This is a genomic window from Nitrosomonas sp. (assembly GCA_016703745.1).
Lineage (GTDB): Bacteria > Pseudomonadota > Gammaproteobacteria > Burkholderiales > Nitrosomonadaceae > Nitrosomonas.
Genome location: JADJBK010000006.1, coordinates 807400 through 922742, shown reverse-complemented (window position 1 = coordinate 922742; position 115343 = coordinate 807400). Strand labels below are relative to the sequence as shown.

Below are 115343 nucleotides of genomic sequence, written 5' to 3'. Positions count from 1 at the left end.
TGAGGTTGTGTGGCGGGATGCTGGTTGCCATTCCAACGGCGATACCGGATGAGCCATTGATTAGCAAATTAGGTATTTTGGCAGGAAGAATCAGTGGCTCACGCTCAGATTCATCGTAATTTGTGCCAAAATCAACGGTTTCTTTGTCAAGATCTGCCAGGAGTTCGTGTGCAATACGCGACATGCGGATTTCGGTATAACGCATGGCTGCTGCATTATCCCCGTCAATCGAGCCAAAATTTCCCTGACCATCGACCAGCATATAACGTAATGAAAAATCCTGTGCCATGCGCACGATAGTGTCATAAACCGCAGTATCGCCATGAGGATGGTATTTACCGATGACATCTCCCACGATACGTGCTGATTTCTTGTAAGGCCGATTCCAGTCGTTGGATAATTCATGCATGGCGAAGAGTACCCTCCGGTGCACCGGCTTGAGACCGTCACGCACATCAGGTAATGCTCTGCCGACAATAACACTCATCGCATAATCGAGATAAGAACGTTTCATCTCATCTTCAAGGCTGATGGGCAGGGTTTCCTTTGCGAATTGATCCATAGTGATTCGGAATGAGTATCAGTTAAATGAGAATTAGAATTTGTCTAAATAGTCGTTGACAAGTGGCGGTTAATATCCAGAAAAAAGCAGGGACGGTGTGCAGCACGCATCTATTTTTCGGAAAATGTTTGCGGGTGGGGCTGTTTATTGGGTCGTTGCAACCGCTGATTTTACCACAACCCCCTCTATTTATTTGGCGTAACGTGCCATTCAAAACTTCTGGTGCTACGATCCAGGTATGTGTCGCAGGGTTCGAGGTTAGTTGGCAACTTACAAAAACAGGTGTGGTTGATAGCTAAAAAGAGAGTTTAGCGAATATCGGCTACTTCTTCCGATGTTTGTTGAACTATTTTATTTCTTGCCACCGGGTAGATAAAGATCGGTAATGACACCTTCTGCCATTTCTGCGGCGAGCATAACGGTTTCAGATAGGGTGGGGTGGGGGTGAATCGTCAGGGCAATATCCTGCATATCCGCTCCCATTTCCAGTGCAAGCGTGAGCTCAGCAATAAGATCTCCAGCATTGGTACCCGTAATGCCTGCACCGAGAATACGCCGGGTAGTCTTGTCATACAGCAGTTTGGTCAAACCAGTTTCACTACCCATTGCAAGCGCGCGGCCACTGGCTGCCCATGGGAAGCTTGCCTTTTCATAGGAAGTACCTCGTTTTCTGGCTTCTGTCTCTGTTAGACCCATCCATGCAATTTCGGGATCGGTATAGGCAACTGAGGGAATGGTGCGGGTATCGAACGCTACCTTGTGACCAGCAATAACTTCTGCTGCAATCTTGCCTTGGTGGGAAGCCTTATGCGCCAGCATCGGTTCACCAGTAATGTCACCAATGGCAAAAATATGTGAGACGTTAGTACGCATCTGTTCGTCAACCACAATAAAGCCGCGCGTATCGACGGCCACACCGGCGAATTCGGCTGCAATCAGTTTGCTATTGGGGCGGCGGCCGATCGCAACCAGTACCACATCAAACCATTGCGCTTCGGGTGCCTGCTCACCAGTAAAGGTAACTTTCAGTCCTTTCTTGCTGGCTTCGATCTGGCTGACGCTGGTGTTGAGCCAGATGGCTTCGCATGTCTGTTTCAGCTTGTTGAAAAGGGGTTTGACGAGATCACTATCCGCGCCGGGGATGAGTTGTGGCAGTTGTTCGACAATGCTGACTTTTGTTCCTAGTGCGTGGTAGACCGTGGCCATTTCCAGGCCAATGATGCCGCCACCCAGTATCAGCATACGTTTGGGCAGGGTATGCAGCGCCAACGCACCGGTGGAATCAATGATACGCGCATCACTGGGTAACCCGGGAAGCTTGGCCGAGGATGAACCCGAGGCGATGACACAGTGATCAAATGAGACTGTTTTAATGCCATCAGGTGTCTCTATTGTGATGGCATTGGGGCTGATAAATTTACCGATACCCTGGATGACCGTCACCTTACGCTGTCTTGCAAGGGATAAGAGCCCCTGGGTCAGTTTTTTTATCACGCTATCTTTCCAGCGGCGCAACTGCTCAAGGTTGATTCTGGGTTGTCCAAACTCAATGCCGGCTTCATGCGCGGCTTGTGCCTCAGTCAAAACTTTTGCGATATGCAGCAATGCCTTGGAAGGAATGCAGCCCACATTGAGGCACACACCTCCCAGTTCCGGATAGCGTTCGATTAATGCGACCTGCTTGCCAAGATCGGCGGCACGAAATGCTGCGGTATAACCGCCCGGGCCTGCACCCAGGACGACTACCTCGACATGCAGATCGCTACGTGCAGCTGGAGAAAAAGCTGCCGCTGATGACGGGCGTGTTGCATGTACTTCACTCCTGCTTTCCTGGATACCGGTCGTTGTGGCCGTTTGTGTAAGAGACTGGGATGTATTGAGCTGATCGGTTGTTTCAATCACTTCCAACGTGGCAATCAGTGCACCTTTTGATACTTTATCGCCTACCTTGACATGAAATGTTTTGATAGTACCCGCTTGTGGTGAGGGTACCTCCACTGTGGCCTTATCACTTTCCAGCGTCAGCAACGGAGTGTTCAGCCCTACCTGATCACCAGGTTTCGCCAGTATCTCCACGACGGGAACGTCATGGTAATCACCAATATCAGGCAGGGTAATTTGGGTCAATTTTGTCATGGTCATATTCTGATATGTCCATCACCCAGGACAATATACTTTTCACTGGTCAGTCCTATCAGTCCTACCGGCCCGCGTGCGTGCAGCTTATCGGTTGAGATGCCAATTTCTGCTCCCAGACCGTATTCAAATCCGTCGGCAAAACGGGTAGAAGCATTCACCATGACCGAGCTGGAGTCTACCTCACGTAAAAATTGACGGGCAAGCGCATAGTTTTCAGTGACAATGGCATCAGTATGTTGCGAGCCGTAACGGGTAATGTGGTCGATGGCCTGTTCGATATCGGCAACGACGCGTATGCTCAGAATCGGTGCCAGATATTCGGTGCGCCAGTCCTCTTCGGTAGCGGATTTTATACCGGGCAGTAACGCCTGTGCAGCATTATCTCCTCGCAACTCCACTTGTTTTTCCTGCAACAGTTTGCCAATCACCGGCAGAAACTGCTGAGCAATACCAGCATGGATGAGCAGAGTTTCCAGTGTGTTGCACGTGCCATATCGTTGAGTTTTAGCATTGTCAACGATACGCAATGCTTTTTCCAGATTGGCATGGATATCTACATAGATATGGCAGATGCCATCCAGATGTTTGATAACCGGTACACGCGCTTCACTGGAAATTCGTTCAATTAACCCTTTGCCACCACGCGGTACGATGATATCGACGTATTTCTGCATGGTGATCAGTTCACCAACCGCTGCCCGATCGGGTGTGTTGATGACCTGCACGGCTTGTTCCGGTAATCCCGCAACTTTTAGTCCTTCCTGCACACAAGCTGCAATTGCTTGATTACTGTGCATGGCTTCCGATCCACCGCGCAAAATTGCGGCATTACCTGCTTTCAGGCATAAACCGGCAGCATCGGCGGTAACATTGGGTCGTGCTTCGTAAATAATACCAATGACACCAAGCGGAACCCGCATCCTGCCAACTTGAATACCGGAAGGACGATAATTCAGATCGGAAATTGCTCCAATCGGATCGGGCAGGGCGGCAATCTGCTCCAGGCCATCCGCCATGGCGGCAATTCTTTCAGTAGTCAGTGTCAGGCGATCAATCAGAGACGAATCAAGTTTTTTGTCTCTGGCCAAGGCGAGGTCACTGGCATTGGCAGAGATCAAAAGTTGCTCATCGCGACGAATAGCGGCTGCCATGACGATTAATGCCTTATTCTTGGCGGCGGTGCTGGCTTTTGCAGTCAATTGTGCCGCTGCGCGTGCGGCCTGTCCTAACGCCTGCATCATTGAACGTAAGTCTGTACTATTCATGTTGAACGGGTGTTGATGATATCGAGAGTACCTGTTTGTTTAATTACAGGGGTTGCTAAATGCCTATTCGGAGAAGAGCATTCCAATAGGCCTTTTGTCGCTTATCTGTTAATTTTTGGTTTCAATCTGCACCAAAGGTTCCGAATGAGTGGCCTGAGATTCTACGTTGTCCTGGCGAACGCGTACTCTCCTTGGTGGCGCTGGCATCACTTCGGCAGCAGCGATAACTTTCTCCGGTGCAGTTTCGATCATGATCAGACCACTTTTGGAGAGATCCGGCTCGTTACGTTCGTTGTTAGCTGAAATGATAGATTGAGGGACGGTTGCTTGCTGATGTCCTGGCATACCAGAATCCGATTCGATTGGTTTGCTATCTAAAATCGGTATGGTGGGGCTGATCTCAGCTATGTTGGCAGGAGCTGCTATAACTTCTATTGTTGACTTATCTGACTGAAATAAATCATCTGCAGGTACCGTATTGGTCTCGATAGTATCATTGGGTCGCGTTGAGCGATTCCTGTTTGCACCACCACGACGGCGACGGGGGCGTCCTCGCCGCTCTTCTGCCTTTATGTCATCAGAAGATTCGAGAGAGGATGATGTCTCATCCGGTTCGATGATTTCCAGATGAGTCGATGCCGCCTCGTCGGTTGGGAGGGTCTGGGTTGGGTTGCTGTATCTGGCTGGTCTGCGATTGCTCTCTCTGGGCGATTTCCCCGGAGTAATATCGTTGCTGGTAACGGAATTATCAGGCGGCAGTTCAGATGCTTCAAGCGATGATTTGCTCGTGATCGCAGCATTATTGCCCTCTGGAGATTGATTGGCCGACAGGGGTTTACTTCGTTTGTTACGATTACGGTCCCGGCGGTTGCGATTACGTTCAGCGCGGGCATTTCTTTCTTTTTCTTCATCAGGCGTCAATATCGATTGAGTCTGATTTTGTCCACTATTGGATTTGAACAGGCTAAAAAATTTATCTAAAAACGAGAGTGATTCTCGGGGTTTTTCTTCACGAACTGGTGCAGGTTGATCAAGTTTGATACCGGTAACTGCTGCTTTGGGCTGTGATGTCTTGTTCTCCTGGGCATTTGAAGTGGGTAGTATTTCTTCAGAAATTTTTTCTACCATTTCATAACTGGCGGGTAATTCAGTTGATTTGAGATCCTCATGTTTCAGTCGGTTGATAATGTAATTAGGGGTTTCCATGTGAATGTTGGGAACCAGAATGATGCCCACCTTCAGTCTTGCTTCCAGTCGATATATTTCCGAACGCTTTTCATTCAGTAAAAAGGTAGCGACATCAACAGGCAGCTGCACCTGTAGCAGACTGGTATGTTCTTTCATCGCTTCTTCCTGAATGATTCGCAGGATATGCAGTGCAGAAGAATCTGTGCCTCGGATGTGGCCAGTGCCATGGCAGCGAGGGCAGGGGATGTAATTTCCTTCTCCGAGTGAAGGACGCAGGCGTTGCCGGGAGAGTTCGAGCAATCCAAATCTGGAAATTTTTCCAACTTGAACACGTGCGCGATCAAGGCGCAACGCTTTTAGGAGCGTTGATTCTACTTCACGCTGGTTGCGAGCAACTTCCATATCAATGAAATCCACGACTACCAATCCACCAAGATCACGTAGGCGTAGCTGTCGTGCAACCTCATCAGCGGCTTCGAGATTAGTATTGAAAGCAGTCGCTTCAATATCGGATCCACGGATTGCGCGTGCGGAATTGACGTCGATGGATACTAATGCCTCGGTATGATCAATCACGATCGAGCCGCCGGAGGGTAGCGTGACTTGCCGGGAATAGGCAGTTTCAATCTGATGTTCTATCTGAAAGCGAGAGAAGAGCGGTATGTCATCCTGATACAGTTTAAGCCGTTCCACATTTGCTGGCATGACATGCGCCATGAATTGATTGGCTTGTTCATATATCTCTGGATTATCGATCAGGATTTCACTAATTTCGGCGTGGAAGTAATCGCGGATTGCGCGTATAACGAGACTGCTTTCCTGATAGATCAGAAAAATTCCATTCTGGTTATTTGCGGCTTCCTCAATTGCACGCCAGAGTTGAACGAGATAATTTAAATCCCATTGCAGCTCTTCTTCGCTGCGACCTATTCCCGCAGTTCGTGCGATCACGCTCATGCCATCAGGAATCTGGAGATTGGCAAGGACCTCACGTAATTCAGCTCGTTCTTCCGCGCTGATACGTCGAGAGACACCTCCGCCTTGTGGATTATTTGGCATCAGAACCAGATAACGACCTGCCAGCGAAATATAAGTGGTAAGAGCAGCACCTTTATTGCCGCGCTCATCTTTATCAACCTGTACAATGAGCTCCTGTCCTTCACGCAGTAGATCAGCAATGCGGTTGCCGGTTGTGCCAGTTAGGTTGCTAGTACAGGTGGGTGCAATTTCCTTGTAGGGCAGGAATCCATGTCGGCCAGCGCCATAATCAACAAAGGCGGCTTCCAGACTTGGTTCCAGCCGGGTGATGGTTGCTTTATAAATATTGCTTTTGCGCTGTTCCTTGCCAGCGATTTCAATATCAAGATCGATAAGTCTCTGTCCATCGACAATCGCGACACGCAATTCTTCCGGCTGAGTCGCGTTGAATAACATTCGTTTCATTTAGTGCCTCCCGCGCTTGGTACATGGGCAGACTGGTTGTTCACTGTTCGGTAGAAGCCGTTTGGTCAGCAGGTCCGACAAGGATGATATTCCGATGGCAGGCATGTATTTGGATTTATTGTTTTGGTAAATTGCCATCAGAAAGTCAATGGTATAGATGGTGATTAAAAATAACCAATTTAGGTTGCCATTCAGCCTGGATCCGTTATCAATATAACATATTGAATTAGCTATAAATAATGTCTTCATGTGGTGGCAAATTATCTGCTTTGCGTTGCCTGAAGTCAGGAACCGAAATCTATCTATGTCTTAAGCGCGTAATTTATTTACTATCGCTACTTTACGTGGTGAGCGACATTAACCAGACAAAACAGTCTGCTTTCCGAATCTGAAAATATGGAATTTGATCCACAAACATAGATTGAGTGTGTAATCTCGACAGGTTTTAGAAAGCAAAATTAAAGGAATTCGGGTGTGAAAATTACGGGTAAAAATATTGGCAAAAATCCCATGGGTAGCCGGACAACCAGCAAAGCCACTATGCCAAGTACTATTATGCCAGATCGCGTGGTTATAAAACAGATAGATGAGACAGCGGAAGGGCAGCGAATCGATAATTTTTTGTGCAAATTACTTAAAGGCGTACCCAAAAGCCATATTTACCAATTGCTGCGCAGTGGGCAGGTGCGTGTAAATAGTAAACGTATAGTTGCCAGTTATCACTTGCAATTGGCCGACAAAGTGCGAATTCCTCCCGTTAGCTGTAAGAACAATATCTTGCCAGTTAACTTTGAGAAACAGATGACGCAGTTCCCCGTTCTGTTTGAAGACGAAAATTTACTGGTAGTCAATAAACCGGCAGGCATAGCGGTACACGGAGGCAGTGGGATTAGTCATGGTGTAATCGAGCAGTTGCGCATGCAGCATCCAGGCTGGAAATTTCTTGAGCTCGTCCATCGGCTTGACCGCGAGACTTCGGGCATACTTTTGCTGGCAAAAAAAAGGCAGGCACTGATTAATTTGCATCAGCAGATTCGTGAAGGCCGAGTGCATAAAAGTTATCAAGTGCTAGTGTCAGGGAGATGGCACAATTTAATCCAGAATGTTAAATTTCCACTCAATAGATACGTAACGGCGGCAGGGGAGCGCCGTGTGGCGGTTGCTGGCAGTAATGGAAAAGATGAGAAAATCAAATCCCAGCAGGCACATACTATTTTTTGCTTGCAGCAAAACTGGGATAATTTCAGTTTATTAAGTGCGGAGCTGAAAACAGGGCGAACACATCAGATCCGGGTGCACCTTGCTCATTTGGGTTTTCCAATTGCGGGTGATGATAAATATGGAGATTTTGAGCTAAACAAGCAGTTACGAAAAAATGGACAAGATGTGCCGCTGAAACGCATGTTTTTACATGCTGAAAAATTTTCCTGTTCGCATCCATTAACCAATAATCGCCTGCTGCTGGAAGCGCCTTTGGCGGCAGAGTTGCGCTTATTTCTGCTTTCACTGGGCGAGCCTTTGAATTTGGTATCAGTGATGAAGTAATCTCAAAGAGGATACGCGTTGTTCAATCTTGTCAATTAATTCTTGATAAGTAGTTGTATGCAAGCCCCCAAATTTAGCTAAAAAGGTTTGTTCGCCGAGGTGTTCAGGTAAATCTGCCCAATAGGGCATCAGATCGCTATCATCAATGCCGGCAAGGATGGTTGAGCGTATTTTTTGGGCTGAGGATTGATTTTTCATTATTTTAGCTGCGAAACTGGTACCGGCACGGTTGGCGGCGATATCGTTGAATGAAAACCCGCTGCCGCTTCGCGCGTCTTCCAGTTCTTTATAAAGCCCAATGGCATCAGATAATACCGTATCGGTGTAGGCCGCTATGGCAGCCGATGAGATGAAATGCATCGCAAAGTCTGCTCGCCCATCCAGAGTAATTCTTACCCGAGCTGAAGGCGGCCATTTAGCGGCTTCAGGGGCGATGAGTTTGAGTGGAAGCTGTAGTACGTGAAATGCAGTTACCAGTATTGCTACTCGCATTTCTTCTCTGGCATTGGTGTATGACGGGTCGCGGGCGGTTTCCTGCATGAGTTTGGTCAGCACTTCAGAAAGCGTAATCGACTGTGCGCGGTTCTGTTGGTTAATTTGATTGAGAAAAGTATGGTAGCGGAGCAGCTTTGCAATCATCTGCTGATCAAAAAAGGGGGCACTGAATGAAAGTGAGTTGCTCTGATCGCTATCCCAGCCTTGCCAGTAATAGGTAACTGCAATTCCATCGAGTGAGATGTCTATTTTCTGAAATGCCTCTATGCCAACACGCACGTCAGGGCTGATCATTTTTAATCTGGTCAAGAGCTGCTGAAGAAAGAAATTAGTCAGGCTGTCTGGTATGGTTAGCTTGCCAATACGCAGTGATTTAACAGCTGGCTGTCCTTTAAATTCAACTAATGACGCTTCGAGGTTAACATAGGCCTTATTAGCTAAGGCGGCTATCTCAGGGATGGGCAGACTGATCTGGATACGCCCTTCCTGCTGATGCAGCTTAGATTGCGCGCGTCCGTGTCTTAGATGGTGTGCCAGATAATTGAGTATAGTATCTAAATCTTCCCACTTTATAGTAGCGGTGGCGGTGGAGCCTGGTCTAACTTGGTAGCGGTGCGTATCGAAAATGCTTTTAACGCGAGCAATATGTTCATGGGTGACCTGCACTTCTCTGGAAACCAGTGGTTTGCTATCAATCAGCAGATAAAAGATTGCACCAAGCGTTATCCCGGCGATAGCCAGCAGGATTAGTAATAACGTGACAGTGCGGTTTAATATTGTTGATATCAAAACGATTCAACTAGTCTGAGTGCTAGAGATAGGTCCAATAATCTGTTGCATTACCAATAATACCAGCCTCGCCCATAGTAGCCCCTCAAAAAGAATGGGTGATATCCAAAGTACGGATAAGGATGGTAACTATAGGGATATCGACCCAATCCATATGCCTGATTTATGCCGTAACCTTTTGGCCATAGATAAATTGCTTGAGATGTGATGAGTGGAACACGAATTAATTTACTACCGACCGTGCGTTCTATTCCCCCTGTCAGGGTTCCGGTTACAGTAACTTTACTGTTTTTGGTTAAAATGGCGGGATCTAGAAAATCACGGGTTCTGACGACGAATCGCCCTTCTCCGTTGTAGCTGGTTTGTGGAAAACCATTGCGATCCAGTGGATAGTAAAGTATCTGCACTGATGAGGAATCAGTCTCGTTTTCTACTTCGATAACCGTGCCACCCCAGCGTACAGGTGTGTCTAAGTAGCTATCGACATTCTGGTTGGCGAGCTGATACGGTATGTCAACTGCTGTGAAATCTCTGATCACGGTCGGCATGTTGCTGCATGCGCTGAGAATAAAAAGTAAAACAAGCGACAAACACGGGTTGAGTGGCAATTGCATTTTCATGGCTTTCTCCAATGGTCATCCAGCATTTTCGGTAAAAATCGAGAGAAGACTCCTTCGTTTATTGGGTTTTTATGGTTTGTGCCGCAATGTCCGTTTGTTGTTCCATTGATTAGATAGTGTAATATAATCGGCGGTTCTATAATTTGTTAAATCAGCTTATTCCATTGAATGAACGGTATAGCATGATGGGTGGCTGGACATTCCTGATTCTGCCTTTTTAATTTTAATTTGCCTTGCCGCGTGATCAGTTTTGCGGAAACTTCATAAATCGTGACATGGATGGATCGCAGTCTCTTGTTCTGGAGCTAAAAAGCAGCACTTTTTTTGCGCCCGTGCTGGTTTTATACAGCAATGAAATAGATTTAATTACTGAAAAACTGAAAGAAAAAATTTCTGGTGTGCCAGATTTTTTTAATAATTCAGCAATACTATTTGATTTAACAGAATTAAATCATAAGAGATTGTCGGTTGATATCGATGCGTTGGTCTCAATATTGCGTGAAATGCATATATTTCCGATTGGAATCAGGGGTGGGAATGATGCTCAGCAGCAACAAGCATTGGCGCTATCGATACCGGTTGACTCTGGTCGCAGCAGCGGGAGCATGCTGTTAGAGACGCAAAGCAAGCCGGATATTCCGTATCAACCGCAAGCATCTGTTGAAATTATCAAAGAAGTTTTTCGTGCCCCCGCAACACTTGTGATTCAGCCGGTGCGCTCTGGTCAGCGGATTTATGCCAATGGTGATCTGGTTATCCTGGCGCAGGTCAGTGCTGGTGCCGAGATTATGGCTGAGGGTAATATTCACGTTTATAATACGCTGAGGGGTAGAGCCTTGGCGGGTGTGCAGGGTGACACGGCTGCGCGCCTTTTTTGTCTGGATTTGCAGGCAGAGCTTGTCTCAATTGCAGGTGTTTACAAAACAAGTGAAGATTTGAAGGATATCGTCAGCAAAAAGCCGGTTCAGGTTTTTCTGCAGGAGCAGGCATTGATTATTGCGCAACTTGATTAATTATCTACATTTTTCTTGGGAAGGAGATTCAATTGGCAAGAGTCATTGTTGTCACATCGGGTAAGGGTGGCGTTGGAAAAACGACAACCAGCGCTGCTATTGCTATGGGATTGGCCAAGCGAGGGCATAAAACTGCAGTTATCGATTTTGATGTGGGGCTGCGAAATCTTGATTTAATCATGGGGTGTGAGCGACGGGTGGTTTATGACTTTGTAAATGTCATTAATGGCGAGGCTAATCTCAATCAGGCGTTAATCCGGGACAAGAACTGTAATCAGCTCTATATCCTGCCCGCATCACAAACCCGCGATAAGGATGCATTAAGTCTTGAAGGTGTGGGCCGGGTGTTGGAAGAGTTGTCGCAAGACTTTAAGTATATTGTTTGTGACTCGCCCGCCGGCATTGAAAAAGGCGCTTATCTGGCAATGTATTATGCTGATGATGCCTTGGTGGTGACCAATCCGGAAGTATCCTCTGTGCGGGATTCGGATCGTATGTTGGGCATCCTGGCAAGTAAATCACGCCGTGCCGAGCTGGCGATGGATCCGATCAAGGAATACCTGTTGTTGACACGTTATGATCCAAGTCGGGTGGAGTCGGGTGAGATGCTTAGTCTGGAGGATGTTCAGGAGATCCTGTCACTTCATTTGCTGGGGATTATTCCTGAATCAAAATCGGTTCTGACTGCTTCTAATGCAGGGGTTCCTGTTATCCTGGATGAAAAAAGTGATGCGGGCCAGGCGTATGCTGATGTGGTAGCACGTTATCTCGGTGAGAAACGACCACATCGTTTTATTGAAAGCAAAAAAGGGTTTCTCAGAAAGCTTTTCGGAGGTAAATAATGAGCTTGCTGGATTACTTCAAACTATCCAAGCCTAAAACAGCGGCACTTGCAAAAGAGAGACTACAGATTCTGGTCGCGCATGAGCGCTATTATCGAAATAAACCATCGTATCTGCCGCAGTTGCAGGAAGAATTGATGCAGGTTATTCGAAAATATGTACAGGTGGATCAGGATGCGATATCTGTCAAGTTTGAGCAAGATGAAAATCAGGAAACACTTGAACTCAATATTGTATTACCAGATAGTCAATCAAATAATACTAAGGAAAATAGTGCCAGAAATATATTCTGATTAGTTTTTGGTTGAATTGGGTCCGTGTTAATTCTACTGAAAGTGCCTGCTTCAGGCAGTCTAGGTCAATGAACTTAACTGGCGGCGAGTGGGTTATTCGTCAGCACAGTAATTTTTTATTGTTCTTGTTCCTGGTTGTACTGATTGGTTGCTCAGCTACGGAAATTCGTAATAGTGAGATTAAAACTGTTGTTATTCAACCTGGAAGCGGAAAATTAGCTGAAGAGAGCAGCTATGCTCTGACTGGACGACTTTCTGTGCATAATTTGCAACAAAAGTTTTCTGCAACAGTCAATTGGCAGCATCGTGCGGATGAGGATCAGATACTTCTTTTTTCTCCGTTGGGGCAAACGATTGCTCGTATTGAGCAGGACATTTCCGGAGTACGTTTGATTACTGCTGAACCCGCTCTCTATCAGGCTGAAAATATAGAGCGTTTAACACAGCAGGTATTGGGTTGGGTATTACCACTTTCAGGATTACACTTCTGGGTCAGAGGATTTCATTCTCCGTTGACTATTGCAGAATTGGACCTGGATCGCAATGGACGAATTATTGCTATTCGTCAGGATGGATGGAACATTTATTATTCAATATTTTTCCCATTGAGGCCTGGTATGCAGGAATTGCCAAAATTGCTTGAGCTTAGCCGTGATAATCTGAAAATAAAACTAGTCATTGATCGTTGGATAGGTATTACCGATTGATATAATAAAAACTCTGAAATTAAATAGTAAAATTTAAATGAGTTTTTTTCTGCCTGGTCTGGAAATTTTTCCAGCGCCTGCAAAAGTGAATCTTTTTCTTCACGTTGTTGGTCGTCGTGCTGATGGCTATCATTTATTGCAGACCGCATTTCGCTTTATTGATTTTTCTGATCAATTGGCTTTTGATGTCAGAAAAGATGGTGCGATCAATATAGTGAGCTCGGTATCGGATTTATCCGGTACCGATAATTTGTGTGCTCGTGCCGCAAAACTTTTTCAGGAGAGGAGTGGTAAGGCTCTGGGTGTGGATATTTATCTGCAAAAGCAAATTCCAATGGGTGGTGGCCTGGGTGGTGGGAGTTCTGATGCTGCTACTACTTTAATTGTCTTAAATCGTCTATGGGATGTTAACTGGAATAGAACGCGTTTGATGATGCTGGGTTTGGAGTTGGGTGCAGATGTACCTGTATTTATTCGTGGTAAAAATGCGTTTGCAGAGGGTGTGGGTGAAGAGCTAACCCCGTTAACTTTGCTTCCGGCCTGGTACACAGTGCTCACTCCTCCTGTACATATTTCGACTGCCGAGGTTTTTGCGCGTAAAGAGTTGACACGCAATACGATTCCTATCAAAATATCGGCCTTTTCCATGAGTGAGGGAAAGAATGATCTTGAATCAGTCGCGGTAAGGATGCAACCTGTTATCGGCGATTGGTTACAATGGTTAAAGCAGCAATCGGAGGCAAGTAGAGTCGCCATGAGTGGATCGGGTGCATGCGTTTTTGCTGAGTTTGCGGATGAAGGTAGCGCATTAAAAGTGTTCAGAAAACTTCCATTGGATATGTGTGGTTTTATGGCACAGGGGCTTGCAGAGCATCCGTTGTTGCATTTTTAGATAAGATGGGGAGTCGCCAAGCGGTAAGGCACCGGATTTTGATTCCGGCATTCGTAGGTTCGATCCCTACCTCCCCAGCCAAACAGCGGTAATCTATCAGCAGCGGATTTATTTTTTGTAGTAATAATGTGAATTCTCGCCAGTAATTACTTTCAATTATCAGGAATAAAATTTCGCATGGCCTACGATAGTCTGATGGTTTTTACTGGAACGGCCAATCCCAGACTGGCTCAGGATGTTGTCAAGCACCTGAACATCAATCTAGGTAGAGCGACGGTTTCGCGTTTCAGTGATGGCGAAATTATGGTGGAAATTCTTGAAAACGTGCGCGGTAATGATGTTTTTGTATTGCAGTCCACCTGTGCGCCTACTAATGAGAGTCTCATGGAGATCTTAGTGATTGTAGATGCATTGAAGCGTGCGTCTGCGGCACGTGTGACGGCAGCTATACCTTATTTTGGTTATGCGCGACAGGATAGAAGACCACGCTCGGCAAGGGTTCCGATTACGGCCAAAGTGGTGGCAAACATGCTGACCAGTGTTGGTGTGGATAGACTGTTGACTATGGATCTTCATTCTGATCAGATTCAGGGGTTTTTCGATATTCCTGTGGATAATATTTACGGAATGCCCATTCTCTTGGGCGATATTTGGAAGCGTCATTATCAAAACCTGGTTGTGGTTTCTCCGGATGTGGGTGGAGTAGTCAGAGCGCGACATATGGCTAAACGCCTGGAATGTGATCTGGCAATCATTGACAAGCGCCGTCCAAAACCAAATGAATCGGTAGTAATGAATATTATTGGCGAAGTGAAAGGCCGTACTTGCGTGATTGTGGATGACATGGTTGATACAGCTAACACACTGTGCCAGGCAGCTGCTGCATTGAAAAAGCAGGGCGCTCTGAATGTTATCGCATATTCTACCCACGCAGTATTGTCAGGTAATGCCGTTGCGCGTATACAGGAATCGGAGCTCGATAAAGTGGTAGTGACTGATACGATTCCATTAAGTGAAGAAGCAAAGAACAGTGGTCGTATCAGTCAATTGAGTGTGGCGAGCTTGTTTGGTGAATCAATGTTAAGAATAAGCAATGAAAATTCATTAAGTTCGCTGTTTATTGAGTGAAGTAATTATTTTGGCTGTCTGATTATAGGCGGGTTATCTTCTGGGGAACGTGATGCAAATTGAAATCAGTGCGAATATTCGCAAGTTACATGGAACAGGTGTTAGTCGTCGTATGCGTACATCAGGAAGACTTCCTGGGGTGGTCTATGGCGGAGATGGAGCGGTACAATCCATCGAGATGGATCATAAGGATATGTATTACAAACTAAAAGTAGAGGCATTTCATGCTTCTGTTTTATCGCTCAATATCGATGGTAAGCCTATTCAAGTAGTCCTGCGTGATTATCAAATGCATCCCTTCAAGCAACAGATTTTGCATATCGATTTTCAGCGGATCAATCAGAACAAAAAAATGCATGTCAAACTGCCTTTGCATTTTATTAACGCTGAGAGTGCTCCGGGTGTGAAACTGTCTGGTGGTATTGTGAGCCATATTCTGACCGAGGTCGAAGTATCCTGTCTTCCAAAAGATTTGCCGGAATTTATAACGGTTGATTTATCAGAAATGAAAATTGGTGGTATTTTGCATTTAAGTAATTTGATATTGCCATCAGGTGTGGAAATTTTGGCGCTGACAAGGGGTGACGATCAGGCAGTGGCTACACTCACCACCCCTCGTGGCGGATCGGCAGGCGAAGCTGGCGCTAATGCGGAAGCTGCATCATCTTGATTGGTTTAATTTTTATGGGGTTACTGCAGATTTCCTGAGTTTGAATTTAACCCAGATCGACCTCCACTCTATAGTTTTGCTTAGAATCTGTGCAAGCACCTGAATTACCCATTAGGTTGGTAGTTGGCCTTGGCAACCCGGGTGAAAAATACGTAGATACTCGCCATAATGCTGGTTTTAATTGGTTGGATGAGTTGGCGGCGAGCTATCACGTGACACCCAAGTTAGAGCACAAATTTCATGGTTTGTGTGCGTGTATTCAGGACGACCATATAAATTGTTGGCTTCTGAAGCCGCAGACCTACATGAATGCCAGCGGAATGTCTGTAGCCTCGATTTGTCGTTATTATGAAATTCTTCCAGAGCAGATACTGGTGGTGCATGACGAGTTGGATTTGCTTCCAGGAAATATCAAATTGAAATGGGGTGGCGGTGCCGGGGGTCATAACGGACTCAAGGATATTTTGGTGCATCTGAATGATCAGCCATTCTGGCGTCTCCGGATCGGAATTGGTCATCCAGGGAATCGACAAGTAGTTGCCAGTTATGTACTACATGTGCCTGAAAAAGAAGAATCCGCTTCGATCAATCATGCTGTTAAACAAAGTATGCAGGTGTGGCCTCAAATTATGAGTGGCAGGATAGGGGAGGCCATGCTATTGCTGCATACCAAAAAATAATCTGTAAGATTATATGGTTGCGTGTGGCTATTTTCGGGTGTACTACTATCTGTTAACGAGAATCCAATTATGAGTTTGAAATGTGGGATCGTTGGTTTGCCTAATGTTGGTAAGTCCACTCTCTTTAATGCGCTAACCAAGGCGGGTATTTCTGCGGAGAATTATCCATTCTGCACAATTGATCCTAATGTTGGTATTGTTGAAGTGCCCGATCTGCGTATCAATGGACTAAGTCAAATTGTTAATCCGCAGAAAATTCAACCTGCTATTGTTGAATTTGTTGATATTGCCGGATTGGTGGCAGGTGCTTCCAAGGGTGAGGGGTTGGGAAACAAATTTCTGGCAAATATTCGTGAAACTGATGGCATTGTGCACATGGTTCGTTGTTTTGCAGATGACAATGTTGTTCATGTTTCAGGTAAGGTCGATCCGCTATCTGATATGGAGGTTATCCATACCGAATTGGCGCTGGCTGACCTGGCAACCGTTGAAAAAGCTATGTTACGTGAAAATAAACTCTCAAAATCTGGTAATAAAGAGAGTATTTTCTTATTCGGTTTGCTGGAGAGATTGTATGCACACCTTGATGCCGGACAACCGGTGCGCAGTCTATCTCTGGATAAATCTGAACAGATATTGCTGAAGTCGTTATGCTTGTTGACAGCAAAACCAGTTATTTATGTGGCTAATGTTGCAAACCAAGAAATAAAGAATAATCTGCTGTTGCAGCAGATTCAGGAGCAAGCTGCAAAGGAATCAGCACCCGTGGTTGTTATCTGTGCTGCGTTGGAGGCTGAAATTGCAGACTTGTCCGATGAAGATAAGCAGATATTTCTGGCTGATATCGGTATGGAAGAGCCTGGATTAAATCGCTTGATCCGTGCCGCTTACCAGCTTTTAGGTCTTCAAACCTATTTCACTGCAGGTGTCAAAGAAGTTCGGGCATGGACAATTCTAGCTGGTGCTACCGCTCCACAAGCTGCTGGTGCGATACATACCGATTTTGAGAAAGGTTTTATTCGTGCGGAAGTTATTTCTTATCAGGATTTTGTTTCACTTGGTGGCGAGCAGAAAGCAAAAGAGGCCGGTAAAATGAGATTGGAGGGTAAGGAATATATCGTAAGAGATGGGGATGTGATGCATTTTCGTTTCAACGTGTAGTCGTTTTTTACTAAAACTTGCAACTTAAATTGAGTAAGAACGCTATAATATGCGGTTACTGAATGGGGAGATTTTATGTACGCAGTGGTTAAAACCGGTGGTAAACAATATCGGGTTGAGGTTGGTAACAAACTTAAAGTGGAAACATTGCCGGTGGCGGTAGGTGATGAATTTTTGTTGGATAAGATTTTGATGGTTGCTGATGGCGAGAGTATTGTCACAGGTAGTCCTTTGCTTGATAAGGCAAAAGTTAACGCAACTGTACTCAGTCATGGTAGGCACGACAAAGTGCGTATATTTAAAATGCGGCGTCGTAAGCATTATCAAAAGCACCAGGGGCATCGACAGAATTATACGGAGATCCAGATTACTGGTATTTCTGCTTAAGGAGAGAGATTAATGGCACATAAGAAAGCGGGCGGCAGCTCCAGAAATGGTCGCGATTCTCATTCCAAACGTTTGGGTGTGAAGCGCTATGGCGGAGAGTTAATTAGAGCAGGTGGCATTATTATTCGTCAACGTGGCACACAGTTTCACCCAGGTGAAAATGTCGGTATCGGCAGAGACCATACACTTTTTGCTAAGCTAGATGGAAAAATTGTGTTTTCTGTCAAAGGGTCACTAAATCGGAGAACGGTGACAGTAGTTCCTGCGTGATATTCGGTTTGTGTTTGGATCGACTGCAAAAAGCCCCATTCTATGAATGGGGCTTTTTGCTTGTAGTCTCTGTACGAGCACGCACTGTATAAGTAGTTAAGGTACTGTTTTAAGGTGGTCTTGCTCGAGTATTCCAAGAGGGGAACGCAATTGATCCGATCAACCTGAATGCAGCTTGGTATATAGCATAGCGCATACTTCGGTAAACTTGGAGTACTCCATATCGCAAGACCTTAATCTTGCGAACTGCTTACCGCGAGTATGCGCACTTGGCGATATGGAAAAGGTGTGGCCTGTAGTGATTGCCCCCTATACTGATCGTGAGGTGGTTATTATCGCTTTATTTCCAGTAGGTTAGGTATTATTCCAAGGCAAAATTCATGAAATTCATAGATGAAGTCAAAATACAGATTGCTGCGGGAGATGGTGGTGACGGTGTGGCGAGCTTCCGTCGGGAGAAAAACATTCCAAAGGGTGGTCCCAACGGCGGGGATGGCGGCAATGGTGGAAGTATTTATGCGTTGGCAGATCATAATCTCAATACGCTTGTTGATTATCGTTTTACACCTATTTTTCGTGCAAAGCGTGGCGAGAACGGGCGAGGAGCGGACTGTTATGGTAAGGGTGCAGATGAAATTGAATTGCGTATGCCTGTGGGAACGATCATAAAGAACGATTTAACCGGTGAAATTATGGTAGACCTGCAATATGACCAGCAGCGAGTGTTGCTGGCGAAGGGTGGTCAGGGTGGGTTAGGCAATAATCATTTCAAATCGAGTATAAATCGGGCACCTCGGCAATTTACGCATGGTGAGCCGGGTGAGAAATTTGAGCTTAAGCTGGAACTCAGGCTGTTGGCTGATGTGGGTCTGCTTGGCTTGCCGAATGCGGGTAAATCTACCCTTATTCGTGCGGTTTCTGCAGCACGCCCCAAAGTGGCGGATTATCCTTTTACTACGCTTTACCCTAATCTTGGCGTGGTTAGAGTGGATGATGGTCGTAGTTTTGTGATGGCTGACATACCAGGATTAATTGAGGGGGCTGCAGAGGGTGCTGGGTTGGGGCATCGCTTCCTCAAACATTTAAGTAGAACAGGTTTGTTGTTACATGTGATCGATCTGAGCCCTTTTGACAAGCAGATAGATCCGGTTCATTCTGCTCGTGCACTGGTAGGAGAGCTGCACAAGTTTGATCAAACCCTCTTTGAGAAACCTCGTTGGCTGGTTTTTAATAAGGTGGATTTATTATCGGAAGTGGAGCGCAGCACTGCTTATCAGGAATTTTTAAAGGCTTTGAACTGGCATGAACCGTGGTTTGCAATTTCGGCGTTGACAGGGGAAGGTTGTCAGGCACTGACATATGCCATTATGCGGTATCTGGAAACATTATGGTCAACTACCGGAAAGACGTGATGGTATGTCAAGAGAAGTTCTGAAATCATCGAAGCGGATTGTCGTTAAGGTTGGCAGCAGCCTGGTAACCAATCAGGGTCAGGGATTAGACCATAAGGCGCTTGATCGTTGGGCGGAGCAGATAGCCTGGATGAGCGGAATGAACAAGGAAGTGGTGTTGGTGACTTCCGGGGCGGTCGCAGAAGGTATGCTGCGCCTTGGATGGAAAAATCGTCCTTCGGCATTGTTTGAACTCCAGGCGGCTGCGGCTGTGGGACAGATGGGGGTAGCGCAAGCCTATGCCACAAGTTTTGCCAAGTATGATTTGCAAACAGCACAAATTTTGCTGACGCATGATGATCTCTCCAATCGCAAACGGTACTTGAATGCGCGATCGACCATACTCACACTGCTTGGTTTGGGTGTCGTTCCGGTTATTAATGAGAATGACAGCGTGGTTTTTGATGAAATCCGGTTTGGTGATAATGATAATCTGGCTGCATTGGTAGCTAATCTCATTGAGGCGGAAGTGCTGGTGATTCTTACTGATCAGGAAGGTTTGTACACCAGTGATCCACGTAAGGATACGAGTGCTGCCCTGATTGCTGAAGCGAGTGCGAGTGATCCGGCAATTCAAGCCATGGCCGGGGGGGCCGGTAGTGAAATAGGTCGGGGGGGTATGCAAAGTAAAGTCATGGCGGCAAGACGTGCAGCGCGTAGCGGTGCGCATACTCTTATCGCCTCAGGGCGAACACAGCATGCCTTGAGACGATTGATGCAGGGAGAAATATTGGGCACCTGCTTGCTGGCAGATATGCCAGTTCACCTTGCTCGTAAATTATGGCTGGCTGATCATTTGCAGGTTCGGGGTGGCCTTGTGCTGGATAGTGGCGCTGTCAGGGTGCTGGTATCGGAAGGAAAAAGCCTGTTGCCTGTGGGTGTGCAGGAAGTCAGGGGTGAGTTTGAACGGGGCGAAGCTGTCGCTTGTCTAGAGCCAAATGGTCGCGAGATAGCACGTGGATTGATTAACTATAATGCACGCGAGACTCGTAAAATCATGCGCCTGTCATCTAGTCAGATTGAATCAGTTTTAGGGTATGTAGATGAGCCTGAGTTGATTCATAGAGATAATCTGGTTATTTTGTAATGATTGATACGCTTACCATAACGGGGATCGATCGTTTTCCGGCTTACCGTGCGCCGAAATGGCTGCTGGGTGGTAACGCACAAACCATTTATCCCTATTTGTTGAGCAGAAAGCTGCCGATCTGTTACCGAAGGGAGCGCTGGGAGCTGGAAGATGGTGATTTTATTGATGTAGATTGGCTTGATGGCAAGCCGGATAAACCTTTAGTGGTTTTATTGCATGGGCTTGAGGGCGGGTCGCACAGCCATTATGCGTTGAGTATCATGCGTTTGTTGCAAGTCATGCGTTGGCGTGGTGCTGTTATCCATTTTCGTGGGTGCTCGGGATACCCCAATCGTTTGCCACGGGCTTATCACGCTGGAGATTCCGCAGAAATAGATTCGATGATACGTAGAGTTATCATGAAAAATCGTTTTACAGGTAATTCTCGTTGCTATGTTATTGGGGTTTCATTGGGTGGCAACGCTTTGCTGAAGTGGCTGGGAGAGCAGGGTGAGCGAGCGAAAGCAATGGTTGCGGGTGCCGTTGCGGTTTCCACACCGGTCGATCTGGCTGCAGCAGGCAACACGCTAGATTCCGGGTTTAACCGGATTTATACACAGCATTTTCTGGCTTCCCTGAAACGTAAAGTGGTGGATAAAAATAGATGCTTCCCTGGGTTGTTGGATATTAAAGCTGTGATGGCGTGTAATTCTTTGTATGAATTTGATAATTTGGTGACAGCACCCTTGCATGGATTTCGAAATACCGAAGATTACTGGCAACAATCCAGCAGTAAGCAATGGTTAAATCATATACGAGTGCCCACCATGTTGATCAATGCGCGTAATGATCCTTTCTTGCCAGAACATGCATTGCCGGTTACAGGTGATATTGCACCATTTGTTTCATTGGAGTTTCCTGACCAGGGTGGCCATGTCGGATTCATTCATGGTACTTTTCCGGGAAAACTTGAATGGTTGCCTAAGAAAATTCTCCATTTCTTCCTGCAGGACTGTTCGCCAGGCGATGGTTCAAATATGTCACATAGTCTCCGCTAATTTAAAGTAGTGAACTCCAATTCACAAAGTTTAACTGGTGTGGTAGGGCTGACAATTATCGCGTTGATCATCTGGGCAATTTTCAATATTGTTGCCGCTTTGAGCGTGTTCAGTATTGGCCTGTTGGGAATAATAATCTATCACCACTATAACTTGTTTCGTTTGGATAAGTGGCTGCGTAGCAGCAATATGTCTTATCTGAATGCTCCGGATGGACCTGGTATGTGGGGGCTGGTTTTTGCGCGGGTGGCAAGGCTTCTGAGGCGTCATCAGAATGAAGTTCATCGGTTTGAGCATGCTCTCGACCGACTACATCGCGCAACTTCTGCTATGCCAGAGGGAGTCGTTATTTTGGGCGACAATGATCAGGTTGAATGGTGCAATCTGGCTGCGGAAACGCATCTGAGGCTTAATCTTAAACTGGATATTGGTCAGCATATCACTCGCATCGTGCGACAGATCCAGTTTGTCGACTACCTGAATTCCGGTAATTTCAGTCAACCTGTCAAATTAAAACTATCCCGAAAAGAATATATTTTTCTATCATTACAGCTGGTGCCCTACGGAGATAGTGAAAAGTTACTGATTAGCCGCGATATCACTCGTTTCGAAAAAATTGAAATCATGCGTCGTGATTTTATTGCCAATGTTTCTCATGAATTACGCACACCTTTGACGGTTATTGGCGGCTTTCTGGAGACTTTGCTCGATAGTGGAAAATTAGGGAAAATGGAACAAAATGCACTTGAATTGATGGCACATCAGGCCACTCGAATGCATCGACTAATCGAAGATCTCCTAACTTTATCCCGCCTGGAAAATTCTCAAAACGCACCTAAAGAAGAAAAGATTGATATCGCGAAACTTATGCAGGGAATTTATCAGGAAGCACAGTCTTTGAGTGCGGGTCGTCACAAAGTTGAAATGAATATTGCCAGAGAAGCGGTGATATCGGGTAACGAAGATGAACTCCGCAGCGCTTTCAGCAATCTTGTCAGCAACGCAGTGCGTTACACCCCGCGAGATGGCAATATCTCCTTGCACTGGGTTCGGGAAGGTGACGAAGGAGTGTTCTTTGTGCAGGATAGTGGTATAGGTATCGAACCATCACATATTCCAAGGTTAACTGAGCGCTTCTATCGGGTTGACCACGGGCGTTCTCGAGAAACGGGTGGGACTGGATTAGGATTGGCAATTGTCAAGCATATTCTTAGCCATCATCAAGCCGAATTAGAAATTATCAGCCAACCGGGTCATGGAAGTACTTTTAGAATTCGGTTTCCTGCCGCCAGAGTGCGGTGGGACGGATATCAGAAAATCTGATATGGCATGTTAGACTAATGATCGTCAGATATCGATATTTGCTAATTTCGCGAATTCTCGCTGGTGACTCGTTTTATTTTTTGGATTTCACTGTTGGCTAAAATTGTCATTGTGTGGCAGACTGGCTTCTCAAGACCATGATATCGTAGTGGGTAATTGATTGTAACGATAACTGTCCTGAAGAAGCAAATAACTATAAATTAAGAAATTATACTTGGGAGGGCAGAAAAAATGGCTGTTAAGGGGCAATTGTTGCAGGATCCTTTTCTGAATATATTGCGAAAAGAACGTATTCCAGTTTCTATTTACCTGGTCAATGGAATTAAACTACAGGGACATATCGATTCATTCGACCAGTATGTGGTGTTGTTGAGGAATTCTATTACGCAAATGGTCTACAAACATGCAATTTCAACCGTGGTGCCCGCTAAGGCGATATCGTTGCCAATTGCGGCTGACGGTCTGACGGAGGAAGATGATTCGTGATGCTGATGAAGCGCTAATCAGGCAAAATACGGCAGTTCTGGTCGATGTTGATTTTGACAAAATTGAGCGTAATAGTTTGGATGAGCTTGGATTGCTGGCATCCAGTAATCAGATATCGGTAGCGGCTATCGTCGAGAGCAAGCGAAAGTATCCGGATTCTGCTACCTTTGTCGGGAAGGGGAAAGTAGCGGAAATTTTGGAGATACTAGTACAAACTAAGGCAGCGATGGTGATCGTTAATCATGATTTGTCATCAGTGCAGCAGAGAAATCTGTCCAATGCTTTGTCATGTCGTGTTATTGATCGCACCAGCCTGATTCTGGATATTTTTTCGCGGCGCGCGCAAAGTTACGAAGGAAAGCTACAGGTTGAACTGGCGCAACTGGAACATCTTTCGACTCGTCTAATTCGAGGCTGGACCCATCTTGAGCGCCAAAAAGGAGGGATCGGCCTGCGTGGACCGGGTGAGACACAGCTTGAAACAGATCGCCGTTTACTTGGTAAACGTGTGAAGCTGTTAAAGGAAAAGCTGGTAAAGCTTAAACGGCAGCGAGAAGTTCAGCGACGTTCAAGAAAACGCGCCGCTGTATTTTCAGTATCAATTGTTGGCTATACCAATGCGGGTAAATCAACTTTGTTTAATCGGCTCGTTAGTGCTGAGGCTTACGCAGCAGATCAATTATTTGCAACCCTGGATACCACAACCCGAAAATTATATCTTCCTGGTTATGGTTCGATTGTAGTTTCCGATACGGTTGGTTTTATTCAGTCCTTACCGCACACTTTGGTAGCAGCTTTTCGCGCGACACTTGAGGAAACGACCCAAGCGGACTTGTTGTTGCATGTGGTTGATGCTTCCAGCGTGAATCGGGACAGGCAAATAGCAGAAGTTAATAAAATACTGAGTGAAATTGGTGCCGATACTATTCCGCAAATACTGGTATTGAACAAAATCGATAAAACCGAATCGAACTCGACTGCAAATTGCACACGTGATGAGTATGATAGAATCAGCGCCATTCGGCTCAGCGCAAAAACAGGAGAAGGACTGGAGTTTCTGCAGATTGCAATGACGGAAGCATCTAATCAGTCTTCAGCTAACCAGATGGATCATTTTTCGCCGCACCGGTGTGTAGTGCAATGAGCACAGTATGGTTGTTTAATTTTTATAATAGAAAGGAACAAATATCATGGGTTTAAATGATCCTCAGTGGGGAAAAAGGAGGGGTAATTCAGGCCCACCTGATCTTGACGATATATTCCGCACTTTTAATCAAAGAATTAATGAAATTTTTGGTCGAAAAGGTGGAAATGGTAATAACGAGGGTGGCGACTCCGGCGAGGGTCGTGGCAAACACGGTGGTGCAGGTATTGTTGTGATTGTTGTTCTACTCGCCGTGGCTTGGGTGGCGAGTGGTTTTTATATTGTTGACGAGGGCCAAAGAGGCGTAGTCCTGCGATTTGGGAAGCATATTGAAACAACTACGCCTGGATTGAGATGGCATATGCCAACACCTATTGAAAAAGTTGAGACTGTCAATATCAGCCAGGTTCGTACGGTTGAGATCGGCTATCGGAATAATGTTCGAAGCAAGGTACTCAAAGAATCGCTGATGTTGACGGACGATGAGAATATCGTCGATATTCAGTTTGCTGTTCAATATATTCTGAGTAGCCCGGAAAACTTCTTATTTAATAATCGAGATGCGGAAACTTCGGTGCTACAGGTTGCTGAGACCGCGATCCGCCAGATAATCGGCAACAGTAAAATGGACTTCGTACTTTATGAAGGTCGTGAGCAAGTTGCGGCAGAAACGACTACGTTGATGCAAACCATTCTTGATCGTTATCAGATTGGTATTCAAATCAATCGGGTAACCATGCAAAATGCGCAACCACCCGAGCAGGTGCAGGCTGCTTTTGACGATGCGGTTAAAGCGGGTCAGGATAGAGAGCGCCAGGTTAATGAAGGTCAGGCCTACGCCAACAACGTTATTCCCAGAGCAAGCGGTGCTGCTGCACGTTTGATGGAAGAAGCCAATGGTTACAGACAGCGTGTGATCTCAACAGCGGAAGGTGATTCAAGTCGTTTTGAACAGATTCTTGTTGAATATTCGAAAGCGCCAGATGTCACCCGCAATCGGATGTATCTTGATACTGTCCAGCAAATTCTCTCTGGCACAAGCAAAGTTTTGATTGATCAGCAGGGTGGTAACAACCTGTTGTATCTGCCACTGGATAAATTGATGCAAGTGGAGTCCGCTGCTGCTCAATCTTCTTCGGGAATGAAGCCTCAGAGTATTCCTGAGTTTTCTCAAGAAGCGGGTATGCGTTCGCGTGAGTCCTTTCGTAGTCGTGAACGGGAGATAAGATAAGATGAAAACCATTTCCACAACATTAACCGGATTGCTGGTGGCAATTGCTATGCTGGGTAGCTCCGTTATTTATATTGTTGATGAGCGGGAACAGGCCGTTGTTTTCCAGCTGGGAGAGGTTGTCGATGTAAAGACATCCCCAGGTCTCTACTTCAAAATACCTGTTGTTCAGAATGTTCGTTTCTTTGAATCCAGAATTTTGACCATGGATACCGATGAACCCGAGCGTTTTATCACTTCGGAAAAGAAAAACGTTCTGGTAGATTTATTTGTTAAATGGCGAATTGTCGATGTTAGGCAATACTATGTCAGTGTCAATGGAGATGAGGCATTGGCACAGACCCGGTTGTCACAAACTATTAACTCCAGCATGCGTGACGAGTTTGGTAACAGAACAGTTCATGATGTTGTGTCTGGAGAGCGCGACGTCATCATGGAAATTATGCGACAGAAGGCCAATGTTGATGCGCGTAAAATTGGCGTGGAAGTTATCGATGTGAGGCTCAAACGTGTAGACCTTCCTCGAGAAGTCAGTGATTCTGTCTATCAGAGAATGGAAGCTGAGCGTACACGAGTTGCAAATGAATTAAGATCAACCGGAGCAGCTGAGAGTGAAAAAATTCGAGCTGATGCGGATCGGCAGCGTGAAGTCATTTTGGCAGAAGCCTATCGCGAAGCTCAGAAAATAATGGGTGATGGTGATGGTCAGGCTGCAGGGATCTATGCAACTGCATTTCAGAAAGATGCAAAATTCTATGATTTTTATCGTAGCCTAGAAGCGTACAAGCAATCTTTTAAGGATAAAAGTGATCTGCTTGTCCTGGAACCTAGCTCAGAATTTTTTAAATTCCTGAAAAAATCATCTGGTGAAGGTAAGTAAAGATAGTGTGTTGAGTTAAAGATTGGATAGCTTAAGTATCATCAGCGTATTTTGTGCTGCTCGGTAACTACTCCTCTTGACTGCTCTAACTTGAAGTCAGTATTTGACTGCAATTCACCCTGATGGAAGACCGGTTTGCTTTACCAGTTACGGCAAAATAAAGTAGACCGGTTTTTTTATCTGGATAGCTGACATTATGTATAAGATTCAGCTTTATCTAAATAAAACTGCTTGTGTCGATCAATCCAGGATATAAGCTATGTTGAATACATTATTGATGGCAGTTGCGTTAATGCTGGTGTTAGAAGGCATATTTCCCTTTATGTTACCTGGAGCGTGGCGGGAGGTTTTTCGTAAACTTCTGCAAATGGATGATGGACAAATACGCTTTATGGGGCTTACCGCTATGTTAATAGGGTTGTTTATACTTTATCTGGTCAACAATTAGCTTTGCCAACAACTGGACTGTCTTATTCTGATCTTCCTTAATTTCAGGTAGATCATGTCACCTGCCTATGCCAAACTGGTTACTTCCTGAGTATATTGAAGATGTGCTGCCGAATGACGCGGCGCATATTGAGAAAATGCGTCGTAGTATCATGGACTTGTTCCATGTTCATGGCTATCAGTTCGTCATACCACCCTTGCTGGAGTATGTCGAATCGCTGTTGTCTGGTAGTGGTAGTGACATGAATCTAAGAATGTTTAAGGTGGTGGATCAACTTAGCGGCAGAATGATGGGGTTGCGAGCAGATATGACGCCGCAGGTCGCCAGAATAGATGCTCATTTATTGAATCATCAGTCAGGTGTTACCCGTTTGTGTTACGCCAGTAGTGCCGTACATGCTCTTCCATGCGAAATAGCTCGCACTCGTGAGCTCTTCCAGATGGGTGCCGAGCTTTATGGACATGCGGGTATAGAAAGTGATATTGAAATCCAGCGATTGTTGCTTGCCAGTTTGTTTGCTTCGGGTATTCCATCTATTCAACTTGATTTTGGTCATGTCAATATTTTTCGCAGCTTGATACAAGATGCCAAGATATCGCCAGAACTTGAGTGGGAGCTCTATACCGCGTTGCAAGCCAAGGACATCGTCGCGCTTCAAGAGTTGGTAAGGGAAAAGTTAGATAATCATCTGAACAAGGTGGCAGCTGATGCATTATTACTACTGCCAGAATTGTATGGTGATGAGACTGTTCTGGCACAGGCGCGACGTTATTTGCCGAATTACACAGAAATAAATTTGGCGTTGGATCAACTGGAAACAGTAGCTAATACGCTACGTTCAGAGGTATTCAGTCTGACCTTTGATTTGTCAGATTTACGTGGTTATCACTATCATACGGGTATCGTTTTTGCAGCGTATACGCCTGGCTACCCGAATGCAATTGCATTAGGTGGTCGCTACGATGAAATCGGAAAAGTATTTGGCCGGGCCAGACAGGCGACCGGATTTAGTTTTGATTTAAAGCAGTTAGCAAGTTTGGTTCACAGTAATGATCGCCCAAAGGCTATTCTCGCACCATGGTGTCCAACTGATCATGCGCTGAATGAAATTATCGCCAGATTGCGAGCAGAGGGCACGATCGTCATAGTCGTGCTGCCCGGAGAGAACGAACAAAATAGCATCTGTTGTGACCATAAATTAGTTTGTCGCAATAACCAATGGGAAGTTGCTGAAAATTCCATAATAAAAGAATCAGGCAGGTAAAAGAGAAAATGGTCAAAAATGTAGTGGTCATTGGGACCCAATGGGGAGATGAAGGTAAAGGTAAAATAGTCGACTGGCTTACTGATCATGCCCAAGGTGTGGTCCGGTTCCAGGGAGGGCACAATGCAGGACATACCCTGGTAGTCAATGGAAATAAAACGGTACTGCATCTAATACCATCCGGAATTTTGCGTGAAAATGTCATCTGCTATATTGGAAATGGTGTCGTACTCTCCCCGGAAGCGCTGCTGGAAGAGATAGACATGTTGTCTTGCAGTGGTGTCGTTGTGGAGGAGCGTCTGCGTATCAGTGCGACCTGTCCGCTGATTCTCCCTTATCATATCTCTCTAGATTGTGCGCGTGAAGCAGCTAGGGGAGTAGATAGAATTGGTACTACCGGCAGGGGGATCGGTCCGGCTTATGAAGACAAGGCCGCGCGTCGTGCAATACGGTTGCAGGATCTTTACTATCCAGAGCGCTTTGCCAGCAAACTCCACGAAATTCTCGATTATCATAACTTTCTGCTGGTAAATTACTATCATTCTGCTGCGGTGGATATTAATCAAGTGCTTGACTCCAATCTTGCTCAGTTTGAGAGAATTCGCCCAATGGTGGCGGATGTTCCTAAACTATTGTTTGATGCGAATCGAGCAGGCGATAATCTTCTGTTTGAAGGGGCGCAAGGCGCACTGCTGGATATTGATCACGGTACTTATCCATTTGTTACTTCCAGTAATTGTCTTGCAGGCGCAGCTTCGGTTGGCAGCGGTATCGGTCCACATTTCCTGAATTTTGTACTTGGAATCACTAAAGCATATACAACTCGCGTAGGTGCGGGACCATTTCCAACTGAGCTAAAAGACGAGGACGGTGAAAAATTAGCCAGGCGTGGTAATGAATTTGGGTCGACAACCGGACGCCCACGTCGTTGTGGGTGGCTTGATGCAGTGGCACTCAAGCGGTCAATTCAGCTAAATGGAGTGACTGGGCTATGCATGACCAAGCTGGATGTGCTGGATGACTTTGATCAAATCAAGATTTGTGTTGGTTATCGGCTAAAAGATTCAGATCAATACTGTGATGTATCTCCATTTGGTGCAGAGGCGCTCGCATTAGCTCAACCAATCTACGAATCATTCACCGGCTGGCGAGGAGAGACAACCAAAGGCATTCAAGATTTTGAAAAATTACCGCTAGCAGCACGCCAATATCTGAAACGTATCGAAGCTATCTGCGAAACTCCAATTGCCATGATCTCAACAGGACCCGACCGCGAGGAAACTATTTTATTCGAGCACCCATTCAACTGAGATTCTACTTCACTTACTAATCGATTGCTTTTTGCTACTCCACCATGTTTGAACAAAAGATATGCCGCTGACTGCTAATATGCACATAAAGGGCATAATGGGAATTCGATATCGGAATATTACATAGGCTGCAGCGTGGATAAGACAATATAAAAGAACCGTTGCATATAAAATTAGATGTATTCGTGTCAGTTTTCTGATGAACAAGAAAGGAAGCAGTGCTGCTGTTATGACCAAAATATAATAAAAAAGCCAGATGGAGCGTACTATGTTTTCTATTTTTGATTGATTGCCATCTCTGCCTTCATGTATCGGAGGGTACCAGAAGTAAGTAATTTTGTTGACGGAAAGCCATAATGTCTTTATGGGATTTTCAAGTATATAATCAATTGCCATGTTTTTAAGAAACAACATGGATTCAACTTCTCCTTTTTCCTCACGCAGGGCATGCCACTCCGGACCAATTGGTGTATCTTGAATTCCAATAAAATGTACAGTGGAATTGGCATTGTTGCCTAAGTAAAGATTAAACCCTCCATTAGTATTAAGAATAGGCTTTCCCAGCTTTGAGTTTGTATAGGCTAGCCATGGCGACAGAATAATCAGGCATCCAAACCCACAAGCAAGTACCTTGTTCCAGCTCAAATTGGATAAAATAGGTTTTCTGACATTGAATTCGGTGACAACTAATCCTATTAATAGTCCTGTCAAAATAATTGCAGGCCCAACAAGCAGACCTATGCCATATACCGTGCCCAATATTACAGCCAGGAAGGTCTTATTTTGTGAGGAAGGGTAACGAAGCAATAGCAAAGTTTGAAGTAAAAGAAGTGTAACCATCAAATTTTCTTTTGCGACATATTCCGTGTAAAGTACTGCGGGTGGGTATGTGGCCCAAATAAATGCTGAAACCGCTGCCCATTTCCAGTTGGGTAAAATGTATTTTGAGCACAGATATACCAATAAAACACTAGTAACGCCTAAAGCTACATTCACAAACTGAGCCACCTCGGCAGTAGAGCCGAATAATGCAAAAAATGGAACTAAAAACAGTGGATATCCGGAGCTGTAATACGCAACGTTACCCATACCATCATCCATATGCCCAGTACTCAGCATGGTTGTCGCCATGTGCATATAGGAAGCAAAATCTGATCCTGGTTCGATATTCAGTATCATAACCACGGATAATTTTATTGTTGTAGCTAGCAATAAGATAAAAAATAAAGTAATTTTTTCATTTGCTATCAAATGCATTTTTAAATTATCCTTGTCTATTAGAGAGTCGTGCTTTCTCATGGGCACCAGCATTAGCTTCGAGCTACTATAAAAACACCTACGCAAATCAGTACAACACCTGTTACCCTCAAAGCAGTGACTTGCTCTCCAATAAGGAATCCGATACTTACAGTAAAAACAAACCCTAACCCTACAAGAGGATAAGCCTTGCTGACATCCCACTTCGACAATACTTCAAGCCAAATAATCGCTCCAAGCCCGTATAGCAGAAAACCACCAAGTACATATTTATTAAGAAGCACAGTCAAGGCAGTGTGGAATGTTAATGGCTGAATCAGAGCTTCTTTTGTCTCGTTATCGGACATCCCCGCTTTTAAGCAAAATTGTGCGACAACTGAGAGCGCAATGCTCAAGATGGCAATAACAGGCGTGCTCATAACACACCACCTAGTGATAAAAAGTGTGCAACTAAAACAGTAGCAATCATTGCAAAAATAGTGACTTGACTGCCTCTGTCTTTCATTGCGTAAATAATGGGGTCATCATGCATTTCACCTCGCGCGGTCTTGATCCATAAACGAGCAAGCCAGTAAATCAAGCCAAATGCAACAAACCATAAAAACCCCGGTGTTGCATAACGAATCTGAGTATCAGGAGTGCTGATAAACAATCCAAAAACCACTACTGCTGAAAGTGCGGCTCCCACTCCTAGCGGCCACAACACTACCAAATCTGAGACTCGGTAATCACGACCACGTGTTGCTTTTACTTCACCTTGTTCCAAGGATACTAGCTCAGCACAACGTTTTACCAACGCCAAACTAAAAAATATGAAAACTGAAAAAGCCAGAAGCCAGGAACTAGTAATTATGCCAATCGCAACGGCACCAGCCAGAATACGTAGAGTGTAGAGCAGGGAGAGCATCAAGACATCAATCAAAACATATTGTTTTAGTACCCAGCTGTAAGCGCTGGTTAGTACCAGATACAAAAGTAACATAAGTAAAAAATTGAAAGAAACGGTGAATGCCATAAGCAATGCGAATAACAGCATTGCTCCAGCCACGGCAAGCCCATACAGGATTGGAATTTTAGCATTGGCAAAAGGCCGTAATCGTTTACGAGGATGCGCGCGATCATTTTCCAGATCCCACAGGTCATTCACTAGATACGTTGCAGATGCTGCAAGGGAAAAAGATAAAAAGGCAACAATCATGACGACCAGCTTATTTAAATCGGTAAATGAAAAAGCGGTCAACATCGGAACGAACAGCAGCACATTCTTCAACCATTGGTGAACACGTAGAGCACGCAACCAGTCAACTGTGGTTATTTTCTCTCTTATGAATTCTTTTTCGATTGGAACACTTTTGTATACCGATTGGGTTACGCCTGCCGAAGCACCAACCAGGATCGCTCTTTTTGCAGCTTTCCAAATAGGAATATCTGCGCGACTATCTCCCGCGTAAACAAATTCTCCCGCTACCTGTTGCCGAATTGCTGCCAGCTTCGTTTCTCCTTTCAGGTTATGCTCTGCGTCACTGGCTATGACATCATCAAATAAATCCAAGTGAGTTGCAACGCTTCGTGCAATAGATTTGTGCGCAGCTGTAGCGAGAATAATACTGCGCCCTTTCTCTTTTTCTTTCCGTAAATAAACTAAAAATGATTCGTGGTAGTGAATCGCCCCGGGTTTTGAGGAGGCTCCAAATCTTGAGAGAATGGAGCCATGAACAAATTAAACAAATATTCCCCTGAAGTAAAAGCACGCGCAGTCCGTCTGGTGCAAGAGCATCGCAGTGAGTACCCTTCGCTGTGGGCGACGATAGAATCGATAGCGCCAAAGATTGGCTGCGCACCACCGACATTGCATGATTGGGTAAAGAAGCACGAGATCGACACAGGCTTGCGAGATGGCGTCACCAGTGAAGAACGCGAGCGCATCAAAGCACTGGAGCGTGAAGTCAAGGAATTACGTCGCGCCAATGAGATACTGAAACTGGCCAGTGCTTTTTTTGCCCAGGCGGAGCTCGACCGCAAACTCAAATCCTAAGATCGTTCATTGACCGGCATCGCGACACCCACGGAGTCGAGCCGATCTGCAAGGTATTGCAGGTCGCTCCATCGGGATATCGACGTCACGTTGTCGAACTGCGTAATCCGGCATTGCGCTGTGCCCGAGCTATTCGCGATGACGATCTGATGCCGCAGATACAACGAATCTGGCAGGCCAATCTGCAGGTTTATGGTGCCGACAAGGTATGGCGACAACTTAAGCGCGAAGGAATACAGGTAGCTCGTTGCACTGTTGAGCGGCTGATGAAACGGTTGGGGCTGGAAGGTGTACGGCGCGGCAAGATTGTCCGCACGACGGTTTCAGACAAGGCGCTGCCGTGCCCACTGGACAGGGTCAACCGGCAATTCAAGGCAGATCGCCCAAACCAGTTGTGGGTGTCGGATTTCACCTATGTTTCCACCTGGCAGGGCTGGCTGTATGTCGCGTTCGTCATCGACGTGTTTGCCCGGTGCATCGTGGGTTGGCGGGTCAGTTCCAGCATGCACACAGACTTCGTGCTGGATGCGCTGGAGCAGGCGTTATACGCCCGGCAACCGGAGCTGGGTGCTTTGATTCACCACAGCGACAAGGGCTCCCAGTATGTCTCTATCCGTTATACGGAGCGACTTGCCGAGGCTGGAATAGAGCCGTCGGTTGGCAGTAAAGGAGATAGCTACGACAACGCACTGGCCGAAACGATCAACGGGCTTTACAAGACTGAATTGATTCATAAGCAAGGGCCTTGGAAAAACAGGGAATCCGTTGAATTGGCAACGTTGAACTGGGTGTTCTGGTTCAATCATCAGCGTTTGCTGGGACCTATCGGCTATATACCTCCAGCAGAAGCTGAGGCACAATACTATCGGCAGTTAGTCAACTCGGATTCTGCCAGTGTTACTTAAACCAAATAGCCTCCACAGAACCCGGGGCGATTCATAGGGTAAGAGTTGCGTTGCAATTTCTGCATGTGCAGCAATTTTTTCCTTGAAATAAGCTTTCCCTTTTATTAACCAGATGGGAAGGAAAAACAAACTACCGGGATATCGCTGAATGGTACTGATTAGCGATTCGGCTAATGTATCGGTTGGCGTGAGCGTTCCATCCAGATCAACAACGATCGGTAATAAATGATCGTTCGTTGTGTGATTCATCGTAGTGATGGGTGTGTTTTTATTTGGGAAAGAGAATTCTTCGGCCATAGAGTCGCCTGTTGATCTGTGCGGTACGGAATTTACCGGAATCCAGAGTAATCGGCCCCATTTTCTCAAACTTTGCATAAAGTTTGGAAACTTTGTATCTATATTTCGAGTAGACACTACTTAAAACTATGCTGGTGTACCAGAGACGATTCAAGATATGGCAACAAGCTATTCGGGAGAGTGTCAAATATATTGAAAACTTCTATAACAGGTGGTGAACAGATAAGCCGCGTTATCGTAGTACTCGGTTAATCCGATTATTCGTCACTTTCCAAATAGGTTTGCATGCGTGCCAGTTCAGTGCGATGAATGTCGGATGACTGTGGATAGTTCATCTTCAGGCTTTGCAGGGTTTCGAGCAGAATGGAGGATACGATCAGGCGCGTATTGCGTTTGTCGTCTGCCGGTATGATAAACCAGGGAGCAGTAGCACTACTGGTTGCGCCGATACATTTCTCATAAGCGTGCTGGTAATCATGCCATTTGCGGCGCGCTTCGATGTCGGCATTGCTGATCTTCCAGTTTTTGGTGGGATCATCGATACGAGCAATCAGACGTTTGCGCTGCTCTTTTTTTGACAGATGCAGGAAAAACTTGATGATACGCGTGCCATTACGATGCAGATAGTTTTCCAGATTGACAATATCGCTGAAGCGCTCCTGCCAGATGTGTTCGGGATCAACAAATTCAGCTGGAATACGTTGTTGTTCGAGAAGATGGGGCTGGATGCGTACCACGACAACTTCTTCGTAATAGGAACGATCAAAAATACCGATACGGCCACGTTCTGGTAACGATTTGCTGGTACGCCACAGAAAATCGTGCTCCAGTGCCTCGGGGCCGGGAGCAAGAAAACTGAAAACCTGGCAGCCCTGTGGGTTGATTCCAGACATAACATGTTTAATCGCGCCACCTTTGCCGGCGGAATCCATTCCCTGAAAAATCAGTAGTACTGCATAACGATCATGTGCATACAGCACTTCCTGCAATGCGCCAATTTCCTGACGTGATTCTTCCAGCAGTGTCAGGTAGTCTTCCTTAGACTTATAGAAAGGCGACACTTCAGTTGACCATTGCGATAGATCAATTTCACTGTTTGGGTTAACCAGAAACGGGCTGGTGTCGATCTTGATTTTCATGGCATACCTCTGGTTAGGGAAGATCGATAGGTAAGATAGGTAAACGTGATACATCTGCTTTGGCAGATCGTACTGGCAACGATGGTTTGATCAGGCGCACGACTTTCTGCGCGGTGGCGCGACTAGTTGTTAGTTTTCCACCGTAGATACCAATGACGCGTGGCTTGAGCTGCCGGTCACACTGCAGATAAATTTCGCGTGAGCGCTGGAAAATTGCACTGTTCTCAGCTGGCAGAACACGCAGACCGGCAAAACGAGACAAGACCGATATGCGGTGGTCTGGAAAGTAGTGCTGAAAACAGTCCAGCAAATAACGTTCTTCTATTGCCAGTGGCACAACGTTTTCCGGTGCGCCGTGATAGGTGGTTTCGGTAGTGCCCAGCAGAATACGGCCTTTCCATGGTAATGCAAAGATCGCGCGCTGATCCTGGGGAGATTCCAGATAGTAGCAGCCCTGTCTTAATTCACCATCCAGCACCAGATGCGTGCCTTGTACCAGTTCGACCGGAAAAGGTGTAGGTCGTGGTGAGATTCGTTCTGCAACCTTTTCGACCCAGGGGCCGGCAGCATTGATCAATACGTTTGCACTACAGGTGTGAGTTTGCCCGTTCTGTCTGAATTCAATGTTACATTGATTATCGATAATGGCTGCCTGCCTGAATTCTGCCGGAAAAATAAGCGTAGCGCCCAGTGACTGCGCGGAATGCATAATGGCCTGTGTCAGTGCCTGATCATCGGTTTGCGCATCCCAATACTGGAAAACATGCTGTAAACCGCTGGTAGACAGGCCATCGAGCGTATCCCATTGTCTGCGGGGAACGGAATGAAAGCTGGAGCCAGTACGGAATCGTGCAAGCAGGGCATAAAGACTCAAGCCGAGGCGCAACCTCCATGGGCTACGAGTAGTATGGCGATATAACGGAATGTAAAATGGCGTCAGCTTGACGAGTGAGGGCGCCAGACGCAACAGATCAGCGCGTTCCTTGAGACTTTCGGCAACTAGCCCGAATTGACCGCTTTCAAGATAACGTAGTCCACCATGCACCAATTTACTCGAACGGCTGGAAGTACCTGCTGCCAGCGCAGTTTTTTCCAGAAGCAGAACGCGGTATCCCTGCGCGGCGGCGGCCTGTGTAACCGTAACCCCTTGAATGCCACCACCGACGATGACTACATCGTAATGCGGATTCATGCTTGACTGGTGTGGAGGGGTGTCTTGCCCAGCATGGCACCGATATCGTCGGTTTCAATGAGCGAGAAACCTGCTTGGGCAAACTGGACAGCCTTCGTTGGATCATTGACACTATAGATAATCCATTGCCATGGTCCCAACCACATTTCCCCGATGGTTACGGCCAGATCGGTGGTATCACAAAAAAGAAAATCTGGAGACAGGCGCGATGCAATGTCCCTGGTTACTTCGTCACGTTGCTCGATTACCCAGCCAATTGTTGCCATGCCCATTTTTTTGATTAACGCCAGTGCTTCCTGGTCGAATGAAATCATGATGCATTGCGATCTAACCGGATATACCTCATCAAAAATAGCGGTAACAGTTGGTCGTAGTCCAAAACGAATCACACTTTCCGCTTTGATTTCAATAAATGCAAAAACCTGGGGGTGTTTTGCCAGATATGAACAGAATTCTGCCAGACGTGAAACAGGCTCAGCCTTGTTCACGGATAATGGCAATGAAGCCGGATAGGGTACCGCCAGCTTCTCAATTTCGGCATTACTCAGCATTGTCAAATTGATATCCTGACCGGTCAATCGTTGTAGATGGTCATCATGACACAAAAATGGAGTCAAGCTATTGCTAAGCTGGATATCGACTTCAATATAGCGCGCACCCGCATGGATCGCGGCCTCAATTCCTGCCAGTGAATTTTCCGGATACAATGCGGGGTAACCGCGATGGGCGATGAAAACGGGTTTGATCTCAGTCATAATGGCGATTAATAATTATCTGATATGGCTGAAGTCTATTCCTGATCGCGCAGAAATGCGATATGGCATATACCCGGGTTAAGAGAACCCTGACCGGATAAAACTGGAGAGTATCTCTAAAAATCCATATTTCGTTACTTAACACTCTGAATTTTTAGAGATGCCTTGGAGATAATATGCGCAGACCCCTGATTGGTTTTTCCTGGTTATTGCCAGGTTTGCTGGCAGCCATTCTGTTTGTTCCCTACGCCATTAATTTTATCGTGCATGCCTCGTTTGGCGAGAAACAGTTTAATTCACTCGTCATGACAAAACTGCCGGTGGATGGTTCGGCTGTGAATCTGCCTGCCGAAATCAAGCAATATGAGCCTTTCACTATTACTCTGCAACTGGATACGGGCAAACTTGCGCAACGCATTAACAGAATCGTGGATAAATCACCTGCCGGGGTATCCCTGCAACGCATAGAAGGAAAAGTGTCTCCAGAAATGCAGGCAGAGCTGACGACAGCTTTATTGCCATTTGAACCACGTGGTCCACAGCCACAGATTTATACCCGTTATGGTGAAACCAGTTGGACGTGGAGCGTCACACCAAATGAATCCGGACGTCACGTCATAGTGATGAAACTGCAACTTCAAACCGAAAATGGAGGCCAAACAGGCGTAAAAGTTGCTGATCTTGCTGAAATTCAGATTTTTGTACAGAAAAATACAGCAGAGTGGATGCGGCGCTATGGCAGCTGGTTGATTGTGATGTTGCTGATAGCGGCTGGATTCTGGTGGAAATTCAGAAAATAAGCATGTACCGCTGCCATGCTGTTTTATATAAGCAGCCCTTCTTCTTAAGAATCAGATTTGGTTTTACTCAATATTTTGAACCTGCTCGCGCATCTGCTCGATAAGTACTTTCATTTCAACCGTTAATTGTGAAACGGCGCTGTCGACAGATTTGGATGCCAGGGTATTGGTTTCGCGATTAAGTTCCTGCATCAGAAAATCCAGCCGCTTACCAACGACTCCACCTGATTGCAACGTATTTTCTACCTCATCGAGGTGAGCCTGCAAACGGGACAATTCCTCATCGACATCAATCCGGTTGGCAAAAAAAGTGAACTCCTGGCGAATGCGTTCATCCATCTCATTGAGCTTCGCTGTCTGGATGCGCTGAATAAGCCGTGACTGAAAACTGGCAAGAATATCCGGTAGTCTGGGTAGTAAAATTGCTACGAGCTCGCGTATCCGGTTCAGACGGTCAAGTAAAATATTTTTCAGCGTGGCACCTTCACGCTCACGAGTGGTCATGAAAAGTTGCAGGGTATGCTGTAGTAGATCAAGGCACGGAGCATGCAGTTCGCCAGGATTCAGTATGGTACGGTGATCGTTGAGTATGCCTGGCCAGCGAAGGATATCCGAAACAGAGAGATCGCTGGCGGTGGGAAATACGGATTTCACCTCCTGGCTTAATATTTGGAGTGCGTTGAGTTGAGCGTGATGAAGAAGACTATTCTGTGCCGTATTTACCTGGCTGGAGAGCGTCAGGCGACATTCAATTTTGCCGCGTGCCAGTCTGGTTGTGAGTAACTCGCGCATCACGGGTTCCAGTGATCTCAACTCATCCGGGAGTCGGAACTGTAGATCGAGAAAGCGGTTGTTAACGGAGCGTAACTCCAACGCCAGGGAAACAGATGAATATTCACTGGATAATGCCGCGTAGCCGGTCATGCTGGCAATCATGACAATACCAGGCCGGAGGGGTGGCTGACAGAATTAGGGTTGATGTTATACTGGTTCATTGCATTATTTTTTTAACGAAAGGAGACAACTCGAATGAGGATACTAGCATTTTTGACACTTGCCCTGTTTACCTTCAGCCTGATGGCATTTGATGCAGAAGCACGACGCCTTGGCGGGGGTAAAAGCTTTGGTAAGCAGCGTGATTCAATGAATCTTAATAAACAGCAGCAAGCGGCGCCGAAGCCACAACAGGCTGCCGGAGCATCAACTGCGGCTGCAGGTGGTGCAGCGGCAGCGGGTGGCAGTAAATGGCTCGGCCCGCTTGCCGGATTGGCTGCCGGCGGATTACTGGCAGCGTTATTCATGGGGGGGGCATTTGATGGCATTAACATGATGGATATTCTGGTATTGATTGCCTTGGCAGCCGGTGTTTTCTTTGTGATGCGCATGTTGGGCAGGCGAACACAGGGGGCGACTTCGCGGCCAATGCAGTATGCGGGTGCTGGGGCGGATCGAGCGACTGCCGGTATGCCGCCTTCCGGATATGGCAGTACTGCGAGCCGTGATTCCTTTAGTGCCCGGGATCCACAGTCTGATCAGGTGGCTACCTCGATTCCTGCGGATTTTGATGTGGAAGGGTTTCTCAAACAGGCCAAACGTTCCTTCATTGCGCTGCAGGCTGCGCATGATGCCCAGGATCTGGAAGAGATTCGTGATTTCACCACACCTGAGCTATTCGCCGAACTGAGCGCGCAAATCGGGCAGGATGCCGGTGCAGGGCAACAGACAGAAGTGCTGTTTATTGAAGCCAATCTGCTTGATCTGGTTACCGAGGGTAACGAAGCTGTCGCCAGTGTACGTTTCAACGGGCAATTGCGGGAATCACCTGATTCGCCAGCGGAAGATTTTGATGAAATCTGGCACGTGCAGAAAGATCTGGATGATCGCCGTTCTGCCTGGCTGCTGGCCGGAATTCAACAGACTGCCGACTTGAAGCATTGAGTGAATGATCCCCACAAGCAGCTTCAGGAGGGGCGGAGTAAATGTTCATCTTCTGAGGCTGCCGATGGCAGTGGTCTGTGTTATGAAATTCTGGGCAAAGAAGTTTGCTACCAGGGTTTCTTTCGCTTGGAACGCTACCATTTGCGCCACCACAAATTCAGTGGTGGATGGAGCAGGCCATTTACGCGCGAGTTGCTTGAACGTGGTCATGCTGCTGCAGTATTACCGTATGATCCCCAGACAGACAGCGTAGTGTTGATTGAACAGTTTCGGGTTGGTGCGCTTAACGCGCCCGGTGGTGCGTGGTTGTTGGAAGTCATTGCGGGAATCATCGATGTGGGTGAAACGCCCCAACAAGTCGTCTTCCGTGAAGCAGTCGAGGAGGCGGGTTGTCATATCACTGAACTGGTACCGCTGTATGATTATCTGGTTAGTCCCGGGGGGACTTCCGAGCAAATTGCCCTGTTTTGTGGCAAAACTGATACGACCAGGGTGAGTCATGGCACAATTCATGGCTTGGCGAGTGAAGACGAGGATATCAAGGTGCATGTGATGGCCTTGTCCGAGGCGTTGATGTTGCTCTCCGAGGGTGCGATCAAATCAGCCAGTGCCATTATCGCGTTGCAATGGCTGGCATTGAATCGGGAAATGATTCGTCTACATGGGCAAACGGGGTGAATTTCAATGAAAACGGCCTGTTTCTGGTGGTGTGGAATGATGCAGCTTATCGGTCTGTTCATTATTTTGCTGCTTGCCAATCCATCATCCGCACAAAATACTGATCCAGTAAAAATATTTCAGAACGACTCAGTCATCAACAATGGCACAGGTGTCTGGCTGGATATCGATGGTGTTATTGGTCCGGCGGTACACGATTATGTGCAACGCAGCCTTGCCAAAGCGCAGGCCCAGCAAGCGCGAGTGATTATTCTGCGAATCAATACACCGGGCGGTCTGGATGTATCGATGCGCGGCATTATTCAGGATATTATCGTGTCCCCCATCCCGGTCATCGGATATGTTGCCCCAAGCGGTGCGCGTGCGGCGAGCGCGGGTACTTATATTCTTTATGCCAGTCATATTGCGGCAATGGCGCCCGCCACCAATCTTGGCGCAGCAACACCAGTAAAAACAGGTGGTTTGCCGCAGTTGCCCAATCCTGCCAGGGAAAAACCAGCTGATCAATCGGATGAGCTGCCCGTGGTGCAGGGTGATGTCATGACCCAAAAAATAGTTAATGATGCGGTTGCCTATATTCGAGGTCTCGCGGAAATGCGCGGACGAAATGCCGACTGGGCGGAACAGGCGGTACGTGCTGGAGCAAGTCTGACTGCCAGTGAAGCGCTCAAGGAAAATGTCATTGATCTGATCGCAGCCGATCTGGACGAGCTGCTCACCAAAGTTGACGGTCGGTCAGTGAGTGTTGCTGGTAAATCGCTGCAGTTGGCCACTCAAAACCTCAGGCTAGTGCCAATCGAGCCGGATTGGCGCGCGCGCCTGCTCGCTGTCATCACCGACCCCAGCATTGCTTATATTCTGATGCTGATTGGCATTTATGGTCTGATTCTGGAGTTCGCCAATCCTGGAACGATTGTTGCAGGAGTCGTGGGTGCCATCAGCCTGTTGCTGGCGCTCTTTGCCTTTCAGGCATTGCCAATTAATTATGCTGGCATGGCGCTGATTTTACTGGGAATTGCTTTCATGCTGGCTGAGGCGTTTGCACCGAGTTTTGGCGCTTTAGGTCTGGGTGGCATTGCTGCTTTTGCAATGGGTTCGGTGATGCTGATTGATATTGATATTCCGGGTTACGGTGTCTCGTTGCCACTGATCGCGACGTTTACGCTGCTGTCTGCGGGAGTGTGCATTTTTATATTAGGGATGGCGCTGAAAGCCAGAAAAAGACCCGTGATAACGGGGAGCGAACAAATGCTGCACAGTATGGGAGAGGCGATGGAAGATTTTGATCAGGAGGGCTGGGTGCGTGTGCATGGTGAACAATGGCGCGCACGTACCCGTTCGCCGCTCAAGGCTAATCAGCAAATCAGGGTAACCGCGATTCACGGGCTGTTACTGGAAGTAGAACCTGAAAATAACACACTAGAGGATTAACATGGACATCGATATTTTTTCTGCAGCCATTCTGCTGGTTTTTTTTGCGGTATTTTTCCTGGCAAGTGCTTTCAAAGTGCTGAGAGAATACGAACGCGGCGTGGTATTCATGCTGGGACGGTTCTGGAAGGTCAAGGGTCCCGGATTGGTCGTCGTTATCCCAATCATTCAAACCATGGTGCGGGTCGATTTGCGCACTATCGTCATGGATGTGCCGAGTCAGGATGTGATTTCACGTGATAACGTATCGGTGAAAGTCAATGCAGTGCTGTATTTTCGGGTGGTCGATCCGGCAAAATCCATCATCCAGGTTGAAGATTATCATATGGCAACCAGTCAACTGGCGCAAACCACGCTGCGCTCGGTGTTGGGGCAACATGAGCTGGATGAAATGCTCGCGAGTCGCGATAAACTCAATGCAGATATTCAATCGATTTTGGATGACCAGACCAATGCCTGGGGAATCAAGGTTTCCAATGTAGAGATCAAACATGTCGATCTCAATGAAACCATGATTCGCGCGATTGCCAAACAGGCCGAAGCCGAGCGCGAGCGCCGCGCCAAAATCATTCATGCCGAAGGAGAACTGCAGGCTTCCCATCATTTGCTGGAAGCTTCTCAAGTTTTATCGCAACAGCCGCAGGCAATACAATTACGTTATTTACAGACATTAACCGAAATCGCCGGCGAGAAAAACTCTACAATCGTTTTTCCCTTGCCAATGGAATTCTTGACTGCCTTGCAAAAAATGGCAGAAAAAATACCGGCTGGGGTGAAAAAACCGGACTGACGCCAGCTCTTCGTGGAACCCCGGTAATCCGGATTACCGCAAGGCATTCTGGCTTGTCCGATTAGACCTTAGCTACAATGTTGGGGTTCGTGCCTCACCCCAACCTACAGCCATGAAACCACATGGGGAGCGTAGGTTGGGGTGAGGCACGAACCCCAACAGGGATAGGCAGAAACCCCAAACCCCAACACGACAATTATGCAATACTGACGTAATTTCGCCGAAGGTGGTTGTTATTTTTTTACCGTTAACCTTGCAGAAAGAAAGCGGTATCTGTTGGTGGAACATATCGATGCCATGGTGGTCATGCCCGGTCATTTACACGCCGTTTTCACCCTGCCGCCCGGCGACGCCGATTACCCAACCCGCTGGATGTTGATCAAGGCCGGATTTTCCCGAAACATTCCCAAAACCGAACACATCAGCGCCAGCCGTCGCAGCAAAGGTGAACGCGGCATCTGGCAGCGCCGATTTTGGGAGCACACGTTGCAAGACGAAAACGATTTTCGCCGCCACATCGATTACATCCATTACAACCCCGTCAAACACGGCTACGTTGCCCGCCGATTGGGGTACCGCCTCCCCCGAAAACGACAAACGGTTTGGGGAGCGCAGGTTGGGGTGATGACGTTGCATGGGGGTGTTGGGGTTCGTATCTCCCGGTGTTGGGGTTCCTGTCGTCACCCCAACCTACAATCATAAAGCTGCACGGGGAGCTGTTGGGGTTCGTACCTCACCCCAACATTAAACCCCAAACCCCAAACCCCAAACCCCAACACGATAGCTGTTAATCCGTCTGATAAGCCTGGTTCAATTTTTGTTTGTGATGCGAGTTGCTCAGCAGGTTTTGCAAGTGCATCATCCAGGGTTCGGTTAAGGCGCGTATTTCGGCGTCATGCGCTAAAATTTGCTGAATCAGCGTAATTTTTTTTTTCTGCAAGGGCTCGTCCAGTTTAACTTGTGTCTGTTGTCCGATCAGGCGGTTGGTAATCCGCTTGCATTCCTGTTCCAGCGCGATCAGTTTATCCCAGTCGCTGGCGCGGGCGGCTTGCAGCATTTTGTCGGTAATTGCCAATATGCCTTCATAAGCTGCGATGGTTTGTGCGCCATTCATATCGTCCGTCGTGCGGTTATTCGGGTTATGTTCAATCATCTGACTGCCATTCCGGTTTCGATTAATTTTTCGATTTGCGCTATCTTGCCGCTGGTGCTGGGTTTTTTGCCGATGGCGGCCCAGGCTTCGTGCAATTCGCCGAGCAACTGGCTGACTTCATCGATAATGTCAACACTGCTTCGCAGGTTGGCCTGCAGCAGGCGATCGGTCATATAGTCATAGAGCTGGCTTAACTGTTCAGCCAGTGCGCCACCCGCCTTGACATCAAGACTCGCCTTCAGGCCATGGTCGATGATCATGATTGCCTTGGAGATCATTTCGCCGCGACCCGCAATGTTGTTTTGCTGCATATAAAGCTTGCTGCGATTGAGCGCCTGCTGCGCGCCTTCAAACAGCATCAGAATCAGCCTGTGTGGATCGGCAGTAGTAACGCCGGATTCAACGCCTACTTTGTTATAGGCGGAGATGGCATGGGTTGAGCTGGAAAACATGGATTCTCCTTGTGCGAAATGAGTGTAAATAGCGATAAATAAATGTCAGTGAGGGATTACCGGTTACCCGAACCTGGCAGATTGGCGAGCTGTTGCTGCAGAAAGTTACCGGTACTCGACATGCTGGCGATCAGCGTATCCAGTGCGGCAAACTGCGCGCGATAGCGTCTTTCCACATCTTCCAGGCGACGGTCAACTGTGTCACGTTGCTTGCCGATATCGCGAATGGTCGTGTTGATGCTATCCATGCGCCCATTGATCAGGCCATCACTGCGTAGCAGGCCATCAATCAATTGATTTAGCCTGCTGGCAAAGCCAGCTGAATCAGCCGCTCCAGTTTCCGGTGCCTCCGTGGTCTGGGTGAAATCGACCGTGCCCTTAGAGAAGAACGAAGCGATATCCTTGCCTGGGTCATTCATAACTGCGGTTAATTTTTCGTCGTTCAGTTGTAACGTGCCGTCTTTCTGGAAAGTGATACCGATCTCAGACAAGTGGTTCAATCCCCCGTTGGCTACGGAGGGGGGGGTATTAAAAACCGTCATCATGCGTGATTGAATGGTTCTTGCAATCGAGTCACCCGTTAGTGCCGCACCTTGACGATTGTTGGGATCAAAACGGGTCAGGTCGCTGATGGTTTTGTTAAGTGCATTGAAGCCATCAACGAACGACTGCACTGTTTTTTTAATGCTCTCCGTATCCTGCGCGACAGTCAGTAATGTGGTGCTGCCTTCGTTGGTTTTTTGCAGATTGAGCGTGACACCTTCAATTGCATCGGTGATTGTGTTGGTTGATTTCGTAATAGGAATACCATCGATCACCAGCGAGGCACTGCGGGCTGCCATCGTTTCAGATAGATTGGACACCCCGCCAGTGGAGGCATCGAATGCCAGCCGGGACAAGCCCGTATTATCGGTATGATTGCCATCATCATCACTGACCGTGATGCGTAGCGCATTACTCGTGCCGCCATCCTGTGAAGCGATCACCAGACGGCTGCCGCTGCCATCGTTGACAATGCTGGCCGTCACACCGGCATTGGCGTTATTGATCGCGCTGCGCACACCTGCCAGAGTTGCCTCATTCGTGCCGATGGCGATGGTTTGATCGGGTTTGTCTACATTGGCTGTATAGCTGCCATCCCCGTTATACGTGCCGAACTGAATGGTCAATGTGCCGCTGCCGACGATATCGCTGTTAGAAGTAAAATTTTCTGACTTGAGTTTGTGCGCTTGCGCCAGGCTCTTGATTTCAATTTCATAACTGCCAGGTACGGCATTGCTACTGGCACTGACCGCCGCCAGCGAGCTATCGGCAAGACTGGCGGTGGTGGCAGATAATTTCAGCGGATCAGACAGCTTCTTGAGCGTTTCCTGAAATGTTGATAAGGCGCTCTTGATGCTGCCAAACGCAGACAGTTGTGCTTTCTGCTGGTTCTCACGGTTGTCGAGCAGACTCAGTGGGCGACGTTCGAGCGCCATGATCTGACTGACGATGCCATTGACGTCGAGTCCTGAGCCAATTCCAGGTGATGCGAGCATAGTATTCTCCTGTCCTGCTGCTGATGGGTGAATCAGGCTTGATCGTTAAACAGCACACCTTCGATCTTGCCGAGCGTGCGCGCGATATTGATTGCTTCTTCCGATGGAATCTGGCGTATCAGCTCATTGGTCTGCGAATCCATGATCTTGACCACGGTTTTACCGGTGTCCTCATCGATGGAAAACTTCAGATTCTGCGCGACAGACTGGGTGAATTGCTCAATCTGTTTGACTGCATCCTCGACCTGTTCTGGGGAGCTTTTTCCCGCTTGCGCCACGGGGGCGGCTTTTTGGGAGGCAGCGGGTACGTCGGCGGTTTCACGATTCGCTATCCGGTTGACGCCCTGCGAGGGCGTCACCTGCGGTAAAAAATCACTGGCGCCGATGGCTGGATTGATGATCATGTTATGTCTCCTGGTGGGTTAGGGCCACGGGGCGGGCGATTGCGGCCTGCCCGCCCCGTGGCGCTGATTAAAGACCGATTCGTGGTTATCTCAACAACGACAACACATTGTTCGGCAACGCATTGGCCTGCGCCAGCATCGCGACCCCGGCCTGTTGCAGAATCTGCCCACGGGTCAATGCAGCCGTCTCTGCAGCAAAATCCGCATCCTGAATCCGGCTGCGTGAAGCAGACAGGTTTTCCGATGTGGTTTGCAGGTTGGTAACGACAGAAGAGAAGCGGTTTTGTATCGCACCCAGGTCAGCCCGTGTGGTATTGACCGTCTGCAAGGCGGTATCAACCGCAGTGATTAAGGCAGAGGCATCGCTAACAGTACTTACATTTCCGGATGCGCCTAAAGCGGCAGCATCTGAATCTGCAATGTTGGTAAAACCAATGGTTTCTGAAGCATTTGCGCCCACTTGAAAATTTTGTGAAGAGAAACTGCCATCCAGCAACTTGGCGCCATTAAATGCAGTAGTGTCAGCGACGCGGGTAATTTCAGCTTTGAGAGCAGTCACTTCTTTATCCAGTGCAGCACGGTCACTAGAGCTATTGGTAGCATTGACAGATTGCACTGCCAATTCACGCATCCGTTGCAGATTGTTGCCGATCTCTTTGAGCGCGCCTTCGGCAGTCTGCGCCAATGAAATGCCATCGTTGGCGTTACGTGCGGCCTGATTCAGCCCACGAATCTGTGCGGTCATGCGTTCGGAAATCGCCAGACCAGCGGCATCATCCTTGGCGCTGTTGATACGCAGGCCGGATGATAAGCGTTCGAGTGAGGTATTGAGCGCGCTTTGCGAGCTGTTGAGGTTACGTTGTGCATTCAGTGACGCGACGTTGGTATTGATGACTTGTGCCATGGTGTTTCTCCTTCAGATGTTGATTACTATTTAAGTAAAGTGCGGCGCTTGTGCCGCTTACGTTCACATTGACTCGGCCGGTAAGTGATGTGGCGCTGAATGAGTCGCTGTTGAGAGCAGTAATCGGACAGCCAGTGGAAATATTTAGCGAATTGATCAATCCGGATAGAAAATTATTCCGGTTTGAGAGGGAGAAATACGCTGAAAAACCCTGCCAATTCAACCGATCATGCCGGCAGGCTGTTGAGGTGCGGTTGAGGCGGAAATTGAGGCGGAAATGCAGTAGTTGCCTCGGACAGCCTCCTGGGGTGGCGGGCAACGGCCAATAGCCGTACTTTTACTGCTGGTGTGTGGATGCGAGCGGCGTTCTTGTCTGGTGCGGTGTGGAACGGATACCGACAGCGATCACACTTACCATGCCCAGATAAACGATCGCCCAGCGCAGCAGGAGCGCTTCTTCCGTGAGTGTTTCACTGCGGCTGGCTCCCAGCAGGAATTGTGGCGCGGAGAATATACGGTTATATTTGAACAAAACGGTTTCCAATCCCTGGTTGAGTAACCACCAGCTTGCCAGCAGCAGGAGTGCGCTCCCGAGGGCGGCAAGTAGCGTAACGCTGAGACGCAGGCTGATGCGTGATAGCAGACTGGCATGAACGGCGAGCACCACCAGCAAGGCGCCCAGATAAGGTATGCCATTGGATGCCATCAGCTCTGTCAGATTGTCGGTAATGGCGGCATCCACGACAATCCATTTAGCAGCCCACCAGAGCGGGAGCAGGATAAAGCAGGCACCGATCCGTGCGGGAGGGCGCCACAGTCGATTGGCAAAGATTGTACATAGTGTCAATGGGATCAGCAGCAGCCAGTAAAGTGCGATAAACCTCACGGTGCGTTCTAAGCCGATGACAAAGGTGCCCGGCCAGTTTCTCAACTCATTCTGCCATTCCTCACCCCAAATATTTTCCTGTACGATACGGCGATATAAATCGGGAGAGCCTGTAATGTCGTTCAGGCTTTCGGTAGTGACTGCGTATTGAAGCAACAGAAGGCTGATGGCGGCGGTGATGAACAACCAGAAGGGCAACCACAAGGCAGGCCAGGATTGTCTGCCTGCCCGATAGGAGATCCACTCTGGTCCGGCGCCCAGCCATAACAGCACTATTGTGAAGATGAAACAGCCAAGCAGGCGATCCTTGCCAAACAGTTCGCGTAAATTGTAGGGGGCCTCTGGCAATTGGATCAGCACCCATAATCCCAGGGTACCCATGGTGATGATGAATAGAAGGCCAAGCCAGTTTTTGATCTTGCTGTTCACATTGGGTATTAAATAAGGGGATAACTCGGATGGCGGTTTTTCTGTCTCAGGTTGAGTGATTGAGAAAGAGCCTGGCTGGAATGAGCGGGGGAAATCAGGTTGATGCCGCTGAAGCGAAAGTGCGAAAGGGACTAACGTGGCCAGGATAATCAGAGGCGTGGTGTCGCCGTGGAACCCCATCAGTAATGTGCGCACACCTTCCAGCAGCAATAACAGCAGCGCCAGCGATAGTGGCCACAGCCAGATGTGTTGCCGGATGGTTTGCCCGTGACTGGATAGACCTGCCCATAGTAGCGATCCGATTGCCAGAACTTCAAATGCGGTAGGCGAAACAGGCTTGGTATTCCCAAACCACAGGAGTAATGCAAAGGGTGTGAATGTAAAAGCACCATCAGCGCTTTGGCCACGGAACGGCAGCAAGACCGTCGTCAGGTAGGCACACAGGGCCATGATCATGACAGCTATCCAGGCTTTTGTGCGTAACATGGCGTCGAGACGTTCACCCATCATGATTCCCAGACAGATACCCAGCAGGGTTTCCCGGCGTAACTCGCCATAAGGCACCAGGATTTCCAGGGAAACCAGAACCAGAACGGCAGCCATGATGATTAACCATCGCTGTGGCAGCAGCTGTGCCCGTAACATGGCGAGGGTGCCAAGTACCGCCGCCAGTAAATGCTGCCATAGGCGTATCCATTCAAAAGGTGGTGCGTAAAAAAATGCTTTGGTGTGATTGCGCAGCTCGGCGATATCGAGTGTTGGAACAAATGGAAAAGATTCGTATGCCAGCCATGCCACAACGAGAATCAGGGTGAACTTGTCATGTGGCTGCTGTATTTTGCCTGCATGATGATGTAACCATGGCGCCAGCAGCCGGGCGCTCAACAGCCCGGTAATCAGCCCGATGGCATTCCAGAAACTATCTGTCAGCGAAGCAACGCGCCCTGGTAGATAGAGTTGCACAATCTGCAGTAATACACCCAAAATTATCCAGGATAACGCTGCAGCAACGATGCGTTGCGAAATGCGATTAAAACAAAAATGCAGCGCAACCCCCAAGGGTATGAATAGCAGAAAGTTGTTGATTGCATCCGAGCGATATTGGAAAGGGTTCAAGTGGGCATATAGCTGCTCGAAAGGCTGGGGGGGGTGGAAATTGAAGGGAAATAGCGAGCCATAAATGATAAATCCTGCCACCAGCACCAGAAGTGCCCAATGTGGGGAGGTGCGATCAGACGGTATGGGTTTTGATGTCGTCAAAATAGAGGGTGTCTCTAAAAATTCAGCGTGTTAAGGATGGTTCGGGTCGGTTTGATCCTTCTGATCGGGAAGGGTGAGTTATATCCGGTTTAACAGTAAGTTGCGGTGACCATTTAACAGGTTTGCCATGAGCATATGCTCCCATACGGTTAATGCTGATATTGCCGTCAAAATCGAACTGTCCATGTGAAAAATTTTGTAACCCTTTACACGGGCTGTTTTGTCCGGCGGATATCTCTGATTGTTTTGCAGGCAAAGGGGAAAGATCCAGCTGTCCCGGTGGCGCAAAGGGGTTTGCTAGAAATTTGTCGGCATGGGAATACGTACCCTCAAAATTGTTGCAGGTACTGCCGCGAGTAATAACGGATGCCGGTTGTGCAAAAATAAGATTGGAGGTGATAACCGGGCGAATGGATTCTGATCGGTTGCCGCTCGTATAATGAATCCCCGCCCCGTTTGCCAGCACGGTGTTGAAGAAAATATGGATTTCACGGGGAATGTCGTGGTGTGGCTGGATATGCATTCCATTGCCGTGATGATTGACGAGAAGATTGTTGTATAGCGCAATATTACCTTCACCCTGAAACAGGGCTTCCTGCGTATTCTCATAAAAGAAATTGCCATAGACCAGGTAACGATCATTTTTTCCCGACCCGTCAAGCGGCCAATGTCCCAGGAGCACATTTGGTCTTGCCATGGCGGGATCCCGATTTTGGCTGGCCTTCGCAAACACGTTGTGACGGATGAGGGTGACTGCATTCTGCTGCGGCATGCCGTCGATTACCGGCCGCTCGCGTTGATGTTTGATCTGCAGATTGTAACCCAGTGTATCGGTGACCAGATTATGCTCGATCAGTCCCGCAATGAATGGGGCGCTGCCATCGGAGTTGCCCAGATACAAACCCGTTCCTGTGTTTCTGATAATGTTGTGACGAATCGTCCAGTTCCAGGCCGGGCATTTGGTAGAGATGGCAACAATCTGTTGATTGTAATCATGCCGCTCAATCAGTAGATGCTCCAGCGTGATGTGGTGCGCCCAGGTGGCATGACCTTCACACTTGACGCCATCAACCGGCAGACTGCGTCCATCGAGTTGAAGATAGCGTATGGTGACATGGTGCGAGTCAATGATGCTGATCGTATTGTGCCCGGATCTGCCGATGAATATGGCGCGTTGTCCCTCTGCCGGGCCAGTAATGACAATCGGTGCATCGGGCTGTCCCTTGAAATGGTGAATCGGCAATCCCTGGGTATAGATACCAGGCGAGAGCAACAGCTGGTCGCCCGCTTGCAGTTTTTTGAGCTGCAACCGATAATCAGCCGGATTGGCGGTATATTGTCGGGCTTCCGTGGTCATCGGTGTGATGAGCAGAATTAACAGTGGAAGCAGCCGGATTGTATTGGACAGCCGGGAGACCGTCATGATGAATGCGCCCCTGTAAAAATTATATTCTCAAGGATGAATCATGCTCTGGATCAAATCAATACATATTATCTTCATGGTGACGTGGTTTGCGGGATTGTTTTATCTGCCGCGTTTGTTTGTCTATCATGCCATGTGTACCGATCAGGCGGGCAACGAACGCTTCAAGGTGATGGAGCGCAAGCTCTATTATGGCATTATGACGCCGGGCGCCGTGCTGACGATTGTTTTTGGGGTTTGGTTATGGCTGGGCTACGGTTTTACGGGTGTCTGGCTGCATGTCAAACTGGCGCTGGTGATCTTGCTGGTAATCTATCACATTTATTGTGGCAGGCTGCTTAAGGCTTTTAAAGAAGATCGTAATCAGCATGGTCATGTCTATTACCGCTGGTTTAATGAGCTACCTGTGCTGATATTGGTTGCTGTGGTGATCCTGGTCGTCGTCAAGCCCTGGTGAGACGACTGGCGGTGGGATGTTCATTCATCGATCAGCGGCTGATCCGGAAAGAGCGTGTCGCTGTAGCCAAACTTGCGTAAATCAGGAATACGCATCGGATACAGAATACCCTGCAGGTGATCGCATTCATGTTGTACGACGCGCGCATGAAAATCGGAGACTTCCCGCTCGATCAGGTTGCCGTCCTGATCCCGCCCCTGGTAACGCAGATGCGTATAACGTGGTACCAGCCCACGCATGCCCGGAATGCTGAGGCAACCTTCCCAGTCTTCTGTCATGGTTTCACTTAATGGAGTCAGCACCGGGTTAATCAAAACGGTATACGGCACCGCTTCAACATCCGGGTAGCGTGACGTGCGCTCCACGCCAAAAATGACAACTTGCCAGTCTTCGCCGATCTGGGGTGCAGCCAGTCCCGCGCCATTCATGGCCGCCATGGTGTCCTGCATATCCTGCAACAATGTATGCAATGCTGGCGTGGCAAATTGGGTAACGGGCTGTGCCTGCCGGTAGAGGCGCGGATCGCCCATTTTCAGTACGGGTTTAACGGACATCGTTTTTCACCAGATGATTGAGTATGTTTCTGACATTGATCATCGATTTCTCCAAAGTGGCAAAGACAGCTTGCAGCGGGATGTTGATTCGGCTGTCACCCCGCCCGGCCGCATAGTTGGCAACTGCGGCAATCGTGGCGTAGGAAAGACCCAGCTCCCTGGCAAGTATGGCTTCCGGCATGCCCGTCATACCCACCATATCTGCACCATCACGCTCCAGCCGATTAATTTCGGCAACGGTTTCCAGCCGGGGGCCCTGGGTGGCGGCATAGATGCCACCATCAATGACTTTTTCACCGGCTTGATGGGCTGATTCCAGCAGGCGGGTACGGGTATCGGTACAGTAGGGTTGCGTGAAATCGGTATAGACGACCGGCCGATCGGTATCCTCGAAGTAAGTGAATCTGCGGTTATAGGTGTAGTCGATAATCTGATCGGGTATGACAATGGCGCCAGGAGTCAGATCCGGGCGTATGCCGCCAACCGAAGCCACCGCAATGACGTGCCTGACTTTCAGTTCGTGCAGCGCCCAGATGTTGGCGCGGTAGTTGACTTTATGCGGTGCAATGGTATGGCCATGACCATGTCTGGACAGAAAAACAATCTCATGACCATTGATGGTGCCAAATATCAACGGACTCGAAGGTTCACCGTAAGGCGTCCGCATGATCTGACGATGCGTCACCTCCAGACCTGAAAGCTGTTTCATGCCACTACCGCCAATGACCGCAATCATAGAAAAATCAATCCTGAAATTTTATTGCTCGAATTATTATCTAATGGCATAGATTTCCGGAAGATTACGCCATTTTCCGTGTAGATCCATACCAAAACCAAAAATGTAGCGATCGGGGAGTTGTATGCCAGTGAAATTTGCCTGGGCGGCTTTTTTTCTACCGGTCAGTTTATCTACCAATACCGCGCTGTAACACGCCTGCGCGCCATTATCCAGCACTTTTCCGCATATTGCCGCCAGTGTGCGGCCTTCATCCAGAACATCATCAATAATCAGCACCACCCGGTTCTGTAAATCAGCGGGAGGTGCAACGATCCACTCCAGCTCACCGCCATGCAGAGTTTCATGATAACGGGAAACCTGAACGTAGTCGAAAGTCAATGGAAAATCGAGCAGCGGCAGCAGTTGGCCGGTGAATACTACCGCGCCATTCATAACGCAGAGTACCAGCGGCTCCCTGCCCGACAGGGCGGTCGTAATCTCCTGCGCCAGGCGGTGAATGGTGGCTTGCAGTTGTTCGCTGTCGCAGAGCAATTCAGTGTGTGCCGTTTCCCTGTCGATTCTGGCGAAATCAGTCATGTTTGTCCTGGTCTTGATCAGCAGATTGTAATAATGCCAGTAATTGTGCTTCATTCAGAACCGGGATGTCCAGTTCAATGGCTTTGGTGTATTTGCTGCCAGGATCGACACCCACTACCACATAATCAGTATTCGCTGAGACGCTGCCGGTAATTTTGCCGCCCTGCTGCTCGATGCGTACCTTGGCCTGCTCTCTTGTCAGGTTATTCAGTGTGCCCGTCAGCACAAATTTCTTGCCGGTTATTGTCGAATGAATGGTTTCGGCAGCAGGAATATTATCGGCAGGTTGCGACCAATGCAGGCCGCCGGCACGTAGCTGCACGATGACCTCGCGGTTATGCGTTTCAGTAAAAAAGTCCACAATGCTTTGCGCAACGACTGGTCCGACATCCGGAATAATCTGCAGCGTTTCGAGAGTGGCCGTCATCAGCCGGTTCAAATCACCTTGTGCCCATCGGGCAAGGGTTTTGGCGGTTTCTTCCCCGACATGGCGAATCCCCAATGCATAGATGAAGCGGGGCAGGGTCGTCAGCGTGCTTTTCCGTATGGCCGCGATCAGGTTGTTGGCCGATTTCGCGCCCATGCGTTCCAGTTTAGAGAGCGTGGCAACATCGAGCCGGTAGAGATCAGCGGGTGTTCGGACCAGCTCGTGCCCGATGAGTTGATCAACCCGTTGCTCGCCCAGGCCATTGATATCCAGCGCACGCCGTGAGGCAAAATGCCAGATAGCCTGTTTGCGCTGCGCGGGGCAGTACAGGCCGCCGCTGCAACGGGTGATGCTTTCACCTGCGAGGCGTACCGCGTGGGATCCGCACACTGGGCAGTGCGCCGGCATGATAAATGGTCTGGTGTCTGGCGGGCGCTGATCGATTAAGGCCGACACGATTTCGGGAATGACATCACCGGCTCGCCGCACGATGACTTTGTCGCCGATCCTGATCTGTTTGCGTGTGATCTCATCTTCATTGTGCAAGGTTGCATTGGTCACGGTCACGCCGCCGACAACAACGGGCGCCAGGCGTGCTACTGGCGTCATGGCACCGGTTCGGCCAACCTGAATCTCGATGGCCAGCAAATCGGTGACGGCTTCCTGTGCGGGAAATTTGTGCGCAATGGCAAAACGGGGCGCGCGCGCAACATAGCCCAGTTTTTCCTGAAAGGCGAGGTGATTGACTTTGTAGACCACGCCATCGATATCGTAGGGCAGGGCTGCGCGTGACGCACCCATTTCCTGATAGCAGGCAAGCAGTGCCGCCACCCCGGTTGCCGTGCGCACTTGAGGCGCGACCAGAAAATGTTGCGCGCCAAGAAAGGCCAATATCTCGCTGTGATTGGTGAAAGTCAGCTCAGGCGAAGGATAAATACCCACTCCATAGGCATAGAAGGTCAGGTGACGTGTCGCGGTGATGCTGGAATCAAGTTGGCGCAGTGAACCTGCCGCCGCATTGCGCGGATTGGCAAACGGTTTAAGTCCCGCCTGCTGTTGCTGCTGATTGAGTCGCGTAAAATCAGCCTTATGCATGACGACTTCACCTCGAACTTCAAATACCCCGGTTAAAGGTTTCGCCTGCAACCGTAATGGTATCGAAGGGAGGGTGCGCAGATTCAGGGTAATATCTTCGCCAGCATGCCCGTCTCCGCGCGTCGCACCTTTGAGCAGAATGCCGTGTTCATAGACGAGATTAACCGCCAGGCCATCAAACTTGGGCTCAGCGACATACTCGACGGCATTTACGGCGAGTGATTCACGAATCCGCTGATCAAATGCGTAAATTTCCTCATTTGTAAAGGCGTTGGCCAGAGACAGCATCGGCGTGTAATGGCTGAAGGGCGTAAATGCTTTAAGTGGCGCGACGCCGGCGCGCTGGGTGGGAGAATCCGGCGTAACCAGATGAGGGTGCTGCTGTTCGAGTGTTTGCAGTGCACGAAACAATGTGTCGTATTGCGAATCTTCAATGACAGGCGCATCCAGTACATAATACTGATAATCATGCCGGGCGATTTCCGCGCGTAATTCCTGCAGGCGTTGAGGGATGCTTGTTTCCAATTTTAGACGTTGTTGTATCAAAGGACGAATAAGAAGCGGCAATGGGCTGATTGGTTTTCATGGTAATCAGCTGACCCTGATGAGTAGGATTATATCGAAATGCGATTAACTGAAATGGATGGATGTCTGGAAAGAATAGTACAAAAACGAGTGGCAAATGAGTGGCTGTGGCAATTTGGTAAATGCTTTATCAAATATTCTCATGCCTGTCTCCTGGTGATATTTTATGGTTGATACTTGCGATGTGATTATTATCGGTGCGGGGGCGGCCGGGATGATGTGTGCAATCGAAGCTGGAAAGCGGGGGCGGCGAGTAAGGCTGATTGATCACGCCGCTAAAATTGCCGAAAAAATTCGTATTTCTGGTGGTGGACGCTGCAACTTTACTAATCTGTATGCTGGGCCGCAGCATTATGTGTCACACAATCCACATTTCTGCAAATCAGCCCTCAAGCAATATACGCCACAGGATTTTATTGCGTTAGTGCGCAAGCATGCCATTGCCTTTCATGAAAAGAAGCTGGGGCAGCTGTTCTGCGATGTTTCGGCCAGACAAATCATTGACATGCTGCTGATGGAGATGCGGGAGGCCGGTGTGGAACTACAGACGCAGGTGAAGGTAAATTCGGTTGAAGCGGTATCCGGTGGCTATCTTGTTAAAACCAGCCTCGGTGAGGTATGCGCTCGCTCACTCGTGATTGCGACAGGAGGGCTTTCCATTCCAAAAATTGGTGCGACCAGTTTGGGTTATGAGATTGCTCGAAAATTTGATCTGAACGTAATCAAGCCGCGTGTCGCTCTGGTGCCGTTAATTTTTGATGGCGCATGGTTGGCGCGATGCCACACACTAAGCGGGCTGTCCATTGAAGCGGAGGTTCGCTGTGGAAAGCAGGCGTTCAGTGACGGGTTGCTGTTTACGCATCGTGGCCTGAGTGGTCCCGCTATTTTGCAGATATCTTCCTACTGGGAGGAGAGAAAAGAGATTACGGTGAATTTCGCACCTCAGCAGGACGTATACCAGCGGTTAATCGAGCAGAAACAAAAGCAACCCCGGCTATACATTAACAATGCACTGATGGAAATATTGCCTAAACGGCTTGCACAGGGTATTTGTGACGAACAGGCCTGTAGCGGAGCGTTGGGGGATCTGCCCAATATACGGATTGCTGAAATTGCCCGTGCCTGCAATAGCTGGCCTATCCGGCCAGTTGGTACGGAAGGTTATCGAACTGCTGAGGTCACGCTGGGAGGGGTGGATACCCGTGAACTGTCATCACAGACAATGGAAGCCAGGAAGCAGCCACAGCTGTTTTTCGTGGGAGAAGTTGTCGATGTCACCGGCCACCTTGGAGGATTTAATTTTCAGTGGGCGTGGTCATCCGGGTATGTTGCTGGACAGCATGTGTAACCCTTTGCGGAACTGATGATTCCGACATTCTGCTTGCTTTCCCGCAGGGTAAGCCGATGCAGGTGGATTTATCCAGCAAGGGGTTTGTTCATCATGCCGATTGGCTACCTTTTTCTTCGCCACAAATAAGTGGCTGTTCCGCCCAGTAACAGAAATGCAATTAGTGACCAGTCTGGAATGGTCAGGGTTAGAAACTGCCAGTTGTTATCTGCGCAATCGCCATTGGCTTCGAACATGCCCGGCCACCACTGCGCCAGTGGGAGTGCGTTGAGGAAAGCTTCTTCCGGGCTGATGCCGCATTCGAATGCCTGCGGAAAGCGTACCAGCCATGCCTGCCGTCCGGCAACGATTGCACCTGCCAGGGCAAATCCGATCATGAATCCACTATAGAGACGTCTGCCAGATAATTGTGGATCATGAAAGAAGGCGAGCAGGGCGGTCAGGCCGATCAGCCAGTAGGCGATACGTTGAATCACGCATAAGGGGCATGGCAGTAACTCTTTGACTTCCTGTAAATAAATGGCGTAGCCGATTAATCCGATGCATGACAGAAAAATTACTAGATAGCTGGTGCGCATGGTTTTTTTTAGTGGTTAATTGGGGTTATCTGCGTGGAATTGGGTTTGCGCATACCGCCTGCGACCAGTTTATATTCCAGCAGTCGACATTCCAGCGCGCCATTGAATAACGGTGTACGACGCGAGGGACTCAACCGGATCAGTTTGGCAAGCATGGGGTCGGCAGTGAAAAGATATGCGTACCAGCCACTGAATTTGCGTTTGAGAACATCCCCCAGTTTGGGGTACAGTTCGAGCAGATCTTGCGCATCACCGACACGCACGCCATAAGGCGGATTGGTCAGCAGAATGCCGGATGGTGCCGGAGCCGAAATTTCCAGTACATTGGCTTGTTTCAGATGGACGCAGGCAGTCAACCCGGCATGGTTGAGGTTATTGTGTGCGTCTGCCAGCGCGTCACCATATAAGTCGCTGCCATAAATATCATGAAATACAGGAGGTTGTTGCTGTGCGATAGCGGTCTGTCTGAGCTGTGACCACAAGGTGGCATCAAAAAAATTCAGTTTTTCAAACGCAAAGTGCCGATTGCTTCCCGGTGCAATGCGGCAGGCGATTTGCGCAGCTTCCAGCAGCAGGGTTCCGCTGCCACACATCGGATCCAGCAGCGGTGTACCCGGAGTCCAGCCGGAGAGTGCCAACAGACCGGCAGCAAGGTTTTCACGTAGCGGTGCTTCTCCATGAGACTGGCGCAAGCCCCGTTTGAACAGGGCGTCACCTGAAGTGTCAAGATAGAGCGTCAACTGATTTTGTTCGAGAAAAGCGTGAATGCGCATGTCAGGGTTGGCGGTATCCACGCTTGGACGCTCGCCACCCTGCCGCCGGAACTGATCGCAGATGGCATCCTTGATTCTGAGTGTGGCAAAGTCGAGGCTGCGCAGTGGACTCTTGATTGCAGTCAGGTTGACGCGGATGGAATGCTGCGGTGTAAACCAGTCCTGCCAGGGCAGGGCATTAGTTATGTCATAAATGGAATTTTCATTCTGGTAAGGGTTCTGCGCCACCTGCCATAAAATCCGGCTGGCGATTCTGCTTTGCAGATTGATCCGGTAACAGGCTGCCCAATCTCCCTGAAAAGCTACGCCACCTTTCAGTGGCTTGCTGGTAGTAATATTCAGCTGCCCCAGTTCTTCTGCGAGAATGGCTTCCAGTCCGCGTGGACAGGTAGCGAAAAAGCGTTCAGTCATTCGTGAAAAGGGCTGCTGTGTGAGAATTGTTGTGTATTGGGTGTCTGCGAGAGATCATGCCGATTTGTATTTCCAGGCGGCGTAGGTAAGAAACAGCCAGGCACTCATGTAGGAGGTGCCACCCAATGGGGCGATCATGCCTAGTCCGCGTAAGCCGGTCAGGCTGATAACGTAGAGGGTGCCCGAAAAAAAGAGAATACCGGCACACATCAGAATACCGGAAGCTTTAAGTGATCGTGAGGAGGGCAGGCGGTCGAGCAGTAATCCGACCAGTATCAATCCCAATGCATGATAAAAATGGTACTGCACACCGGTTTGATAATTCGCCAGCATGTCGGCGGTCAATTGCGTTTTCAGCACATGTGCCCCCATGGCGCCGAGCGCAACACAGAGAAAAGCATTGAATGCACCCAACGCGAGAAAAAAACGGGACATGACAGATTTCTCCTGGTTATTTTAGGGATTTGACTACGCTGACATGAACCTTGCCGTTAGCCAGCACAATCTGCAAGTTGTCTTTGGTGCTCACCTGCCGATAATGGCGCAAGACCTCGCCCTGCGCAGTATAGGCGATACTATAGCCACGCGCCAGCACCGCTTGTGGGTCGAGATGCGAAAGTTGTTTTGCAAACCCGGTTATTGAATGCGTCAGGGTTTGCATGCGGTTATTCATGGCGCGTGCCAGGCGGGTGGCGAGCTCAAGTTGATAGTGTTTGCTTTTTGCCATATCGGGCTGGCTGACAGCCATGCGCTGCCTCAAGACTTCAACGTGCCACTGATGTATTTCTAATTGCCTTGTGCCAGCACGTCGTAATCGCTGCTGGATTTGTGCGAGGTTGTCTTGTTGTTGGCGAATGCTGTCGCCGGGGTGCATCAGCTGGTGGGCAAGCAGGTCAGCAGTTTGCTGACAGGATTCAATTTTACGTGCCATCCTTTGTCGTAAACGATGCTGCCACTGGCGCATTGTCTGCTGTATTTCCCTGATGTCAGGGCAAGCCAGCTGTGCGGCACCCGTTGGGGTGGGCGCGCGTACATCAGCAACAAAATCAGCGATGGTAAAGTCGGTTTCATGGCCGATACCGGTGATAACTGGAATGGGGCAGGCAGCGATTGCGCGCGCAACTTTTTCTTCATTAAATGCCCATAAATCCTCAATTGAACCGCCACCACGGCAAACAATGAGTACGTCGCATTCGGCACGCTGTGCAGCCACTTGCAAGGCAGTGACGATATGGCCCGCCGCATTTTCACCCTGTACCGGTGCAGGATAAATGATGACGGGAATGACGGGCATACGCCGGCGCAGCGTAATCAATACATCCCGAAGCGCAGCGGTATGAGAGGAAGTAATGATTCCAATCTGTTTAGGATGAGCTGGCGGCGAACGTTTGAGGGCAGCATCAAACAAGCCTTGCTGGCGTAATTTGGTTTTCAGCTGCTCAAATGCTTCAAATAGTCTGCCTGAACCCGCGCGACGCAGGTATTCAACTGTCAGCTGAAAATCTCCACGGACTTCATATAGCGTGACCGATACTTGCGCTTCTATCTGCATACCCTCTTCGATGTGCCCGTCCAACGCAGTATTTTTATGACGGAACATGACGCAACGCACTTGTGCGCTATCGTCTTTCAGGGAAAAATACCAGTGTCCGGATGGGTAGCGCTTGAGATTGGAGACTTCGCCGGTTACCCACAACAGTGGGAAAGCCTGTTCAAGAATAAGACGAACATTCTGGTTTAATTCGCTGATACGCCAAAGGGTTTTATTTGCTATGGGATTTAATCCGATATTCATCTTGACATTTATCAATCATCCACAATTTTTTTCAACCGGCACAATATAATAGTAAAATTCCAGAATAAACAGCGCTGTCAAATAAATTGTTGTTTTTATGGTATAATTTATTGGATTAAAATTTAGGCAATTCAAAAAATAGCATGGATGAATGGGAGCTTAGGCACATTGTTCATCATTTATGCACATAGTTATCCACAGATTTTGTGCATAACATTTCGCTTTCCAAAACTTTAACGTTCTCAGCCGGAGGGATGCGCTACACCATCCTGCGAAAAAATGAATGTTTTTAGAGGCGCACTAAAAAAAGTGATGTGGAAATCCGGTGCAGCACAGATAATATCCGGGCGAGTAGTTGGACTCGGTGACAGCGTATCGTAACCAAACTTTTAACAATCTGGGAGATTAATGCGTGTTTTCTATCATTCAAGCGGCGGGGTGGCCAATATGGCCAATCATATTCGCCTCGATCATTGCAGTGGGCATCATCGGTGAACGACTGTGGAGTTTGCGTATCGATAAAGTTTCGCCCAGAGACTTATTACCGAAGGTGCTGCAGGAATTTCGTCGAACTGGCGTGCGTGCAGAGATGTTTACACGCTTGCAGGAGCATTCACCGCTGGGTCTGGTTTTGGCTGCCGGTCTGAAGAATATCGATAGCTCACGTGAGGTCATGAAAGAGTCGATTGAAGAAGCTGGACGGGTGGTGGTGCATGACCTGGAGCGTTACCTTACCACGTTAGGAACCATTGCTTCATTAAGCCCGTTGATGGGATTGTTTGGTACCTTGATTGGCATGATCGATATCTTTGGTGCGGGCACACCGACGGGTGGCGATCCAGTGCAGCTTGCTCATGGGATTTCAGTAGCGTTATATAATGCGGCCTTTGGTATTCTGGTGGCGATACCCAGTATGATTTTTTACCGGCATTTCCGCGCCAGGGTAGATGCACTGGTACTGGAAATGGAGTTGCAGGCACTGAAACTGGTCGAGGTGGTGCATGGTGAACGGCGGGTGTAATTGAAGTGGAAGTGGGCGGATTTGATACAAGCGCTGCTGCCAGGATTACTCGCGCATGCTATTAACAATAACAACAGGAATAATGTTGCCTTGGGGAATAACTTTCAGTTTTTTAAGTGGATTATTTTTTTTCTGGTGCTGTCAGGTTGTGTCGGATGCGCTTCGGTATCGAGGGAAGCGCAACCGAGAGATGCTCACGATCCATATGAATCATTCAATCGGAAAGCCTACCGTTTCACGGACGAGATAGATCGCCGATACCTGGAACCCCTTGCCGATGCCTATTTGGCACATGCACCCGAAGCGGTGCGGCGGCCGATCAGTAATTTTTATCTCAATCTGTCCTATCCAAGTGTAGCGCTGAATAGTTTCCTGCAAGGTAAAGTCCGTCAGGGGTTTTCGGATACGTTACGTTTTTTGATCAATTCAACAATTGGTATTTTTGGTCTGGCTGATATGGCCGGGCATATGGGTTTTGCAGAAAATGATGAGGATTTTGGGCAAACTCTAGCGGTGTGGGGGATAAATACGGGTTCCTATACATTTATTCCGGTTCATGGTCCCAGTACCCAGCGTGATGTTTTCGATATTCCTTTCAGTTTTTTTACCGATGGCATGTTTTTTCTGGCGTATACATTGAGCGGTCCGGCGCTATTGCCACTTGTGGTATTACGAGTTATCGATAAGCGTTCCAAACTTGCAGGGCCCATGAAAGTGCGGGATCAAAGTGCGCTTGACCCTTATTTGTTTGTCCGTGAGGCTTTTTTACAACAACGCGCCTTCTTGATTCACGATGGCAAATTACCCGCTACACTGTATGACCAGCTGTTTCTCGATGACCCCATGATGGACATGAGAGATAGTTCGGATAATGCTGCTTTTCCGCAAGAGAAAAAATTTTAACAATAAAGTGATTTTGAAGAAATGAGACAATTTCCAACATTCCCGCCTGGTCTGCCGCAACAACCTATCCTGAAAAAAGCGATGACAGGAGTTCAGAAAATGAGCCTGTCCAATCAATGGACGACTGCAGCGGATCAGGCAAAAGCGCGTGGAGAAATCAGTAGCGTTGTATTGGCAGATACAGTTGCCAGGGCGCGCACCGCTCTGCTGGATCTGCAGCAGGAAGATGGTTACTGGTGCTGGCCGCTTGAGGCGGATTGTACGATTCCGGCTGAGTATATCTTGATGATGCATTTCATGGATGAGATCGACTTGACGCTGGAGGCGAAACTGGCGAATTTTATCCGTGCAAAGCAGGTGCAGGAGCATGGGGGTTGGTCACTGTATTATGCAGGTGAGTTTGATATGAGCTGTAGCGTCAAATCCTATTACGCGTTAAAGCTGGCGGGAGACTCCGCTGAAGCTGCGCATATGTCGCGCGCGCGCGAGGCCATTCTGGCGCATGGGGGCGCAGCGCGTGCCAATGTATTTACTCGCCTGATGCTGGCAATGTATCAGCAGATTCCCTGGCGCGGCGTGCCTTTTGTTCCTGCGGAAATTATGCTGCTGCCACGCTGGTTCCCGTTTCATTTAAGCAAGATCGCCTACTGGTCACGAACCGTATCCGTACCACTTTCCATACTGTGTACGCTCAAGGCCAAAGCTATCAATCCGAGGCAGGTAAACATTCAGGAATTATTTACTGTCCCACCGGAAGAGGAAAGGAATTATTTTCCGGTTCGAACCTGGTTAAATCGCGTGCTGCTGTACGTTGAACGCCTGGGTTCGATGCTGGAACCACTGATCCCCTCATTTATTCGTCGCAAGGCATTACGTCTTGCCGAACAATGGATGATGGAGCGGCTGAACGGCAAGGATGGACTGGGTGCGATTTTTCCGGCGATGGTCAATGCCTATGAGGCGCTGGCCTGGCTGGGCTATGACTATGCCCATCCTTCCCGGCAAATTTGCCGTAAGGCATTACGCAATCTGGTGGTCGAGGAAGGCGAGCAGGCATGGTGCCAGCCCTGTGTGTCTCCCGTGTGGGATACCGTGCTGACCTGTCTGGCGTTGCAAGATGGTCATCAAAATAAGGATAGCGAACCTATACGACGTGCGCTCGACTGGCTGGTGCCCCTGCAGATTCTGGATGAACCCGGTGACTGGCGTGATCGGCATCCTGATTTACCGGGTGGTGGCTGGGCATTCCAGTATGCCAACCCACATTACCCCGATCTGGACGATACGGCTGCTGCCGCCTGGGCGTTGCAACAGGCTGATGCCGAACGATATCAGGAAAGTCTGCAACGGGCTGCGGACTGGCTTGCTGGCATGCAATCAAGTGACGGTGGTTTTGCTGCATTCGATAGTGACAATACTTACTATTACCTCAACGATATTCCCTTTGCTGATCACGGCGCATTGCTCGATCCGCCTTCAAGTGATGTTACAGCGCGCTGTGTCGGTTTCCTTGCGTTGTACGGCAAAGAACGCCATCAATCCGCGATAGAAAGGGGTCTGGCATATTTGTTCGCTGAGCAGGAACCCCGTGGCGCCTGGTTTGGCCGCTGGGGAAGCAACTACATTTATGGTACGTGGTCAGTGCTCGAGGCATTACGTCTGGCAAAGATTGAACCCGGTCATGAAGCCGTGCGCCGTGCGGTGCAGTGGTTGAAATCGGTGCAACGACCGGATGGCGGCTGGGGAGAAAGCAATGATTCCTATTTGGATCCGGGATTGGCTGGGCAGATGCAGGAAAGTACGTCATTTCAGACTGCGTGGGCGCTACTGGGGCTGATGGCCGCAGGTGAGGCGGATAGCCAGGCGGTACGCGACGGCATTCACTATTTGATCGCCAGGCAACAGGTGGACGGTCTGTGGCACGAGCCCTGGTTTACTGCACCGGGATTCCCCAAGGTGTTTTATCTCAAATATCACGGTTATTCCAAGTATTTTCCACTGTGGGCACTGAACCGGTACAGCACGTTGACCAATCAGACCGGTACGTGAAGCGCATTGGTGTCGTAATTGCCATGCAGGCAGAAGCCAGATGCCTTGCCCGGCAACATTTTCAGCTGCATCAACCGATCGTTATTCGCGAAAAACTGATGGTTACGCTATGCGGTATGGGTGCACAGGCCGCGCGGCGTGCTGCTGCTGAACTTGCCGATCAGCATGGTGTGGTTGCGTTGATCAGTTTTGGGGTGGCAGGTGCGTTGAATGCGCGCTTACATTCCGGTGACCTGGTGGTGCCAGCGTCAGTGATTGCCGATCAGATTTATCCGGCGGACAGTCGGTTACGTGCAACCTTCCTGCACCATCTGTCCGGTGAAATGAATGTGATTGAGGGCGTTTTAGCAGCCAGTCAGCGAGTCCTGACATCCGAGCAGGAGAAACTTGCGCTGGCTACCAAAACTGGCGCCTGTGCGGTAGACATGGAAAGTGGTGCGATTGCCATGGTGGCAGAGGATAAAAATATTCCATTCATTGCCGTGCGCGCGATTACCGATCCAGTGCAGTACTCGCCACCAGCGGTCTTGCTGAGTGCGCTGCATGCGGATGGTGGCGTCAAGCCACTGTCTTTATTGGCGCTGTTGATACGACGGCAAGTTTATTTGGCCGAATTGCTGCGTCTGGGTAGGGGAATGCGTGCAGCCAGTGTTACGCTTAAAACGGCCAGTCGGCGAATCGAAGCTTTGCTGGATTAGAGCAACCGTTGCAAATCACCTCGGCCAAATCCCAGCAGTGGTAAATCCAGCGACTTACCGAACGCGATAACTTTGAACAACTCCCCCATTTCTGCCGGACTCACCAGACGCTGTACCTGATTGGCGAGAGGTAAGTAACTGCCGGGTTGATCGGCGGGAGCGCCTGCCAGCAGGTCGGTGATCCCGCAGTTGATCAGGAAATGTGCCTGGGTGGTGTAGCCCTGGAGCTGCAAGCCTTCTGCCAGCGCTATTGCAGCCACAGCAGAAAAATCCACATGTGCGGTAATATCTTGCAGACCCGGCAAATAGAAAGGGTCATCATGTGCATGGTGGCGGTAATGGCACATCAGGGTGCCCTGGCAGCGTTGTGGATGATAATATTCTCGCTCACCAAAGCCATAGTCGATCAGCAGCATAACGCCTTGCTGCAATCTTTCTGCCAGCGAGCGAACCAGTCGGCGGCTGGTCAGACTGATTTCACTGAGGTAACGATCTCCCGTTTCCTCCCTATGTTGAGCTGGCGGGAGTCGTTGCGCAATGCTCAGTAATACTTCGTTGCTCAGCGGTCTGGGTTGCCAGAAAAAAGTATGATCATGCCAGGTAACCCCCTGTTCAAAAATATTGCCGTTTTGCCAGACAGTCAGATGTACCGGTGTCGCGTCCAGTACTTCATTGGCAAGCATGATTCCATCGAAACGTTCCGGCAAGGTATCTAGCCAACGTACCCGCTGTGCGAGATGTGGCAGGGATTGCTTGATGGTTGTTTGCTGACGTTGCCGTAGCGTAGCGCTGACTTCGAGTATGTCGTAATGAAGGGGCAACCGCCCAAGCTCTTCAAGTGCCAGTAGCATGTCCACTGCTAACCTGCCTGATCCTGCGCCTAGCTCCAGAACTGAGCCATGTGGAATTTCAGCCAATATTTGGGCGGCCTGTCGTCCAAGCGTTTGACCAAACAGTGAAGATATTTCCGGTGCAGTAACAAAATCACCAGACTCACCAAATTTGGCCATATTTGTACTGTAATAGCCCATCCCAGGCCTGTACAGCACGGTTTGCATGTAGTCCGCAAAAGATAGCCAGCCGCCAGCATGATTAATCTGCTCCCGTAGCAGAGTGATTAATCTATCGCTGTGTTGGCGTGCGAGTGGATCAGGTAAGGGTAAATTCATTACGATTTGGCGTCAATATGGTAGATTGCAGGTGAGGAGTGTAGCGCAAGCGAGGGAAAAAAACGTGAAAGATAAGGTCGTATTGGTGACGGGTGGGGCTAAACGTATTGGTGTCGTGATTTGTCGCTGGCTTCATCAGCGTGGCGCCAGACTGGTCATTCATTACCGTTCGTCCCGTGCCGAAGGAGAACGTCTGCAACAGGAACTCGAACAATCACGACCCTCATCCGTGGTATTAGTACAGGCAGATTTGCTGGATATGGCGCAGATTTCGGCGTTGATTGACGAGGCGATACGTCAGTTTGGTCAATTGGATGCACTCGTCAATAATGCCTCCAGCTTTTTTGCAACCCCGATTGGTTTGTGTGATGAGGCTGCCTGGCAGGAGCTGATCGGTAGTAATCTCAAGGCTCCATTATTTTTGTCACAGGCAGCCACGCCTTTTCTCAGGCAGCAACAGGGTTGTATTGTCAATGTGGTGGATATCCACGCCGAACATCCTCTAAAGCATTATGCGATCTACAATGCAGCCAAGAGCGGTCTTGCTGGTCTGACGCGCTCTTTGGCAGTGGATCTTGCGCCACTGATCCGCGTCAACGGTGTGTCACCGGGGCCAATTCTATGGCCGGAAACCGGAGAATGGCAGGATGAAGCAGGACGCAATCACATTATTGGCAGAACTCTGCTGCAACGTATGGGGGAGCCGGAGGATATTGCCCGTACGGTGTATTTTTTGATTGCGGAGGCGCCCTATATTACGGGGCAAATTATCGCGGTCGATGGTGGCCGCAGTATTAACCTGTGATCTGATTTAGCGATGCCTATTCGTTATTTTCAGAATAGATGCCCGGTGATGGACATTCTCCTATTGACCACTGTTTTTCTGCCAGGGAAAATATCTCTTCCGTTCTGACAGGCTTGCCAAAATAATAGCCTTGCAGGGCTTCACACCCAAAATATTTCAATACCTGTGCCTGTTCGAGTGTTTCGACACCTTCGGCAGTCAGGTTGAAGCCAAGATTTTTAGATAATGAAATGATCGCGCGTACGATGGCCAGACTGTCTTTGTCATCCAGCAGACCACGGACAAAGCTTTGATCGACCTTGATGTTGTTGATGGGCAGGCGTTTGAGGTAATTCATTGAAGAATAACCAATACCAAAATCATCCAGTGCGATCTGGATATTCTGCTCGCGTAATGCATGGAGTGTGGCAACAGTATGGTCTGTATGGTCCATCAATGCGCCTTCTGTGATTTCCAGAATCAACTGGTTGGGGGGGAGGCCGGTCTGAGCCAGAATGTCGTGAACGGTTCTAACCAGATTGGGATTATTAAACTGCACCGGTGACAGATTCACCGCAACCTGTAGCGTTAGCCCAACCTGTAACCACTTTGCTGCATCGGCGCACGCGGTTTGCAGTACCCACTCTCCCAGTGGCATGATGAGTCCGGTTTCCTCTGCAACCGGAATAAAATCCAGCGGTGAAATCAGCCCCTGTTGGGGATGCTGCCAGCGCACCAGCGCTTCTACTGAGCGGATGCGTTCGCTGGCGATATCAAATTGCGGCTGGTAGAGCAGGTAAAATTCCTGATTCAGTAACGCATTACGCAGATCATTTTCCAGATTTAACCGTTTTTCTGCCTGTTGCGTAAGTAAAACACTGTAAAACTGGCAATTGTCCCGCCCCTCATTCTTAGCGTGATACATGGCCGTATCCGCGTGTTTGAGCAGATCTTCGCTATTTTCTCCATCATCGGGGTAGAGAGCGATACCGATACTGGTGGTCAGAACCACATCACGCGTATCCAGATGAAACGGGCGGCGCATGGTGGCATGAATCCGCTGCGCCAGCAGCAGGGCATCCTCAATGCGGGCCAGATTGGGAATGATAGCGGTGAATTCATCCCCGCCGAGCCGTGACAGTTCAATATTGGATTCGTTTGTGCTATTACGCGAGACAAAATCCGAAAAACGGGTGCTGTCTTTGAGGCGATCTGCCGTCCATTGCAGAATCAGATCACCGGCATTGTGCCCCAATGCATCATTGATACTTTTAAATCCATCCAGATCGAGAAATAGTACAGCCAGCTTGCTTTGGGTATGTTTAGCACGCTCAATCTCCTGTCTGAGGCGCTCCTGAAAGGATTGGCGATTAGGTAGTCCGGTCAGGCTGTCAAAGTAGGCAAGCTGGATGATGCGCTGCTCCGCATCTTTGCGCTCAGTAATATCACGAACCAGGCAAAGTGTTTCGTTGTCATCGATGGTGACGATTCTGCACTCGAAATGATTGATAATATTCCTGGTTACTTCGAGTTGATATTCAAAATGCTCTATTCGGCAGAGTTGGCGCGCGGTATACAGGGCTTCCAGGTACAACTGGACGATATCAGCTGGCAAAGCTTGCTCGAGGTGATTATCCACATTGGTACCCAACCAGCAACCATGGCTGGAATGACTCAGAACATCACGGATGTTGCCCCGGTTGTCCAGAATAAACATGGTATCGGGAAGTGCGCTGAAAATGGCCTTGCTGCGCGCATTGGCGGTTTTTAGTGCGAGCAGATTCAGATAAGCGCGTTTCAGATAGAGAATACGATAACCGATCAGATTCCAGTTGATTGGTTTGGCGATAAAATCGGTTGCACCAATCTCAAAGGCATGATTGATTGATTGCACATCATCCATACCGGTTACCATGATGATCGGCAGCTCGTCGCCCGCCAGTTGGCGTATTTGCTGGCAGATCTGGTAGCCATCCATACCGGGCATTTCAACATCGAGCATGACCATATCGGCGGGAGAAACCATAAATTGACGAATCGCCTCTCCTCCATTACAGGCCAATGTCACCTTGAAGCCAGCTTGCTCCAGAGCGGCCTGCATCAGATATCTGGCCGTTATATCATCATCTACCAGTAGGACGTTGAAAACTTGTGGAGTCATGGCTGATCGATTATTTTGTGAATCTCAAGGATAACCCGTTGATAGTAGAGCTGCATATTTGAATGCAGCAAGGCTGCTGCATCGATATTTTCGGCTCGTCCGTGGACTTCCATCTGTCTGAAAATAGCTGACAGGCTTTCAGCGCCAATATTTGCCGAGCTGGATTTTAGAGTATGCGCTACTCGACGCAGACTGTCAGCATCCTGATGGGCGATGGCCTGCTCAAGCTGGTTTATGTAATCATCAGCTGATTCGAGATAAGCACCGAGAATCCGGTGAAGTAGTGTTTTTTCATCGGAAGTGTCGAGCTCTCGAATCTGATCCAGCAATGCCGGATTAAGAACAGGCGGATTATCTGCTGCAGGTGCGGATTCTGGTGCGGTGTCAGCAATATTCATATTGTCAGTATCTGCCCGATCCAGTTTGTCTTGCGGCAGCCAGCGCAGCAGTTTTTGTCGCAGTTGCTCCAGTGTATATGGTTTGGAGAGAAAATCATCCATACCGGCATTCAGGCAGTTGATACGATCATTCTCTGTGGCATTGGCAGTCAGCGCAATGATCGGTAAATGTGGCCGCGCCTGGTATTGCTCACGAATATGCGTGGTCGCGGTAAAACCATCCATTATCGGCATCTGGCAATCCATCAGAATGATATCGTAATAATGATCGCGAATCAGGTCGAGCGCTTCCGCGCCATTGCTGACAATTACCGTTTCCAGGCCAAGTTTTGCCAGCATGGCCTTGGCTACTTGCTGGTTGACGATGTTGTCTTCGGCTAACAGAACGCTTCCGTGCAGGATGGCTGAAGGTGGGGCAGGCGCTGGTATCGGTGATGCCAGCCGGGTGGCAATGGAGGTGTCAGGAGTTCGCCGCATGACATCGCTGATAACCTCAAATAGCTCTACTTGGCGAATGGGTTTGTTGACGCACCGAGAGATGCCGATTCTCTGCCTTTCAAGCTGGCTGGCGTTGCTGTAGGTGGAGGTGAGTATCATCATCCGGGTCGAGCTGATTCGAGTATCAGTATGGATGGCTTCGGCAAGCCGCAAGCCATCCATTCCAGGCATATGTACGTCGAGTATCGCCAGTTGAAATGGCTGGTCGGCTTTCCAGGCATTAATCAGGGACTCTAACGCAGATTTGGCTCCATCGACACAGATAGCATGCATGCGCCAGCTTTCAAGCTGCAGCTGCAGAATTTCACGGTTGGTTTTGTTGTCATCGACTACCAGTACTTTGATTCCCTGTAAATTATCGGTATTCCAGGAAAAATTATTATCGAGCCTGGATTTTTCCAGTTCGAGATGAATATGAAATTTAGAACCCTTTCCAGGCGTACTTTCAACCTGAATGCTGCCTTTCATCAATTCCAACAGGCTCTTACAGATGGAGAGCCCAAGTCCGGTTCCACCAAATTGCCGTGTGGTAGAGCCATCAGCCTGTGCAAAATGTTTGAATATCTCATCGTAATGCTCAGTAGCAATACCGATGCCCGTATCTTCCACCGTAATGTGGATGGTTGAACAGTCAGCAGTTTTATCCAGCAGTTCGGTACGGATAACAATCTCACCCTGGGTTGTAAATTTGATTGCGTTACTCAACAGGTTGGCAAGAATCTGGCGTAAGCGAAAAGAATCACCTTTCACTAGAAAGGGTTGTACCGGTGGAATAAACTGTACTGCCAGTTCCAGACCTTTTTCATCAGCCGGTTGAGCGAACATAACCGCTGTGTCTTCAACGAGTCTAACCAGGTCAAAATCAATAGTTTCCAGTTCAAGATGTCCGGATTCAATTTTGGAGAAATCGAGAATGTCGTTGATAATCCCTAGAAGGTGCTGTCCCGAGCTTTGCACGGTTTGTGCAAAACGGCGCTGATCGTCGGTTAGTTTGCTATTGATCAGCAACTCGGACATGCCCAGAATGCCGTTCATAGGTGTGCGGATTTCATGGCTCATGGTAGCGAGAAATTCGCTCTTGGCTTTGCTGGCGGATTCAGCCGCTTCCTTGGCATCTACTAATTCTTCAGTACGTTTGCCGACTTCCTCTTCAAGATGATCAAGATAGCTGGCGAGCTTCAGATCGCGTTCACGCAGCATGATCAGCATATTGTTAATACCTTCGGCGAGTGTGTTCAATTCCGAGATGTTGCTGGATTGTGCGCGAATAGCATAATCAGCATGGTCCGAAACATGCGTGATGACTACTGAAAGATGCTTGAGAGGGTTGAGTACGGATCGATTGAGCCGCTGCAGCAGGAAATAGGCAACCACCAGCGCGAACAAGGCGGCTGCAATGGTGATGATAGCTTGCCATAATATCTGCCAATATAGCGGCAATAGGGTAATTTTTAGATAAATGCTTCCCAGCAGTTGCTCATTGAAGTAGATGGGTTGCGTAATCGTAATGAAGTGGATGTGGGTATGCGTATTTTCCTGAAGAGAAAATAACATATGCGGAATTAGGGTTTCACCTGACGTGTATTCAGCGAAGGGTTGCCTGGCTTCGTTGTAAATGGCAGCAGCCTGAATTTCCCGGGTATTGCTAAGGGATTTTAACAGGGTCTGCGCGGTTGCCGTATCCTGAAACATCAGAGTGGCAATCGCATTTTCCGCCAGTATCTTCGCAGTTGAGCGGCTGGATTCCAGCAAAGAGAAATAACTGATGACAAAAGTGCTCAGAATGATGATGGCAGCTACCAGCAGCATGGCAGTCCCTTGCGTGACCAGATTGATTTGTTGCAATCGGGTACGCAAAGTTATCTGGCCTGGTTTTGTCTGTCTCATTGTGAATAGACCTTTTTAGCAAAACGCAACAGCTGCGAGCTGAAGCTCAGACCAACTGCTTGAGCCGCAGCAGGATTGGCCTCAAAGGTGATTTTGCCATTCTCGATAGCCATATTGAGCGCCACTCCTTTTTGGCAAGCATTGGGTGAATCGGCAACGGTCAGGATCGGTTTGTCTTTCAAGGCGTCGAGAATATCGTTGAGATTGGTTATTGCGGGGCGACTGATAAAAACAAGATGGCAATCATGGAGTTTATTAATGGGCTGACTGAAAAGGATATTAACCGGGCGATTGGTAATTTTCTTGTCTTGCAGATTTTCCAGATGACCATTAAAGGGATTGGGCCCGTATATACAGACATTGAAGGCTGGCTGATCATCCTGCGGCCATTGCGTGAAGGTCGCAAAATTATAAAGAAATGCGGTTTTCAGGCGATATTCAGATAACTCTTCCGCATGGGCCGATGGCATGTAGTTGACGGGTGTAAATCCGCACAGTAGCCCTATCGATATACCGGCGAAAATAATCTGTCGGATTGGTTTGTCTGGCTGCCTGTTACTGATGTATATCAGGAAGAGCCATAGCAGCGACAGGTATGAGGGTCTGAATAATGTCATGAGCCCCTGGGAGGACTGAGCATTGTGACAGGAGAGCGATTACCAGACATATCTGCTAGAAGCGGTAATCAATTTTTAGCCGGATAGTCCGGCCAGGTTGCGCAAAACTGTTTTGCCAGTTGGTATCGGCTGCGGGATGTTCGTAATGCTTGTTGAACAGATTATAAACACTGAGCGATGCTTCCAGGCCTTTTACCCAGCGTACATCAGTTATCAGACTCAGATTGGAAAGCAGATAGCTATTGGTGTCCGAGCCATCGAGGGTTTTACGTTTGCCGAAATACTGCAGTTCATAGCCAGCACGCAAACCGGTCATCAACGGTACAGGAATCGAAAGATTCAGCTTGCCCAGATAAGTGGGTGAGTTGGACAGATGCGAACCTTGCTGCCTGGCATTCTGTACACCAAAATTTGCCCGTAGCCGCGCACCCCAGCTCCAGGTTGTGTCAGAGGATAACTCTACTCCCCTGGCTTTTATCTTGCCGGTAGTCTGCTGAAATTGGGGAAGACCAGTATCACCGTTGATTCCCAGGGCAATCGGATTATACATATCCCATGCGTAAGCCGTCGCGCGCAAATTCATGTTGGCCAGCGGGCGATAATCGGCTACCAGCTCAATCGTATCGATCGATTCGCTGCGTAGTCCTGGATTGGCGACCTGAGTCAGATCATCACTGAAGTCACGCTCAAACGAGTTGGGTGAGCGGTGCGCCCGGCCATAGAGCGCCTTGAAGGTTGTTTGTGGCATTGCCTGCCAGATTAATGCGCCTCGCGGACTGAGTCGGCTGCCGATCCACTGGTTGTAGTCATAACGCAGGCCCACCGTAGCCGAGAGCGTATCGCTAATACGCCATTCATCCTGTGCATATACCCCGATGCGCAATACCGAAGTATTGACAGCCACATTGGCAAGAGCGTCGGCCGGATTCAGGAATGTTTGCCTGATATCGGTATTGTTCTGATACTCGACACCCAGCATCAGGGCGTGATTGGCCAGTGCTGTGGAGAGCAGGCGCATTTCGGCACCGTGCCAGTTGCTGGGCCCGGTACTTTCGGTTGGCTGGCCATCAAAGAAAAGAACGTTATTGAAGCGGTAATGGCCAAGAAACAATCGTCCCAGTACGTTAAGCGTGCCGTTAGCGAAACTGTCGTTATACTGGACTTGTGTATTCAGGTAGCGGTCGCGGGTAAACGCGCCATCCACCAGTGGCGTACTGCGGAAGGCGCCGGTTGAATCATCCTTGCGGCGATCACCATAGATAAAATCGAATGACAACGGTCCGTAAGCGGCGCGTGCAAAGAGTTGTTTGATATTTTGACCATCCATATGTCGTGCCACGCCTGCCACACCGGCATCGCCAAAATCAAAAAAATGATTGGTGCCACGTGATTGCATGCCTGAAATGGAAACCAGCGCATCCAGCCCATTAACAAATTTTTTACCAAGCGTAAAGCGCCCCTGCGGCATGACCTCCGCTGTCTGGTAGGAAGCGGAGAGCTCCGCCCCTTTGACATCTTCACCTTTACGGGTGATCACGTTAACCACGCCGAGCATGGCATTCTGTCCGTATACAGCACCACCGGGTCCCGGAATGAATTCAATGCGTTCGATCAGATCGATGTCAAGCGGAAAATCACGGCCGGTTGGTCCTGCATCGTAGGTGGCATCATTAATGCGATTACCATTGATCGTAATCAGTACACGAGTATTGCTATCTCCAGGCAGGCCCAATCCCCGCATCCCCAGATAATTATATTGATTGTCATGGGTGGCATGGACGCCAGGTAAACTGGCCAAGGCCTCGTTGAGCGTGCGCCAGCCATAGGTTCGAAAATCATTGCGGGTGAGGACGCTGATAGCAGCAGCAACTTGCTGTTGTTTTTGTTCGTATTTTGAGGCGCCCGTAATACTGATATTCATCAGATCTTCGAGATTTAATTCTTCGAGACGGGTATTGGCGTAGACAGGCAGGGCTGCTGCCATGCTGTATAGGCAAAGTAACCGGCCTAGTAATCTTGGGGTGGATTTAATTAACAGCATTAAGCAAACAGGAGTGGAAAGCGAGGCAATTAGACTTCAGGGATTAAAACAGATGACAGGTTGGCCGAGGTTCAGATAAAGAAGCGAATAATTGGCTATTTATGCGATTACATTATTTGTGGCCTGTGATTCTCTGTTTATTCTGATGAGATTGCTGGTCGCAACGCAGATAAAACACATGCCAACGTAGTATATAGGAAATTCGGGTCAAGTAAGAATTGCCTGAAATTCATCATGTTTCCAGGCTAATTCTGAAGTGGGAGAGGTGCCAGGGGTACCAGAAGAATGGCTTGGTGAATATCTGGCATGAATGGCGTCTTGCGCCATCTGTGCTAATAAACTACTCCTCATTGGGACGTATCTGGAGGGCATCTCTAAAAATTTTGTTTTAAATCCTGGGTTTTTAAAGACGCCCTCGGCATTTCTCAAATGTGGCCGAGTTGTGATGCGCTATTGAATTTTTCGTAATACTTCTGCCACTGTTTGTCCCATCAGGGAAGGGTTGGGACAGATGGTTACGCCCAATTCCCGCAATCTTTCGACTTTTTCAGCTGCACTTTCTCCGGCGGATGAAATAATCGCACCGGCATGCCCCATGCGTCTTCCAGGAGGTGCAGTCAAGCCTGCGATGTAAGCAACCAGCGGTTTGCGCATGTTTTCTTTGGCGAACAGCCCGGCATCCACCTCCATTGGCCCACCAATTTCGCCAATCATCAGTGCCACTTTGGTTTCGGGATCCTGTTCCAGTTTTTCCAGCACGTCACGATGCGAGCTGCCAATGATTGGGTCGCCGCCAATACCCACTGACGTGGAAATGCCGATATTCAGCCGCCTCATCTGGTCCGCCGCTTCATAGCCCAATGTGCCGGAGCGGCCAACGACACCAACTACGCCTTGGGCGTAAATATGTCCTGGCATGATTCCCAGCATCGCTCGCCCTGGGCTGATCGTGCCGGAGCAATTGGGTCCAGTCAGCATCATGCGATTTTCTGGCAAAAAGCGACGCAGAAAATTCTTGACGGTCATCATGTCTTGAGTCGGTATTCCGTCAGTGACCGATACGCAGTATTTGATTCCAGCATCTGCCGCTTCCATCAACGAGTCGGCGGCAAAAGCAGGCGGTACAAATACGATGCTGGCTTCCGCTCCGACTTGTTCGACGGCTTCCTTGACAGTATTAAAAACAGGCAGACCCAGATGTTTTTGGCCACCTTTTCCCGGTGTGACGCCTCCGACCACATTGGATCCATAGTCAATCATTTCCTGGGCGTGAAAGGTGCCGATTCTGCCGGTAAATCCCTGGATGATGATGCGTGTTTGTTCATTAATCAAAATTGCCACAGTTATGTTCCTTTTCTTTGTGTGTAATCAGCCGGCGACTACCTGGTTGCGCGCCGCAACGACTTTCTCAGCTGCTTCGGCCAGGGTTTCTGCCGTGATGATAGGTAAGCCGCTATCAGCGATAATGCGGCGACCTTCCTCGACATGTGTTCCGGATAGACGCACCACCAGGGGCAGCGTCATCCCGATATTACGTACCGCCTGCACCACGCCTTCGGCGATCCAGTCACAGCGGTTGATGCCAGCAAAGATATTGACCAGCATCGCTTTTACACCCTGATCTGCCAGTACCAGACGGAATGCTTTTTCAGTACGCTCTGCTGAAGCGCCACCACCGACATCCAGGAAATTAGCGGGTTCACCGCCTGCCAGTTTGATCATATCCATGGTTGCCATGGCAAGCCCTGCGCCATTGATCATGCAGCCAATATCACCATCCAGGCCAACATAGCTCAGACCGGCTTCAGCTGCCGCCACTTCCCGAGGATCAATCTGGGTGTTATCACGCAGTTCGGAAATGCGGTGACGTCGAAACAGGGCATTTTCGTCAAAACTCATTTTGGCATCGAGTGCGATCAATTCACCATTCCGGGTGACTACCAGAGGATTGATCTCGAGTATATTGACGTCATTGTCGCGAAGCGCCCGGTAGCAGCTTTTGATCATCTTGACCGCAATATTGAGTAATTCTCCATCCAGCCCCAGTGCAAAGGCCATTTTTCTTGCCTGGAAATCCTGTAGCCCAACGGCGGGCTCGATATAGATTTTCTTGATTGCATCCGGGTTGGTTGCCGCCAGCGTTTCAATGTCCATTCCGCCTTGGGCCGACCCCACGATGATGACCCGTTCATGGCTGCGGTCAATCATCAATGCAAGATAAATTTCCCTGGCTATATCGGTACCCGCCTCGATATACAGCTTGGTACAAAGTTTGCCGACCGCTCCGGTTTGGTGGGTCACCAGTCGTTTCCCCAGCAACGTTTCTGCGGTTGACTCTATTTCTTCGTGCGTCCGGCACAGTTTCACGCCACCCGCTTTGCCACGTGCGCCTGAGTGAATTTGCGCCTTGACGACCCAGATATTTCCGCCAATTTCACGACTGCGCTGTACCGCTTCTTCAACCGTATGTGCCAGGCCGCCGTTGGCGAGCTTGACACCGTATTCCGCCAGAATTTCCTTGGCCTGATACTCGTGGATATCCAATTAATTTCTCCCTCTATCTCGGTATTTATTTATTTCTACAGGTGTTTATGCCTATTGATCAACAATCAAATTATTTGGCTGCGATGGCTTCAGCCATTTTGACGATATTGTTGGCCATTCTTTCGGAGGCGGCATCAATCAGACGGCCATCCAGCGCGGCGGCGCCTTTGCCTTGTGCAGCGGCTTCTTTTAAGGCGGCCAGGATACGTTTTGCTTTTTCTACCTCCGTAGCAGGAGGGGTAAAGATCTCGTTGGCCAAGGTGATTTGTGATGGGTGAATGGCCCATTTGCCTTCACAACCCAGAGCGGCTGCACGTTTTGCCGCCAGCTTGAAACCCTCTGGATCTTGAATGTCGCCAAATGGGCCATCGATCGGACGCAGTCCAAATGCGCGACAAGCTACAGTCATACGGCTGATGGCGGCATGCCATTGATCGCCGGGGTAATCGGGGTTGAGGCCACCAATATTGGTGGTGCGTGCGCGGTTACTGGCAGCATAATCCGCCACGCCGAAATGCAAGGCTTCCAGGCGGCCACGAGTTCCCTGGCGCGCGATATCCTCGACGTTGGCCATGCCCAGCGCGGTTTCGATCAGTGCTTCCAGTCCTATCCGATTTTTCAGTCTCTGCTGAATTTCAAGTTGATTGACCATGGCCTCCACCATGTAAACATCCGAATACACTCCAACTTTGGGGATCAGCAGCGTATCGATCTTGTGTCCAGCCTGTTCGACCAGGTCCACGACATCACGCACCATGTATTGAGTATCCAGGCCGTTGATACGTACAGAAAGGGTAATGCCATGCCCCTTCCAGTCGAGATCGTTGATCGCCTGGATAATATTTTTGCGTGCAGATAATTTGTCATCTGGCGCAACGGCATCTTCCAGATCAAGAAAAATAAAATCCACGCCACTTTTCAGCGCTTTCTCAAACATTTCGGGGCGGGAACCAGGTACAGCCAGTTCGCAACGCTGTACGCGTTGAATCTTGGTTTCATAAAGGGTGTGACTCATTTTGTCTCCATTCTATTCATTTAAGGGTTAAGGAGGCTCTGATTAACTCACCTTTGTCATTCCGAACGTAGTGAGGAATCTTTGGCAATCAACAATATAGATTTCTCGCCATGCTCGAAATGACAGTTATTCAGAGGTTCCTTAATTCACTTTTGGCTATTACAAAACAAAAACAGACTGACAGTTTTTCTGGCGTGTTCTGTCAGCGCTACCAAATCCCGCAATTATAACATTGGCAATCCTCGACTCTGCTCAAGCTGCGTTGGCGTCAAAACCATGAATTCTGGTAAAATTTCCCGATCAACCAACAAGCCAAATAAAATATAATCCGTCAATGAGTTTTCTAATTGTCGTCAGCGCACCTTCTGGTACAGGTAAAACCAGCATTGTCAGCTCGTTATTGCAGGTGGATTCCAATATCAATCTCTCTGTATCGCATACCACACGCCCACCACGACAAAATGAAGCAGATGGCCGTGATTATTTTTTTGTGGATCGTGCGCGTTTTCAAGAGATGTCGAAGCAGGGGGATTTTCTCGAAAGTGCCGAGGTATATGGTAATTTTTATGGTACTTCCCGTAGCTGGATTGAAGAAAAAATGGCGGCAGGCAAGGATGTTTTATTAGAAATAGATTGTCAGGGAGCGCTGCAGGTGCGTGAATTATATCCACAAGCCCTGTCCATTTTTATTCTGCCACCTTCACTGGAAACATTGAAACAACGCCTTAAACAACGTGGCATGGATGAAAATAAGGTCATTGAACGCCGATTGCTTGCAGCTCGTGAGGAGGTTAGCCATGTACACAAATACGACTACCTGGTAGTCAATCAGGACCTGCAGGAAACCGTTCAGGAGATCGCTTGTGTTGTGCGTGCGGAGAGACTCAAGGTAATCAGGCAACTTGCCAGGCAGCGTGAATTGATTGCGCAGTTTGCCTGATTTAGTGCTATAACCCTAGGGATATTTCCAGCAATGTTTGGCAAGATGCCATATTGAGTGCGTATTCTTGTTAAACCAGATTTGTTCACACTTTTCAAAAATTACCCAGACCGGAGCGAATTAATAATGGCAAGAATTACTGTAGATGATTGTCTTGAAAGAATACCCAACCGATTCAATATGACGCTTGCTGCAACAGCGAGAGCAAGACAAATTTCGGTTGGATCCACCCCCATGATTGAAGAATCCAATGACAAACCAACCGTTATTGCGCTGCGCGAAATGGCACAGGGAAAGTATGGAGAAGAAATTATCAATGTTGGCCGTTTATCACAATTCTGCTAGCTTTGATGTGATGGTCTGCGTTTTGCTGTCTTCCGGTAAGTGGAGATAACGCATGAATTCGCTGATCACTAAAAATAGTTATTTCTTTTTTCATCAGGATTAAAAATCATGACAACGATCGTATCTGTGCGGCGTGGTGAACAGGTTGCACTGGGCGGGGACGGCCAGGTGACACTGGGTGCGGTGGTTGCCAAGGCAACGGCTCGCAAGGTGCGCAGACTGTACCACGAAAAAGTACTGGCCGGGTTTGCGGGTGGAACAGCGGATGCGTTTACTTTGTTCGAACGCTTTGAAAGCAAACTGGAGAAACACCAGGGGCATTTGTTGCGTTCGGCAGTTGAGCTCGCCAAGGACTGGCGTACCGACCGGATGTTGCGTCGCCTGGAAGCCATGCTGGTGGTGGCAGATCGTGAGGCTACCCTGATTATTACGGGTGCAGGTGATGTGATCGAACCTGAGCATGGACTGGCAGCAATCGGCAGTGGGGGTGCCTATGCTCAGGCGGCTGCGCGCGCCTTACTCGAAAATACCGATCTGGGTGCCCGGGAGATTGTTAGTCAGGCACTGACCATTGCCGCAGATATTTGCATTTATACCAATCAATCACATGTGATTGAGCAGCTCGACTGAGGGTATTCCTAAAAATCTTATTCAGAAATCTGGATTTTTGGAAGTACCTTAAACCTTATTGTATCCAGCGCCAGGAATAAACATCATGACCCAAATGACGCCACAAGAAATTGTGCATGAACTCAACAAACACATTATTGGACAGGAGGCAGCCAAACGTGCTGTGGCAATCGCGCTGCGCAACCGCTGGCGTCGACAACAGATCGATGAGCCGTTGCGTCAGGAGATTACTCCCAAAAATATTCTGATGATCGGTCCAACCGGTGTGGGTAAAACCGAGATTGCCCGGCGACTGGCAAAGCTCGCCGATGCGCCATTCATCAAGATCGAAGCAACCAAATTTACGGAAGTAGGTTATGTTGGACGTGATGTCGATTCAATCATTCGTGATCTGGTTGAATCCGCTATCAAGCAGGCGCGCGAGCTTGAGATCAAGCGTAATCGACCACTGGCAGAAGATCGGGCGGAAGAACGTATTCTTGATATTCTATTACCAGCCGCACGCGATACTGGCGGCACCCAATCCGAGCAGCATGAAGAGCACAATACGACCAGGCAAAAATTCCGCAAAAAATTGCGTGAAGGTGACCTCGATGATAAAGACATTGAAATTGAAGTTGCCATGTCTCAGGCCAGTATGGAAATCTTTGCCCCTCCTGGCATGGAGGAGTTGACCACCCAAATTCAGGGTATGTTTCAGAACCTGGGGACAGGCAAAAAAAAATCTCGTCAACTGTCTATCCGCGAGGCCAGAAAACTGCTTACTGAAGAGGAAGCGAGCCGGTTGATCAATGACGAGGAGCTGAAAGTCAAAGCGGTACAGAATGTAGAGCAAAACGGTATCGTTTTTCTGGATGAAATCGACAAAATCACCAGTCGTTCAGAGGTGTCTGGATCGGATGTTTCCCGGCAGGGAGTGCAGCGGGATTTGCTGCCACTAGTGGAAGGCACGACGGTTTCAACCAAATATGGAATGATCCGCACGGATCACGTTTTGTTTATTGCCAGCGGCGCATTTCATATTGCCAAACCATCCGATCTGATTCCTGAGCTGCAGGGTCGTTTCCCAATCCGGGTCGAACTTGATAGCCTCAGCGCCAGTGATTTTGAGCAAATTCTCACCAATACCGATGCCTGCCTGATCAGGCAGTATCAGGCGCTATTGAAAACTGAAGGGGTCGAGCTTAAGTTTACGGATGAGGCTATCCGACGATTGGCTGAAATTGCTTCGATAGTCAATGAAAAAACTGAAAATATCGGTGCGCGACGATTACATACCGTGCTGGAAAAGCTGCTGGAAGATATCTCTTTTAATGCGACACGCCACGAAAATACAAGCCTGACAATTGATGCCGCGCTCGTTGATGCGCGCCTGGGAGAATTATCCCGGAGTGAGGATCTGGCGCGTTACGTGCTCTGATTATGCGCCGTGCTGTGGCTGATGTTGTCGTCCTGAGTGGCGTCAGAACTGCCATTGGTGATTTTGGTGGTGCACTCAAGGAGTGTTCTCCAATAACGCTTGCGAGCCTGGTTGTCAAAGCGGCGATTTCCCGTTCCGGGATTGATCCAGCGACAATTGGGCACTGTTTTGCGGGTCATGTCATTCCAACTGAGTCTCGTGATCTCTATTTGGCTCGCGCAATTGCTATTGAGGCGGGGTTGATGCAATCGGCTGCTGCACTGACACTTAACCGGATTTGTGGCAGTGGCCTGCAGGCCATTATTTCTGCCGCCCAGAGTATTATGCTGGGTGACACCAAAGCAGCTGTCGCCGTAGGTGTTGAATCCATGAGTCGCGGAGGGTATCTGTTGCCTTCGCTGCGCTGGGGACAGCGAATGCGGGATGCAGTGGCGATGGATATGATGGTCGCTGCATTGACTGACCCCTTCGATCATGTGCATATGGGAGTGACGGCAGAGAATATTGCAAGGAAATGGAAAATCACTCGTGAGCAGCAGGATCAGTTTGCGCTGGAAAGTCACCGGCGCGCACGGCATGCCATTGATCAAGGTTATTTTCGTGACCAGATTGTTCCCGTCGAAATGACAGACCGTAACGGTAACCGGTCATTTGTGACGGATGAGCACCCTCGTCAGACCAGTCTTGACGCACTCGCAAAATTGCCCTCGGCCTTTATTGAGAACGGTACCGTAACTGCTGGAAACGCTTCCGGTATCAATGATGCTGCTGCGGCGCTGATACTCATGGAAAGTGGTGCGGCTGAGAGGCAGGGCGAACTGATACCGCTTGCGCGACTGGTTGCGTATGGTCATGCAGGAGTTGATCCGGCTTTTATGGGAATTGGCCCGGTACCGGCGGTCAGGCAAGCGATGCAACGGGCTGGCTTGCGAGTCGAAGATATGGATGTCATCGAATCTAATGAAGCCTTCGCTGTCCAGGCTTATGCGGTTGCGCAAGAACTGGATTTCGATCCACAAAAGACCAATCCCAATGGTGGTGCCGTGGCACTGGGGCATCCGGTTGGCGCGACCGGGTGTATTTTGTCAGTCAAAGCTATTCATGAGCTGCATCGTTGTCGTGGCCGGTATGCGTTGGTTACATTATGTATTGGTGGTGGTCAGGGTATTGCCGCGATATTCGAACGCCTCTGAATTTGAAAATATGATTTCTGAAAATACATGTCCACTTTGACTGAATCTCCTGCCTGGATTGCGCTGGCGGCGCACCACGCGCAGATCATAAATCAGCCGATCTCTTCACTTTTTGATCAGGATTCACAGCGTTTTGTGAAATTTTCCAGGCAACTTGACACGATACTCCTTGATTTCAGCAAGCAGCTGCTGGATGAAACGACACTTACTTGTTTACTTGCGTTGGCGCGCCAGCAAAATCTGCAGGACTGGATCAGGCGGATGTTTTCCGGCGACCGGATCAATACCACCGAAAACCGTGCAGCACTGCATATTGCGTTGCGTGCTGATACGCCAGTCTATTTCGATGGTGTAGATGTTATGCCAGAGGTCAACGCGGTTTTGCAGCAGATGGCAGGATTCGTTGCCGCCATTCATAACCATACTCATCGCGGCTACTCTGGCCTGCCGATTGTCGATGTTGTCAATATCGGTATCGGGGGTTCTGATCTCGGTCCGGTGATGGTTACAGAAGCGCTGAAGCCCTATTGTCTGCCGCAACTGAAGGTACATTTTGTTTCGAATATTGATGGCGCCCAATTGACCGGAGTGTTGCGAAATCTCGATCCGGCCACGACGCTGTTCATTATCGCATCCAAGACATTCACCACCCAGGAAACGCTCACCAACGCACATTCCGTACGCGCCTGGTTTCTGGAAAAGGGGGGTAACGAAGCAGCAATTGCCCGTCATTTCGTGGCGGTCTCCACTAATCTTGCCGCAGTGCAGCAATTCGGGATCGCTGCCGAAAACATGTTTACTTTCTGGGACTGGGTCGGAGGGCGCTATTCGTTATGGTCGGCCATTGGGTTGCCCATTGCGCTGGCAATCGGAATGAATAACTTTTGTGAGCTTCTGGCGGGTGCACGTGACATGGATCAGCACTTCCTCAATACGCCGCCGGAAGATAATTTACCGGTCCTGTTGGGATTGATCGGCATCTGGCAGATCAATTTTTGTCAGGCTAAAAGTCACGCTATTCTGCCCTATGATCAGTCCCTGCATCGCCTTCCGGCATATCTGCAGCAATTGGAAATGGAGAGCTGTGGCAAACGTGTTACCCGTGATGGTGAAGCAGTGGATTACAGTACGGGCGTTATCGTCTGGGGAGAATCCGGCACCAACGGCCAGCATGCGTTCTATCAGCTACTGCACCAGGGTACCCAGGTCTTTAATGCAGATTTTCTGGCACCGAGTAACGCGCAGCATCCGCTGCAACATCATCACACGATGCTACTGGCAAATTTTCTTGCCCAAACCGAAGCGCTGATGTGCGGCAAAGACACTCAGACCGTGCTTACTGAGCTGGAGGCGGCTGGTAATTCACAACAGCGTATCGAACAGCTATTGCCGCATCGATTTTTTCCCGGTAATCGGGGGACAACGTCCATTTTTTTTAAAAAACTGGATCCGGCTACGCTGGGAGCGCTGATTGCGCTTTATGAACACAAGGTTTTTGTGCAAAGTGTGATCTGGAATATAAATCCCTTTGATCAATGGGGGGTGGAGCTTGGTAAGCAACTTGCCAATACTATACTTTCTGAGTTAACAAACGGACAGTCTTCTGTAGAGCATGATGCATCAACTACTGGATTGATACACTGCTTCCGGGAATGGCGCGCCCGCATGAATGAGTAAGCCATCCATGGCTCATGTCAACTTCATCAGGATTGTATACAATCCCCTCTTTTTTTGCGTAGTTGTAACGTTTATTTACGCTTTTCCGGGAATGGCTAATGCAGTCTATTCGTAATTTTTCAATCATTGCTCACATTGATCATGGCAAATCCACGCTTGCCGATCGTATTATTCAATATTGTGGTGGTTTATCCGAGCGTGAGATGGAAGAACAGGTGCTTGATTCCATGGATCTGGAGCGTGAACGCGGTATCACGATCAAGGCGCAAACCGTTGCGCTGACTTACCAGGCTCGTGATGGTAATAGTTATCTGTTCAATCTGATTGACACCCCTGGGCATGTTGATTTTTCCTATGAGGTTTCCCGCTCGCTATCTGCCTGCGAAGGGGCATTACTGGTGGTGGATGCCTCTCAGGGAGTGGAGGCGCAAACGGTTGCCAATTGTTATACCGCAACGGAACTCGGGGTCGAAGTCATTCCGGTACTGAATAAAATTGATTTGCCGGCGGCTGATCCAGACCGGGTAGTGACCGAGATTGAGGATGTGATTGGTATTGATGCTACTGATGCCGTGCGTATCAGCGCCAAAACCGGTGAGGGACTGGAAGACTTGCTGGAAACAGTCGTCGCTAAAGTGCCGCCGCCAAAAGGTAACATTGATGCGCCACTGAAGGCATTGATTATCGATTCGTGGTTTGATAATTATGTGGGCGTCGTCATGTTGTTGAGGGTGGTGGACGGGGTGCTCCATACCGGAGACAAAATCCGACTGATACACAGCCAAACCACCCATCTGTGCGAGCGGGTCGGTATTTTTCAGCCCAAAGCGGTAGACCGTTCTTCCTTGAGCGCAGGTGAAGTGGGTTTTATCATCGCGGGCATCAAAGATTTGAAATCGGCGAAAGTGGGTGATACCGTAACCCTGTTTGATCGTTCTGCCTCTGAAGCGCTGACCGGATTCATGGAAATCAAACCGCAAGTGTTTGCCGGATTGTATCCCGTTGAATCCAATCAGTACGATGCGTTACGTTCGGCGCTGGAAAAACTGCAGCTCAACGATTCCTCCCTGCAATTTGAACCCGAAACTTCGCAGGCGCTGGGGTTTGGTTTTCGTTGCGGCTTTCTGGGGTTGCTTCATCTGGACATTGTGCAGGAGCGGCTCGAGCGGGAATATGATATGGACCTCATCACCACGGCACCAACGGTGATTTATGAGGTAGTCATGCGGGATGGTAATGTGGTCAAAATTGAAAATCCTTCCAGGTTGCCCGACGTTTCTTCTATTGCCGAAATACGTGAACCCGTCATCACGGCGACTATTCTGGTGCCCGAGGAGTATCTGGGCGCGGTCATTACATTGTGTGTTGGTAAACGTGGTGTCCAAAAGAATATGCAATATATGGGCAGGCAAGTGATGCTGGTTTTTGAATTGCCGCTGAATGAAGTTGTCATGGATTTTTTCAACCGGTTAAAATCCGTGAGTCGTGGTTATGCTTCTCTGGATTACGAATTCCTTGAATTCCGGTCTGCCGATCTGGTTAAACTCGATATCTTGATTAACAATGAAAAAGTGGATGCCTTATCTCTGATTGTGCATCGTGTCAGTAGCCAGTCAAGAGGGCGTGAGCTGGCGCAAAAAATGCGGGAACTCATTCCCAGGCAAATGTTTGATATTGCCGTGCAGGCGGCAATTGGAGCGCATATCATTGCGCGTGAAAATGTCAAAGCAATGCGTAAAAATGTGCTGGCCAAATGTTATGGAGGCGACATCACGCGCAAACGAAAATTGCTTGAAAAACAGAAGGCAGGTAAAAAACGGATGAAGCGAGTGGGTAATGTGGATATCCCCCAGTCAGCATTTCTGGCTATTTTGCAGACGGATAATAAATAATACCCATACCTTAATTGTTGGTTAAATTTTCAGAATCAAGTAGAAATACATTATGAATTTTCCTTTAGTCTTACTTGTGTTGCTGGTGGTGACAGGCGGGATCTGGACGCTGAATCATTTCTGGTTAAAACCCAAGCGTAATCCCGAAGAAGTGGAACCGTGGTGGATCGAATACCCCGTCAGTTTTTTTCCCGTGATTCTAATCGTGTTCTGCCTGCGGTCATTTCTGGTTGAACCGTTCAAGATACCATCCGGGTCAATGATTCCTACTTTGCTGGTGGGAGATTTCATTTTGGTTAACAAGTTTACCTATGGCATCAGGCTCCCCGTCATCAATCGTAAAATTGTCGATTTGAATGAACCCGTCCGTGGGGATGTGCTGGTATTCCGGTTTCCGGAAGATCCTTCCATTGATTACATTAAACGTATCGTTGGTGTGCCGGGCGATAAAATTGAGTATCGTAACAAACAACTGAGCGTCAACGGAAAACCCGTCAAGCTCGAGCTGAATGGTGATTACAAGTATGTCGAGTCCGGATTGGCCTATATTTATACGCAGAAATTCAGCGAGAAAATAGAGGATCGGGAATACCATATCCTGATCAACCAGGAAATGCCTGCAATACAATTATCTGCCGTCCATTATTTTCCGCAGCGGGAAAATTGCCAGTTTGATCACGCTGGCTTTGCCTGCGAAGTACCCGCAGGAAATTACTTTACCTTAGGTGATAACCGTGACGGCAGCAGTGATAGTCGGTATTGGGGGTTTGTTCCGGAGAGCAATATTATTGGTAAGGCTTTCCTCATCTGGTGGAATTTCAGTGATCTGAGCAGAATTGGTACGTCAATTTGACGATCTGTTTGTCAATTAATCAGGAGATAGCATGATGCGCCAGGATATTCCACAGCTCAAAAGCAGGCAACATGGAGTGACTCTGACAGGGTTGCTGCTATGGTCGGTCGTGATTATCGTGATTACAATTTTCGGTATGCGTCTGATCCCGGCCTATATTGAATTTGCAGCAGTCAAGCGGGCAATGGTCGCCACGGTCAGTGATCCTGCTCTGAAGGAGGCAGGTATCAGCGCATTGCGTCAGGGGTTTAACAAACGTGCGAGCATAGATGATATCAAGTCTGTTACGGGTAAAGATCTGGTAATTGAAAAACAGAATAATCAGGTGGTGATGCGTGCCAGTTATACGGTCAAAAAACCGCTGTTTGCCAACATTTCGCTATTGATTGACTTTGAGGCATCCAGTCATTGACTGGAATGCGCAAATTGTCGGCGCGGAGCATGGATGCCATTCTGCAGACACCACCGCACCTGATATTTTTTGACAGAATCGGCTACACTTTCAAACAGCCTGATTTATTCCGGGAAGCGCTGACGCATCGTAGTTTTGGACTGCCTCATAACGAACGGCTTGAATTCCTTGGTGATAGTTTATTAAATTGTGCTGTCTCTGCCTTATTGTTCAAACGTTTCCCCCAATTACCGGAAGGTGATCTGACCAGAACACGGGCCAACTTTGTCAACCAGGATGCCTTGTATTCATTGGCCTCTGGTGTGGGATTGGGTGAGTTGATCCTGCTGGGTGATGGTGAACGTAAAAGTGGGGGACATCGTCGCCCATCCATTCTGGCTGATGCGCTGGAAGCCATCATTGGCGCGGTTTATCTTGAAAGTGGATTTCAGGAAGTTGAGCGTCTTATTGCCAGACTGTATGGCACACTGGTCAATGATCTGGATATCGATGCGTCTGGTAAGGACGCTAAAACACTGCTGCAGGAGTATCTGCAGCATCGAAAAATAGATTTACCGCAATACAGGGTGATATCCATTGCGGGTGAAGCACACGCACAAACGTTTCGGGTTGAATGTATGGTCGAGAAACTGGCCATTCTCACGCAGGGTGAGGGAACCAGTCGCCGCCGCGCTGAACAGGAAGCCGCGCAGCAAGCTTATGCGAAGATAACCCGCAGCGACAGGTAGACAACTTGATCGTTTCTTGTTTAGCTCTGAATTTTAGAGACATCCTATGATGTTTTATCCACCTTCTCTGGCGTCTCTTATTTTGTTTCCTTGGGGTCTCTATCGCCATGAATACGGCTGAATTTAAAACCGGTTATATCTCCATTGTGGGGCGCCCCAATGTGGGTAAGTCGACATTACTGAATCATCTGATTAAGCAAAAAATCAGTATCACCTCCAGAAAGCCGCAGACTACCCGCCATCGCATTCACGGGATTTTGACGGATACGCAATCACAATTTATTTTTGTTGATACTCCGGGTTTTCAGATGCGTTATCGTAATGAACTCAATCAGGCGATGAACCGGGTGGTCATGCAAACCTTGCATGGTGTTGATGTCATCATATTCGTTATCGAAGCAGGTAAATTTGATCGGCAGGATGAAGTGGTCCTTGAGCGCCTGCCAACCGACCGGCCGGTCGTGCTGGTCATCAATAAAATTGATTTGCTGGTGGATAAGCAACAACTGCTTCCCTTTCTGCAAGAAATGGCAGGCAGGTTTCATTTTGCAGAGATGATTCCAGTGAGCGCGCTACAAAATGAGTCGCTTCCTGTATTGATAGAAGCCATCCGTAATTATTTGCCGATCAGCCCGCCGATGTTTGGTGCGGATGATATAACGGATCGCAGCGAGCGTTTTCTGGCTGCTGAGTTATTGCGTGAAAAAATTTTCCGTCAGATTGGGCAGGAAATTCCCTATTCTGTCAGTGTTAACATTGAACAATTTACAGTTGAAGGAAATTTACGGCGTATTCATGCCTGTATTCTGGTAGACCGCCCCAATCAGAAAGCCATCATTATTGGTAAGCAGGGGAAAAAAATGAAAGAGATGGCAACCCAGGCGCGCAAGGATATGGAGGCGTTATTTGGTGGCAAGGTATATCTGGAAGTCTGGGTCAAGGTGAAGACTGGCTGGGCTGAGGATGGCAATATGCTGAAGAATTTGGGTTACGAATGACAAGAGCAGTAAAACAGGGGCTATAAAGACCAGCCACTTCAGGAGGACAAATCACCATCATGATTACGTTGGGCGTCAATATTGATCATATCGCCACCGTGCGTCAGGCACGCGGCACCATTTATCCTGACCCGGTGGAAGCAGCCTTGATCGCTGAGACAGCTGGCGCGGATGCCATTACGTTGCATTTGCGTGAAGATCGTCGCCATATTCAGGATAGAGATGTCGAAATACTACGGGAGCGTTTGACTACCCGTATGAATCTTGAAAGCGCGGTGACTCGAGAAATGATCGATTTCGCCTGCCGCATCAAGCCGCAGGATGTCTGTCTGGTTCCCGAGCGGCGCGAGGAGCTGACTACCGAGGGCGGATTGGATGTCGTGCGTCATTTTGATTCGATCAAGGCAGCCTGCGACCGATTGGCGCAGACTGGCACACGTGTTTCGTTATTTATCGATGCGCAGCCCCAGCAGATCGATGCGGCTGTCCAGGCGGGAGCACCGGCAGTCGAACTTCATACCGGCCGTTTTGCCGATGCCGGAAGCAGTGCTGAACAGCAGGCCGAACTGGAAGCTATCAAGGCAATGGTCAAGTATGGTCTCGAACGTGGTCTGCAAGTCAATGCCGGACATGGATTGCACTATCAGAATACCGAACCCATAGCCAGGCTCAATGGTATTTCCGAGCTTAATATCGGACACGCTATTGTGGCGCGTGCGCTTTTTGTCGGCTTTGCCCAGGCGGTGCGCGAAATGAAAGCGCTGATCGGTCAGGCAAGCGCATGATCTACGGTATTGGCACCGATCTGGTCGACCCTGTTCGTATTGCCCATTCGCTGGAGCGCCACGGAGAGGCGTTTGCCAGGCGGGTGCTGGCCGAGGCTGAATGGCCGGATTTTCTGAATCATGCCAACCCCGCAGTGTTTGTCGCCAAACGTTTTGCCGCCAAGGAAGCTTTTGCCAAGGCAGCAGGCACCGGGCTGCGCGCGCCGGTTAGTTTCAGTAATATCACGGTACTGCACGACCCACACGGAAAACCGTATTTTCAGTTTGGCGAGGCATTGACGGAATGGGTTAGTCACGAGGGAATTATTGCGCACCACCTGTCGATCACTGACGAATTAACTATGGCAAGCGCTTTCGTTATTCTGGAAAAATAGACATGTCGAGAGGTGTCATCATGCTCGATGTGGCGGGTACAAGTCTGTCGGCAGAGGACCGGGAAAGATTGCTGCATCCCCTGACAGGTGGAATCATCCTGTTTTCCCGTAATTTTGTATCACCTGAGCAACTTTGTCAGCTAACGGCAGAAATTCGTGCATTGCGAGAGCCGCCCCTGCTGATTGCTGTTGATCAGGAAGGGGGCCGGGTGCAACGTTTCCAGAGTGGATTCACGCGCTTGCCTGCTATGCGTAGATTAGGTGAGTGCTGGAACGATAATCCGCAACATGCTCGTCGGCTGGCCTGGCAAGTGGGTTATGTGCTGGCAGCAGAATTAAAGGCGTGTGGGGTTGATATCAGCTTCACACCCGTGCTGGATCTCGATTATGGTCTGGGTTGCGTCATCGGGGACCGATCCCCGCATCGTAATCCGCAGGCCGTAGCGGAACTTGCGCACGAGCTGATGCTGGGTATGCGCCAGGCAGGTATGGTGGCGGTCGGCAAGCATTTTCCCGGGCATGGTGCGATTGCAGCAGATACACATGTGGAAATTGCAGTCGATACCCGTGATTTTGTTGATATTCAGATAGAGGATCTGCTGCCATTTCAGCGCATGATTGATTTTGGACTAGGTGGCATCATGGCGGCGCATGTTATTTATTCTGCGGTAGATCACTATCCCGCCGGGTTCTCCCGCAAATGGCAGCAGGAGATATTGCGGCATGAGCTTGGCTTTGAAGGCTGTCTGTTCAGTGATGATCTGAGCATGCGTGCAACCGGCAGTTATGGGGATATGCTGGCGCGCGCCAGCCTGGCGTTGCGGGCAGGCTGTGACATGGTATTGGTATGCAACGATACTGTGGCGTCAGACCAGTTGCTGGATGGTTTGTCATGGGAAGTTTCCTCGATCAGTATGGCAAGACTGGCACGGATGCGTGGCCACCGGGAAGGTCATTCCCTGAAGCAACTGCGGGATATTCCGCAATTTGCCAATGCAGTTGATGCTATCAATAGACTTGGTCAACACTATTAGGATAAACAGATATGGATAAAATTTTTGATGTGGCGGTGATTGGTGCAGGCCCGGGGGGTTATGTAGCAGCCATCCGCTGTGCGCAATTGGGACTGGATACCGTTTGTATTGATGATTGGAAAAATGAGCAGCAAAAGCCTAGCCTGGGTGGCACCTGTCTCAATGTGGGTTGTATTCCGTCCAAAGCACTGCTGGAATCCTCCGAGAATCTGGAACGGGCTAACCACAAGTTTGCCGAACATGGCATCAAGATAGAAGGTATTACCGTTGATGTCCCCGCGATGATTGCGCGCAAGGATAAAATCGTCAAAGCATTTACCAGCGGCATCGGCATGCTGTTCAAGAAGAATAAGGTCACTAGCGTGCATGGCCGTGGCATGTTGCGGAAACGTCCGCAAGACGCGAATGTGTGGGAAATCGAAGTGACGGATGAGCAGGATGCAAAAACTCTCCGAGCGAGGCACGTTATCATCGCAACGGGTTCATCGCCGCGTTCGCTGGAAATGGCACCAGTGGATAATATCAATATTTTCGATAACGCCGGTGCGCTCGCGCTGCAGACCGCACCCAAACAGCTCGCCATTATCGGTGCGGGTGTGATTGGTCTTGAGCTGGGCAGCGTGTGGCGTAGACTGGGTGCGGAAGTCACTCTGCTTGAGGTGCAGTCAGACTTTCTGCCGGCGGCGGATGAGCAGATTGCCAAGGAAGCTTTTAAGGTATTAACTCGTGGCACCGGATTGAATATCCAAATCGGATTGCAGATTCAATCGGTCAAGTCCCTGAAAAACCGGGTGGAGATTGAGTATCTTGATCAGGCAGGTAGTCGCCAGAAATTGTCCGTGGACAAACTGATTGTTGCCGTAGGTCGGGTGGCGAATACTACTGGGCTGGGTGCAGATGCAGCAGGTCTGAAACTGGATGCCGGTGGCCGGATCGAGGTCGATGTTTTTTGTCAGACGAATCTGCCGGATGTGTATGCGGTCGGAGATGTCGTCAGAGGTCCGATGCTCGCCCACAAGGCTTCTGAAGAAGGCGTAGCGGTGGCAGAGCGGATTGCGGCAAAACGAGATGGATCGACCAGTTCGATTGGGGAAGTCGACTTTGATACGATACCGTGGGTGATTTATACCAGTCCGGAAATTGCCTGGGTCGGTAAAACCGAGCAGGCACTCAAGGCGGCAGGAATTGCCTATAAATCGGGGCAGTTTCCGTTTATGGCTAATGGCCGCGCTCGCGCACTCGGAGAAACAGCTGGTCTGGTGAAAGTGCTGGCAGATGCCCATACTGACCGGATTCTGGGCGTGCATATGATTGGTCCGTATGTCTCGGAGATGATTGCCGAGGCGGTGACTGCCATAGCGTTTTCTGCCTGCAGTGAGGATCTGGCGCGTATCGTACACGCGCATCCATCATTATCTGAAGTGCTGCATGAATCTGCATTGGCTGTGGACAAGCGTGCGATTCATATCTGATTCCAGGATAAAGATTCTTGGAGGAAACATGAAATTAATATTGATTGGCTTATTGTTATTGTCGCTGCCGTTATCTGCGGCCAACGATGTGCAGAAACAGAGGCAGGAGGTCGAAGCCGCGTTATCAATGCTGCAGCAGGAACAGCAGAATCTGTTTCAGCAGTTTCAGATGTTGCAGGAACTGCGCCGGCAGGAGCTGTTGCAGGAAAATAGTATCATCATGCAGCAGAGCCAACCCATTGTGGGAAATGCGATGCTTAACTATGATGAAGTCCAAAAGCGCGAACAGGAGCGCCTGGTTCGTATCAAGGATTATTCGGCGCGACTGAACGAAATTCATGAGCGCTATCAGGAAATCGACCGGGAGCGGCAGGTGATGATCAACGAGCTGACTGCTTTGAGGCAAGGCAAATCTCCTGACCGGGAAGAAATGGATTGAATACCCAGGTTTAGCGTGAATGGATGATGATAGCGTTCTGCTCGGTCAAATCACACGCTATTTGTTGGGTAAGGAGCGCCTGCCGATAGCCCTGCCAGTCAAAATGGGGGCCGGGGTCGGTTTTACGTTGTGGTGCAATCGTGGCGTGTCCGGCAATATCGCGGATAGGATAGGTGATAAGCAGGCTTGCAGTCAATTTGACCAGTTGTGAGTATTGATCAGGTGTAAACGGCTGGTTATCACTGCCTTCCAGTTCGATGCCAATTGAAAAATCATTGCAGCAGGCGCGCGCCTGCCAGCAGGAGACTCCCGCATGCCAGGCGCGTAGCAGACAGGGGACGAGTTGAATGATCTTACCACTGCGCCGAATGAAAAAATGTGCCGAGACCCTTACCCCTTTTAGCGATTGGTAATAGGGATGAGCGGCAGGATCAAGCCGATTGGTAAAGAACTCGATCACACCATCGCCGCCAAATTCTTCCGGTGGCAGGCTGATATGGTGAATCACCAGCAGGCTGATATCGGTGTCGTCCGGGCGCGCGTCGCAATTGGGAGAAGGTATGTGTGTTGCCTCTACCAGTAACCCTACCGTGTTAATGTGCATATGGGGTTGACAATATTGTTATGTTAATCAGGTGGATATTCTAATTGAGCCAGATATGGTACAGCCAGGAAAATTTATTACCTTCGAAGGCATTGATGGTGCGGGGAAAAGCAGCCACCTTGAGTGGCTGGCGCAATTCCTGAGAGGCAAAGGGCTGGCAATAGTGGTAACCCGTGAGCCAGGCGGAACGGTATTGGGAGAAAGACTGCGAGAACTGCTGCTCGACCAGCGCCAGACGATGCATGCTGAAACCGAAACCTTATTGATGTTTGCCGCGCGGCGCGAGCATCTCGATAAAGTTATTTTTCCCGCATTGGCGCGCGGTGACTGGGTAGTCTCTGATCGCTACATGGATGCCAGTTTTGCTTATCAGGGCGCAGGACGGGGCGTGTCGCTGCAAAAACTTGTTTTGCTCGAGGATTGGGTGCAGGGCGGGGTTGCGCCTGATCTGACGTTATATTTTGATCTGCCGGCAGAAATGGGTAAAGCGCGTGTGCAGTCGATTAAAACTTATGATCGTTTTGAGCGCGAATCAGATGAGTTTTTTGATCGTGTCCGACAGGGTTATCTGCAACGAGCACGGCAGTTTTCACAGCGTATCCGCGTGATTGATGCAAGCTTTCCAATCGAACAGGTCAGGCAGAATCTGATGGAGCTGATCGAGATTTTTTGCCGGCAACAAAGTGGACAATGATGCAGACCGCTATCTATCCCTGGCAGCGCATGTTATGGCAGCAGGTCAGGCAAAATAGCGCTCGTCCGCATCACGCCTTGCTGCTAACAGGGCGTGCCGGGATCGGAAAGTTTGCCTGGGCGCGCAGCCTGGCCAAGGCCATGTTATGCGAACAGGTAAATGCGGATGCTGCCGCGTGTGGAATCTGCACCAGTTGTTGCTGGTTTGAACAGAATCAGCATCCTAATTTTCGTCTGTTAACAGCAGAAGCGTTATCCGAGGCAGTGGATCATGCTGACAAAGGCAAGACGAGTGGTGTGCAAGAGGGCGGTGGAGACGCCAGATCAAAAAAGAAACCCAGTCAGCAGATTACGATTGCTCAAATTCGTGAACTGGATGACTTTGTCTATCTTAGCGCCCACCAGAATCGAGACAGGCTGGTGCTGATTCATCCTGCGGAAGCGATGAATCACGCAGCTGCCAATGCGTTACTAAAAAAACTGGAAGAACCACCACCCCATGTCGTGTTCATTCTGGTGGCGCACGATGCTTCGTCATTACTGGCGACTATTCGCAGCCGTTGTCAGCAGATTCCCATGCCGCTGCCAGACCGGCAGGTTGCGCAGGACTGGCTACGGCAGCAGAAGGTGGATCATGTGGAAGTCCGTTTGGCTATGTCGGGTTTTGCACCCCTGCTAGCCTTGCAGTTTGATGAACCCTGGTTTGTGCGGTACCAGATATTCATCCGGCGTCTCAGCGTACTGAAGAGCCTGGATGTGGTTGGTGTGGCAGAAGAGATGCAGCAGTTTGAATTACTATGTATCGTGGACTGGTTGCAAAAATGGTGCTTTGATTTGATGAGTTGTCGCGCGACGGGTAAGGTTCGTTACTATCTGCAGGAGGAAGCGGTAATCCGGGAAATTGCGGCGAAAATCGATCCTGAGGTACTTGCATTTCTGTGGCGCGACCTGATTACCTCACGGCGATGGGCGCGCCATCCACTTAATCCCAGATTGTTTATCGAATCGCTGCTATATCGCTATCTGGATTCAATAGCATAACAAGTCAGCCGCTTCGATAGGGAATCACCAATCCATACATTCACTTCTGTCATGATCAACGGTACAGGACCACTGGGTGCGATGAATGCCTGCCTTGCGGTTCATGAGGAAATCGGCTTTCTGCCGTTGCAGCTGCTCACCGGTAGGAATACTTTTTTCCGGGATGAAGCGTTCTTCTATCCAGAAACGAATGCGGCAGAATTCCTCTTCCTTGCCACATATCCGGGTAATTGCATTGCTGTAAATGGTTTTATCCATTTGTCTTTTAGGCTCGACCAAAACCATATGTATAAATTTGCCGGTATTGCCCATTTCTACTTTTCGGGCTAGTCGCCAGCCAATACCGCTTATTGGTGCATCATTGCCACCCGCTGTTTCAGTGGCTGCGGCTGCTTCAGTTTCAGTGTGTGACGAAACTTCCTCAGTAGTATGTTGTACCTCTACCTCCTCGGATAAGGCCAGTCCTGCCCAGGAAATGGCTGTAGCAAAGAGCAGGCTATTTAATATACTTTTACTCATTCACTCTCCTAAATAACTATAATTTTTTGAAATATATCGATTTTCTGAATCACAATGGGAATTGCCCTTTGAAGGACGAATACTCACTGGAACTCAATTGAAATGTACTATTCAACCACCACCGCTTTTGTATGCAAGCCGCAGCAAACCGACATGGCCGATATTATCCGTAGATTAGGTCGCGATGCAACCATTTTGACCGGTAATCAGCGTCTCGCACGGGTACTTCGGCACCGCTATGATCAGTCTATGATCGAAGCAGGCCGTGAGGTATGGCCAGGGGCGGATATTCTTCCGTGGAGCGCCTGGTTGCAGCGGTTATGGCAGGAGGCCATGGTGGTCAATAATATAGCTTCAGATTTGTTTTTGCTGGATGCGTTTCAAGAGCGGCAGGTCTGGCAGCAAATATTGCGAACAATGGGCCAGTCACTGCCGTGGCAGACTGATGAGCTAACTGTCACGCACATCATGGCGGCTGCACAAGATCTGCGTGCATGGAAATTTTCATGGGATGCGGCGACATTTGCGCATAACGAAGATAGCCGTTTTTTCTGGAAAGTTTTAATGGCTTTTGAGCGTAGCTGTGAAAAAAATGGCTGGGTGACGGCTGCAAGATTACCGAATCTGTTGCTGCCAGCTTTGCAGGCAGGTGAAGTGGCTCTACCGGGTGAGCTGGCTTTGATCGGGTTTGATGAGCTGACACCACAGCAAGTGGAGTTGCTGCAGGGTTTGGCGAAAATGGGGCGTGTGCCGGAGTGGCTGCAGTTTTTGCCGGAATCGGCGCACGTTGGCAAGCTGGCCTGTATTGATAGTCGTGATGAATTGCAATCGGCGGCGCAATGGATTCGCCAGCGGCTGGAAGAAAATGCCGATGCGCAAATCGGTCTGGTAGTACCGGAATTAAGCGCACAGCGTGCGCTGGCGTGCCGCATGCTGGATGACGTGCTTTGCCCGACTGCGCTGCGGCCGGGTGACCATGAGTTAACGCGTCCTTATAATCTGTCGCTCGGTTTGCCGCTGATTCAATATCCGCCGATCCATGCTGCTTTTGAGTTGCTGGCATTACACCTATCTGTTGCTGTGATAACCCATGTCGGCCGCCTTCTGCGTTCACCCTTCCTGGCTGGCTGGGAGGAAGAGAGTAGTGCGCGCGCCCTGCTGGATGCACATCTGCGAGAAACCGGGGAGTGGAATGTGTTGCTGCAATTGGTGATGGATGATGGCAGCCGGGCTGAACAGCCCTATCATTGCCCGGTGTTTGTCCAGTGCCTGAAACAGCTGCTGGAATTAACCAGGGTGCGGCCGGAGATAGCTAAACCGGGTGAGTGGGGACGGCAATTCAGCCGGTGGCTGACTGCAGTTGGCTGGCCGGGTGATCGATCCCTGACCAGTACGGAATTTCAGGTAATACAAACCTGGCAGGCTTTGTTGCAGCAATTTGTATCGCTTGATTGGGTGGCGCAACCCATGACGCTGCCTTCCGCGCTGAGTCGATTGAAAGAAATGGCTGCCAGCACTGTGTTCCAACCCGAATCTCCCGTAGCCTCCATTCAGGTACTCGGCCTGCTTGAAACCAATGGATTGCAGTTCGATTATTTATGGGTCATGGGAGTGCATGATGGCGTATTGCCCGCACCGCCCCAGCCGAATCCGTTTATTCCTCTGCTGCTGCAGCGCCAGATGGAGTTACCCAGATCGACTGCCGAACGTGAATTGCAGGTAGCAAAAAGAATATTACAGCGGCTGATGAGGAGTGCGCCAGAGATCGTGGTCAGTTATCCGCAACGTCATCAGGATGAGTTGCTGATTCCCAGTCCGTTGATCGCAGCGTTTCCATCTCTGAACAAAGAAGTCTTGCCTGCCGTCAACTACTCAACCTGGCAGCAAATAATTTATCAACACAGCCAGTTGGAGTGGCTGACGAAAGACCCCGCCCCGCCGCTAGAGGATGATTCCATTCCAGGTGGTAGTCGGGCATTCAAACTTCAGGCGGCCTGTCCGTTTCTTGCCTTTGCTGAGCTGCGGCTGGCAGCGCGACCACTAGGTAGTGTGCAACTCGGTCTGAGTATGCCGATGCGCGGTAATCTGCTGCATCGTCTAATGGAGAAAATCTGGTCATCGCTTGAATCGCACGAATGCCTGATAACCATGTCGGCGGAGATATTGGAGAAATTAATCGCCACAAAAGTGAATGAGACACTGGAAGAAATGCTTCCTCGTTATCAGCAAAGCTTGGGCCGCCATTTACAGATGCTCGAATTTTCACGGTTATCCTCCTTAGTACGGGCCTGGCTGGATTTTGAAAAACAACGTGCGCCCTTTCAGGTGACAGCAAGGGAACAATCTGCAGAACTGGTGCTAAGTGGACGACAAGTACGGGTCAGGATAGATCGCATAGACACACTTGAACAGGGTGGAAAGTTGCTGATTGACTATAAAACCGGCTCATGTCAAGTCGATGGCTGGTTTGGCGAACGCCCTGATGAGCCACAATTGCCGCTATACAGCCTGCTCTTTCAGCGGGAGCTTGCTGGACTTGCCTTTGCGCAGATCAAAAATAGTGACATGGCGTTAAAAGGAGTATCTGACGATGAGGGCTACGCGCCGGGTATTCATCCGTTCACAGAATGGTCACAGACGCGTACTGCTGCCGATTGGCAAGCTGTGATCATCAATTGGCAGCAAACGCTGGAAAAACTGGCGGCAGATTTCATTGCTGGCCAGGCAGAAGTCGATCCCAGGCAATACCCGCAAACCTGCACTTATTGCGCATTGCGGCCACTATGTCGAATCGATGAGCACTTGGAGTGATGGGTGCCGGTTGGAAATAGCCTGCCATTATTTGTACCAGACGCATTTGATTTTAAGCGGCATCATGCTGTGTTATTGTGTTGTTTACACTTCAATCCTGAAATTACCCTGTTTTTGTCATGGTGGCATCATGGTGCGCATGAACCTGGCCAGTGAAACCGGGTCAATCTGGCTTGCGGGTATTTTTTATTGATCCGTTACGTAAAAATAATTAACGGCGACTGCAGACAGCCCATTTCAAGGGAGTTCACTTGATCTTCAAAAAATTGACAGGTTGCTTATTTGGCCTGTTCATCGTGATATCGGCTTGCGGTGCACACCCTCATAATTGGGTGATCGCGCGTAGTGAATTCAAGTTGAATGACCGGGGCCAATTGATATCTATCGACCAGGTATGGCGGTTTGATTTTTTTTATTCGGCGATCCTGGTTGCTGAGTTAGCGAATGACTGGCAGCAGCCGTTGCCCAAGGCACTTGAGCTGGAGGCGCGTCGTATGGTGACGAATCTGAAGTCCTATGGCTATTTCTCGGTACTTTCTATTGGTGAGCGCAGTATGGCTTTGCCAGCTCCAGATCGTTACCGGTTGCAAGTTGTCAAGGATGGAGATCAGGAATTCCTTGAACTGAGTATGCATTTTCAGCTTAATCCCTATTTGTTATTGACGAGTAACGAGCTGATCTGGTCGGTCTTTGATCCTACTTATTACATTGCCTATAGTCATGAGAATGTAAGTAATATTGAAATTCAGCATAGTGCCGGATGGCAATGCAGCAAGCAGATCAAACTACCTGATGTTACCGAAGAGCTGATTGCCTACGCCTTTTCGCTGGACCGGACACGGCGAGATACGGAGGGTCTGGGACAGGCATTTGCCGAAAAAATCGTGATCAGATGTGAGCCGTCATCGTAAAACCATGTCTCCGATGATTGCAAATAAAAACTTATGGTTGGTGGTAGTACTCTGTTTGGGTGTATTGCTTACCGTTTTCCTGATTCCCTGGGCAACGCTACTGGCAACCGTGGCCATGCTGCAAAAGCAGTTACATATTCTGTTGACGGAGCATGTTTCGCAAGTGGAAAACTCGCCTTGGCAATATGGTTCCGGATTGATTCTCATCAGTTTTCTTTATGGTATTTTTCATGCGGTAGGACCCGGGCATGGCAAGGCGATTATCATCAGTTATCTGGGAACGCAGAATCAGGAGCAGATGTCGCATGGCATCAGGCTCTCTTTCCTGGCAGCACTTCTGCAGGCGGTCGTCGCAATTGTACTGGTGACGGTTACAGCGCAACTGCTCGATCTGTCTATGGGTAGTGCGAGAAAGTATGGTCATTATCTTGAGCTTGCCAGTTATATTCTGGTTGTTTCATTGGGTGGGCTGATTTGTCTGCGTGCTATACGAAAATTGCATGCACTGCGTTTATCGAATTCCAGGCATTTGCATCAGCATGTGGTGTCTGGTAGTCACCATGCGTGTAAATGCCAACATCACTATGTACCTGAGACGACAGACGATAACAGGCAGCGAGGGCTGGTCGTGCTGTCGATGGGATTGCGGCCCTGTACGGGTGCAGTGTTGGTATTGATGTATGCTTATGTCGTTGATGTCTATGTTTTCGGAGTGATGGCTACGCTTGTAATGGGTGTGGGCACAGGGATCGCAGTTGCATTGCTCGCGATGGCGACGGTTTACTGCAGAACGAGGTTGCTAAAGTGGGTGACGCTACAGGATGATAAAGAACATTTGCTGGTTCGGTTTTTGTTCGCGGGATTGATGCTGACAGGAGGAATTTTATTGTTGCTGCTGGGGGTGTCATTGCTGATGGTGACGGATATCGTGCCGGTCAGTCATCCGTTGTTATGATCTGCAGATACTTTGCGTGCCTCAATTGCAAGGATTTAAAGAGTTCTGTTATAGTGTTTTTTCATATACAACAATAAAGAAGAGGTGTGCCATGAATACAGGAAAAATAGCCATTGCGGTTGTGGCGGCATTATTCATCAGCAGCTGTGCGGATATGTCAGCAACACAACGCGGTGCTGGCGGAGGTGCGTTGCTTGGCGCGGCAACCGGCGCAGCAATCGGCGCGATTGCTGGCGGAGGTAAAGGTGCGGCCATTGGTGCGGGTGCGGGTGCTGCCGTGGGAGCAGGTGCCGGTTATATGTGGTCACAGCGCATGGAAGAGCAGAGAAGGCAGATGGAAGCCGCTACGGCGGGTACCGGGGTATCCGTGACGCAGACAGCGGATAACCGTTTGATGTTGAATATTCCGAGTGATATTTCTTTTGATACCGGCAGTGCGCGCATCAAATCAGGATTCTTCCCGATACTTGACAGTTTTGCAGCCAGCCTGCAAAACAATCCAGGCACGCAGGTGACGATCGTTGGTCATACCGACGATACCGGTAGCGATACGATTAATAATCCTCTTTCAGTCAATCGTGCAGCCAGTACGCGTGATTATCTGGCCGGCAAAGGTGTGCCTTACCAACGTATCCAGATTGATGGACGTGGTTCTTATGAACCGGAAGTGCCTAATGATTCTCCGGCCAATCGTGCCAGAAATCGGCGTGTCGAGATTTATGTCACCGAGTCGCGTTAAATTTTTCTAAAACTAAAGAGATTGTGATCAGGTTGTTATGGCCGAAATAGAAGCTGACAAAAAAGATAGGTGGGAGAAGGAATTACTGGAAAAATTGGTTTTTACTTCCCTGCAGGAACAAAAAAGAGCTCGTAACTGGGGTATCTTTTTTCGCTTACTGACGTTTTCCTATTTGTTTATTCTACTTTTCTGGGCGTCGGGCTGGTTTGATTCGGATGCAGTGAGTGTATCCGACAAGCATACAGCGCTGGTTGACCTGAGAGGGGAGATATCTGCTGAGGGATTGAGCAGTGCGGAGAATATCAAGGCCGGATTAAAGAACGCATTCAAGCATCGCAATACTGCGGGTGTGATTCTGCGTATTAACAGCCCCGGTGGGAGCCCGGTTCAGGCTGGCGCAATTAATGATGAAATTTACCGGTTGCGTGCACAATATCCAGATATTCCTTTTTATGCAGTGGTTGAGGATATCTGTGCTTCTGGTGGTTATTATATTGCGGTGGCGGCAGATAAAATTTATGTGGATAAAGCAAGTGTAGTGGGTTCGATCGGTGTCATTATGAATGGCTTTGGTTTTACTGGCACGCTTGAAAAATTGGGTGTGGAGCGCCGTTTGCTTGCCGCAGGCGAGAATAAAGGATTTCTGGATCCGTTCTCGCCTTCCAGCCCTGAACAGCGTCAACATGCTACCAATATGCTCGCAGAAATCCATCAGCAATTTATTGACGTTGTAAAGAAAGGGCGCGGTGAGCGTCTGCAGGATGATCCGCAAATTTTTAGTGGAATCGTGTGGACCGGCGAACAAAGCATTGCGCTGGGATTGGCTGATGTACTGGGAGATGTCGACTATGTTGCGCGTGAAATTATCCGAGCAGAACGTATTGTTGATTTCACCTCGCAAGAAGGGTTGGTTGACCGTTTTGCGAAGCGATTCGGCCAAGTGACAACCAGTGTGCTGATGGGGCTGGAGTCTGGCTTGCAGTTACGATAGATTAGTTTTTGGATAGGTTCTGCAGCGCAATCAACTCGGTAAGCATCCGAATGACACCAGTTTGCCACGGCGGTAAATTCAGTTGAAAAACGTTGCGAAATCTACTGGTATCAAGCCGGGAATTAAGTGGCCGGATTGCCGCTGTAGCAAAATCTTTGGTTGCTACGGGAACAATATTGTCTGAACCGGCCTTGATTGCAACCTGTTTCTCGCGCGCAAAATCCAGGATGAGCTTTGCGTAGGTATACCAGGTTGCTTCACCTTGCGCACTGACATGATACTTCCCTGATAATTCAGGGTTGATCATTAATTGGGGAATAATCCGTGCAGTAATATCCGCCAGCAGTTCTGCGCCGGTGGGTGCACCAAACTGATCATTGATAATGGTTAATTGGTCGCGTTCCTGTGCCAGTCGCAGAATCGTTTTTGCAAAATTCTGCCCCATCGCACCATAAACCCAGCTGGTACGCAAGATGAGATGATTGCAGCCCGATTCAATAATAGCGGTTTCTCCCTGTAGCTTGCTGTGACCATAGATATTGAGTGGTGCGGTTGTGTCGGATTCTCGCCAGGGACGATCACCACTACCGTCAAAAACATAATCGGTTGAGTAATGAATGAGGCAGGCACCGGTTTTTCTAGCCTGTTCTGCCAACAGGCCAGGTGTTCGGGCATTGATCTGGTAAGTGGTGTCCACATCACTTTCTGCTTTGTCCACAGCGGTGTAGGCGGCTGCATTAACGATGACGGCTGGCTGGATGGTCTGGAGAGTACGGAGGATGCCAGCCTGATCCGCTAGATCACCACAATACCGTGAATCATGTCGGTCGAGCGCAATCAGTTCACCTAGCAGCGTCAGGCTGCGTTGCAATTCCCAGCCAACCTGGCCATTTTTCCCAAGCAGCAAAATTTTCATTAGATGCGCTCAGCGTAGTTGATTTCGACCCATTTCTGATATTCACCGGATTGTATATTCCGGCACCATTGCTGGTTCTGCAGATACCATCGCACCGTCTTTCGAATACCGGTTTCAAAAGTTTCGGTGGGTTTCCAACCTAATTCCTGGTAAATTTTATTTGAATTAACGGCGTAACGGCGATCATGTCCGGGACGGTCAGCGACGTAAGTGATCAGGTTGCGATAGCCATATTCAACTGGGTGCTCTGCTTGCAGAATATCGCAGATGGTATGCACGATTTCCAGGTTGGGTTTTTCGTTCCATCCGCCGATATTGTAGCTTTCTCCAGGCTGGCCGTTTGCCAGCACATAACGAATGGCGCTGCAATGATCATTGACGTACAGCCAGTCGCGGATTTGCTGGCCATCACCATAAATTGGTAATGGTTTTCCGGCAAGTGCATTGGTGATCATCAACGGAATCAGCTTTTCCGGGAACTGAAATGCACCATAGTTATTGGAACAATGGGTAGTCAGCGTTGGCAACCCATAAGTATGGTGATAGGCGCGCACCAGGCAGTCGCTTGCAGCTTTACTGGCGGAATAGGGGCTATTGGGGCGGAAGCAATGCTGCTCGGTAAAAGCAGCTCCGTCTGCAGTCAATGTGCCGAAGACCTCGTCCGTTGACACATGTAGAAACCGGAAAGTTGCTTTTAGCGCTTCTGGCAAGCTTTTCCAGTAATATCTGGCTGCTTCTAGTAATCGAAAGGTGCCGGTAATATTGGTTTGAATGAAATCCTCCGGACCATGGATGGAGCGGTCCACATGGCTTTCTGCTGCCATGTGAATGATCGCACGAGGCTGGTATCGAGCGAAAATCTCGCTCATTTTATTGCTGTCGCAAATATCTGCACGCACAAAGATATGCTGTGTATTTTTCTCCAAAGTGGAAAGATTTTGCAGATTGCCTGCATAGGTAAGTTTATCGATATTAACGATGGATTCATCCAATTGATTGACCCATTCAAGTACAAAATTAGAACCAATAAAACCGGCACCGCCTGTAATTAAAATCATAATATTTTGTTTTAAATAAATTTAATGAAGTGGGTCTGGTAGCCAGGTAATTTCCAAACCAAGCGCGCCAGGTGGTACCTGAAAATGGTAATCAATGCCGATTCCCGCTGCCCAGATTAGCGTATCCGCACAAAACAGTAGTGGCAAAGTATCGCGTTTCCACGGTGGGAGCGCGGTTTCCTGCAAAATTTTTTTTAAACTACGCTGTGGCCGTGCAGCATCTAACTGAAATCTTTCTCCACCAGATCGGGATCGTATTGTTATGTTTTGTTGAGACAGTTTCTGTAAATCAATACCGGTTCCTGGCTGATTTGTAAATATCAGCATTCCCTGTAGTGGCTCGATATATAGCTGTTTCTCGCCTTGCCAGGGAATAACAAATTGTTTTTTAGCAGTAGATTTTATCGTTAAACATTCAATGACTCCCCGAAAACAGCGAATTTCAAGATTCTCAAATTTAAACGAGAGGCGATTATCGGGAGTGATGACGGATAACTGGCGCAAGAGCTCATTCAGTTTGGCTGTGGAGGGTAAATAACACATCTTTCGCGCCAGAAAATAACGTAGCAGGTTTTTTGCACGAGCCGGATTGAGACTGCATAGTTTTTCCAGTGACAGCGTATCGTGATGAATGGCCTGCTCACCATCGGCCTGTGCCAATTCATCCAACAGTTGCGCTGCTTCTCCCAAATGATGGCAGACACGGGTGAGTGTTTTGCGGTAGGCAGGATAGCGTGCTTCAATTACTGGAAAAACCTGGTGGCGCAGATAATTTCGGTCGAAATCAGTATTGGTATTGCTTTCATCATCTACCCATGACAAATTACCAGCTTGTGCATAATATAGCAGGGCAGTACGTGGCACGTTGAGCAAAGGGCGCAGTAGCTTGGTTGATGTGCCCGTTAACAATCTGACAGGAGGCATTGCACTTAATCCTTTGACACCTGCACCGCGCAGCATTTGCAGCAACAAAGTTTCGGCTTGGTCATCCTGATGTTGTGCCAGCACAATATAATCAGTATCAACACGGGTGAATACCTGATAACGAGCATCTCGAGCAGCGGCCTCCAGACTCTGTTGGTTTTTTTTATGAATCTGTACCCGGAAGATGGATAGGGGAATGGCGAATGCTTTACATAATCCTTGACAGAAATGACTCCATTGGTCGGCATTTCTACTGATACCGTGGTTCACGTGTATCGCAGACAAATGAAATCCGATGACGCTGGATAGCCTGGCCAGCATATCCAGGAGCACGATGGAGTCGACACCACCGCTCAATGCTACTGTGAGGCTATCACCGGGCGTTACGGACGAGTGGAGATGACGTTGCAGCAGCTCAATCAGATTTTTCGGGTTGATTGAGTTTGAACTTTCCATAACCCATTAATCGTTCGTAACGTCTTTGTAGCAAAGTATCCGAGGGCATATCCTGCAGTTTGCGCAAGGATTCCTGCAGGGCCTGCTTGACTGATTGCATGGTGGCAGGGTAATCACGATGCGCGCCACCAATGGGTTCAGGTAGAATGCCATCAATCAAACCCATTTCCTTGAGTCGGTCTGCCGTAATACCAAGAATCTCAGCAGCTTCTGGCGCTTTATCTGCACTTTTCCATAAAATGGAAGCGCAGCCTTCCGGAGAGATAACCGAATAGGTGGAATACTGCAGCATCAATACCGTGTCTCCCACCGCAATAGCCAATGCCCCTCCTGAACCGCCTTCCCCGATGACGATACAAATGATCGGGATTTTCAGTTCCGCCATGACATAGAGATTTTTGCCAATTGCTTCTGATTGCCCACGTTCTTCAGCATCGATGCCTGGATAAGCACCAGGGGTATCGATAAAGGTAATCAGGGGAATCGAGAATTTCTCCGCCAGACGCATCAATCGTAAAGCCTTACGATATCCTTCGGGTTTGGGCATACCAAAATTACGGTATATTTTTTCCTTGGTATCCCGCCCTTTTTGATGTCCGATTACCATAACGGCCTGACCGTTACAGTATGCTAATCCGCCAACGATCGCCGGATCATCGGCAAAACTGCGATCACCATGCAATTCTTCAAAATTGGTAAATAAATGGTGTATGTAATCCAGAGTATAAGGGCGCTGTGGATGTCGGGCAACCTGCGAAATTTGCCATGGCGTCAGCTTGGCATAGACACTTTTGGTCAACCCCTGGCTTTTTGCCTGCAGTCGGGTGATTTCGGCTGATATATCCAACGCGGAATTATCCTGCGTGTAGCGCAGCTGCTCGATTTTGGCTTCGAACTCTTCGATACCTTTCTCAAAATCCAGAAAGAAGGTTTTCATGAATACAGTTTTGATTAAAACGGCGATGATACAGGATTTGTGCTGGCCTGTAGATTCTCAGGGAACATCAAATCCCGCTTCTTCTATGACACGCTTGAAATCTTCAGCGCTGGAAGAAGTCGCTTGATGTTTAATGGTTGCCTGTGCATCTTCGAGTGTGACAGTAACCCCCATGATTCCGGGCAGTTTTTCGAGAACTGTTTTGACGCTACTGGCGCAACCGGTGCAAGTCATGCCTTTGATCGGGATCACGGTTGTCGTGATGGTATCACTCATATTTTTATGTTCCATGATTTTGGTGAAATGTTGCGCGTTGCTTGTTAGTGTTCTGCCTTCCAGCGCTTGAGCAGCAGTGAATTCGTGACCACTGAAACCGAGCTCATGGCCATGGCCGCACCCGCAACGACTGGGTTGAGCATGCCCAATGCTGCCAGAGGAATTCCCAGTGTATTGTAGAAAAAAGCAAAGAATAGGTTCTGGCGGATTTTACGCAACGTACTACGCGAGAGTGAGATTGCATCGGCCACACTCATCAGGTCATTGCGCATCAGTGTGATATCAGCCGTGTCTATTGCAACATCGGAGCCGGCTGCAATTGCAAAGCTGACATTTGCGCTTGCAAGCGCCGGGGCGTCATTAATCCCGTCTCCGACCATGCCAGTAAAATGGCCGCTCGCCTTGATAGCCTCAACTACCGCAGCTTTGTCCTGTGGTAGTACCTCTGCCCTAAAATGCCGGATTCCAGCTTGAGCAGCAATGGTTGCGGCGGTGATCGAGTTATCTCCGGTTAGCATAATGACCTCAATACCCATATTCTGCAGTCGTTCAACCGACTTGGCAGAAGTATGGCGCAACGGATCAGCAATCGCCAGATAGCCCATGACTCTTGGTATAGAGTTCGTTTGTGCGGCAATGATAACTACAGATTTTCCTTTCGCCTGCAATGCTGAGAGCTGGGTCTGGTCAATGTTAATACCGTTACTTTCCAGAAACTTGTGTGAGCCGAGCAGGTAACTGATACCTTCGCAAGTAGCAGTAATTCCTTGACCGGTCAGGGATACAAAATCCTTTATTGGCAAGTATGGAATATTACGCTCGCTTGCCTGCTCCAGTATCGCTCTTGCAAGAGGGTGATCTGACCCCTGTTCCAGTGAGGCCGCAATCTGGAGCAACTCATTCTTTTCGATCAAACGAGTAGGAATAATATCAGTCACTACTGGGCGACCTTCAGTCAGAGTGCCGGTTTTGTCGACTACCAGTACTTGAATTTTCTCTGCAAGTTCGAGTGCTGTTGCATTTTTGACGAGAATTCCTTCCTGTGCACCCCGTCCGGTACCGACCATGATTGCGGTTGGTGTGGCCAGTCCTAGTGCACATGGACAGGCAATGACCAATACAGCAACGGCATGGATCAGTGCCATCACAAATTGGCCAGACCACCACCAGGTCAGCCCCAGCGTGACGAGGGCAATTACAACAACGATCGGAACAAAGATACCGGCAATGGTATCAGCCAGGCGCTGTATTGGTGCCTTGGAGCCTTGAGCAGTTTCCACCAATCGGATAATGGCGGCCAGTTGAGTATCAGCGCCAATACGGGTTGCGCGACATTTCAGCAGGCCTTGCAAGTTGCTGGTAGCTGCAAATACCTGCGCCCCCGTTTCTTTGGTGATGGGAAGACTCTCACCAGTCAGCATAGATTCGTTTACGCTGGAGCTGCCTTCCATGACGACACCGTCAACGGGTAAAGTTTCGCCTGCCCGAACAACAAAAATATCACCTGGTTGAATTGAATTGACGTCTACATCAGTGACGATGCCATTACGTTCTACATGAGCGACTTTGGGCTGCAACCTGATGAGTGATTCGATTGCAGATGAGGTTTTCTGTTTGGCGCGCGCTTCCATCAGTTTCCCCAGTAACACCAGAACAATGATCATTGCGCTGGCTTCGAAATAGACGTGCAAATCGAGTTGCCAGAAAGTAACAACAGTGCTGAAAAAATAAGCCATGCTGGTTCCCAATGCAACCAGTACATCCATATTCGCGCTACCACTGCGTAACGCATGCCACGCACCGGTATAAAACCTCTTTCCGGCCCAGAACTGGATTGTAGTGGCGAATGCCCATTGCAACCACTGCGGTAGTAGATGGCCATGATCACTAACTGTCATCATGGCCATTTCCAGCAGAAACGGTATGGCCAGTGCGGCGGATACCATAAAAATATAACGCTCTCGTCTATAGGCCGCAAGTCGCTGATTTTTTTCTGTTTCTCTGCTGCTATCGGTAATTTCCCGCGCGTCATAACCGGCATGTCTTATCGTGGCAATCAGTTCGTTGATTGTGGTAAGCGCGGGATTGAAAGTGATGCTGACGATTTCACTTACGGGATTAAGCGCTGCCATTACACCAGGCAGGCTATGCAACTCTTTTTCAATATGATCGCCACAGGCGGTACAGGTCATGCCTTCAATTCGGAATAGAACCGTGCGGCTAGTGACAGTAAAACCTGCTTTCTCAATAGAATGCAAAAACTCTTCAGGGCGTGTTAAGTTGCCGTCAAACTCGATCAGCGCTTTTTCACTGGCGAAATTAACCGCTGCGTGTACACCTGGAAGTTGATTAAGATTTTTTTCGATGCGTGCTGCGCATGCCACACAGCTCATCCCTGTTATAGGGAGCTCAAGTTTTTGGAGCTGTGCGGCGGACAAAACGTGTATAACAGGAAAGTTAGTCCCGCTCACCAGAGAAGGCAAGTAGTAGCTGCAACAGGCTGATGAACAGGTTGTATATGCTCAAATAGATCCCGAGTGTTGCCATGACGTAGTTGGTTTCACCGCCATTTACAATCCGGCTGACATCAAACAGTATAAATCCTGAGAAAATCAGGACTGCTGCTGCTGAAACAGCAAGTGAAACAGCCGGGATTGCAAAAAATAAGTTTGCCAGCGATGCCAGGATAATGAGTACCAGTCCAACAAGCAGAAAGTTTCTTAAAAAACCAAAATCTTTTTTTGTGATAGTTGCGATACTGGCGAGTGTCAAAAAGATAACCCCAGTTCCAGCAGCGGCTACACCAATAAGCTGCGATCCATTGTTGAAATTAAGTGCAAATTGCAGAATTGGGCCTAACCACCAGCCAGCAACAAAGGTAAAGGTGAATAGTAGAATAACGCCCCAGATACTGTTACGGGTAGCGCTAACCGCAAACATCAGTCCGATCATGGCAGCAAGCATGACAAGCGAGCCAATAATGGGCGACTCGGCTAGAAACGAAAAATTTGTGCTCAAACCCATAAACGCACCAATGACGGTGGGGATCATCGTTAAACTGAGCATCAGATAGGTATTTCTCAACACGCTATTGCGTATGCTGGGATCTAAAATAGTGTGACTGGCCGCGTAACGTGGCATAGATTGCATGGTTATTTCTCCTATGTGACGATGGTTGCAAGCAAAAACTTTGGGTGCTAAAAAAGTTTACATGTACTGGGATTAGTTTCTCTCGATAAAAGTTGCAATGACTATCGGTGGAGTCTATTTTACCCAGCTGTTATTCTATCATCAAGACGAATAACCACGATTAACTAATGGCTATTTCTGATCTGAAATAAAGGACATATTAGTGCTGTAAATTAGAATTTAGAGAGATAGTCCAAAGGTTGCATATAATACGAAAGCAGTCAAAAGTAGTAGGAATTAGAAAATGTTGGCTGCTGGGATAGCGAATCACCATAGTGATAATAGGGTAATTTTCCTATAAAAATCATGATTATTCCTTGCGGTTGTATTTTTGGAGTGCTAGACTTTCGCCTGAGATGATCGTTAGTTCCGAGGTTGTCTGTTTACATAGATAAAATGAATTTGGGTTTGGCAAGATTTTAAAAACGATGTACGTAACGTAATAATTTGTAATTAGTTGATTAACGTGGGGGGTGTTAAATTATGAGCAGTAAACTGTTATCGTTCTGGGTAGCATTAATGGGTCTTGGTGTCTATTCGAGTTCAGCGGTGTCAAGTAAGTATAATCTTCCGGAGCCACAGACCACCATCGCTCAGCAGATATACGATCAGCATATCTGGGCATTATGGATCTGTCTGGTTATTTTTGTAGCTGTATTTGGGGTAATGGGCTATTCCATCGTCAAACATCGAAAGTCAGTTGGATATAAAGCAGCAAATTTTCATCACAGTACTGCAGTTGAGATCCTTTGGACAGCCATTCCTTGCATTATTCTTGTTTTAATGGCTTGGCCAGCTACCAAAACAGTTATGGCCATGAAGGATACTACCGAGGCGGATATTACAGTTAAGGTAACGGGTTATCAGTGGATGTGGAGTTACGATTATCTTCAGGGTGAGGGTGAGGGTATCAAGTTCTACAGTCAATTGGCAACTTCACAGTCAGAGATACGTAATGAGACACCAAAAGGTGAAAATTATCTGCTGGAAGTGAATAATCGTTTAGTGGTTCCAGTTGGAAAAAAAATCAGGATAATCTTAACAGCAAATGACGTCATTCATGCTTGGTGGGTTCCCGCACTGGGAGTTAAGCAGGATGCCATTCCAGGATTTATTCGAGACACCTGGTTTACAGCAGATAATGTTGGCATTTATCGTGGGCAATGTGCTGAATTGTGTGGAAAAGAGCACGGGTTTATGCCAATCGTGGTTGAGGTAGTCGAGGAGCAACAGTATGCACAATGGGTCGCTAATCAGCTAAAAACGGCGGCTATTGATACCAGTGCCGCAATTGTTAGCGCTGCTGCAGAGTAATAACTATTCTCGTCAGAAATTTGTAGGTCGTGTTGATAGGTTGATTTATTAAGGAGGAAATAAAATGGCGGTAGTTCAAGATGTGCATGGTCATATACATGACCACCCAACCGGTATCATGCGTTGGTTAGGTGCGACGAATCATAAAGATATCGGCACAATGTATCTATGTTTTAGTCTGACCATGCTATTTGTTGGTGGATTTTTGATAATGGGTGTGCGAGCCGAGCTGTTTATGCCGGGTTTGCAAATATTTGAACCCGAGGTATTTAATTCATTTACTACGCTGCATGGCTTAATTATGGTGTTTGGTGCGATCATGCCTGCTTTTGTCGGATTTGCTAACTGGCAGGTGCCTATGATGATCGGTGCGCCAGATATGGCATTTGCACGGATGAATAACTGGAGTTTCTGGCTTCTACCCGTAGCAGGATCACTGTTAATTGCTTCATTTTTTGTGCCGGGTGGTGCGGCTGCAGGTGGATGGACATTTTATCCCCCTCTTTCTACTCAGGGTGGATTGGGTGTCGATATGATGATTTTTGCAGTCCATATCCTGGGTGCTTCATCCATCATGGGCGCAATCAATATCATTACGACTATTCTGAACATGCGCGCACCTGGCATGACGCTTATGAAAATGCCGATGTTTGTGTGGACGTGGCTCATTACGGCCTATTTATTGGTGTTGGTGATGCCTGTACTGGCAGGTACGGTGACTATGCTGCTGACAGATCGTCACTTTGGTACCAGTTTCTTTAATGCCGCTGGTGGTGGTGACCCTGTGCTGTTTCAGCATGTTTTCTGGTTTTTTGGTCATCCAGAGGTATACATCATGATATTGCCTTCATTTGGCATTGTTTCTGAGGTTATCCCAACCTTTTCGCGGAAGCCATTATTCGGTTATTCATCAATGGTATACGCTACGGCTTCAATTGCGATTTTGTCTTGTATCGTCTGGGCGCATCATATGTTCACCGTTGGAATGCCGACAGTGGGTCAGCTATTTTTTATGTATGCAACAATGTTGATCGCAGTGCCTACTGGGGTGAAAGTGTTTAATTGGACGGCTACCATGTGGCAGGGATCAATGACATTTGAAACCCCGATGCTGTTCTCAATCGGGTTTATTTTCTTGTTTGTTATTGGTGGATTCAGTGGTGTGGTTTGTGCGCTTGTTCCTATCGATATTCAGGTGCAGGATACCTACTACGTAATCGCGCATTTCCATTACGTGTTGGTTTCAGGCTCGCTCTTTGCTTTGTTTGCTGGTGCGTACTACTGGTTACCAAAATGGTCGGGTCACATGTATGACGAAACCCTTGGAAAATGGCATTTCTGGCTGTCCATGGTATTTTTCAATGTTACTTTCTTTGTTCAGCACTTCTTGGGTTTGGCAGGAATGCCACGCAGAATCCCTGATTATGCTCTGCAATTTGCGGATTTCAACATGATTTCCAGTATTGGAGCGTTTGGATTTGGCTTAACTCAGTTGTTGTTTGTCTATATCGTTATTAAGTGTGTTCGTAGCGGTGAGAAAGCGCCTGATTTACCGTGGGAAGGTGCTAAAACATTGGAGTGGACGCATTTGCCTACGCCAGCACCGTATCATAGTTTCGCAACACCACCAGTCGTTAAATTTTAAAGAGCGATCTTGGTGTGGATGATAACAACGATACTAAGCTGAAACGAAGAAAAATATTGACGGCGTTGGTTTTGCTGGTCACATTCATCGTTATTTATATAATTACCGTTACCTCCAAGCAATGAAACTAAGCGAGTCCAGAGTTAATGCAGAAATGCTGAGAAAGCTATTAATTTTCAGCGTGGTGATGTTTGGGTTTGGATATGCAATGGTTCCTCTTTATGAGAAGTTTTGTGAGGTAACGGGAATATATGAATTGCAACGACCGGATGTGCTGGATAAATCTACAAAGGTTGATGAAACCAGAGTAATCAATATTCAGCTAGATGCAAATGTACGCGGGCTGCCTTGGAGCTTCAGACCTTTGCAGTCCGCTATACAAGTGCATCCAGGTAAATCAGCAGAAGTTAAATACGAAATCAGTAATCAGTCAGACAAAACTCTGGCTGGTCAAGCTATTCCAAGCTATAGCCCCAGAAATCTTGAACGTTATCTAAAAAAGTTTGAGTGTTTTTGTTTTACTCGTCAGGATCTTGAAGGTGGCGAAAGTAGACAGCTGTCTGTCAGGTTTGTAATAGACCCTGATCTTCCTAAAGATGTACATACAGCTACGCTGTCATATACATTTTTTTCCTTGATGAGGGATTGATCTAATTGGATTTAAAACGCCAGGAGCCAGTATTGACTGAACGTGACACGGGTAAGGCAACCGTAATACAAGTAGCAAAGGCGGTTTTCTTCTCTTTTATTGGTATCAGAAAACAAGGGGATCTGGAGAGTGATGCAGCCAAAATAACGCTATTACAGGCAGTTGTCGGCGGTATCGTTGGTTGTTTGATATTTGTTGCGAGCCTGATTTTGCTCGTGCGTATTGTAACAAGTTGAAATAGAAATCAAATACAGGAGGATATAATGAGTCAAGCAACAGGGCATTATTATGTGCCAGCACCATCAAAATGGCCTATAGTCGGGTCGTCTGCATTGGTATTCATGGGTTTTGGTGCAGCGCTCACCATGAATAAATTACCACTCGGTTATGGCTTGTTGGCAATAGGATTTGCAATACTTGTCTATATGCTATTTGGTTGGTTCGGAGATGTTATTCGCGAAAGCGAAGCTGGTATATATCATGCTCAGGAAGATAAATCGTTCAGGTGGGGAATGACTTGGTTTATTTTATCGGAAGTCATGTTTTTTGCTGCTTTTTTTGGCGCGCTGTATTATATGCGTACTTTTTCCCTGCCTTGGTTATCCGGTGAGGGTGTCGGTGGAGTGGATCAAGCCCTGTTGTGGCCAAATTTTGCTGGTGATTGGCCAACGGCAGGCCCTGGCTTTGCGAATAATTTTACCCCTATGGGTGCGTGGGGAATCCCCGCCATCAATACCTTTTTGCTGCTGTCCTCTGGAGTGACTATTACTCTTGCGCATTGGGCATTGCAAAAAAATGACCGTGGTGGACTTAAATTATGGATGTTGGCAACCGTTGCGCTAGGGATAACCTTTCTTGGGTTTCAGATTTATGAATACGGCCACGCTTACGCTGATCTAAACCTGAGACTTACCAGCGGGGCTTACGGTTCGACATTCTATATGCTGACAGGTTTCCATGGCTTTCATGTGACACTTGGTA

General features: G+C 48.6%; 112 protein-coding genes, 1 tRNA gene and 1 other annotated feature (2 of these 114 only partly in view). Of the genes, 66 read left to right on the top strand and 47 right to left on the bottom strand.

Annotation, left to right across the window (positions count from 1 at the left end; all coding sequences use genetic code 11):
• The 4 genes from gyrA to IPG31_05295 all read right to left on the bottom strand — a co-directional run.
• A protein-coding gene (gyrA, locus tag IPG31_05310; GenBank protein MBK6617806.1) for a DNA gyrase subunit A crosses the window boundary here: on the bottom strand, positions 1-562 show its 5' end (the start). It extends 1985 nt beyond the left edge of the window; the window shows 562 of its 2547 coding nt (coding positions 1-562); its start codon is at positions 560-562; its stop codon lies off the left edge, out of view.
• A gap of 351 nt (positions 563-913) precedes the next feature.
• Complete coding sequence (lpdA, locus tag IPG31_05305; protein MBK6617805.1) at positions 914-2698, bottom strand: dihydrolipoyl dehydrogenase; 1785 nt, start codon at positions 2696-2698, stop codon at positions 914-916.
• Between the two features lie 2 nt (positions 2699-2700).
• The gene (locus tag IPG31_05300; GenBank protein ID MBK6617804.1) at positions 2701-3966 is read right to left on the bottom strand and encodes a glutamate-5-semialdehyde dehydrogenase; all 1266 of its coding nucleotides are present in this window, start codon (positions 3964-3966) and stop codon (positions 2701-2703) included.
• A 108-nt stretch (positions 3967-4074) separates the two neighbouring features.
• On the bottom strand, positions 4075-6597 hold the full coding sequence (locus IPG31_05295; GenBank protein MBK6617803.1) for an Rne/Rng family ribonuclease: 2523 nt from the start codon (positions 6595-6597) through the stop codon (positions 4075-4077).
• Positions 6598-7107: 510 nt separating this feature from the next.
• Here IPG31_05295 and IPG31_05290 point away from each other — a divergent pair.
• Complete coding sequence (locus tag IPG31_05290) at positions 7108-8142, top strand: RluA family pseudouridine synthase (GenBank protein MBK6617802.1); 1035 nt, start codon at positions 7108-7110, stop codon at positions 8140-8142.
• On the opposite strand, the gene IPG31_05285 is transcribed toward IPG31_05290, so the two are convergent.
• Together IPG31_05285 and IPG31_05280 are read right to left on the bottom strand one after the other, a co-directional pair.
• On the bottom strand, positions 8128-9423 hold the full coding sequence (locus IPG31_05285; protein ID MBK6617801.1) for a hypothetical protein: 1296 nt from the start codon (positions 9421-9423) through the stop codon (positions 8128-8130). The genes IPG31_05290 and IPG31_05285 overlap by 15 nt on opposite strands.
• A 53-nt stretch (positions 9424-9476) precedes the next feature.
• Entirely contained in the window at positions 9477-10040 is a 564-nt protein-coding gene (locus IPG31_05280; protein ID MBK6617800.1) for a Slp family lipoprotein, read from the bottom strand.
• Between the two features lie 281 nt (positions 10041-10321).
• Here IPG31_05280 and minC point away from each other — a divergent pair, with 281 nt between their 5' ends.
• The 23 genes from minC to IPG31_05165 all read left to right on the top strand — a co-directional run bounded on the left by minC (position 10322) and on the right by IPG31_05165 (position 29753).
• Positions 10322-11059 (top strand): septum site-determining protein MinC, encoded by a 738-nt coding sequence (gene minC, locus IPG31_05275; protein MBK6617799.1) that lies wholly within the window; start codon positions 10322-10324, stop codon positions 11057-11059.
• A 32-nt stretch (positions 11060-11091) separates the two neighbouring features.
• Positions 11092-11901, top strand: a complete 810-nt coding sequence (minD, locus tag IPG31_05270) for a septum site-determining protein MinD (GenBank protein ID MBK6617798.1) — start codon at positions 11092-11094, stop codon at positions 11899-11901.
• Entirely contained in the window at positions 11901-12194 is a 294-nt protein-coding gene (minE, locus tag IPG31_05265) for a cell division topological specificity factor MinE (protein MBK6617797.1), read from the top strand. The genes minD and minE overlap by 1 nt, the downstream gene beginning before the upstream one ends.
• Before the next feature lie 68 nt (positions 12195-12262).
• Positions 12263-12901 carry an outer membrane lipoprotein LolB gene (gene lolB, locus IPG31_05260; GenBank protein ID MBK6617796.1) on the top strand — a complete coding sequence of 213 codons (639 nt, stop codon included), beginning with the start codon at positions 12263-12265 and terminating at the stop codon, positions 12899-12901.
• Positions 12902-12959: 58 nt separating this feature from the next.
• The gene (gene ispE / locus IPG31_05255; GenBank protein MBK6617795.1) at positions 12960-13793 is read left to right on the top strand and encodes a 4-(cytidine 5'-diphospho)-2-C-methyl-D-erythritol kinase; all 834 of its coding nucleotides are present in this window, start codon (positions 12960-12962) and stop codon (positions 13791-13793) included.
• A gap of 6 nt (positions 13794-13799) precedes the next feature.
• Positions 13800-13874, top strand: a tRNA-Gln gene (locus IPG31_05250).
• A 96-nt stretch (positions 13875-13970) separates the two neighbouring features.
• The gene (locus IPG31_05245) at positions 13971-14921 is read left to right on the top strand and encodes a ribose-phosphate pyrophosphokinase (protein ID MBK6617794.1); all 951 of its coding nucleotides are present in this window, start codon (positions 13971-13973) and stop codon (positions 14919-14921) included.
• 52 nt (positions 14922-14973) lie between these two features.
• On the top strand, positions 14974-15591 hold the full coding sequence (locus tag IPG31_05240) for a 50S ribosomal protein L25/general stress protein Ctc (protein MBK6617793.1): 618 nt from the start codon (positions 14974-14976) through the stop codon (positions 15589-15591).
• 110 nt (positions 15592-15701) lie between these two features.
• On the top strand, positions 15702-16271 hold the full coding sequence (pth, locus tag IPG31_05235; GenBank protein ID MBK6617792.1) for an aminoacyl-tRNA hydrolase: 570 nt from the start codon (positions 15702-15704) through the stop codon (positions 16269-16271).
• Positions 16272-16340: 69 nt separating this feature from the next.
• Positions 16341-17432: a redox-regulated ATPase YchF gene (gene ychF / locus IPG31_05230; protein MBK6617791.1), complete on the top strand. Its 1092-nt coding sequence runs from the start codon at positions 16341-16343 to the stop codon at positions 17430-17432.
• Between the two features lie 75 nt (positions 17433-17507).
• Positions 17508-17819, top strand: coding sequence for a 50S ribosomal protein L21 (gene rplU, locus IPG31_05225; GenBank protein ID MBK6617790.1), 312 nt, complete (start codon positions 17508-17510; stop codon positions 17817-17819).
• A gap of 12 nt (positions 17820-17831) precedes the next feature.
• Positions 17832-18089: a 50S ribosomal protein L27 gene (rpmA, locus tag IPG31_05220; GenBank protein ID MBK6617789.1), complete on the top strand. Its 258-nt coding sequence runs from the start codon at positions 17832-17834 to the stop codon at positions 18087-18089.
• A gap of 380 nt (positions 18090-18469) precedes the next feature.
• Positions 18470-19501: a GTPase ObgE gene (obgE, locus tag IPG31_05215; protein MBK6617788.1), complete on the top strand. Its 1032-nt coding sequence runs from the start codon at positions 18470-18472 to the stop codon at positions 19499-19501.
• Between the two features lie 4 nt (positions 19502-19505).
• Positions 19506-20627, top strand: coding sequence for a glutamate 5-kinase (locus tag IPG31_05210; GenBank protein ID MBK6617787.1), 1122 nt, complete (start codon positions 19506-19508; stop codon positions 20625-20627).
• Positions 20627-21667 (top strand): alpha/beta fold hydrolase, encoded by a 1041-nt coding sequence (locus IPG31_05205; protein ID MBK6617786.1) that lies wholly within the window; start codon positions 20627-20629, stop codon positions 21665-21667. Before IPG31_05210 ends, IPG31_05205 begins: the two co-directional genes overlap by 1 nt.
• 9 nt (positions 21668-21676) lie before the next feature.
• On the top strand, positions 21677-22990 hold the full coding sequence (gene phoR, locus IPG31_05200; GenBank protein MBK6617785.1) for a phosphate regulon sensor histidine kinase PhoR: 1314 nt from the start codon (positions 21677-21679) through the stop codon (positions 22988-22990).
• A 231-nt stretch (positions 22991-23221) separates the two neighbouring features.
• The gene (gene hfq / locus IPG31_05195) at positions 23222-23476 is read left to right on the top strand and encodes an RNA chaperone Hfq (protein ID MBK6617784.1); all 255 of its coding nucleotides are present in this window, start codon (positions 23222-23224) and stop codon (positions 23474-23476) included.
• Positions 23466-24620, top strand: a complete 1155-nt coding sequence (hflX, locus tag IPG31_05190; protein ID MBK6617783.1) for a GTPase HflX — start codon at positions 23466-23468, stop codon at positions 24618-24620. Before hfq ends, hflX begins: the two co-directional genes overlap by 11 nt.
• A gap of 46 nt (positions 24621-24666) precedes the next feature.
• Positions 24667-25851 carry an FtsH protease activity modulator HflK gene (gene hflK, locus IPG31_05185; GenBank protein ID MBK6617782.1) on the top strand — a complete coding sequence of 395 codons (1185 nt, stop codon included), beginning with the start codon at positions 24667-24669 and terminating at the stop codon, positions 25849-25851.
• 1 nt (position 25852) lies between these two features.
• Entirely contained in the window at positions 25853-26731 is an 879-nt protein-coding gene (gene hflC, locus IPG31_05180; protein MBK6617781.1) for a protease modulator HflC, read from the top strand.
• A 259-nt stretch (positions 26732-26990) separates the two neighbouring features.
• On the top strand, positions 26991-27179 hold the full coding sequence (locus IPG31_05175) for a DUF2065 domain-containing protein (GenBank protein MBK6617780.1): 189 nt from the start codon (positions 26991-26993) through the stop codon (positions 27177-27179).
• A gap of 67 nt (positions 27180-27246) precedes the next feature.
• Entirely contained in the window at positions 27247-28443 is a 1197-nt protein-coding gene (locus tag IPG31_05170; protein ID MBK6617779.1) for an ATP phosphoribosyltransferase regulatory subunit, read from the top strand.
• Between the two features lie 8 nt (positions 28444-28451).
• Positions 28452-29753 (top strand): adenylosuccinate synthase, encoded by a 1302-nt coding sequence (locus IPG31_05165; GenBank protein ID MBK6617778.1) that lies wholly within the window; start codon positions 28452-28454, stop codon positions 29751-29753.
• A gap of 9 nt (positions 29754-29762) precedes the next feature.
• Here IPG31_05165 and IPG31_05160 read toward each other — a convergent pair whose 3' ends face one another.
• The 3 genes from IPG31_05160 to IPG31_05150 are packed head-to-tail and all read right to left on the bottom strand — an operon-like array spanning position 29763 to position 32715.
• Positions 29763-31052 carry a glycosyltransferase family 39 protein gene (locus IPG31_05160; protein MBK6617777.1) on the bottom strand — a complete coding sequence of 430 codons (1290 nt, stop codon included), beginning with the start codon at positions 31050-31052 and terminating at the stop codon, positions 29763-29765.
• 11 nt (positions 31053-31063) lie between these two features.
• Entirely contained in the window at positions 31064-31429 is a 366-nt protein-coding gene (locus tag IPG31_05155) for an EamA family transporter (GenBank protein ID MBK6617776.1), read from the bottom strand.
• On the bottom strand, positions 31426-32715 hold the full coding sequence (locus IPG31_05150; GenBank protein ID MBK6617775.1) for a UbiA family prenyltransferase: 1290 nt from the start codon (positions 32713-32715) through the stop codon (positions 31426-31428). Before IPG31_05150 ends, IPG31_05155 begins: the two co-directional genes overlap by 4 nt.
• Before the next feature lie 6 nt (positions 32716-32721).
• On the opposite strand from IPG31_05150, the gene IPG31_05145 reads away from it, so the two are divergent.
• A protein-coding gene (locus tag IPG31_05145) for an IS3 family transposase (GenBank protein ID MBK6617774.1) occupies positions 32722-33950 on the top strand; the annotation gives its coding sequence in 2 pieces (ribosomal slippage) (positions 32722-33010 and positions 33010-33950; 1230 coding nt in all).
• Positions 33000-33116: a sequence feature (AL1L pseudoknot), on the top strand. (Overlaps the previous gene by 117 nt.)
• On the opposite strand, the gene IPG31_05140 is transcribed toward IPG31_05145, so the two are convergent.
• The 4 genes from IPG31_05140 to IPG31_05125 all read right to left on the bottom strand — a co-directional run bounded on the left by IPG31_05140 (position 33918) and on the right by IPG31_05125 (position 37333).
• A complete protein-coding gene (locus tag IPG31_05140) occupies positions 33918-34247 on the bottom strand; it encodes a hypothetical protein (GenBank protein MBK6617773.1) in 330 nt (109 codons plus the stop codon). The two genes, IPG31_05145 and IPG31_05140, sit on opposite strands and share 33 nt — an antisense overlap.
• Positions 34248-34504: 257 nt before the next feature.
• Positions 34505-35386 (bottom strand): polyphosphate kinase 2 family protein, encoded by an 882-nt coding sequence (locus IPG31_05135; GenBank protein MBK6617772.1) that lies wholly within the window; start codon positions 35384-35386, stop codon positions 34505-34507.
• Positions 35387-35399: 13 nt separating this feature from the next.
• Positions 35400-36578 (bottom strand): glycerol-3-phosphate dehydrogenase/oxidase, encoded by a 1179-nt coding sequence (locus IPG31_05130; protein MBK6617771.1) that lies wholly within the window; start codon positions 36576-36578, stop codon positions 35400-35402.
• Complete coding sequence (locus tag IPG31_05125) at positions 36575-37333, bottom strand: glycerophosphodiester phosphodiesterase (GenBank protein MBK6617770.1); 759 nt, start codon at positions 37331-37333, stop codon at positions 36575-36577. The genes IPG31_05130 and IPG31_05125 overlap by 4 nt, the downstream gene beginning before the upstream one ends.
• A 176-nt stretch (positions 37334-37509) precedes the next feature.
• Between IPG31_05125 and IPG31_05120 the strand changes: the two genes are divergently transcribed.
• Entirely contained in the window at positions 37510-38133 is a 624-nt protein-coding gene (locus IPG31_05120) for a hypothetical protein (GenBank protein MBK6617769.1), read from the top strand.
• A gap of 63 nt (positions 38134-38196) precedes the next feature.
• On the opposite strand, the gene IPG31_05115 is transcribed toward IPG31_05120, so the two are convergent.
• Positions 38197-39069 carry a YicC family protein gene (locus IPG31_05115; protein ID MBK6617768.1) on the bottom strand — a complete coding sequence of 291 codons (873 nt, stop codon included), beginning with the start codon at positions 39067-39069 and terminating at the stop codon, positions 38197-38199.
• Positions 39070-39162: 93 nt separating this feature from the next.
• Here IPG31_05115 and IPG31_05110 point away from each other — a divergent pair, with 93 nt between their 5' ends.
• The 4 genes from IPG31_05110 to IPG31_05095 all read left to right on the top strand — a co-directional run bounded on the left by IPG31_05110 (position 39163) and on the right by IPG31_05095 (position 42970).
• Positions 39163-40071 (top strand): Tim44 domain-containing protein, encoded by a 909-nt coding sequence (locus IPG31_05110; GenBank protein ID MBK6617767.1) that lies wholly within the window; start codon positions 39163-39165, stop codon positions 40069-40071.
• A gap of 75 nt (positions 40072-40146) precedes the next feature.
• Positions 40147-40749 carry an NUDIX domain-containing protein gene (locus IPG31_05105; GenBank protein ID MBK6617766.1) on the top strand — a complete coding sequence of 201 codons (603 nt, stop codon included), beginning with the start codon at positions 40147-40149 and terminating at the stop codon, positions 40747-40749.
• A 39-nt stretch (positions 40750-40788) separates the two neighbouring features.
• Positions 40789-42180: a nodulation protein NfeD gene (locus tag IPG31_05100; protein ID MBK6617765.1), complete on the top strand. Its 1392-nt coding sequence runs from the start codon at positions 40789-40791 to the stop codon at positions 42178-42180.
• Position 42181: 1 nt separating this feature from the next.
• Positions 42182-42970 carry a slipin family protein gene (locus tag IPG31_05095; protein ID MBK6617764.1) on the top strand — a complete coding sequence of 263 codons (789 nt, stop codon included), beginning with the start codon at positions 42182-42184 and terminating at the stop codon, positions 42968-42970.
• A 318-nt stretch (positions 42971-43288) separates the two neighbouring features.
• On the opposite strand, the gene IPG31_05090 is transcribed toward IPG31_05095, so the two are convergent.
• The 8 genes from IPG31_05090 to IPG31_05055 form a co-directional block, all read right to left on the bottom strand.
• Positions 43289-43519, bottom strand: a complete 231-nt coding sequence (locus IPG31_05090) for a hypothetical protein (GenBank protein ID MBK6617763.1) — start codon at positions 43517-43519, stop codon at positions 43289-43291.
• 238 nt (positions 43520-43757) lie between these two features.
• Positions 43758-44084, bottom strand: coding sequence for a flagellar protein FliT (locus tag IPG31_05085; GenBank protein ID MBK6617762.1), 327 nt, complete (start codon positions 44082-44084; stop codon positions 43758-43760).
• A 35-nt stretch (positions 44085-44119) separates the two neighbouring features.
• Entirely contained in the window at positions 44120-44575 is a 456-nt protein-coding gene (gene fliS, locus IPG31_05080) for a flagellar export chaperone FliS (GenBank protein MBK6617761.1), read from the bottom strand.
• Positions 44576-44631: 56 nt separating this feature from the next.
• A complete protein-coding gene (gene fliD / locus IPG31_05075; GenBank protein ID MBK6617760.1) occupies positions 44632-46113 on the bottom strand; it encodes a flagellar filament capping protein FliD in 1482 nt (493 codons plus the stop codon).
• 32 nt (positions 46114-46145) lie between these two features.
• Positions 46146-46517 carry a flagellar protein FlaG gene (locus IPG31_05070; protein MBK6617759.1) on the bottom strand — a complete coding sequence of 124 codons (372 nt, stop codon included), beginning with the start codon at positions 46515-46517 and terminating at the stop codon, positions 46146-46148.
• An 85-nt stretch (positions 46518-46602) separates the two neighbouring features.
• Positions 46603-47421, bottom strand: coding sequence for a flagellin FliC (locus tag IPG31_05065; GenBank protein MBK6617758.1), 819 nt, complete (start codon positions 47419-47421; stop codon positions 46603-46605).
• Positions 47422-47758: 337 nt separating this feature from the next.
• The gene (locus IPG31_05060) at positions 47759-49996 is read right to left on the bottom strand and encodes a VanZ family protein (protein ID MBK6617757.1); all 2238 of its coding nucleotides are present in this window, start codon (positions 49994-49996) and stop codon (positions 47759-47761) included.
• A gap of 22 nt (positions 49997-50018) precedes the next feature.
• A complete protein-coding gene (locus tag IPG31_05055) occupies positions 50019-51239 on the bottom strand; it encodes a hypothetical protein (GenBank protein ID MBK6617756.1) in 1221 nt (406 codons plus the stop codon).
• Between the two features lie 223 nt (positions 51240-51462).
• On the opposite strand from IPG31_05055, the gene hemJ reads away from it, so the two are divergent.
• Positions 51463-51876 (top strand): protoporphyrinogen oxidase HemJ, encoded by a 414-nt coding sequence (hemJ, locus tag IPG31_05050; protein ID MBK6617755.1) that lies wholly within the window; start codon positions 51463-51465, stop codon positions 51874-51876.
• A 20-nt stretch (positions 51877-51896) separates the two neighbouring features.
• On the opposite strand, the gene IPG31_05045 is transcribed toward hemJ, so the two are convergent.
• Genes IPG31_05045 through ligA form a run of 4 tightly spaced genes read right to left on the bottom strand, consistent with a single transcriptional unit; the run spans position 51897 to position 55810 of the window.
• Positions 51897-52430: a peptide deformylase gene (locus IPG31_05045; GenBank protein ID MBK6617754.1), complete on the bottom strand. Its 534-nt coding sequence runs from the start codon at positions 52428-52430 to the stop codon at positions 51897-51899.
• Positions 52420-53166: an S-methyl-5'-thioinosine phosphorylase gene (locus tag IPG31_05040; protein ID MBK6617753.1), complete on the bottom strand. Its 747-nt coding sequence runs from the start codon at positions 53164-53166 to the stop codon at positions 52420-52422. The genes IPG31_05045 and IPG31_05040 overlap by 11 nt, the downstream gene beginning before the upstream one ends.
• Before the next feature lie 36 nt (positions 53167-53202).
• Positions 53203-53745, bottom strand: a complete 543-nt coding sequence (locus tag IPG31_05035) for a hypoxanthine-guanine phosphoribosyltransferase (GenBank protein MBK6617752.1) — start codon at positions 53743-53745, stop codon at positions 53203-53205.
• Positions 53738-55810: an NAD-dependent DNA ligase LigA gene (gene ligA, locus IPG31_05030; protein ID MBK6617751.1), complete on the bottom strand. Its 2073-nt coding sequence runs from the start codon at positions 55808-55810 to the stop codon at positions 53738-53740. Before ligA ends, IPG31_05035 begins: the two co-directional genes overlap by 8 nt.
• A gap of 208 nt (positions 55811-56018) precedes the next feature.
• On the opposite strand from ligA, the gene IPG31_05025 reads away from it, so the two are divergent.
• On the top strand, positions 56019-57200 hold the full coding sequence (locus IPG31_05025; GenBank protein ID MBK6617750.1) for an NAD(P)/FAD-dependent oxidoreductase: 1182 nt from the start codon (positions 56019-56021) through the stop codon (positions 57198-57200).
• Positions 57201-57304: 104 nt separating this feature from the next.
• Here IPG31_05025 and IPG31_05020 read toward each other — a convergent pair whose 3' ends face one another.
• The 4 genes from IPG31_05020 to IPG31_05005 are packed head-to-tail and all read right to left on the bottom strand — an operon-like array spanning position 57305 to position 60757.
• A complete protein-coding gene (locus tag IPG31_05020) occupies positions 57305-57778 on the bottom strand; it encodes a disulfide bond formation protein B (protein ID MBK6617749.1) in 474 nt (157 codons plus the stop codon).
• Positions 57779-57786: 8 nt separating this feature from the next.
• Positions 57787-58962, bottom strand: a complete 1176-nt coding sequence (locus tag IPG31_05015; protein MBK6617748.1) for a class I SAM-dependent RNA methyltransferase — start codon at positions 58960-58962, stop codon at positions 57787-57789.
• Positions 58963-59016: 54 nt separating this feature from the next.
• Positions 59017-59397 (bottom strand): DUF423 domain-containing protein, encoded by a 381-nt coding sequence (locus IPG31_05010; protein ID MBK6617747.1) that lies wholly within the window; start codon positions 59395-59397, stop codon positions 59017-59019.
• A 16-nt stretch (positions 59398-59413) separates the two neighbouring features.
• Positions 59414-60757, bottom strand: a complete 1344-nt coding sequence (locus IPG31_05005; GenBank protein MBK6617746.1) for an exodeoxyribonuclease VII large subunit — start codon at positions 60755-60757, stop codon at positions 59414-59416.
• 412 nt (positions 60758-61169) lie between these two features.
• Between IPG31_05005 and IPG31_05000 the strand changes: the two genes are divergently transcribed.
• The 4 genes from IPG31_05000 (at position 61170) to IPG31_04985 (ending at position 65428) form a co-directional block, all read left to right on the top strand.
• Complete coding sequence (locus IPG31_05000) at positions 61170-61778, top strand: MotA/TolQ/ExbB proton channel family protein (protein MBK6617745.1); 609 nt, start codon at positions 61170-61172, stop codon at positions 61776-61778.
• A 90-nt stretch (positions 61779-61868) separates the two neighbouring features.
• Positions 61869-62681, top strand: coding sequence for a VacJ family lipoprotein (locus IPG31_04995; protein ID MBK6617744.1), 813 nt, complete (start codon positions 61869-61871; stop codon positions 62679-62681).
• Between the two features lie 99 nt (positions 62682-62780).
• Positions 62781-64730 carry a squalene--hopene cyclase gene (gene shc, locus IPG31_04990; protein ID MBK6617743.1) on the top strand — a complete coding sequence of 650 codons (1950 nt, stop codon included), beginning with the start codon at positions 62781-62783 and terminating at the stop codon, positions 64728-64730.
• Positions 64727-65428 (top strand): purine phosphorylase, encoded by a 702-nt coding sequence (locus tag IPG31_04985; GenBank protein ID MBK6617742.1) that lies wholly within the window; start codon positions 64727-64729, stop codon positions 65426-65428. The genes shc and IPG31_04985 overlap by 4 nt, the downstream gene beginning before the upstream one ends.
• Here the strand turns inward: IPG31_04985 and IPG31_04980 are convergent.
• Positions 65425-66597, bottom strand: a complete 1173-nt coding sequence (locus IPG31_04980; protein MBK6617741.1) for a class I SAM-dependent methyltransferase — start codon at positions 66595-66597, stop codon at positions 65425-65427. The two genes, IPG31_04985 and IPG31_04980, sit on opposite strands and share 4 nt — an antisense overlap.
• A 64-nt stretch (positions 66598-66661) precedes the next feature.
• Here IPG31_04980 and IPG31_04975 point away from each other — a divergent pair, with 64 nt between their 5' ends.
• Complete coding sequence (locus IPG31_04975) at positions 66662-67402, top strand: pteridine reductase (GenBank protein MBK6617740.1); 741 nt, start codon at positions 66662-66664, stop codon at positions 67400-67402.
• Between the two features lie 16 nt (positions 67403-67418).
• Here IPG31_04975 and IPG31_04970 read toward each other — a convergent pair whose 3' ends face one another.
• From IPG31_04970 to IPG31_04940, 7 genes are all read right to left on the bottom strand, one after another.
• Positions 67419-69542 (bottom strand): EAL domain-containing protein, encoded by a 2124-nt coding sequence (locus tag IPG31_04970; protein ID MBK6617739.1) that lies wholly within the window; start codon positions 69540-69542, stop codon positions 67419-67421.
• A complete protein-coding gene (locus IPG31_04965) occupies positions 69539-72325 on the bottom strand; it encodes a response regulator (GenBank protein MBK6617738.1) in 2787 nt (928 codons plus the stop codon). Before IPG31_04965 ends, IPG31_04970 begins: the two co-directional genes overlap by 4 nt.
• Positions 72322-72942, bottom strand: coding sequence for a YfiR family protein (locus IPG31_04960; GenBank protein MBK6617737.1), 621 nt, complete (start codon positions 72940-72942; stop codon positions 72322-72324). Before IPG31_04960 ends, IPG31_04965 begins: the two co-directional genes overlap by 4 nt.
• 55 nt (positions 72943-72997) lie before the next feature.
• Positions 72998-74926: a TonB-dependent receptor gene (locus IPG31_04955; GenBank protein MBK6617736.1), complete on the bottom strand. Its 1929-nt coding sequence runs from the start codon at positions 74924-74926 to the stop codon at positions 72998-73000.
• 507 nt (positions 74927-75433) lie between these two features.
• Entirely contained in the window at positions 75434-76324 is an 891-nt protein-coding gene (gene sucD, locus IPG31_04950; protein ID MBK6617735.1) for a succinate--CoA ligase subunit alpha, read from the bottom strand.
• Positions 76325-76351: 27 nt separating this feature from the next.
• The gene (locus tag IPG31_04945; GenBank protein ID MBK6617734.1) at positions 76352-77527 is read right to left on the bottom strand and encodes a malate--CoA ligase subunit beta; all 1176 of its coding nucleotides are present in this window, start codon (positions 77525-77527) and stop codon (positions 76352-76354) included.
• A 70-nt stretch (positions 77528-77597) separates the two neighbouring features.
• Positions 77598-78542, bottom strand: coding sequence for a CoA ester lyase (locus IPG31_04940; protein ID MBK6617733.1), 945 nt, complete (start codon positions 78540-78542; stop codon positions 77598-77600).
• Between the two features lie 334 nt (positions 78543-78876).
• On the opposite strand from IPG31_04940, the gene gmk reads away from it, so the two are divergent.
• From gmk to IPG31_04860, 16 genes are all read left to right on the top strand, one after another.
• On the top strand, positions 78877-79482 hold the full coding sequence (gene gmk, locus IPG31_04935; protein MBK6617732.1) for a guanylate kinase: 606 nt from the start codon (positions 78877-78879) through the stop codon (positions 79480-79482).
• A gap of 126 nt (positions 79483-79608) precedes the next feature.
• The gene (locus IPG31_04930) at positions 79609-79827 is read left to right on the top strand and encodes a DNA-directed RNA polymerase subunit omega (GenBank protein MBK6617731.1); all 219 of its coding nucleotides are present in this window, start codon (positions 79609-79611) and stop codon (positions 79825-79827) included.
• A gap of 108 nt (positions 79828-79935) precedes the next feature.
• Complete coding sequence (gene hslV, locus IPG31_04925; protein ID MBK6617730.1) at positions 79936-80457, top strand: ATP-dependent protease subunit HslV; 522 nt, start codon at positions 79936-79938, stop codon at positions 80455-80457.
• Positions 80458-80542: 85 nt separating this feature from the next.
• Positions 80543-81877, top strand: coding sequence for an ATP-dependent protease ATPase subunit HslU (gene hslU / locus IPG31_04920; protein MBK6617729.1), 1335 nt, complete (start codon positions 80543-80545; stop codon positions 81875-81877).
• Between the two features lie 2 nt (positions 81878-81879).
• Positions 81880-83070 carry an acetyl-CoA C-acyltransferase family protein gene (locus tag IPG31_04915; protein MBK6617728.1) on the top strand — a complete coding sequence of 397 codons (1191 nt, stop codon included), beginning with the start codon at positions 81880-81882 and terminating at the stop codon, positions 83068-83070.
• 27 nt (positions 83071-83097) lie between these two features.
• The gene (gene pgi, locus IPG31_04910) at positions 83098-84747 is read left to right on the top strand and encodes a glucose-6-phosphate isomerase (GenBank protein ID MBK6617727.1); all 1650 of its coding nucleotides are present in this window, start codon (positions 83098-83100) and stop codon (positions 84745-84747) included.
• A 98-nt stretch (positions 84748-84845) separates the two neighbouring features.
• On the top strand, positions 84846-86639 hold the full coding sequence (lepA, locus tag IPG31_04905) for an elongation factor 4 (protein MBK6617726.1): 1794 nt from the start codon (positions 84846-84848) through the stop codon (positions 86637-86639).
• A gap of 52 nt (positions 86640-86691) precedes the next feature.
• Positions 86692-87492, top strand: coding sequence for a signal peptidase I (gene lepB / locus IPG31_04900; protein ID MBK6617725.1), 801 nt, complete (start codon positions 86692-86694; stop codon positions 87490-87492).
• A 34-nt stretch (positions 87493-87526) separates the two neighbouring features.
• Entirely contained in the window at positions 87527-87904 is a 378-nt protein-coding gene (locus tag IPG31_04895) for a DUF4845 domain-containing protein (GenBank protein ID MBK6617724.1), read from the top strand.
• A gap of 29 nt (positions 87905-87933) precedes the next feature.
• Complete coding sequence (rnc, locus tag IPG31_04890) at positions 87934-88632, top strand: ribonuclease III (GenBank protein ID MBK6617723.1); 699 nt, start codon at positions 87934-87936, stop codon at positions 88630-88632.
• 107 nt (positions 88633-88739) lie between these two features.
• On the top strand, positions 88740-89630 hold the full coding sequence (era, locus tag IPG31_04885) for a GTPase Era (protein ID MBK6617722.1): 891 nt from the start codon (positions 88740-88742) through the stop codon (positions 89628-89630).
• A 59-nt stretch (positions 89631-89689) separates the two neighbouring features.
• On the top strand, positions 89690-90415 hold the full coding sequence (pdxJ, locus tag IPG31_04880; protein ID MBK6617721.1) for a pyridoxine 5'-phosphate synthase: 726 nt from the start codon (positions 89690-89692) through the stop codon (positions 90413-90415).
• Positions 90412-90789, top strand: coding sequence for a holo-ACP synthase (locus tag IPG31_04875; protein ID MBK6617720.1), 378 nt, complete (start codon positions 90412-90414; stop codon positions 90787-90789). Before pdxJ ends, IPG31_04875 begins: the two co-directional genes overlap by 4 nt.
• A gap of 2 nt (positions 90790-90791) precedes the next feature.
• On the top strand, positions 90792-91823 hold the full coding sequence (gene nagZ / locus IPG31_04870; GenBank protein MBK6617719.1) for a beta-N-acetylhexosaminidase: 1032 nt from the start codon (positions 90792-90794) through the stop codon (positions 91821-91823).
• 11 nt (positions 91824-91834) lie between these two features.
• The gene (gene lpdA / locus IPG31_04865; GenBank protein ID MBK6617718.1) at positions 91835-93295 is read left to right on the top strand and encodes a dihydrolipoyl dehydrogenase; all 1461 of its coding nucleotides are present in this window, start codon (positions 91835-91837) and stop codon (positions 93293-93295) included.
• A 28-nt stretch (positions 93296-93323) separates the two neighbouring features.
• The gene (locus IPG31_04860) at positions 93324-93734 is read left to right on the top strand and encodes a hypothetical protein (protein ID MBK6617717.1); all 411 of its coding nucleotides are present in this window, start codon (positions 93324-93326) and stop codon (positions 93732-93734) included.
• A 10-nt stretch (positions 93735-93744) separates the two neighbouring features.
• On the opposite strand, the gene ampD is transcribed toward IPG31_04860, so the two are convergent.
• On the bottom strand, positions 93745-94338 hold the full coding sequence (ampD, locus tag IPG31_04855) for a 1,6-anhydro-N-acetylmuramyl-L-alanine amidase AmpD (protein MBK6617716.1): 594 nt from the start codon (positions 94336-94338) through the stop codon (positions 93745-93747).
• 55 nt (positions 94339-94393) lie between these two features.
• On the opposite strand from ampD, the gene IPG31_04850 reads away from it, so the two are divergent.
• Together IPG31_04850 and holB are read left to right on the top strand one after the other, a co-directional pair.
• Positions 94394-95032, top strand: a complete 639-nt coding sequence (locus IPG31_04850) for a dTMP kinase (protein MBK6617715.1) — start codon at positions 94394-94396, stop codon at positions 95030-95032.
• Positions 95029-96072, top strand: a complete 1044-nt coding sequence (holB, locus tag IPG31_04845) for a DNA polymerase III subunit delta' (GenBank protein MBK6617714.1) — start codon at positions 95029-95031, stop codon at positions 96070-96072. The genes IPG31_04850 and holB overlap by 4 nt, the downstream gene beginning before the upstream one ends.
• Before the next feature lie 24 nt (positions 96073-96096).
• Here the strand turns inward: holB and IPG31_04840 are convergent, their stop codons facing one another.
• Positions 96097-96591, bottom strand: a complete 495-nt coding sequence (locus tag IPG31_04840; protein ID MBK6617713.1) for a hypothetical protein — start codon at positions 96589-96591, stop codon at positions 96097-96099.
• A 102-nt stretch (positions 96592-96693) separates the two neighbouring features.
• On the opposite strand from IPG31_04840, the gene IPG31_04835 reads away from it, so the two are divergent.
• The 6 genes from IPG31_04835 (at position 96694) to IPG31_04810 (ending at position 102998) form a co-directional block, all read left to right on the top strand.
• Complete coding sequence (locus tag IPG31_04835) at positions 96694-99402, top strand: PD-(D/E)XK nuclease family protein (GenBank protein MBK6617712.1); 2709 nt, start codon at positions 96694-96696, stop codon at positions 99400-99402.
• Positions 99386-99595, top strand: coding sequence for a hypothetical protein (locus IPG31_04830; protein MBK6617711.1), 210 nt, complete (start codon positions 99386-99388; stop codon positions 99593-99595). The genes IPG31_04835 and IPG31_04830 overlap by 17 nt, the downstream gene beginning before the upstream one ends.
• Before the next feature lie 58 nt (positions 99596-99653).
• Positions 99654-100313 (top strand): DUF1007 family protein, encoded by a 660-nt coding sequence (locus IPG31_04825; protein MBK6617710.1) that lies wholly within the window; start codon positions 99654-99656, stop codon positions 100311-100313.
• Between the two features lie 13 nt (positions 100314-100326).
• Positions 100327-101268: a nickel/cobalt transporter gene (locus tag IPG31_04820; protein ID MBK6617709.1), complete on the top strand. Its 942-nt coding sequence runs from the start codon at positions 100327-100329 to the stop codon at positions 101266-101268.
• Positions 101269-101359: 91 nt separating this feature from the next.
• Entirely contained in the window at positions 101360-102007 is a 648-nt protein-coding gene (locus IPG31_04815) for an OmpA family protein (protein MBK6617708.1), read from the top strand.
• Positions 102008-102044: 37 nt separating this feature from the next.
• The gene (locus tag IPG31_04810; GenBank protein ID MBK6617707.1) at positions 102045-102998 is read left to right on the top strand and encodes a S49 family peptidase; all 954 of its coding nucleotides are present in this window, start codon (positions 102045-102047) and stop codon (positions 102996-102998) included.
• Position 102999: 1 nt separating this feature from the next.
• Here IPG31_04810 and rfbD read toward each other — a convergent pair whose 3' ends face one another.
• The 7 genes from rfbD to IPG31_04775 all read right to left on the bottom strand — a co-directional run bounded on the left by rfbD (position 103000) and on the right by IPG31_04775 (position 110715).
• Positions 103000-103914: a dTDP-4-dehydrorhamnose reductase gene (rfbD, locus tag IPG31_04805; GenBank protein ID MBK6617706.1), complete on the bottom strand. Its 915-nt coding sequence runs from the start codon at positions 103912-103914 to the stop codon at positions 103000-103002.
• Positions 103914-104972, bottom strand: coding sequence for a dTDP-glucose 4,6-dehydratase (rfbB, locus tag IPG31_04800; protein MBK6617705.1), 1059 nt, complete (start codon positions 104970-104972; stop codon positions 103914-103916). The genes rfbD and rfbB overlap by 1 nt, the downstream gene beginning before the upstream one ends.
• Positions 104973-104993: 21 nt before the next feature.
• Positions 104994-106352 carry a tRNA lysidine(34) synthetase TilS gene (tilS, locus tag IPG31_04795; GenBank protein MBK6617704.1) on the bottom strand — a complete coding sequence of 453 codons (1359 nt, stop codon included), beginning with the start codon at positions 106350-106352 and terminating at the stop codon, positions 104994-104996.
• On the bottom strand, positions 106312-107289 hold the full coding sequence (locus tag IPG31_04790) for an acetyl-CoA carboxylase carboxyltransferase subunit alpha (protein ID MBK6617703.1): 978 nt from the start codon (positions 107287-107289) through the stop codon (positions 106312-106314). The genes tilS and IPG31_04790 overlap by 41 nt, the downstream gene beginning before the upstream one ends.
• 57 nt (positions 107290-107346) lie before the next feature.
• The gene (locus IPG31_04785) at positions 107347-107553 is read right to left on the bottom strand and encodes a heavy-metal-associated domain-containing protein (protein MBK6617702.1); all 207 of its coding nucleotides are present in this window, start codon (positions 107551-107553) and stop codon (positions 107347-107349) included.
• 56 nt (positions 107554-107609) lie between these two features.
• Positions 107610-109958, bottom strand: coding sequence for a heavy metal translocating P-type ATPase (locus IPG31_04780; GenBank protein ID MBK6617701.1), 2349 nt, complete (start codon positions 109956-109958; stop codon positions 107610-107612).
• Positions 109959-110022: 64 nt separating this feature from the next.
• On the bottom strand, positions 110023-110715 hold the full coding sequence (locus IPG31_04775; protein MBK6617700.1) for a Bax inhibitor-1 family protein: 693 nt from the start codon (positions 110713-110715) through the stop codon (positions 110023-110025).
• 522 nt (positions 110716-111237) lie between these two features.
• Between IPG31_04775 and coxB the strand changes: the two genes are divergently transcribed.
• The 5 genes from coxB to IPG31_04750 all read left to right on the top strand — a co-directional run.
• Complete coding sequence (gene coxB / locus IPG31_04770) at positions 111238-112068, top strand: cytochrome c oxidase subunit II (protein ID MBK6617699.1); 831 nt, start codon at positions 111238-111240, stop codon at positions 112066-112068.
• A 64-nt stretch (positions 112069-112132) separates the two neighbouring features.
• Positions 112133-113713 (top strand): cytochrome c oxidase subunit I, encoded by a 1581-nt coding sequence (gene ctaD / locus IPG31_04765; protein ID MBK6617698.1) that lies wholly within the window; start codon positions 112133-112135, stop codon positions 113711-113713.
• Positions 113714-113834: 121 nt separating this feature from the next.
• On the top strand, positions 113835-114362 hold the full coding sequence (locus tag IPG31_04760; GenBank protein MBK6617697.1) for a cytochrome c oxidase assembly protein: 528 nt from the start codon (positions 113835-113837) through the stop codon (positions 114360-114362).
• Positions 114363-114394: 32 nt separating this feature from the next.
• Positions 114395-114598, top strand: coding sequence for a DUF2970 domain-containing protein (locus IPG31_04755; protein MBK6617696.1), 204 nt, complete (start codon positions 114395-114397; stop codon positions 114596-114598).
• A gap of 27 nt (positions 114599-114625) precedes the next feature.
• Positions 114626-115343, top strand: the 5' portion of a protein-coding gene (locus tag IPG31_04750; protein ID MBK6617695.1) for a cytochrome c oxidase subunit 3. Its footprint extends 146 nt past the window's final position; 718 of the gene's 864 nt are visible here — the first part of the coding sequence; its start codon is at positions 114626-114628; its stop codon lies off the right edge, out of view.

Coding starts and splice junctions, on each gene's coding strand:
- lpdA (MBK6617805.1), bottom strand. CDS start 2,698: ATGACAAAATTGACCCAAATTACCCTGCCTGATATTGGTGATTACCAT.
- IPG31_05300 (MBK6617804.1), bottom strand. CDS start 3,966: ATGAATAGTACAGACTTACGTTCAATGATGCAGGCGTTAGGACAGGCC.
- IPG31_05295 (MBK6617803.1), bottom strand. CDS start 6,597: ATGAAACGAATGTTATTCAACGCGACTCAGCCGGAAGAATTGCGTGTC.
- IPG31_05290 (MBK6617802.1), top strand. CDS start 7,108: ATGGGTAGCCGGACAACCAGCAAAGCCACTATGCCAAGTACTATTATG.
- IPG31_05280 (MBK6617800.1), bottom strand. CDS start 10,040: ATGCAATTGCCACTCAACCCGTGTTTGTCGCTTGTTTTACTTTTTATT.
- minC (MBK6617799.1), top strand. CDS start 10,322: ATGGATGGATCGCAGTCTCTTGTTCTGGAGCTAAAAAGCAGCACTTTT.
- minE (MBK6617797.1), top strand. CDS start 11,901: ATGAGCTTGCTGGATTACTTCAAACTATCCAAGCCTAAAACAGCGGCA.
- lolB (MBK6617796.1), top strand. CDS start 12,263: ATGAACTTAACTGGCGGCGAGTGGGTTATTCGTCAGCACAGTAATTTT.
- IPG31_05245 (MBK6617794.1), top strand. CDS start 13,971: ATGGCCTACGATAGTCTGATGGTTTTTACTGGAACGGCCAATCCCAGA.
- IPG31_05240 (MBK6617793.1), top strand. CDS start 14,974: ATGCAAATTGAAATCAGTGCGAATATTCGCAAGTTACATGGAACAGGT.
- ychF (MBK6617791.1), top strand. CDS start 16,341: ATGAGTTTGAAATGTGGGATCGTTGGTTTGCCTAATGTTGGTAAGTCC.
- rplU (MBK6617790.1), top strand. CDS start 17,508: ATGTACGCAGTGGTTAAAACCGGTGGTAAACAATATCGGGTTGAGGTT.
- rpmA (MBK6617789.1), top strand. CDS start 17,832: ATGGCACATAAGAAAGCGGGCGGCAGCTCCAGAAATGGTCGCGATTCT.
- obgE (MBK6617788.1), top strand. CDS start 18,470: ATGAAATTCATAGATGAAGTCAAAATACAGATTGCTGCGGGAGATGGT.
- IPG31_05210 (MBK6617787.1), top strand. CDS start 19,506: ATGTCAAGAGAAGTTCTGAAATCATCGAAGCGGATTGTCGTTAAGGTT.
- IPG31_05205 (MBK6617786.1), top strand. CDS start 20,627: ATGATTGATACGCTTACCATAACGGGGATCGATCGTTTTCCGGCTTAC.
- hfq (MBK6617784.1), top strand. CDS start 23,222: ATGGCTGTTAAGGGGCAATTGTTGCAGGATCCTTTTCTGAATATATTG.
- hflX (MBK6617783.1), top strand. CDS start 23,466: ATGATTCGTGATGCTGATGAAGCGCTAATCAGGCAAAATACGGCAGTT.
- hflK (MBK6617782.1), top strand. CDS start 24,667: ATGGGTTTAAATGATCCTCAGTGGGGAAAAAGGAGGGGTAATTCAGGC.
- hflC (MBK6617781.1), top strand. CDS start 25,853: ATGAAAACCATTTCCACAACATTAACCGGATTGCTGGTGGCAATTGCT.
- IPG31_05175 (MBK6617780.1), top strand. CDS start 26,991: ATGTTGAATACATTATTGATGGCAGTTGCGTTAATGCTGGTGTTAGAA.
- IPG31_05170 (MBK6617779.1), top strand. CDS start 27,247: ATGCCAAACTGGTTACTTCCTGAGTATATTGAAGATGTGCTGCCGAAT.
- IPG31_05165 (MBK6617778.1), top strand. CDS start 28,452: ATGGTCAAAAATGTAGTGGTCATTGGGACCCAATGGGGAGATGAAGGT.
- IPG31_05160 (MBK6617777.1), bottom strand. CDS start 31,052: ATGAGAAAGCACGACTCTCTAATAGACAAGGATAATTTAAAAATGCAT.
- IPG31_05155 (MBK6617776.1), bottom strand. CDS start 31,429: ATGAGCACGCCTGTTATTGCCATCTTGAGCATTGCGCTCTCAGTTGTC.
- IPG31_05140 (MBK6617773.1), bottom strand. CDS start 34,247: ATGGCCGAAGAATTCTCTTTCCCAAATAAAAACACACCCATCACTACG.
- IPG31_05135 (MBK6617772.1), bottom strand. CDS start 35,386: ATGAAAATCAAGATCGACACCAGCCCGTTTCTGGTTAACCCAAACAGT.
- IPG31_05130 (MBK6617771.1), bottom strand. CDS start 36,578: ATGAATCCGCATTACGATGTAGTCATCGTCGGTGGTGGCATTCAAGGG.
- IPG31_05125 (MBK6617770.1), bottom strand. CDS start 37,333: ATGACTGAGATCAAACCCGTTTTCATCGCCCATCGCGGTTACCCCGCA.
- IPG31_05120 (MBK6617769.1), top strand. CDS start 37,510: ATGCGCAGACCCCTGATTGGTTTTTCCTGGTTATTGCCAGGTTTGCTG.
- IPG31_05115 (MBK6617768.1), bottom strand. CDS start 39,069: ATGATTGCCAGCATGACCGGCTACGCGGCATTATCCAGTGAATATTCA.
- IPG31_05110 (MBK6617767.1), top strand. CDS start 39,163: ATGAGGATACTAGCATTTTTGACACTTGCCCTGTTTACCTTCAGCCTG.
- IPG31_05100 (MBK6617765.1), top strand. CDS start 40,789: ATGCAGCTTATCGGTCTGTTCATTATTTTGCTGCTTGCCAATCCATCA.
- IPG31_05095 (MBK6617764.1), top strand. CDS start 42,182: ATGGACATCGATATTTTTTCTGCAGCCATTCTGCTGGTTTTTTTTGCG.
- IPG31_05085 (MBK6617762.1), bottom strand. CDS start 44,084: ATGAATGGCGCACAAACCATCGCAGCTTATGAAGGCATATTGGCAATT.
- fliS (MBK6617761.1), bottom strand. CDS start 44,575: ATGTTTTCCAGCTCAACCCATGCCATCTCCGCCTATAACAAAGTAGGC.
- fliD (MBK6617760.1), bottom strand. CDS start 46,113: ATGCTCGCATCACCTGGAATTGGCTCAGGACTCGACGTCAATGGCATC.
- IPG31_05070 (MBK6617759.1), bottom strand. CDS start 46,517: ATGATCATCAATCCAGCCATCGGCGCCAGTGATTTTTTACCGCAGGTG.
- IPG31_05065 (MBK6617758.1), bottom strand. CDS start 47,421: ATGGCACAAGTCATCAATACCAACGTCGCGTCACTGAATGCACAACGT.
- hemJ (MBK6617755.1), top strand. CDS start 51,463: ATGCTCTGGATCAAATCAATACATATTATCTTCATGGTGACGTGGTTT.
- IPG31_05045 (MBK6617754.1), bottom strand. CDS start 52,430: ATGTCCGTTAAACCCGTACTGAAAATGGGCGATCCGCGCCTCTACCGG.
- IPG31_05040 (MBK6617753.1), bottom strand. CDS start 53,166: ATGATTGCGGTCATTGGCGGTAGTGGCATGAAACAGCTTTCAGGTCTG.
- IPG31_05035 (MBK6617752.1), bottom strand. CDS start 53,745: ATGACTGATTTCGCCAGAATCGACAGGGAAACGGCACACACTGAATTG.
- IPG31_05025 (MBK6617750.1), top strand. CDS start 56,019: ATGGTTGATACTTGCGATGTGATTATTATCGGTGCGGGGGCGGCCGGG.
- IPG31_05020 (MBK6617749.1), bottom strand. CDS start 57,778: ATGCGCACCAGCTATCTAGTAATTTTTCTGTCATGCATCGGATTAATC.
- IPG31_05015 (MBK6617748.1), bottom strand. CDS start 58,962: ATGACTGAACGCTTTTTCGCTACCTGTCCACGCGGACTGGAAGCCATT.
- IPG31_05010 (MBK6617747.1), bottom strand. CDS start 59,397: ATGTCCCGTTTTTTTCTCGCGTTGGGTGCATTCAATGCTTTTCTCTGT.
- IPG31_05005 (MBK6617746.1), bottom strand. CDS start 60,757: ATGAATATCGGATTAAATCCCATAGCAAATAAAACCCTTTGGCGTATC.
- shc (MBK6617743.1), top strand. CDS start 62,781: ATGAGCCTGTCCAATCAATGGACGACTGCAGCGGATCAGGCAAAAGCG.
- IPG31_04980 (MBK6617741.1), bottom strand. CDS start 66,597: ATGAATTTACCCTTACCTGATCCACTCGCACGCCAACACAGCGATAGA.
- IPG31_04970 (MBK6617739.1), bottom strand. CDS start 69,542: ATGACTCCACAAGTTTTCAACGTCCTACTGGTAGATGATGATATAACG.
- IPG31_04965 (MBK6617738.1), bottom strand. CDS start 72,325: ATGAGACAGACAAAACCAGGCCAGATAACTTTGCGTACCCGATTGCAA.
- IPG31_04960 (MBK6617737.1), bottom strand. CDS start 72,942: ATGACATTATTCAGACCCTCATACCTGTCGCTGCTATGGCTCTTCCTG.
- IPG31_04955 (MBK6617736.1), bottom strand. CDS start 74,926: ATGGCAGCAGCCCTGCCTGTCTACGCCAATACCCGTCTCGAAGAATTA.
- IPG31_04940 (MBK6617733.1), bottom strand. CDS start 78,542: ATGAGTCACACCCTTTATGAAACCAAGATTCAACGCGTACAGCGTTGC.
- gmk (MBK6617732.1), top strand. CDS start 78,877: ATGAGTTTTCTAATTGTCGTCAGCGCACCTTCTGGTACAGGTAAAACC.
- IPG31_04930 (MBK6617731.1), top strand. CDS start 79,609: ATGGCAAGAATTACTGTAGATGATTGTCTTGAAAGAATACCCAACCGA.
- hslV (MBK6617730.1), top strand. CDS start 79,936: ATGACAACGATCGTATCTGTGCGGCGTGGTGAACAGGTTGCACTGGGC.
- hslU (MBK6617729.1), top strand. CDS start 80,543: ATGACCCAAATGACGCCACAAGAAATTGTGCATGAACTCAACAAACAC.
- IPG31_04915 (MBK6617728.1), top strand. CDS start 81,880: ATGCGCCGTGCTGTGGCTGATGTTGTCGTCCTGAGTGGCGTCAGAACT.
- pgi (MBK6617727.1), top strand. CDS start 83,098: ATGTCCACTTTGACTGAATCTCCTGCCTGGATTGCGCTGGCGGCGCAC.
- lepA (MBK6617726.1), top strand. CDS start 84,846: ATGCAGTCTATTCGTAATTTTTCAATCATTGCTCACATTGATCATGGC.
- lepB (MBK6617725.1), top strand. CDS start 86,692: ATGAATTTTCCTTTAGTCTTACTTGTGTTGCTGGTGGTGACAGGCGGG.
- IPG31_04895 (MBK6617724.1), top strand. CDS start 87,527: ATGCGCCAGGATATTCCACAGCTCAAAAGCAGGCAACATGGAGTGACT.
- rnc (MBK6617723.1), top strand. CDS start 87,934: ATGGATGCCATTCTGCAGACACCACCGCACCTGATATTTTTTGACAGA.
- era (MBK6617722.1), top strand. CDS start 88,740: ATGAATACGGCTGAATTTAAAACCGGTTATATCTCCATTGTGGGGCGC.
- pdxJ (MBK6617721.1), top strand. CDS start 89,690: ATGATTACGTTGGGCGTCAATATTGATCATATCGCCACCGTGCGTCAG.
- IPG31_04875 (MBK6617720.1), top strand. CDS start 90,412: ATGATCTACGGTATTGGCACCGATCTGGTCGACCCTGTTCGTATTGCC.
- nagZ (MBK6617719.1), top strand. CDS start 90,792: ATGTCGAGAGGTGTCATCATGCTCGATGTGGCGGGTACAAGTCTGTCG.
- lpdA (MBK6617718.1), top strand. CDS start 91,835: ATGGATAAAATTTTTGATGTGGCGGTGATTGGTGCAGGCCCGGGGGGT.
- IPG31_04860 (MBK6617717.1), top strand. CDS start 93,324: ATGAAATTAATATTGATTGGCTTATTGTTATTGTCGCTGCCGTTATCT.
- ampD (MBK6617716.1), bottom strand. CDS start 94,338: ATGCACATTAACACGGTAGGGTTACTGGTAGAGGCAACACACATACCT.
- IPG31_04850 (MBK6617715.1), top strand. CDS start 94,394: ATGGTACAGCCAGGAAAATTTATTACCTTCGAAGGCATTGATGGTGCG.
- holB (MBK6617714.1), top strand. CDS start 95,029: ATGATGCAGACCGCTATCTATCCCTGGCAGCGCATGTTATGGCAGCAG.
- IPG31_04840 (MBK6617713.1), bottom strand. CDS start 96,591: ATGAGTAAAAGTATATTAAATAGCCTGCTCTTTGCTACAGCCATTTCC.
- IPG31_04835 (MBK6617712.1), top strand. CDS start 96,694: ATGTACTATTCAACCACCACCGCTTTTGTATGCAAGCCGCAGCAAACC.
- IPG31_04830 (MBK6617711.1), top strand. CDS start 99,386: ATGAGCACTTGGAGTGATGGGTGCCGGTTGGAAATAGCCTGCCATTAT.
- IPG31_04820 (MBK6617709.1), top strand. CDS start 100,327: ATGATTGCAAATAAAAACTTATGGTTGGTGGTAGTACTCTGTTTGGGT.
- IPG31_04815 (MBK6617708.1), top strand. CDS start 101,360: ATGAATACAGGAAAAATAGCCATTGCGGTTGTGGCGGCATTATTCATC.
- IPG31_04810 (MBK6617707.1), top strand. CDS start 102,045: ATGGCCGAAATAGAAGCTGACAAAAAAGATAGGTGGGAGAAGGAATTA.
- rfbD (MBK6617706.1), bottom strand. CDS start 103,914: ATGAAAATTTTGCTGCTTGGGAAAAATGGCCAGGTTGGCTGGGAATTG.
- rfbB (MBK6617705.1), bottom strand. CDS start 104,972: ATGATTTTAATTACAGGCGGTGCCGGTTTTATTGGTTCTAATTTTGTA.
- tilS (MBK6617704.1), bottom strand. CDS start 106,352: ATGGAAAGTTCAAACTCAATCAACCCGAAAAATCTGATTGAGCTGCTG.
- IPG31_04790 (MBK6617703.1), bottom strand. CDS start 107,289: ATGAAAACCTTCTTTCTGGATTTTGAGAAAGGTATCGAAGAGTTCGAA.
- IPG31_04780 (MBK6617701.1), bottom strand. CDS start 109,958: ATGAGCTGTGTGGCATGCGCAGCACGCATCGAAAAAAATCTTAATCAA.
- IPG31_04775 (MBK6617700.1), bottom strand. CDS start 110,715: ATGCAATCTATGCCACGTTACGCGGCCAGTCACACTATTTTAGATCCC.
- coxB (MBK6617699.1), top strand. CDS start 111,238: ATGAGCAGTAAACTGTTATCGTTCTGGGTAGCATTAATGGGTCTTGGT.
- ctaD (MBK6617698.1), top strand. CDS start 112,133: ATGGCGGTAGTTCAAGATGTGCATGGTCATATACATGACCACCCAACC.
- IPG31_04760 (MBK6617697.1), top strand. CDS start 113,835: ATGAAACTAAGCGAGTCCAGAGTTAATGCAGAAATGCTGAGAAAGCTA.